Origin of the sequence: Ensifer sp. MJa1, from assembly GCF_037026475.1 — a bacterium.
GTDB lineage: Bacteria > Pseudomonadota > Alphaproteobacteria > Rhizobiales > Rhizobiaceae > Ensifer.
Window position 1 is genome coordinate 1 of the sequence record NZ_JAKUMO010000011.1, and the last position, 111,213, is coordinate 111,213.

Consider the following 111,213-nt stretch of genomic DNA (forward strand, 5'->3'; position numbering starts at 1 on the left):
ATCGCTGCCCGGAGGGGCAACTGCTGAGCTATGCCACCACCGACCGCAACGGTTATCGCCACTACCGCTCCGAGCCGGCGATCTGCCGCGACTGCCCGCTGCTTTCCTCCTGCACCACCAACACCAAGGCGATCCGCACCATCACCCGCCATGTCTGGGCCGAGGCCCGGGAGCGCACCGACGCCCACCGCCTGACCCCCTGGGGCAAGGCGATCTACAAGCGCCGCAAGGAGACGGTCGAGCGCTCCTTTGCCGACGCCAAGCAGCTTCACGGCCACCGCTATGCCCGCTTCCGAAGTCAAATCCGCGTCGCATGCCAGTGTCTGCTGGCAGCCGCAGCGCAGAACATCAAGAAGATCGCAATGGCCCTGACCAAAGCGCAGCATGGCGTAAGCCAAGGCCCCCTTCTTTCTCTCCGACAAAACAACCCGAACAAAAATGCCTGCCCCAAAAACAAAAAACCCGCCGAAAATATCGACGGGTTTGTCAGCGGTCTGAGCCGGGCAAAGTGCCCGGCTTTTTCGTTTGTGGCTCACCCATGCGATTTATTGTGGGGGCTTGTGCCCAGGAGTATATTCGCGCTTTCGGAGCAATTGGGGCACCTCGTCGAAGACGCGGAAGCATTCGCACCGCGGGCGTAAAGTGTGCCCCGTGGGAGGTGTGAGATGACCACTTATGTCGTGCTCCTCAATTGGACAGAGCAGGGCGTGAAGAATGTGCGCGAGTCTCCAAAAAGGCTCGACGCGGCAAAGCAGGTGCTTTCCGAGATGGGCGGCTCCTTTAAGCATTTCTTTTTGACCATGGGCGAATACGACATGGTGGCCATCGTTGAGGCGCCCGATGACGCCGTCGCTGCACGCTTTGCGCTCACCCTCGGCATGGCCGGCAATGTGCGCTCGAAGACGCTGAAAGCGTTCCCCGAGGCCGCCTATCGCGAACTGATTGCCTCGCTCGGATAGTCCCGAAAAGAAATCACGCGGCAAAACGGCCACGGCCTGATCTGATGCCTGCCGCAAGCTGCGGCAGGCACAGCGCCCTATGGCGTGCCGTTGCCGGAAAGGATGCGTGCCGTGCCACGCATGGCGTTGCGAAAGGCCTCATCGAAGCTGACGCCACTCACCTGCCAGAGATAACGCTTGCCATCTGCGTCCAGTCGCCAATGGGTGATCCAGCCGCTGGCCTCATCGGACCAGACGAGCGTGCCGGTGAGAGCGACAGCTCCTTTGACGTCTGTCGTCGGCTCGGCAAGTTCATTTGGCTGCGCGCGCGACAGGGCTTCAAAGTCGAGCTTTCGCGCGGCAACGGTCGCCGCGTCGGGCAATAGGGGTGACAGCGCCAGCGGGATGGCCGCCGCCCGAAGCGAGTCCGCCATGTAGGGGCTTTCATTGCCGTTGCCCGAAAGCACGAAGCGGTGCTTCTGGTCGTGAACCGCAAGCAGAACGGCGATGGCCGGGCGAGGGGCAAGCCACGGCTTTCTGCCGAGATCGGCAAGCAGCCGGTTTGCAGTTGACGGCTCGAAGTGGCAGGTCAGGTCATGCGGCCGGTCGTGGGTGCCCTGTTCGTCGTGGATCGGGATGCCTTCCAGCCGGTCACGATAAGAGAAGGATGAAACGAAACTGCCGGCCTTGGCCTGAATGGCTTGGAACCCCTGGGCATCCACGATCGTCGGATCGCCCGACAGCTTGAGCAGCATTTCGCCAAGGCATTCGCGAAAGCCGATCTCACGGTTGATCTCGCCGGTGCCGGTAACGATGGCGTCACTGGTATAGAGGCCGGCCGGATCCGCTGCCAATACCGAGCCTGTGGGCGATGCGCAGACGAGTGCCGCCGCCAAGGCGAAAGCCACTGCCTGAACGGACACGCTCAATTTCCTGGGGGCAGCGGGCAACTGAGATCGCCCTCCGGACAGGCGAGGTAGGCCTTGAAGTCCGCGACCCTCTTGCGCGTCAGGCCATCGCGGCATTGCACGAGGACCATCGGATAGGCCGAGCCACCGTCGACGCCGGAAGCGGAGAAACTGCACTCCGCGTCGCGAAAGGCGATCCAGGCCTTCTGCGCCGAAACCAGAAGCTTGGCTGCATCCTGATCGTCCTTCAGCCGCAGTGCCATCTGCTTGTAGAGGCTGTTGAGCTCCGCGTCGGATACCCTTAACGCCTTGTCGGCGCATTCGTTCATCGTCGCCTGGTCGATGGCATCGGCGCAATCGGCCGCCATTGCGGGCGGCATGAAACCGGCGAGGCCGGCAAAGGTTGCAAACATCAAGTAAGCCAGCCGCATTCTCTCCTCCTCCTCCTATCGAGCGGTGCCTTGCGGCGAGTTCAGAATAGGGCGAGTTCAAAACCTGTGATAGAGCGATAATTCCCGGTGCAAGTACGCCGCCGCAATCGCCCGCCTTTGATTCAAAAGGGATCCTTAACGTTTACGTTTTATCAATCTCTGGGAAACCAGAGGTTCTGCGATGCGTTGCGTATTTGTCGTCGTCCTTCTGTTGCTGGCCGGCTGCGGAACGGTGCCGAGAGACACCCGGAATGCCTGTGCGGTTTTCGAGCAGCAAGATGGCCTATTCAACAACTGGCGCCGGGAAGCTTACAGCGCCCAGCGCGAATACGGCGTGCCCGTGCCGATCCTGATGGCGACGATCTACACCGAATCCGGCTTCCGCCATAACGCCCGGCCGCCGCGTACCAAGCTCTTCGGCTTCATCCCCTGGACCCGCGTCTCCACCGCCTATGGCTATTCCCAGGCGCTCGATGGCACCTGGGCGCGTTACCAGAGCGAGACGGGCCGCTGGGCGGCGCGCCGTTCGGACTTCGGCGATGCGATCCGCTTCATCGGCTGGTATCACCGCGAGAGCGCCCAGAAGAACGGCATTGCGCTCAACGACGCCTACCGGCTCTATATCGCCTATTACCACGGCCAAGCTGGCTATGCGCGCGGCAACTGGAGCGACACCGCCAAGACCGGCGCCAAGCGGGCGGCCGGCATGGCCTCGATCTACAGCAGGCAATTGAACGTCTGCGGCAGCTAGCGGTTTGCCGGCCGCTGGCGGATGCGCTAGCCGCCCGCCGCCCGCTCCAGTTCGGCGATATCGATCTTCACCATGCCCATCATCGCCTGCTGGGCACGGGCGGCGCGTGCCGGATCGGCATCGCCAAGGTGACGCATCAGGGCATCGGGGATGATCTGCCAGGCAAGGCCGAACTTGTCCTTCAGCCAGCCGCAGCGCTGTGGCGTGCCGCCTTCGAGCAGCCGATCCCAGAAATAGTCGACCTCCGCCTGATCGGCGCAGCGCACGAAGAACGAGACGGCCTCGCTGAACTTGAAATGCGGGCCGCCGTTGAGCCCCATGAACTGCTGTCCCTCGAGCTCGAAGCTTGCGGTGAAGGCCCGGCCGTCGGGACCCTTCTTGATGTCGGTGACGCGAGCGTTGTGAAAGATGCCGGTGTAAAAGCCGATGGCTTCCTCGAGCTGGTCGTCGAACCAGAGAAAGGGCGTGATCTTCTGCATCTCAGTGTCTCCCGTGGTGGTTGGTGCCGCCCAAGGACGTGCGAGCTGCCCTCAAGCCGACAGCCGCCCGCATGGTCGCGCAGATTTTTTCCGGCCCGTTGTCGGAACCTTTCGCGTCCGCGCGTCCTTTGCTGGTTCGAACACACGTGGAGGAATGTGTGATGACCTATGTCGATGGTTTTCTCGTTGCCGTGCCGAAGGCGAATATCGAGGCCTATAAGGCGATGGCCAAGGCGGCGGGCGATGTCTGGATGGAACATGGCGCGCTCTCCTACAACGAATGCCTGGGCGACGACGTGCCCTATGGCGAAGTGACGTCCTTTCCCCGCGCCGTGCAGGCCAAGGACGAAGAGACGGTGGTGTTTTCCTGGATCACCTACAAATCCCGCGCCGACCGTGACGCGATCGTCGCCAAGGTGATGGCCGATCCGAGGCTTCAGGACGATGCCTGGAAGCAGGTCTTCGATGGCAAGCGGATGATTTACGGCGGCTTCCAGACGTTCCTGGAAATGTAACGCCTGGCAAGTGCGCGCCGCGGATTTGGGCCGGAGACCGTGACGGCAGCGGCTGCGGCCCTCTGCCGGTCTTGGATCGGGAACGGTCCGGGGATAAAAGCGTTCTCCGGATCGACGGGTTGCGTCCGCCGCCGAACGATGACACGCAGCGCCTTGGGGAAGACCATGCCGCAGACGACCATCACCATCGCTACACGTGGCCAGGGGCTCTACGAGTTCACCCATGAGGCTCAAGCCTTCGTGCGCGGCAATTCCGACGGCGAGGGGCTTCTGACCGTCTTCGTGCGGCACACCTCCTGTTCGCTTCTCATTCAGGAGAACGCAGACCCGGACGTGAAGCGCGATCTGGACGCCTTCTTCCGCCGCCTGGTGCCGCCGTCCTCGGACCCTTCGATGCGCTGGATCGTGCACACCCAGGAGGGGCCGGACGACATGCCGGCGCATATCAAGGCGGCGCTGACCCAGGTTTCGATCGGCATTCCCGTTGCCCGCGGCCGAATGGTGCTCGGCACCTGGCAGGGGCTCTACCTCTTCGAGCATCGCGACCGGCCGCACCGGCGCGAGATCGTGCTGCATCTCGGCATGTGATCGCAGCCCGGCCGCGATTGACCGGAGCCGTTTCGGTTCTAGATAGAGCTTCAGATCAAACATCGAGATCAAGGGCTTGCAGGCCGGCGTTCGGCGCCGGAGAGGAGGGCTGATGACGGACGCGCAGACCATTGCCAACCGCTTCATTGAAGCGCTGAACCAAAGGGATTTCGAGGCGTTGGGGCGGCTTGTCCATGAGGATATCGAGCTTGATTCGCTCACCGGCCAGCGCACCGTGGGCGCCAGTCCCTTGCGCGCCTGGCTGATGACCTATCTGCGTCATTTCGATGAGCAGTTCGGCGACGTGGTGCTGATGCGGGATGCCTTCGGCCAGCGCGTGGCGGCCGACATGACGGCCCGCGGCACCTACCGCGAGACGATGCAAGGGTTCCCCGCCGCCTCCGGCCAGAGCTACTCGGTGCCGAGCGTGCTGATTCTCGAGATCGAGGACGGCGTCATCACCCGCCTTAGCCACTACCGCAATATCCGCGTTTTCGAACGGCTGCTTGCCGAGGGTTGAGCGCTCATTTCAGATACCATCACAGGGTAGGTGTCGGCTGCCGCTGGTCAAAGCCACGTCGGCGACGTTTGCCGACGTCGATCGACAGCGCTGCGACGAGGTGCCTTTCCGCGGCCACGGCCGAAAGCGCGATAGTGTAATGAAAATCCAGCAAAATCAACGCAATAACAAGCTTCTTCCCCAACGAAAAGTTGTCCCTCCGCGCGCGAATCCCGCGCCTGCGGACAGGGCGGGATCACGCTCCGGCAATCTGAACCTCCCATGAACATCAGGTTCCGCTGTCGTTCAGCTTCAGGAACCTATCCTTCAATCAATCGCTTGGGACGGTGATTGCCCTTTGAACCCTTCAAGCTTGGAGAGATGCCATGACGAACCGCTTTTTCAACGCTGCTGCCGCCGCCGTCATCGGACTGACCGGCCTGCTCGGTGCAGCCTCGACCGCCTCCGCCGACACGATCGAATTTGGTGTGGGCCCCGGCATCGACGTGCAGTATCGCGACTATGACGGCGCCTACGGCGACGAACGCGACTGGGGTCGCGGCCGTGACCGCCACTGGGATCGCGATCGCCGCGGCCGCTGCGCCCCGTGGATCGCTGTCGACAAGGCCCGTGACCGCGGTCTGCGCCGCGCCTATGTCGCCGACGTGACGCCGCGCCGCGTCGTCGTCGAAGGCCGTCGCCACGGCTACCGTCAGACGATCGTGTTCGCCAACGCCCGCGGTTGCCCGCAGATCGGCCGCTGGTAGTTCCCGATACCGTGCGACGGCCTGCTTTCAAACGCAGACCGTCGCCATGAGATCTTCCGCCTTGTCTCCCCCGGCCGGCGGAAGAATGCCCCTCATGCCCTCAGGGCATGGGGGGCTTTTTGTTGGGCGGCGCCTGTCCATTGAGGCGGCTTAGGTGTGCGTGTGCGCAGACTGCGGCGCGGCAAGGTGACTTAGTCGACGGCGCCGGCCGCAAGTGCGCGACAGGCTTTCGTACGATTGACGAGCCAGGTCAGGACCTCTCCTGTCATCGCCCTAAGAACACGGCCCCTCGTTCACCGTCATCCTCGGGCTCGACCCGAGGATCCACGCTTGTGGTTGGATCCTCGCCTCAAGGGCAGGGATGGCGAGGGGAGCGATGCAACGGCATGCCGTGCGACGGCGCGGAGGGCGCGGCGATTCGCTCGCGGTTCGCTTTCGGACCGGATCTGGCGATCGGGCGGCGCATGGTCATGGACTGGCTTACAGCGCCGCGCGCCTTCAGACGGGCGAAGGTCGCTGTGGCCCTTTGAATTGCCGCGTGTTTTGATCCTCGCCGGCCATGAGCAAGGGAACAGGCAGTCGGGGGAGCAGGTCAAAGCAGTCACCGCCGCCCAAACAAAAAAGCCCCCGGCTCCGCCTCGGGGCCGGGGGCTTCGACTGTCGAAGAGCCCGCGTACGCGGCGGGCCTTGCAAACCTTACTGCTTGATCTCGAAGGTCACATTGACCGTAACATTGTAGCTGTTCTCGCCGGTTGCGACCGGAACGGCATCGGCGGCATATTCCTTGGCCATGCCGGCACGCATCATCGGTACTGGCTCGGGGCGGAAGCCCTGTTCGGAGATGTTGACGATCTTGCCGAGCGAGACGCCGGCAGCTTCGGCAAGCACCTTGGCCTTTTCAACGGCATCGGCAACGGCGGCCTTGCGTGCTTCGGTGATGACCGCTTCCGGCTTGTCGTTGGTGAACGTGATGCCGCCGCCCTGGTTGACGCCGAGCGTGACCGACTTGTCGACGACTTCGCCGAGCTTGGCAAGGTCGCGAACGCGGACGCTGACGCCGTTCGTTACCTGGTAGCCGATCAGTTCCGGTGCGCGGTTGCCGCCGTCGGTGTTGGTTGGGTAGTTGTATTGCGGGTTCAGCATAAAGCCGCTCGTCTGCAGGTCGCGATCGGCAATGCCGCCGTCCTTCAGCGCCTTCAGCACTTCAGCCATGGTCTTGTTGTTGGCGTCGAGCGCCTCGCGGGCGGTCTTGGCGTCCTTGACGACGCTCAGTTGCAGGACCGCCATGTCAGGGGCGACCGTCGCGCGGCCTTCGCCGGCAACGACGATGGTTGCCTTGTCCTTGTCCGTCTCCTGCGCCTGAGCGGCAGCAACACCGGCAAAAGCGGCGGCGAAGGCGGCGATCGAAAGCGTGCGGGCAGTGCGTGTGGAAATCATGGTCTATGTCTCTCCGGTTGTTCCGTCCCTGGCGTCTTCTTGGCCGGCGATTGTGTGAGCATTGCGGCAATGGCTTGTCCGCAAAAAGGTTTTCGGATAGAGCCAATCCCATTCGCGAACTGCCATTGGTTCGCGCACCTGGATCGCTACGGTGCCACACGTCGTTCACACGTGCAAAGGTCGCCAAAGCACTTAGAGTTGCTGCCTGTTTATCCGCGGATCGTTACGATTTGAGGACACATGCAGATCCAGAGTGGGCCTGTAGCTCAATGGTTAGAGCCGGCGGCTCATAACCGCTTGGTTGGGGGTTCGAGTCCCTCCGGGCCCACCAATCCCCTCTGAGCATTGGATTTGCTAGGTTTACTGGCTGTTTTCGGCCCACATTTGATATGCACGCCGGTTTGGGACACTTTCCAGCGATTTTGTGGCTACGCGATATAGCGTAAGATGTGTTCCGCCAACGTCGGATAATCCCAAACCCTTCCTCGTAGTTTTTGCTACAATGTCCGATCAGGCAGCAATGGAGAATGTCGATGGCTGGTCTGGGCGTGGACATGGTGCGAATGGTACGTCGCAACAAGCTGGTTGGTTTCTGGGCGGCGGAGAAACTGGCGCTTGCTGGCGAAAATGCCAAGACCTACTCGGATGGTCTTGCGATGGCGGCGCTGGACGTCGAACGCAGCAACATTCTTGCGATAATTCGACGAGACTTTGACGCGGCAGGAGTGATCCAATCCGATGAGGACATTCTGGCGGTCATGAACGTCTGCTTGCTGGAGGCGGGAAAACCGACAAAGGGGTCGGACGGCAGCGATGCAGCGCTGCTGCACATTGCCCGTAACCTCATGCAAGGATCGTGAACGGCGGCGCACCGAGGCCCGAAGTCGACAGATATCGGGACCCTTGCTTTCTCTGGCCCCGGGGTAATTTGTTGACCCATCAAGATGCGGGCAAAATTCGTCGCAAGGATCGCCGCGCTGGGACAATCTCCATAAAAAGCAAATCGACTTCCGGCGTGGATTTTTTGCCCCACGTTTTTCTAAATACCTGAGTTGATGGAGTTTTCAGAGTTCCCCAGGCCGACCATCCGTCCAGTTCTGCTTCCGCCGATGGTCGTCGCCGTTCGTCAGATCCGCGGGTGTCTATCTGTCGTCGCGCCATCTTTGCAACGGGATCGAGCGGACCTGGGCGACCGCTGCAGCTGGTTTCGCGAGACGGCGCGCGTCGGAGCAGCGAATGCGATGCACCAATCCTGCCTTGCGAGAACTAGCCTGAGCAAAACTCAGAGTTTTCGGTCACGCCAGAATCGGCCATTGTAACCAAGTTCCCGTATCCTTGTTGGAGTCTGGTCAAGCTGGGAGTTGTACGCGTCCAAGCCTCTCTCGATGGACGCTACGATCAAAAAAGTGCCCGCCGAGGCGGGCAGTTTTAGAGTGGGCGCATACGCTCAAACATGTTGCGCCTTCGACCAAGGTGGCCGTCAGACGTCAACGATCTGTAAATGCCTAGTGGCCAGAAATGGGGAATGCGGGCGGCATGGACGTTTGCGACGCTTCGCGGCATGGATGCGGGTGCGTGCTGCCGGTAGAGGCGCTGCCGGTTCGGTGTCGTTGCGAAACTTTGTCCTTACGTTTGGCGGGGCTCGCCTTTCTTGCATATACTATCCCCCCGTCGTGGTCGGGCCATCGTGCCCGGCGCATGGTGATCGTCGGTGGTCTCGGGCGAGTACGGCAAGCGTTTGGTTTTCTTGCGTTGTTTCTTGGGTCTTCGGGTTTGTCGCAGGCTGTGGCGACGGCTGGTCGCACGGGGCGATGATCGTGGCTGCTGCAGACTTCAAGGATAACAGGCACAACTGCTGCAAGAACAATCTAAGAAAGAAATTGTTAATTTAAGCGGCGGATAATGAAAAGAGGGGTTGCAGTTCGGCGTCATTTACCCCAAAGGGAGCCGCGGGCGGCGTAAGCCGCCAATTCGAAAGGACGCCTATGCGCAAAACCGCATGTGCCGGCGCGAGCCGCACCGCCGTTTCGGGTTTCAAGTTTCTCGTACCGACAAGTTCAATTCTTAGCCTCCTGCTGTTTTCCGCCGGCTGCTCGTCGACGGTTGTCAGTGAAAGTCCGCTGTTCGCATCGAGGCATTCCAGCGCCTATGCGAGCCCGTCGGTCAAGGTGCGCAAGGAAGAGAAGCAATTGATCAAGGTCGCGGAGGCCGATGACAAGCTCGTCGAGCCGCAACCGACCCGGAAGCGCACGACCGGCTATCTCGGTCGCGCTCCCTACATTTGTTCGCCGAGCGGCTTCGGCCGCACGTCGCACTGCTTTCTGAGAGCCTCGCTCTAGAGTGCCGTTGCGTTCATCGGAACGCACAAAGGACGTTCTGGCGCTTCTAGGTCGGAGTACCTGTCCGCCTCGGGTCAATCCGGTCGGAGGGGCACGCTCCAGCGGATCTATCTTAAGTTCTTGCATTTGTAACATTCCGGGCGGTGCGCCGTCTGGAGGTGCGTTTGGGGGCGGTGGCGATCCCCGGTCTATCGGGCGGTGACCTTCTGACCGCCATTGCACTGGTCGACGAACGTGATTGCGATGGCCCGGACGGCCCATGTCCATGGTCGCGTCGATCCGGGGCACCAGCGCAAGAGGGGCACGCGTTGGGTGCCTGGTATCAATGAGGGCGCCGCGAGGCCGCCCGCCGGAGAGTGTCGTTGTCGACGAAGGTTTTGAGATCTGCCCTAGCCGCGGGCGCGCTGGCATTTCTGTCCGTTGCCGGAGCGACCTGCGCGCGCGCCGACGATCCGGCCGACGGGCTCGACCGGGAACTCACCACCGGCGCGATAGCGCCTGCAGCGGTCACCCCGACGGGGCGGGCGCCGCAGGAAGGCGACGTCGCGATCGGCGTCTATGATCCGCATGATGCCGTTGCCGATAGCGATGCGCTTAAGATCGAACATGTCTTCGTCTACTGGCAGAAGCCGGATCGGGCGATGCTGAAGCGCAAGATCGCTACGGCTGCGCGGCAGGGGCGGGCGCTGATGCTGTCGGTCGAGCCCTACACCCATGCGGCCGACTGGCGCGCCGGCGGTGACCGGCTGTTTGCCGATATCGGCAAGGGCCGTTTCGACCGCGAGATCCGTGACATCTGCAGCCGTGCCGCCGATTTCGACGGTCCGGTCTATGTGCGCTGGGGCCATGAGATGGAGGACCCGGACGGCCGCTATCCCTGGGCGCGTCGCGACACCGAAGGCTACAAGAAGGCCTATCGCTATTTCGTCACCAAGTGCCGCGAGCTCGCGCCTGATGCGCGCTATGTCTGGTCGCCGAAGGGCCACCGCAATCTTGGCGGCTACTATCCGGGTGACGATGTCGTCGACGCGGTCGGCATTCCCGTCTGGGGCCTGCAGAAGATGGATGTCGACTACTGGGGGCGCGAGCGCCGGTTCGGCGAGGCGCTCCGGGAGAAGTACCAGCGGGTCTCGAGGTTCGGTAAACCTATCCTTGTCGCCGAGCTCGGGGTTTCGGGACCGGCCGACTACAAGCGCGCCTGGTATCAGGAAATCTTCGACCAGCAGACCTATCGCCGCGCCTTTCCGCTTTTGACTGCCGTCGTGTTCTTCAACGACAAGGAGCCCTACAAATGGCCGCTCGGCTATGGCTCGCCGGACTGGCGGCTCGACAGGGACGCATTGAAGGCGCTCACCGACCGTCAGGCCGACGAGGCGGCGGCGCTGACCAGGTAAGCAAACCTCATCCGGGGCGATGCGCCGATGAGATCGTCGGCGCATCGTGATGGCGCGGTTTTGAGGCCTGGTCTCAGGCCAGCAACAGGCCCGCCTCACGGGCAGCGGCCGCAAAACAACGGCTGGCTCTATCGACACTTGTCAGTCCGTCGAGCGCGTCCAGGCAGCGTCTGAGTGCTGCGCGATATTCCCGTCCCCGGCGAGCCGGCCATTGCCGCAGCAGTTCCACAGCTTCGAAAACCGTTCTGACCACGGTCTGCCGTTTTGCCGATAGCCTCAAGGGGATGGGCGTGGGGAAGAGTTTTTCGCTCATTTGCATTCCTCGTTCGCAGTCTTTTCGAGCGAGGGTCGAACGTGTCAGCGCGCCGATGGTTCCGTCGCGGGGGTCGATTTTTTGACGGGCCGATCTGAAAGGCCGGTTTCTACAGCTCGAGAGCGGCCTTGAGGTCGGTCGATTTGTGAACACGAAGGTCGAGATCGGCTTCGATGTGGTCGATATGATGGACCATCAGTTTCGCGGCCGTGTCGATGTCGCCGCGCTCCAGCGCATTGACGATCTCGTCATGTTCGTTGTGGCCACAGCTCGAAACGGTCGATTGGCCGTAGAGCGCGATCACCAGCGACGAGCGGGCGACGAGCTCGTCCATGAAGCGGCGCAGGATGGTGTTGCCCGAGAGATCGGCGAGCGCCAGGTGGAAATCACCTGACGCCTTGATCTCGGCGCGGCGGGCCGATTGCCCGCGCTGCGCGGTCAGCTGCCGTTCGGCCGCCAGCATGCGCCGCAGTTCGGCAATCTCCACCTTGCCAATGTAGGCTGCCGCCGACCTGACGACCCCGGGCTCGATCAGCCGGCGGGTGGCAAAGATCTGGCGGGCCTCTTCGATCGAGGGATGGGCGACGAAGGCGCCGCGGTTCTTCTCGACGCTGACAAGACCCTCATAGGAGAGCGCCTGCAGGGCGGCGCGCACCAGCGTGCGGCTGACATTGAAGAGTTCGCCGACATCGCTTTCCGACAATTTGGTGCCGGGGGCAAGCCGCCGCTCGACGATCGCATCTCGCAACGTATCGCGAATATGCTGGCTGCCGGTGTCGGTGGTCGGGTCTGTGGCCATGTCGGCCGATGGAGGCGTGGTGGTCAGGGACATGAATCGATCCGCGAAGCAATAGGGCATCTTACCTTTGGGCGGGCGCAAGGGAAACGACAATTTGACGCGCATGGGTTGCGCATCGACAGCGGCAGGTTTCCACGAGCAGAAGACCCTTCAAATACAAAAACATGCAGCAATTGAAAGAGCTTAAGATACGCGGCGACAACCGGGCGGCGATTGCAGGGTCACTTGTCAAGCTCGGGATAGACACGGTCCAGGAAACCCGGGCGCAGCTTCTCGCCGATCAGGCAGTCAGAGGCCGGGAAGGCGTCGGCAAGACGGACGCTCGGCGGCGGCGGCAGGCCGCTGACTTCGAGAATCAGTTTCTGGCGGATCGCGACGGAAAAATCCTCCGGTTCGTGCACCGGCAGCACGAAAGAGCCCGGACCACCGATCACGCACTCGGCATAATACTGGTCGAGCGGGCCGGTTGAGACCGACGGCCGGATGAGGATGGCAAGGCCGTTGATGGTGATGCCGCGGGCAATAGCCGTGTCGCGGGCCGGAAGGACCGGAGGTCCGATATTGTTGGGACCGTCGCCGGAGACATCGATGACGCGGCGGCTGCCGGTAAAGGCGTTCGAATCGATGAGCGCGGTGCCATAGGTGATGGCGTTGGAGATCGATGTGCCACGGCGGGTGCCGACCGGGCGCTCCTCGATCAGCTTGGCAAAGGCGTCGGCGTCGGCGGCCGTGGAGATGACGCGCCAGGCGACGACGGAGGATTCGTTAACCGTGCCCGCCCATTCGAAATAGCCGATGGCGATCTTGCCGAGCAGGCCGCTTTCGACCGCATCGAGAAAGTCGCGGTGGCGCAGCGCCTCGACGTAGCCGGCGCGCTGGATGCGCGCCTCGTCCAGATCCATCGAGCCGGACATGTCGACGGCCAGGATCAATTCGACGTCGACATCCGTCGACGCGGCGGTCGATGGGCTCGGGCCACCACTCAATGAGAGGATCAACGCCAACACGCTCAACATCGCTTCAACCAGTCATTGCGCGCGGTCACATATGAAGAGAATGTAACACAGGATTGGCTTTCGGCGACCATTTGGGTGTCGTTCGCCTTCAACAAAGAGTGATTTTGCCGGTGCCCGCAGCGAATTCCGGCTCATGCGGCAGGGCATCTGGAAAGGCGGAATGCGACATCCAATAGAAAATGCAGAGACATGTCAGATCGATAGCTTGCAGCAGGCGGCCTTCGGGTACTTCCTCTGCCATGCCGATCCGACCACCGGGCTAATCGCCGACACGTCGCTGCCGGGGGCTCCATCGAGCATTGCGGCAACCGGTTTCGGGCTTTCCTGTTATCCTGTCGGCGTCGAACAGGGCTGGATCTCGCGTGCCGATGCGGCCCGGCGGGTGCTGAAGCTGCTGCGCTTTCTTGCCGACAGCCGGCAGAGCAGGGAGCCGCGGGCGACCGGCTATCGTGGGTTCTACTATCACTTCCTCGACATGCGCACGGGCGAGCGCACGTGGCAAAGCGAGCTTTCGACCATCGATACGGCGCTGCTGATGGCAGGCGTGCTGACGGCTGGCGCCTACTTCGATGGGGAGGGCGCGGAGGAAGGCGACATTCGCGGGCTCGCCGATAGTCTCTATGCGCGGGTCGACTGGCGCTGGGCGTTGCATCGAAGCGGGACTATGACGATGGGCTGGCGTCCTCCCGGCCGGTTCCTGAAACTTCGCTGGCAGGGCTATAGCGAGGCGCTGCTGCTCTATGTGCTGGCGCTCGGGGCACCAGAGCATGCGATCGAACCGCAGCACTACGCAGCCTTCACCGAAGCGTATGACTGGATATTGGCCTGCGGAGAACCTCACCTCCACGCTGCATCGCTCTTTGTCCATCTTTTCCCGCAGGCATGGCTCGATCTTCGCGTACCCGCCGACCGGCCCATGCGGGAGAGGGGCACGGACTATTTCGACAACACCCGACGCGCCATAGGGCTGCAGCGTGCGCATGCGCAGCTGAACCCCGGCGGTTTTTCCGGCTATGGCGCCCACCTCTGGGGCCTCAGCGCCTGCCATGCGCCACGCGGCAGCGAGCGCCTCAGAGACGGGCGCCGGCAGCGGCTTTACGGCTATGCCAACCGAGGCACCCCCTTTGGCATCGATGACGGCACGCTCGTGCCCTGGGCAGCGCTTGCCTGCCTGCCTTTCGACCCCGACGCCTGTCTTTCAGCCCTTGAGCATATCGAGGCCGGCTATCCCGGTTTGCTGAAAGAGGGGCGCTTTCCCGGCGGCTTCAACCCGAGCCTGGCGGGCGAAGGGCCAGCGGGCTGGGTCGATGAGCGTGTCGTCGGCCTTGACCAGGGCCTCGTCGTCATGATGATCGAAAACTGGCGAAGCGGCTTCGTCTGGGAGCTCACGCGCCGCGTGCCCGCGATCCGCAACGGGTTGAGGCGAGCGGGTTTTACCGGCGGATGGTTGGAGACAGAATGAGTTTGGGAGATCGCCAGCGGACAACCGAGGCTGCGCAGGCGCATCCACAGCAGGCGCTGGCTGTGGCCGAACGCTTGCGCGCGCAGTTCCCCGACGCCGGCGTCTCCCTCGGATCGATGGATGGCCGGTTCGTTTCGCCAGCCACTTTCTGGGCGCAGAGCGGGGCCGGTATCGAGACGGGCCTTGCCTATCAGGATCGTTTTGCGACCGACATGACCGACCCGATCCGGGCGGCGCATCTGATCGCCTTCTACAGCAATGACCTGAGCATGGCCTTGGGTGCTTTTTATCTCGGCAGCGGGCTGACTGCGGAGGTGTCCGGGCTTCGATTCGAAGATTGGACACGATCGAGCGGAGGGCGGGAGGTTGCCGGCAAGCGCTTTCATTTTCGTCTCGACCGCTTCGTGCCGGCGGAAGGCATCGGCAGCTTCGAACGTGGTTTCACGGCGCATCTGAAGCCGGTGATCGCTGCACTGAAACGGCGCACCGGCCTTTCGTCCGGGGCGCAATGGCGGCTGGCATCAGATGCGCTTGCCGGTGCGTTTCTGGAAATCGGCCGGGCGATCGGCGACGAGGCACGCGGCATGGGCGCGGCCCTGGCGATCGTCAAGCGGCAGGGGTCGCCGCTCTATTCCGAAGAGCTTTGCTACGAGGAGATCGCTGCTGTCGATCCGGCAAGCGGCGAGCGGTTGTCACGCCAATACCGAATGCGCTGTGGCTGCTGTCTTTATTTCCGCACCGAGGGCGGCAGTTTCTGCGACACCTGTGTTCTTCTTCAGCCGGAGGCGCGCCGCGCCCGGCTGGTGGCGCATCTCATGCAAAACGGCGGGGCCTGAACCCCGCCGCCTCTTTGTTTCATCGCAGGATGCAGAGCGCTCAATGCGCCCTGACGAAGCGCTCGTTGATGAAGCCGGAGACGACGCCGAGCACGATCCAGAAAGCGAGCGTGGTGGCGAGCGCAGCAACGGCAAACTCGGCGCCAAGCACGGCCGGAACGTTGCTGGTGATATCGGCAGGCTGCGGCGCGCCGTAGACATGCGGTGCAGCGATGAGAACGAGGCCGGCGACCTTCGACACGATCTCTTCGCGCAAGACCACGAGGTAGAGACCGACGGCAGAAAGCGCCACGGTCAGCAGCCACCAGGTCTGGCGGTCGCCGAGTTCGGCGGCCGGGAAGCCCGGCAGTTCCGGCGGCAGGCCGATCGCCGGCAGCATGTGCACGGCGAGCCAGCCGCAGGCGCCCCAGAGCGCGCCGTTCCTGAGCGTGATCGGATAGCCGATCACCAGGCTGACGCCGGCAAGCAGAAGGCCGAAGCCGGAGCCGGTGACGAGATTGGCAATGAGCGTGCCGGAGAAGCGGCTCATGCCGAACATGATGCCGCCTTCTTCCTCATGCTCGCCCTCATGGGCGTAAGCCGGCGTGATCGGCGACAGGGCGTCGATGAGGGCGCCCAGCGGCGAGACGGCCTTGAGCGAGGAATGCTGCTGGCCTTCGGCAGCGGGCGCGGTCGTGCCCGGCTGGCCGGCCGGCTGTTCGGTTGCGGCCGGAGCCTCGCCTTCGAATTCTTCCGCATGCAGGATCAGCGGCGTGACCCGGAGTTCCTGGGCGCCGGTCATGAAGACACCGGCAATCAATCCAGCCACGATCGCGGCCAGAAGCGTTCTGACAATCATCTTGAAATCCCTCGATAACGGCAAAAGCCACGCGCTGCGGCGTGGTTTGTCAGCCTTTCCATGGTCTCTGCCATGCGGACGGTCCTTGCGCGCCGGGCACGCCGGGACGCACAAGCACGGACATCCGGCAAAGGCCGGATGCGCTCAGGTCCGCTTTGTCGACGTGGAACGTTGGTGACGTTCCGAAACATCGTCTTAGTGGCAGGGGAAGCCGTAGGAGTGGCGGGTGTCGTGCGCGGTGTCGTGCAGCACGGCCGAATTGGCAAGGCCGGCGCCGAAGACGAGGAAAGCGCCGATGAAAAGCGCGATGATACCAGCGGTCAGACGATCGCTGAGGGAGAGCGGGGTGCTCGAAATGGTAGACGTAGCCATGACAACCTCCGTGATGGCATCGGGAAATTCCCGGTTTGGGCCCTATGCCCGCATCGAGTGGCAGGTTTCCTGGCTCGCGGCGCTGGGCTCGATGCCCTCGACCTGCCTCGCCTTCCCAGTTCGGCCGCCCTCTCGCGGTCTCTTCCAGTGGCTTCTTCCGGATCGCTCCGAAATGGCAGATCGACGCCGTTCTACAGTCGCGGGGTCGGCCGTGATTTGAATGCCCAGTATGGGTCCATCCGTCACGTTCCCGTTTACTCCCGAAACACGTTCGTATTCCGGGAACCAATCGATCCCTGATGATTAGGAGCGTGTCACGGAGATGTCAATTGAGCCTGCGCCGCCCACCGCTTCGTCAGCGACAAAATCGCGGAGAATCATCTGCTTGTAGGCATCGACGATGCGGTCGCCTTCCGGCCGGTCGACCGAGACTGCAAGCCGCATGGTGCAGTCGCCGAGATGCATGATCAGAAAGGCGGCGCTGTCGATTTCCTCACGAGGCGTTTCGGGCGCAAATCGGGCCCACACGTCGGCAAGAAGCTTGCCGCCGGCCCGGCCTTGTAGAAGGTCGATCTCGCGCAGCGCCTTGTCGGCCTGCATTGCCGACCAGATGTCGCGCATCACGGGCTCGGCGAGGAACATATCGTAGTAGATGTCGAACAGGATGCAGAAGGCCTCGCGCAGTTCTGGAAGCGAGGTGACCTTGGCCAGTTCGGCGGCGATGCACGCGTTGCAAACTGCATTGTAGCGCTCTGCCAGGGTGCGCACGATTGCCGCCTTGTCGGGGAAGTACTGGTAAAGAGAGCCAATAGAAATCCCAGCCTTTTCAGCGACTTCGCTCATGCGCATGGCGTCGCTGCCCTTTTCCTGAATGAGGGCTGTCGCGCAGGAGAGGATCTGTTCGACGCGCTCGCGGCTGCGTTTCTGGCTGGGCGTCCGGCGCAGGGCGGGTTCGTCTTCGGCGGGGATTGCGGACGGACTTGTATCTGAAATCATGAGTGATGCTCACATTTTAGCTTGACTCCTAAAATACGAGGATTTATCACATTTGCAAATGTGAGGGATACTCATGTTTGTAGATCAGCCTCAGGAGGAAGCGATGACTGACAAACTCACACTGGTTTTGGGTGGCACCGGCAAGACGGGGCGGCGGGTGGCCGAACGTCTCGCAGTGCGTGGTGTTGCGGTGCGCATCGGCACCCGTTCGGCATCGCCTTCCTTCGACTGGACTGATGAGGTGACCTGGGCGCCCGCGCTTGAAAATGTCGATCGCATCTACGTCTGCTACCAGCCAGATCTGGCGGTGCCGGGTGCGGTCGAAGTCATCCGGCGATTTTCCGCCCTTGCGGTTGCTTCGGGCATCAAGCGGCTGGTGCTTCTGTCGGGGCGCGGCGAGGATGAGGCGGAAGCGGCCGAGCGCGAATTGCAGGCTTCCGGTGCCGACTGGACGATCATTCGGGGGAGCTGGTTCTTCGAGAACTTCAACGAAGGCTTTCTCGCCGAGGGCGTTCTCAGCGGTTCGGTCTTTTTGCCGGTGGATACGGTCACCGAGCCGTTCATCAGCTGCGATGATATTGCCGACGTGGCGGTTGAAGCCCTTCTCGACGATCGCCATGTCGGCAAGGTCTATTCGCTGACGGGTGCACGGTTGATGACCTTTGCTGACGCCGTGGCCGAAATCGCCGCGGCGGCCAACCGCCCGATCTCCTATCAGGCCATCCCGGTTGCGGATTTCGCGGCACAGCTTCAGGCCGACGGCGTGCCTGATGACTATGTCGAACTCATCCGCTATCTCTTCACCTCTGTGCTCGACGGGCGCAATTCCAGTGTGACGTCCGATGTAGAGCAGGTGCTTGGGCGGCGTCCGCGCGACTTTGCAGCCTATGCCCGGGAGACCGCAGCAACCGGTGTATGGAGTCTTGCCGCATGATCCCGCTGATCCCCGCTTTGGCGTTTGCCGCCGCGATCGGTTCCGGCCTGATGGCCGGGCTGTTCTTCATCTTCTCGGTCTGCATCATGCAGGCCCTGTCGCGGCTACCGCCGGAGCAGGGGATCGCCGCGATGAACGCGATCAATGTCGTGATCCAGAACCCGATCTTCCTCAGCGCCTTCATGGGCACGGCACTCCTCGGCCTGGCGCTCGCGATCGTCCCCTTCGTCTCGGGCGGCGAGGGCCGGTGGTTGCTTGCCGCCGGCGGTCTGGTCTATGTCGTCGGCGTGCTTCTTGTGACAATTGTCTTCAACGTGCCGATGAACGATGCGCTTGGTGCCGCGGCACCGGGGCAGGCGGCCAACGATCTCTGGCGTGAGCGCTACCTGACCGACTGGGTCTGGTGGAACCACGTGCGCACCTTCGCATCGATCGGTTCTCTGGCGCTCTTCATCCTCGGTTTTGCCCGCGCCTGATAAACAGGCCGGCGAGGCGATGGCGCCCCGCCGGCCCAACAATGGTCCGATGGTTCAGTCGACCAGTGAGCCGCAGGTCAGGTTGGCGATCGCGCCGGTGATCGCGCCGGCCCGGTCGGATGCGACGAAAGCGGCGTAATCGGCCACTTCGTCCAGTCGCGGAAGGCGGCCGAGCAGGGTGCCGGTGGTCGCCTTTGTTTCCAGCATCGCTTCGATCGTGGTGTCGTAGCGCCGGGCAAAGCCTTCGAACACCCGACGTGCGTGGGAGACCGGCAATGCTTCGGGAATGGCGTCGGGCCGCAGGCAGACGACGCGGATGCCCTGACCGCCAAGCTCGCCGGCAAGCAGGCGCGAGAAGGCTTCGATGGCGCCGCAGGTGGTGCCGAAGCCGAGGAAACCCGAGCCGGAGATGCGGGCGCCAGGCGTTGACAGTGTGAGGATAACGCCCCTGCCTTTGGCGGCCATGTGGGGCGCCACCGCCTTGGCGGTGATGAAGTTGGCTCGGGTGTAGGCCGCAATCGGCCGTTCGAAATCCTCAAGCGACAGCTCGGCAAACGGCGGCCCCTGCACATGGACGAAGCCGACGGCGGTCAGCGCGATATCTATCGCGCCGGCCCGCTCGACGACGGAGCGGGCGTGGCGTTCGACGGCCGGCTGGTCGAGAACGTCGACGAGGTCGAAGTCCGCCCGGCCGCCGGCCTCGCCAATATCCTTCACCACCTGTTCAAGCGTCTCGGCCGTGCGGCCGGCGAGAAAGACCCGCGCCCCTTCGCGGGCAAAGGCGCGGGCGGTGGCGCCACCGATCGCGCCGCTGCCGCCATAGACGACAGCAGTCTTGCCTTCGAGCAACATCGCGTCGTTCCTTCTTGTGAGCCTCGTTCAGGGGTTCGGAATGCGTGTCTCGTATTCCTGTTCGAGCGCTGTGAACTTGCTCCAGAAGGCGGCGGGTTCTTCTCCTTCGAGGAGGTCGCGCAGCATGTCGAGATGCACGTGCCAGCCGGCGGAGAAGCTGGTCATGATGCCGCGATTGGCGATGCGGGTATGGGTGACGATGAGCAGCACCTTGTCGCCGCGGGCACTGAGTTCGAAGCGAACCTCGGACGGCGTATCGGTTTCTTCGTTCCAGCTGTAGGCGAGCAGGCGCGGCGGCTCCCAGGCGAGAACGTGGCCGTGATTGCGCACCTCCCCGGCGTGGCTGGCGTATTTCTGTGGCGGCTGGTCATCGGCCGTCGTCAGTTCCGAATGGCGAAAGACGTGCTCGACGGCAGCCCCCTCGGTCGAGCCGATCGTGCCCGATGCCATCCAGAGCCGGCGCTTGTTTTCCTCGGTCAGATAGGACCAGACCCGCTCGATCGGGCCGGGAAGCAGCCGCTCGATGCGCACCGCATCGGGTGCAACGACACGGCCGTAATCGGCACTGGCAAAGGCTGTGGAACGCGAAGTCATGGCTTTTCCTCCGGATCGTTTTCAACAGTTGCGTCTTCGGCGAGAAGCAGTGCCTCGAGGGCGTCGATGCGCGTCCGCCAGAAGGCTTCGTAGTGGCGCATCCATTCCATGCCGGCATGCATCGGCGCGGCATCGAGACGGCACACGTGGGTGCGGCCTTTCACTTCGCGACGCACGAGCCCCGCTCCTTCCAGCACCTTGATGTGCTTCGATGCCGCGGCCAGCGAGATCGAGAAGGGTGCCGCGAGTTCGCCCACCAGTCTTTCGCCTTGCGAAAGGTTCTGCAGCATGGCGCGGCGCGTCGGATCCGAAAGCGCGTGGAACACGGCATCGAGATGATCAGCTTGATATTCAACCATGTTGTTGAATATCTCTCCGACCGGAGGGATTGTCAACCTTTTGGTTGAATTTAGTAGTAGCGCGAGAAAACACGGCCCCGCGGCGGATCGTCGTGGATATGCCGTCCCTTCCAGGCGGCAAGCGCATCGGAAAGATCGTCCGTCGGCACCATCTGGGCAAACTGTTCGCTTTCGACGAGCAGCCCTTCGGCGATCGACATGTTGAGGCCGCGGGTGACCGCAGCGATGATCGAGCGGACGGCGAGGGGGGAGTAGCCCATGATCCGGTTTGCCAGATCAAGGGCGGCCGGCAGCAGCTCTTCATGGGCAACGACGTGGTTGACGAGCCCCATCTCCCTGGCGCGATCCGGCGAGAAATCCTCTCCCGTCAGAAGCAGTTCGAGTGCCCGCTTGCGGCCGGCAAGCCGTGGCAGGCGTTGGGTGCCGCCAAAGGTCGGCGGCATGCCGAGCTTGATCTCGGGCTTGGCAAAACGCGCCCGTTCGCTGGCAACAGCCAGATGTACGGCCTCGGTGACCTCACAGCCGCCGCCATAGGCAAGGCCGTTCACGGCTGCGATCACCGGCTTCGGGAAGGCTTCGAGCCGCGCCGTCAATTGCTGTCCGCGGCGAACGAAATCGCGCACCGCCGGGTTCACGCCCCGGGCAACGCTTTGCGAGAATTCGTGGATATCTCCGCCGGCGGAAAAGGCACGCTCGCCCGCGCCGGTGATGACTACGGCTCCGACCTTCTCGTTGACCTCGATCGCGTCGAGGAGGCTCAAGAGCCGGTCGATCAGCGCGTAGTTCAGCGCATTGAGCTTCTCCGGGCGGTTGAGCGTGAGGAGGGCGATGCCCTCGGAAATCGCGATCAGTACGGTGTTGGACATGGTTGCTCTCCGGCAGGTGTTGACACGGAGACGGTAGGCGAGGGAGAGTGTCATGTATATTCACTAGGCGGTATACATTGGCATGGCGAAAACAGAGAAATCGACCCGGGAGACGATCGTCGCCGCTGCGGCAAAACTCTTCTACGCCGAAGGCATTCGCGCCGTCAGCGTCGACGCGGTGGCCGAAGAGGCGGGCGTGACGAAGCGCACGCTCTACTACCACTTCGAGAGCAAGGACGAACTGATCGCCGCCTATCTCGAGGGACGCGACCAGCCGAACCTCAAACTGTTCCAGACATGGTTCGGCGATGCGGAGGGCGATCTGCCGGTCAAGGTCGAGGCGATCTTCGTCGCTCTGGCGCGGGCGGCGCGCCATCCGAAATGGAAGGGCTGCGGCTTCCTGCGCACTTCGGCCGAGCTTGCCAAGATGCCGGGCCACCCGGCGATCCGCATCGGGGCGGCACACAAAAAGAAGTTCGAGGCGTGGATGGCCGAGACTTTCGCCGCAGCCGGTGCCACAGAGCCCGCCATGCTGGCCAGGCAGATCCTGTTGCTGCTCGACGGCAGCTTCGCCGTGGTGCTCCTGCACCGGGATGCGGGCTACATGGAAGCGGCCGGCAAGGCGGCGGCGACGCTGGTGCAGGTGGCGATGGCTGAAGCAAACACCCGGGCTAGCTGACGCGCTCCTGTCCGGCAGCCCTGAAATAGAGACGTCCGCCTTCGACGTGCCGATCATCAACAAGCAGCGTGACAGCGACCGAGCGGCAGGGTTCACAGGTGAAGCTGATCGTGGCGACGCGTTCGTCGTCAATCAATGCAAGCCAGTGAGTCCGTGATGCGTTCACGCAGGGCAGATAGTCAATCAGCGGCCCGTTTTCGCTCAAGATATCAGTCAGGCGCGGGCTTGCTCCAAAGGTCACAATTCTCGCGTTTGGCGCCAGCACGTCGTCACCGGCGCACACGCTATCGCGCTCGAAGGTGATGGGCATGCGCGTTCTCCGATGTCGCAACGCTAAGGAGCAGAATTTCTCGAAAACGTGCATGAGGTTGTTTATGTTCGTGTCGCGGCGCGCTTGGCAGTCAAGTTACGCTGCCGCTTGCCAAACAGGAAGGTTCCGATGACCGTCAGACGTATCGTCCCCAATCTTCAGGCTGCCGACCCGCAAGCCGCGCGTGCGTTCTATGGCGAACTGCTCGGTCTCGAGGTGGTGATGGACCACGGCTGGATCCTGACTTTTGCCGCCGAAGGACAGGCCGCGATGCCGCAGGTGAGTGTTGCCAGCGAAGGCGGATCGGGGACGCCGGTGCCGCTGCTCTCGATCGAGGTCGACGATGCGGATCTAATTTATGGGCGCGCCAGGGCGGCGGGCGCCGAGATCGTCTACGAGATCACCAACGAGCCCTGGGGCGTACGCCGTTTCTTCATGCGCGACCCTTTTGGCAACGTCGTCAACATTCTCTCGCACTAAAGCAATTCCAGGAAAAGTGCGAAGCGGTTTTCCGTCCGGAATTGCGAGACAAAGCAACTCCAGGAGAAGTGTGGAGCGATTCTCCGGCCGGAATGCGGATTTCAGAAGATGAGGAAACGCCCAGCGACCGGTGACCGGCGGCAGGGCGCTGTCTTGTTCAGGCGGTCGTCAGCGCATTGGCGAGGTCGGCGACCAGATCATCCGGATGCTCGATGCCGATCGACAGGCGAATGGTCGATTCCAGCACGCCGATACGATGGCGCACCTCGATCGGCACGCCGGAATGGGTCATGGCCGCCGGGTGGCTGGCAAGCGATTCCGTGCCGCCGAGGCTGACGGCGAGCTTGAAGATCTGCAGCGCGTTGAGGAAGCGGAAAGCCGCCTCCTGGCCACCCACAATGTCGAAGGAGAAGGTAGAGCCGGCACCGGTGCATTGCGCCTTGAAGGCGCGTCCGACGGGCGTGTCCTCGCCATGGAAGGGCAGGTAGTGGATGCGCTCGACCTTCGGGTGCTCGCGCAGGAATTCGGCGACGATGCGGGCATTGTCGTCGGCCTTCTGCATGCGCACCGACAGCGTTTCCAGCGAACGGCCGAGCATCCAGCAGGAATGCGGGTCGAGCTGGGTGCCGATCGCGCCGCGCAGCGCCTTCACCTGCTTCATCACCGCCTTGGAGCCAAGGGCTGCACCGGCGATCAGGTCGGAATGGCCGCCGACATACTTGGTCAGCGAATAGAGCGAGATATCGGCGCCGTGCTCGATCGGGCGCTGGAAGACCGGGCCGAGCAGGGTGTTGTCGCAGGCAATGATCGGCGTGTGGCCCTGCTTGCGGCCGATCGCATCGGCGACACGGCGGATCATCGCGACATCGACGAGGCTGTTCGTCGGGTTCGCCGGGGTCTCGATCAGGATCATCGACACCCGGCCCTTGGCCATCGCCTCTTCGGCAGCGGCGCTGACGGCTGCCTCGTTGACGCCATCGGCGAAGCCGACGGCGGCAACACCGAGATTGAGGAAGGTCCGGGCAAGCAGCGTTTCGGTGCCGCCATAAAGCGGCTGGCTGTGCAGCACCGCATCACCCGGCTTGACGAAGGCAAGCAGCGTGGTCGCGATCGCCGACATGCCCGACGAAAACAGCGCGCAGCTTTCGGTGCGCTCATAGACGGCAAGGCGATCCTCGACGATCTCGCTGTTCGGGTGGTTGAAGCGCGAATAGACCAGGCCGGCGCCGACGCCGGCCGGTGGTTCCTTCCGGCCGGAGACGAAGTCGAAGAAGTCGCGGCCCTCTTCGGCCGAACGAAAGACGAAGGTCGAGGTCAGGAAGACCGGTGGCTTGACCGCGCCCTCCGACAGTTCCGGATCGTAGCCATAATTCAGCATCAGGGTTTCCGGATGCAGCTTGTGGTTTCCGATGTGGGTCTTGGAGGGATGCGGTGCGGTCATGGCTTGTCTCCTCAAGCGAAGCGGACTCGACTGACAGGCAAATTATATCAGATGCTTGGACCGATCCTTGCTATTTCCGGCCGGATCGCCTTGAGTTGCGCAAAGATTTGGCTGGATTGAAAAGATATGGCGCAGAAAATTGCCGACGAGACGGATCGCAGGATTTTGAAGGAGCTGGTGGCCGACGCGCGGCTTACCAACAACGAGCTTGCCGAGCGCGTCGGGCTTTCGGCGTCGCCGTGCCTTCGCCGGCTGCGACGGCTTGAAGAGACTGGCGTCATCCGCGGATACACGGCGCTGATCGACCCGTCGATAGACGGCTGGACGATGACGGCGATCGCCACCGTCAGGCTCAGCCGCCAGCACGAGGACGAGATCGTCATGTTCGAAGAGGCCGTTCGCGGCTGGGACGAGGTGCTCGAATGCCATCTGGTGACCGGCTCGCGCGACTATGTGCTGAAGGTGATGAGCGCCGGGCTGGAGCACTATGAGCGCTTCATCAAGGAGAAGATCGCGCGGCTGAAATGCGTCGCGTCGATCGAGACGAGTTTCGTGATGAACACGATCAAGGAGCGGCGGGTCTGATCCGGACCATCGCCTTTTCAAAGCCTTAGATGATTTCGTGGTTCCAAAATGCCCGGAACTTCTCGCTCGGCCATGGTTGACGCACCGCAACCGGAAGGCGACAGTGCAGACATAGGTGCGAGCCGCGCCATCGAGACCAGAGGAGCAAGCCCCGTGGATCATCTGCAGGAAACGGATTTGCGCCAGTCGAAGTGGCCGGTGCCGCGGTTTCTCTCTGGCGTGCTCGCCTCGTTCTCGACGACCGGGCTGATTGTTGGTGTCTTCTTCTTCGCGATGTCGCTGACACCGAGCCTCATCCCGCGGCCCTATGTGGTGCAGGCGGCGATATCCGGCCTGTCGCTTGGTGCCGGTTATGCGATCGGCGTGCTGTTGCGCTGGCTCTGGTCGCTGCTCGATCTGCCCGAGATCCGCGGGCGCACCGGCCTGATCGTCAAGGTTCTCGCCGCACTCGGCTGCACCGCGGTTGCGCTCGCCTTCCTCTGGCGCACCGCCTACTGGCAGAACACGGTGCGCCAGATCATGGGGCTCGATCCGGTCGAAAGCGCCGAACCTTTCAAGCTCGGGCTGATCGCGGCACTCGTGTTCGTCGCCGTCGTGCTCCTGGCGCGGCTGTTCTGGCTGACCATCCGCTTCCTTGCCCGACGCTTCGAGCATGTGCTGACGCGGCCGCTGGCGAAGGTCGCGGCCGTCATTGCCGCCGTCGCGCTGTTCTGGTCCGCCGTCGACGGCGTCATCTTCCGTTTTGCGCTGCATGCGGCCGACAGCTCCTTCCAGCGGCTCGACGCGCTGATAGACCCGGATGTCGCGCCGCCGACCGATCCGACGAAGACCGGCAGCAGCGCGTCGCTGATGACCTGGGACGAGCTTGGCCGCCAGGGCCGGCAATTCATCGCCTCCGGCCCGGCGGCGAAGGACATCGGCGCCTTCTTCGGGGCTGAGGCAAAGGAGCCCTTGCGCGTCTATGCCGGGCTGAATTCGGCCGAGACCGCCAGGGAGCGGGCGAGGCTGGCGCTGGAGGAGTTGAAGCGCGTCGGTGGCTTCGAGCGCACGAACCTTCTGATCGTCGTGCCGACAGGCACCGGCTGGATCGACCCACCGGGCATGGATTCGCTCGAGTATCTCTTGAAGGGCGATGTCGCGAGCGTGGCGGTGCAGTATTCCTATCTGACGAGCTGGCTGTCGCTTTTGGTCGAGCCGGAATATGGCGCCGAAACTGCCGATGCGCTGTTTAACGCCGTCTACGGCCACTGGACGACCTTGCCGAGGGACAAGCGGCCGAAGCTCTATCTCTACGGCCTCAGCCTCGGTTCGATGAACTCGCAAGGCTCGGTCGATCCCTTCGACATCATCAGCGATCCGTTCCAGGGCGCTCTCTGGGTTGGGTCGCCGTTCCCGACCAGGACATGGCTGCAGATTACGCGCAACCGCAATCCGGGTTCGCCCGAGTGGCGGCCGCTCTATCGCGACGGTTCGGTGATCCGCTTCACCAACCAGGAAAACGCGCTGAACATTCCGGGCGCGACATGGGGCAATGTCCGCATCGTCTATCTGCAATATGCGAGCGACCCGATCACCTTCTTCGATCCGCATGCCTTCTACCGCGAGCCGGACTGGATGAAGGCGCCGCGCGGGGCCGACGTCTCTTCGGCGCTCAGATGGTTCCCTGTCGTCACCATGTTCCAGCTGCTTGCCGACATGGCACTCGCGACCACCTCACCGATCGGCTACGGCCATGTCTATGCGCCGGAGCACTATATCGATTCGTGGATGCAGGTGATGGCGCCGCCCGGTGTGACGGAGGCCGATGCCGAGCGGCTGAAGGGGCTGCTCAAGGGCCGCTATTGACCATCGCCGGGACAGGCAATGTCGAAAGCAGCGCGCCCATGGCGGCGATGATCTTGCGGTGCTGGTGGGCGTGCCGGGTGCGAAGGCTGGTGGCGGCATAGACGGTCTGGGCGATAACCGGCGCGTCCTGCACCCGAAACGCAGATCCCTCATGTATCAGCCGCTCGGCCGTTGCCGCCGTCACATAGGCGGAGCCGCCAAGGGCTGTGAGCAGCCTTCTGATCGCCATGTTCTGGCCGGCCGAAAGCAGCGCGGCCGAAAGGTGCGGCAGGGCGAGCCGGTGGGCGCGGTCGAAGGTCGGCGAGTAGCTTGAGCGGATATAGTTCTCCGAGCGGATGCCCGCCAGTTCGCGCGCTTCGGTGCTCACCAGCACGTAATGCAGATCACCGATCCGTTCATAGTAAAGGTCGGGCAGATAATGGGGGGTGTAGAGGATCGCGAGATCCAGGTCCCCCGCACCGAGATCGCGGTTCATCTGGTTGGAATAGTCGGCCTCCATGTAGACCTCGGTTGACGGCAGATCCTGCCTGATCGCCGCCATCCATTCGCCGGCAAAAGCCTCAGCGAGATCGTGCTGGATGCCAAGCCGCATGGAACGTTCCAGCGCCCCGGCATTTGTGACTGCGCGCGTTGCCTCATGCCATTGGTTTTGCAGGGCTTTCGCATAGTCGAGGAAACGAAGCCCGGCAGCCGTCGGCACGGTGCCACCCTTGTTGCGGGTAAAGAGCTTGCGGTTGAACTGCGCTTCGAGCGCTTTGACCCGGTGCGAGACGGTCGACTGGGTGATGTTCAGCCGCTCGGCGGTGCGGTTGAAGGAGCGGCTTTCCATCAGGTCGAGAAAGGTTTCGATCAGTTCCACCTGCATGCCGCACGCTCCTGTTTGCCGACCAACAATCTAATCGAATTTGTCGATCAATAAAGCCTGTTTGCGTCGCTTGATGACGGTGCTCTTCACCGGCAAGAATTCCGCCAAAACGAGGGAACTATTGATGTCGAATTTGCCGTCGCACGCACGCGTCGTGATCATCGGTGGGGGAGCGATCGGTGCTTCCTCGCTCTACCATTTGGCCAAGGCCGGGTGGACCGATTGCGTGCTTCTGGAAAAGAACGAGCTGACGGCCGGCTCGACCTGGCATGCGGCCGGCAACGTGCCGACCTTTTCGTCCTCCTGGTCGATCATGAACATGCAGCGCTATTCGGCGTCGCTTTACCGCGACCTCGGCGCGCTCGTCGATTACCCGATGAATTACCACGTCACCGGCTCGATCCGGCTCGGCCACTCGAAGGAGCGGCTGCAGGAGTTCAAGCGCGTCGTCGGCATGGGCCGCTACCAGGGCATGGATCTCGACATTCTTTCGCCCGACGAAATGCGCGCCCGCTATCCGTTCCTCGAAACCCACGAGCTGACCGGCGCGCTCTACGACCCCTATGACGGCGACATCGACCCGGCGCAGCTGACTCAGGCGCTCGCCAAGGGTGCGCGCGACATGGGCGCCAAGATCATCCGCTTCTGTCCCGTCACCGGGGCGCGGCGCGAGAACGACGAGTGGGTGATCTCGACGCCGCAGGGCGAGATCCGCTGCGAATACGTCGTCAACGCCGCCGGCTACTATGCCCGCGAGGTCGGCAAGATGTTCGGCCGCGACGTGCCGATGATGGTGATGAGCCATCAGTACATCCTGTTCGACGAGATCCCGGAGCTTGCCGCCTGGTCCAAAGAGGCGGGACACAAGCTGCCGCTCTTACGCGATGTCGACAGTTCCTACTATCTCCGCCAGGAGAAGAACGGCATGAACCTCGGGCCGTACGAGCGCAACTGCCGCGCCCATTGGACGACGCCTGACGATCCGATGCCGGAAGACTTTTCGTTCCAGCTCTTCCCCGATGATCTCGACCGGCTCGAATGGTATCTCAACGATGCGGTCGAGCGCGTGCCGATCCTCGGCACCGCCGGTCTGTCGCGGATCATCAACGGCCCGATCCCCTATGCGCCCGACGGCAATCCGCTGATCGGCCCGATGCCGGGCGTGCCGAATGCATTCGAGGCCTGCGTCTTCACCTTCGGCATCTGCCAGGCGGGCGGTGCCGGCAAGGTGCTCGCCGAATGGATCACCGAGGGGCAGACCGAGTGGGACATGTGGTCCTGCGACCCGCGCCGCTACACCGATTACACCGACCAGGATTACTGCATCGCCAAGGGCATGGAGATCTACGGCCACGAATATGCGATGCACTTCCCCAAGCACTACTGGCCGGCCGGGCGGGGCAAGAAGCTGTCGCCGATCCATGACCGGATCTCAGCACTCGGCGCCCAGTTCAAGCCCTACAACGGCTGGGAGCGCGCCATGTGGTACGCCAAACCCGGCGACGACACCTCCGAGGAAGCAACACAGACCTGGGGCCGCGAGGGCCCTTGGGCAGAGCGCATCAGGGAGGAGTGCCTCGCCGTGCGCGATGCTGCCGGCATTCTCGACCTGCCGGGCTTCTCGCGCTTCCGGGTGAAGGGCGAAGGTGCCACCGAATGGCTGTCCAGCCTCATCACCGGCCGCGTGCCGAAGCCCGGCCGCATCGGCCTTGCCTATTTCGCCGACGACAAGGGCCGGATCGTCACCGAAATGTCTGTCATGATGCTGGATGAAGACTTCTTCTTCCTGATCACGGCTGCAACCGCGCAGTGGCATGATCTTGAATGGCTGCGCAAGCATCTGCCTGACAATGCCGCCTTCACCATCGACGACGTGACGACGTCCTTCTCCTGCCAGATCCTCACCGGGCCCAAGTCGCGGGCGATCCTTTCTGAGGTCAGCGAGGCTGATCTTTCCAAGGGTTGGCTCACGCACCAGACCGCTCAGATCGCCGGACGCTATTGCCAGCTCGTGCGCGTCTCCTTTGCCGGCGAACTCGGCTGGGAAGTCCACACCAAGGTGGAGGACACGGCCGTCATCTTCGACGCCGTGTGGGCGGCAGGACAGAAACATGGGCTCAAACCCTTCGGCATGGAGGCACTCGACAGCCTGCGCATCGAGAAGGGCTATCGCGCCTGGAAGGGCGATCTTTCGACCGACTACACCATCCTGCAGGGCGGGCTCGAACGCTTCGTCGACTGGGCAAAGCCCGGCTTCAAGGGCAAGGCAGCACTGGAACGAGAGAAGCAGCAGGGCGTCTCCAAGCGCTTCGTGACGCTGACGGTCGCCGCCGACGGCTGCGACGCGCCCTACATGTCGACGCTCTGGTCCGGCGGCCAAGTGGTCGGCGAAACGACCTCGGGCAACTGGGGCCACCGCGTCGGCAAGTCGATCGCGCTCGGCATGCTCAGGGCTGATCTTGCCGTGCCCGGCCAGGTAATCGAGGTCGAGATCTTCGGCGACCGCTTCAAGGCGACGGTCGAGGCGGACCAGCCGCTCTGGGATCCCTCCAATGAAAGACTGCGCGCATGAGCAAGCCCATTCCCTCGAAAGCCCGCGCGGTCATTATTGGCGGCGGCGTGTCCGGCTGTTCGGTCGCCTATCATCTCGCCAAGCTCGGCTGGACCGACGTGGTGCTGCTTGAGCGTAAACAGCTCACCTCCGGCACCACCTGGCATGCCGCCGGCCTCATCGGCCAGCTGCGCGCCTCGCAGAACATGACGCGGCTGGCGAAGTATTCGGCCGACCTCTACGTCAAGCTCGAGGCTGAGACCGGCATTTCCACCGGCATGCGCCAGAACGGCTCGATCACCGTGGCGCTCACCGACGAGCGCAAGGAGGAGATCTACCGGCAGGCCTCGTTGGCACGCGCCTTCAATGTCGACGTGCGCGAGATCACGCCCGATGAGGTGAAGGCGATGTATCCGCACCTCAACACCTCGGATGTGAAGGCCGCGGTGCATCTGCCGCTCGACGGCCAGTGCGACCCGGCCAACATCGCCATGGCGCTTGCCAAGGGTGCGCGGCAGAACGCCGCGACGATCCTCGAAGGCGTCAAGGTGACGTCGGTGCTGAAGAAGGACGGCCGGGTGACGGGCGTCACCTGCGAGCAGAACGGTGAGAGCTACACGATCGAGACCGATCATGTCGTCAACTGCGCCGGCATGTGGGGCAGGGAGTTCGCAAGGCAGGCCGGCGTCACCGTGCCGCTGCATGCCTGCGAGCATTTCTACATCGTCACCGAGGCGATCCCGGAGCTCAAGCGCCTGCCGGTGCTGCGCGTGCCTGATGAGTGCACCTACTACAAGGAAGATGCCGGCAAGATGTTGATCGGGGCCTTCGAGCTCAAGGCCAAGCCCTGGGGCATGGACGGCATCCGCGAGGACTTCTGCTTCGACCAACTGCCCGACGATTTCGACCACTTCGCGCCGATCCTGGAGATGGCGGTCAACCGCATGCCGATGCTGGAAACGGCTGGCATCCACACCTTCTTCAACGGCCCGGAGAGCTTTACGCCCGACGACCGCTACTATCTCGGCGAGGCGCCCGAGGTGAAGGGCTATTGGGTGGCGGCCGGCTACAACTCGATCGGCATCGTTTCCTCCGGCGGCGCCGGCATGGCGCTCGCCCAATGGATGAACGACGGCGAGCCGCCCTTCGATCTCTGGGAGGTGGATATCCGCCGGGCACAGCCATTCCAGAAGAACCGCGCATACTTGAAGGATCGCGTCTCGGAAACGCTCGGCCTGCTTTATGCCGACCATTTCCCTTACCGCCAGATGGCGACGGCCCGCGGCGTACGCCGCTCGCCGTTGCATGAGCACCTCAAGGCCCGCGGCGCTGTCTTCGGCGAAGTCGCCGGTTGGGAGCGCGCCAACTGGTTTGCGAACGAAGGACAGGAGCGCGAATACCGCTATTCCTGGAAGCGGCAGAACTGGTTCGAGAACCAGAAGGCCGAGCATCTGGCTGTGCGCAACGGCGTCGGCCTGTTCGACATGACCTCCTTCGGCAAGATCCGGGTCGAAGGGCGCGACGCGCTCTCCTTCCTGCAGAAGCTCTGCGCCAACGAGATGAATGTCGAGCCTGGCCGTATCGTCTACACCCAGATGCTGAATGCCCGCGGCGGCATCGAGAGTGACCTGACGGTCACGCGCCTTTCGGAAACCGCCTTCCTGCTGGTCGTGCCCGGCGCCACGTTGCAGCGCGATCTTGCCTGGCTGCGCAAGCATCTGACCGATGAGTTCGTCGTGATCACCGATGTCAGCGCCGGTGAAAGCGTGCTCTGCGTCATGGGGCCGAAGGCGCGGGACCTGATGCAGAAGGTGAGCCCCAACGATTTCTCCAACGCGGCGCATCCCTTCGGCACGGCGCGCGAGATCGAGGTCGGCATGGGCCTCGCCCGTGCCCACCGCGTCACCTATGTCGGCGAGCTCGGCTGGGAGCTCTACGTTTCGACCGACCAGACGGCGCATGTGTTCGAGGCGCTGGAGGCGGCGGGCGAGGGGCTTGGCCTCAAGCTCTGCGGCATTCACACGCTCGACAGCTGCCGCATCGAAAAGGCCTTCCGCCATTTCGGCCACGACATCACCGACGAGGACCATGTGCTCGAAGCCGGGCTCGGCTTTGCGGTCAAAGCCGACAAGGGTGACTTCATCGGCCGCGAGGCGGTGCTTGCCAAGCACAATCGCGGTCTGTCGCGCCGGCTGGTGCAGTTCCGTCTCGCAGATCCTGAGCCGCTGCTCTTCCACAATGAGGCGATCGTGCGCGACGGCAAGATCGTCGGCACGATCACGTCGGGCAATTACGGCCACCACCTCGGCGGCGCCATCGGCCTCGGCTACGTGCCGTCGGAGGGTGAGAGTGCCGACGACGTGCTCGGCTCAAACTTCGAGATCGAGATCGCCGGGAGACGGGTGAAGGCCGAGGCGTCGCTGAAGCCGATGTACGACCCGCGGGCCGAGCGGGTGCGGATGTAGGGTAGCGCTCGCGTTCGCCCCGCGGCGGGCGTCCAGTCCAAAACTGGGCGAGGTGGCATCGAGACGAAGCGCTAGCCCCTTTCCGCGAGCGCTGAGAAAGGGACGAGCGGGTGCAACACGTCCTTCTCCCCGTCAGAACGGGGAGAAGGTGCCGGCAGGCGGATGAGGGGCAGCGCCCTCAGCGTGCGGGCAAAGGGCAGAGAAAGTACGCGGGCATACGGAGATCCTCTCCCTGATGAACGGTGTGGAGGGGAACGAGAGGAAGCAGCAAGTCCCTTCTCCCCGTCAAAACGGGGAGAAGGTGCCGGCAGGCGGATGAGGGGCAACGCCCTCACCGCGGGATGCGGGGTGGCGCCCCACCGCGAGGATCAGGGGCACGCGCCCCATTGGGAGATGATGATGGCTGACGATTGCGCAGTTGCGGCTTCGAGACGGTCCGGGGGGCGGGCGGCGCGTGTGGCGCTGCGCGCGGCACCCCTTGCCGAAAACATCCGGCCGGTGCGCCCTGGTCTTTCCGGCGGGCAATATAAGCCGCTGACCGAAGCCGGGGTGCGGCGCATCCACGAGGCGGCACTCGATGCGCTGGAGCAGATCGGCCTTGCCAACGCACCGAAGTCCGGCATCGAGATCATGACCGGCGCCGGCGCCATCCTCGGCGATGACGGACGCATCCGGTTTCCCCGGGCGCTGGTGGAGGACATGCTTGCGATCGCCGCGCGCGACATCACGCTTTACGCCCGTGATCCGAAACAGGATCTGGAGCTCTCCGGCACCCGCGTCTATTTCGGCACGGCCGGTGCCGCGGTGCATGTCGTCGATGTCGAGAAGCGCGAATATCGCGAATCGACCGCGAAGGACCTCTTGAACGCCGCCCAGCTCGTGCACCATCTCGACAATGTGCACTTCTTCCAGCGCGCCATGGTCTGCCGCGACGTCGCCGACAACTTCCTGATGGATATCAACACGCTCTATGCCTGCTGCGCCGGCACGACCAAACATGTCGGCACCAGCTTTTCCGATCCCTCGCATGTCGACGGCTGCTTCGATCTCATCCACATGATCGCCGGTGGCGAGGACAAGTGGCGGGCGCGGCCCTTCGTTTCCAACTCGAACTGCTTCGTCGTGCCGCCGATGAAATTTGCCGAGGAAAGCTGCATCACCATGGAAAAGTGCATCCGCGCGGGGATGCCGATCCTGCTGCTTTCGGCGGGCCAGGCGGGTGCGACAGCACCGGCGCCGCTCGCAACCGCGATCGTCCAGGCGGTTGCCGAGTGCCTCGCGGGCGTCGTCTACGTCAACGCCATGTCGCCGGGGCACCCGGCGGTGTTTGGCACCTGGCCCTTCGTTTCGGATCTGAGGACTGGGGCGATGTCCGGCGGCTCCGGCGAGCAGGCACTCCTGACCGCCGGCTGTGCGCAGATGCATCAGTTCTACCGCCTGCCGGGCGGGGCGGCCGCCGGTATTGCGGATGCGAAACTGCCGGACATGCAGGCCGGCTGGGAACAGGCGATCTCCAACGTTATGGCCGGGCTTTCGGGCCTCAACATGGTCTATGAGGCCGTCGGCATGCATGCCTCGCTGCTCGGCTTCTGCCTGGAATCGCTGGTGCTCGGCGACGATCTCCTGGGGCAAGTGCAGCGCTGCATCCGCGGCATCGACGTGACCGAGGATTCGGTCTCGCTCGACACCATGCGCTCGGTCTGCCTCGAGGGCCCCGGCCACTATCTCGGCCACCCGCAGACGCTGGGGCTGATGCAGACGGAGTACATCTATCCGGCCGTGGCCGACCGGACGAGCCCGAAGGAATGGGTCGAGATCGGCCGCCCCGACCTGGTGGTCAAGGCGATCGAGAAGAAGAACCGGATTCTTTCGGAAGCGGCACCCTCGGTGATCGCGCCGGAGATCGACCGGATGATTCGGGAGAAGTTCCAGATCTTCTGCTGAGTTTCGCTCGTCCCGGTTTTGGGGGCGAGGCAACGGGCGGCCAGGTCTGGTCGCTCGTCCCCTGAAGACTGCGAGGAAATGCGCCGGGTGGAGGTTTCAACCGAAGTCCGCGGGCGATGGTGCGCGCTGGGGATGGAGACGCAAGTGCTGGGGGTGCCCTCGTTCACATGGCGAGAGCGGCGCCCCTCATCCGGCCTGCCGGCCACCTTCTCCCCGTTCTGACTGAGAGAAGGAGACGTGTGGTGACTGCGGTGTCTCAAAGGTGAGGCGGAGGGAAGGCAGGCTGTGCACTGCAATCGATGAGGCACAGCGAGGGAAGAGTGCCCGATGTTGGCGCTGCTGACCTAACGGGTGGGATGCCCTCGCGCAAACGGCCGCTTTCCCCTCTCCCCGCGCGCGGGGAGAGGGTCAGTCCTCGGGTTTGACCCGAGGAGAGGGGCGGATCTCGCTACGAAACGAGAGCCATCCGGCCCCGATGAAATTTGAATACACGCGCGCCGGAACGCGGTCCTTCCGGTCCATAGTTGGAGTTCAGCCCATGCTCGTTTCGGAGCTCAAGACGACCACTGTCACAGGCGACCGCATCGACCAGCTGGTTGCCGCCCATCGCCCCGGCCATGGGCTTGTCCGCGCCTTCTATCTGGATCAGGCGATCTATGAGCGCGACCTGGAGCGGATCTTCCGCCGTCACTGGCATTGCGTCGCGCATGAAAGTGCGATCCCGAACGCCAATGACTTCGAGGTGTTTCGCATGGCCTCGGAGCAGGTGATCGTCACCCGAACGGCAAGCGGCGAGATCCATGCGATGCTCAATGTCTGCCGCCATCGCGGCGCCGAAGTCTGCACCAAGGACAAGGGCAATGCCCGGGCCTTCGTCTGCCCCTATCACGCCTGGACCTATGGCAATGACGGGGCGCTCAAGGCCGCGCGGCTGATGCCGAAAGATTTCAGGCGCGAGGATCACGGGCTGAAGAAGCTGCACGTGCGCGTCGTCGAAGGCCTGATCTTCATCTCGTTTGCCGACGAGCCACTCGATTTTTCCGATGTCGAACACCTGCTGCACGCGACCTGCGGCCAATATGGCTGGGGCTCGGCGAAGATCGCCCATCGCCAGACCTATCCGGTCGATGCCAACTGGAAGCTTGCGGTCGAGAACTATGTCGAGTGTTACCACTGTGGCCCGGCGCATCCGGAGTATTCGCAGACGCACGCGCTGGAACAGCCGCTGCACATGATCGAGGAGTTGAACGCCCGGATGGAGGCGCGCACCTGCGAACTCGGCATCGAGGTCGGCTCCGGCAACCACTGGCAGACGTCGGCGGCCGGCAAGGAGGCGGTGCACGCCTTCCGCTATCCGCTCTATGACGGTGCGAAGACAGGCAGCAAGGACGGGCAGGCGCTCAGCACCCTGATGGGGCGCTTTTCCGATTTCGACGGCGGCGTCACCTCCATTCACCTCGGTGGCACCACCTTCCTCGTCTGCTATCCCGATCATGGCATGATCTACCGCTTCATCCCGAAGACGGCAGAGACCTCGGAGATGGAACTGATCTGGCTGGTGGATGCCAATGCCGAAGAGGGGCGGGACTACGATCTCGACCGGCTGACCTGGCTGTGGAAGGTAACGACCGAGGAAGACAAGGCGATTATCGAGCACACGTCGCGTGGCGTGCGCTCGCACTATTTCGTGCCTGGCCCGATCGCGCCGATGGAGCACAACGAGCTGCGCTACATCAACTGGTATCTCGACGAGATCAGCCGGCCTTAGTGAAGCGTTGCAGGACGGAGCGGCGCGAGCAGGTCGCGCCGCCTGCCGATGCTAGTCCCTCCGGTCGAAATGTGTCTTGAGCGCCACATGCGTCTGCACCGTGGCCACCCCTGGGATCAGTGAAATCTGTCGGCGGATCGTGTCGAGATCGCCGTTGGAAGCGCATTCGACCAGCACCATCAGGTCGGTGGCACCGGCGAGTGACCAGCAGGTGACGACCGGTGGCATGGCGGAAAGGTGCGGCACGATGTGATCGCAATTCTTGCCGGACTGGAAGCCGATGGCGATCAGCGCCTTGACCGCCGGGTTCTTGTCCTCGACGCCCAGGCGGATCGTGTATCCGGCGACGATGCCCTTGGTTTCGAGCCGTCTCAGGCGCTCGTGCACGCCGCTGCGTGAAAGGCCGGCATGGCGGGCGAGCGCCACCAGGCTCTGGCGTGAATCCTGGCGAAGTGCTGCCAGCAGCAGCCGATCCTTGTCGTCAAGATCCGTCAAATTGCATCTCCTTTCGTACGCAGACCGGACATTTGTCCGGCTTTACACCATCTTGTCCAGTGAAACCGGACGATTGGGCGGATAGCTTGCTTCTCATCAAGAAGGAGCTTCGCCATGAAAATACCTGTCCTGCCCGATAATGCCGTGCTGCTGCCGATCGACATGCAGCAGGCTTTTGACAGTGCCCCCTGGCCGCGCCGCTGGAATGCCGACGTCGACCGCAACGGCCTGGCCCTGCTTGCCGCCTGGCGGGCAGCGGGCCGGCCGGTCATCCATGTCCGCCATGACAGCGTCATGGCCGGTTCGACGCTTGGCGCCGGCGCGCCCGGCAACGCATTCCGGCCCGGCTTCGAGCCGCATGCCGGCGAGCCGCTGGTGACCAAGAGCGTCAACGCCGCCTTCATCGGCACCGATCTCGACCTCAGGCTGCGCCGTCTCGGGGTGGATACGGTCGTCACCTTTGGCATCTCGACTGACATGTGCGTCTCCACCTCGGTGCGCGTCGGCGCCAATTTCGGTTACCGCATGATCCTCGTCGAGGATGCTTGTGATTGTTTCGACCAGCCGGATGGAGACGGCTCAACGATCGCGGCGCGGGAGATCCATCGTTCCCATGTCGCGACCTTGCGTGCCGAATTCGCCGAAGTCACGACGACGGCTGCTTTCATTGAAGCCCTCCGCCGTCCGGACGTCGCCTAGTAATCCCGCTCTCCGATGGAATCGCCGAATCGCAAAGCGTTCTAAAGCAATCCCTTAAAAACTGTGAAACGGTTTTCCGTCGGAATTGTGTCATGTTTCCGCAGCGCCGCCGTTCACCGGTTTGCGCTGCGGACCTCCAGCACCGCAGTGGTCCATTTCGGTGCAGTCAGGCTCTCACCCTCGCGATTCGGAAAGGTGAGGAAGGTCTCGAAGGCGCGGTTCTGGCCGGCGGGTACGCGGGCGAGGATCAGCGCGGTGTCGTCGCCAATCTTTTCGCAGGTGCCGTTCGGGCAGTTTTCGAGCGTCACGGAGAGCCGGAAGTATTCGAGCAGGGCGGAACCCTTGTTGGCAACCGTACCGCGCAGGCGGAAGCTGCGCTGCGGCTGGCTCTGTTCGAAGGTCAGGCCTTCGAGGCCGACATCATCCACGGTCAGGCCGGCCGGCTGTGTCTCCACCGGCTCGGGCACGGGCGGTCTTGGCCCATCGCGATCGCTGAACCAGATGATGAAGGCAACGAGAAGGCCGACCGCCACGCCAACCGAAAGAATCGGTTCCGCCCATTGGCGGAAACGGCTGAAGCGCGCTGCCAGATACACGATGACAAGGCCCAGCGGTAACGCAATCAACCAAAGCATCCAGATCCTCCTCAGCGCATCATTCCTTGAATCGGGTCCGACGCAAGAGGGAAATCATGCAGCCGTTCAAAGCTTTAGGGCAGCCATTGCCCGCAGGGGAGGACAACGGCCACAACCACCCTTATATGGGGTGACCTTTGACTGACAACACGCAGCCCGCGCGCATGGTCCGTACCTGCCGCCGGCCGAGGCGCGTCCGCAGTTGAGGGACCCTTGGCTTACTGCGCGGGCTTCAGGTCCACCCAGTAGGTTCCTTCGAAAGGAACTGCGGCGAAGCGCGCGTTGATTTCGGCAAGGCTCTTCTTCGGGTCGAGATCACCGAAAATGTCCGGCCGGATCCAGGTGGCAAAAGCTTCTGCTGCAACGATGTTGAGCGGGATGGCATTGAAGAAGTTCCAGAGCCCGTGAACACGGCCGTCCTGAACGGCGCGGGTGCCCGACAGGGCGGGCGCGTCGACGGCGCGGGCAAGCGTCTGGCGCGCCTCTTCTTCATCGACGCCCGGGCCGATCGACAGGGTGCCGTACTTGCCGCCGGGCGAGGAGGTGGCGATGTAGACGTCCGGATTGGCGGCCATGACTGCCTCGGCATTGATGGTGCCGCCCGGCCGCGGCAAAGCGCCTTCGGCGATGTTGCGGCCGCCGGCGATCGTCAGGAACTCGCCAAGGCCGCCGGTGCCATAGGCCCAGCAGCACCGGTCGGCCTGGGGGAAGGCGTCCATCAGCACGAGCGGACGCGGCTCGGGCCTGGCGGCGACCCGCGACCGGATGAGGGCCAGTTTCTCCTCGTAGAACTGCGCGAAGGCTTCCGCCTGTTCCTCGCGCTCGAAGATCCTGCCGAGCAGGCGCATCATGCGCGGTGTGCTCGTCAGCGCGTCGTCGTTGAAATCGACCACGACGACCGGCACGCCGATGCCGGTCAGGTAGTCGATGGCGCGCTTGCCAGGCTCGGTGTCGGCCTGCCAATTGGCGAGGATGGCCAGATCGGCCTTCAGCGTCAAAAGCGTTTCAAAGGAGAGGCCGGGGCCGGTTCCGTCATCGATCTGGGGCACATCGGCGATATCAGGAAACTTGCGGCGAAAGCTCTCGTAGATCTCGGGATTGTCGCCCTTCATGTCGCCGGACCAGCCGGCAAGCAGGCTGACCGGATCGGGATGGATCAGTGACAGCGCGACAAGATTGAAGCCGCTGCCAAGCAGGATCGCCTTGGGCTTGGCCGGGATCGTCACCTCGCGGCCAACCGCATCGGTGACGGTCATCGGCCAGTTGCCTTCGGCGCGGGCGGACAAGGCAAAGAGCAACGCGGTGACGAGAATGAGCGTCAGCCGCAGCGCGGCCGGGAAAGGACGGCGAGAATACAAAACCTATTGGTTCCTTTGGCTGGGAAGGGCGCAGAGGCTGCCGCAGCTCGGCACGCCGGGCAACAGGTAGCGCAGGCAGCAGATCTTGCGGCGGCAGACGCGGGCGCCGTCTTCCTCTTCATGACGAAGGCAATCGAAAAAGGGATTGGCCGTGCCGTCGGGCAGGGACTTGCTGCCGATCAGCGCATCGGCCTGCGCGTTCAGCGGTTCGATGCCGGAGGCGCGCAGCGCGTAGTCGATATAGACGAGCGCGTTGTTCCAGGCGAGCTTCGGGGCGATGCCGCCGACGGATTTGAGGTGACCGACCACTTCGCGCAAATGGCCGCGCATCAAGGGCGCCAGTGTTGCAAAGACATCGGCGTCATCGACGTCCTGCCAGGCGCCGGCGTGGGCGACGCCGAAGGTGCGGGGCAGGCCGTCTTCGGCGAGCGCCACCGTCATCTCCTCGAATCCAACAGGCAGCACCTGGTGATCGAGCACGCGGGCGACAAGATAGGGGATGGTGAGGCTCGAAAAATAGTAGAGCGACCACATGGAGGCGACGGCACGCCGGTCGCTGGCGCCTGATTTTGCCGTGTAGATGTCAAGCGCATGGTCGAAGGCGCCGGAGGCGAAGAAGTCAGGCAGGGCCATGGCATCGGAAAGACTGTCCGAGAGCACCATCTTCTCGTTGCACCAGGCATGCGTGCCGGCAAAGGCGGCCGAAAGCGCCTTGGGACCGCCGGTCTCGACGACCGCTTCGGATACGGCAGCCGTCATCGCGCCACCGGGCAGTGGATCTGTTTCAGCGGAAATGCAGCGGTGACAGCACGCCGTCCTGCAAACATGCGACACACCTTCAGAGCGATCAGAAACTCATAAGGTGATCGTGTTACTCATGATTTTCGTTGGCGCAAGTCATTTTATGACTTTTGCGATCATGTTTTGTCAGTTGTGAGCAGAGAAAGACGAACCGCAGGCCTTGACCTGCGGTTCGCGAGGGGCCCAAGAGCGACCGTTACATCAGCCCGAGTTGCTTGTAGAAGCCGAGGGCGTCGTAATAGTCATTCTGAGCGGCGATCTTGCCGTCCTTGACCGTGAACACCGAGGCGCCGGTGAACTTGAAGCTTTTGTTGGTCGCCGCCGTTCCGTCGGCCCAGGCACCTGAATTGGTGCCGGAGAATTCCCATTCGAACGATACCTTGTCGCCGGCTGCGATCGGGTCGCCCTTCATGGTCCAGACGGCATCGGGAACGGCATTCAGGAAATTGTCGATGACGCCGGTCTTGGCGGCATCCTTGCCGGTTACCGGCTTGCCGACGGACGCATCGTAATAGGTGACGTCATCGGCAAAGTAGGATGCGGCCTTGCCAGAGTCATGGGCATTCCATGCCGCGACATAGGCGGCGACCACATCGGGGGCCGTTTCCGCGGCAAAGGCCGCGGGCGAGAGCACAAGCGCGCTGAGGCCGAAGGCCCCAGCGGCAACAAGCAATTGACGACGGTACATCGCAAACTCCTCCCGTTTGTTTCGTTTGCATGCATTCTCCGCGTCCGGGGCGGTGAGCCTCAGCCGTGGTTGATCATGATGTGGCGAACGGCGGTGTAGTCCTCGAGCGCATAGACCGACATGTCCTTGCCGTAGCCTGACTGCTTGACGCCGCCATGCGGCATCTCGTTGGTCAGCATGAAGTGGGTGTTGATCCAGGTGCAGCCGTATTGCAGGCGGGAGGCGGCCTTCATCGCCCGGGAAATGTCCTTGGTCCAGACGGAGGAGGCGAGGCCATAGTCGCTGTCGTTTGCCCAGGCGATCGCATCATCCTTGCCGGTGAAGCGGGTGACAGAAACGACCGGACCGAAGACTTCGCGGCGCACGATCTCGTCTTCCTGGGTGGGGCCGGCGACCACGGTCGGCTGGAAGTAGAAGCCGTCAGCACTGCCGGCGCTGCCGCCGGTGGTGATCTCGATGTGCTTCTGGTCGGCGGCGCGCTCGACGAAGCTGGCGACGCGGTCGCGCTGGCGGCGCGAGATCAGCGGGCCGATCTCGTTTTCGGTGTCGTCGGCGAGATTGTAGCGGATGGTCGAGACGGCCGAGGTGAGGTCGGCGACCAGCTTTTCGTAGATGCCGGCTTCGGCATAGATGCGGCAGGCGGCGGTGCAGTCCTGGCCGGCATTGTAGTAGCCGAAGGTGCGGATGCCGTTGACGACCGCTTCGAGGTCGGCGTCGTCATAGACGATGACAGGGGCCTTGCCGCCGAGTTCGAGATGGGTGCGCTTCACGGTCTTGGCGGCAGCGGCCAGCACCTTCTTGCCGGTGGCGATGTCGCCGGTGATCGAGACCATCGAGATCTTCGGATGGTTGATCAGCGCGTTGCCGACCGTCTCGCCACGGCCGGATACGACGTTGACCACGCCTTCCGGCAGGATATCGGCGAGCACGCGCGCAAGCTTCAGCGCTGTCAGCGGCGTCTGTTCGGAGGGCTTGAAGACGACGGTATTGCCGCCGGCGATCGCCGGTGCCAGCTTCCAGGCCATCATCATCAGCGGGTAGTTCCAGGGTGCGATCGAGCCGACGATGCCGACCGGATCGCGGCGGATCATCGAGGTGTGGCCCGGCAGGTATTCGCCGGCCGTCGGGGCATGCAGGTTGCGCACGGCGCCGGCAAAGAAGCGCCAGCAGTCGACGATCGCCGGCAGTTCGTCGTTCTTGACCGCATTGATCGGCTTGCCGCAGTTGAGCGCTTCAAGCGCTGCAAAGCCGTCGGCATCCTTCTCGATCGCGTCGGCGATCTTCAGGAGATAGTTGGAGCGCTCGGCAGGCGTGGTCTGCGACCAGGTGGTGAAGGCCTTTTCGGCGGCATCCACGGCCGCCTCGACCTGGGCATGCGAGGCTTCCGGCAGGTCGACGATCTTGCCGCCCGTCCGCGGGTTCAGGATGTGTTCGTCGGCCTCGGTGCCGGCCTCGAAGCGCGATCCGATCAGCAGTTGGGTGTCCATGTCTGTTCTCCCTTGAAAGTCGAGTTATTTGCCGGCACCGGCGATCTGGTCGCCGTCGCGGGTGAGGTAGTAGGCGCCGAGGATCGGCAGGAAGGTGACGAGCACCACGACCATGGCGACCACGTTGGTCACCGGCCGCTGGCGCGGGCGGATCAGCTCTTCGAGCATCCAGATCGGCAGCGTCGACTGCTGGCCGGCGGTAAAGGTGGTGACGATCACCTCGTCGAAGGACAGCGCGAAGGCGAGCATGCCGCCGGCCAGAAGCGCGGTGCCGATGTTCGGCAGGATGATGTAGCGGAAGGTCTGGAAGCCGTCGGCGCCGAGGTCCATCGACGCCTCGATCAGCGAGCCGGAAATCCGCCGGAAGCGGGCGACTGCGTTGTTGTAGACGACGACAATGCAGAAGGTCGCGTGGCCGAGCACGATGGTCCAGAACGAGAAGGGGATATCGGCCATCGAGAAGGCGGAGCGAAGCGCAATGCCGGTAATGATGCCAGGAAGCGCAATCGGCAGGATGACGAGCAGCGAGATCGTCTCGCGGCCGAAGAAACGCGTCTGGCTGACGGCGGCGGCACAGAGCGTGCCGAGCACCAGGGCAACCGCGGTGGCGATCGAGGCGACCTTGACCGACAGCGTCAGCGCCGCCCAGACGTCCGGCCGGTTCCAGGCGACAGCGAGCCATTGCGTCGTCAGCCCCGGCGGCGGGAACTGGTAGCTCTTTTCCTCGGTCGTAAAGGCGTAGAGGAAAATGAGCAGGATCGGCAGGTGCAGGAAGGCGAGGCCGGCTGCGGCGGCGATCTTCAGGCCCATTGGCGTGCGGTTGAGGCGATCAGAGCGCATCGAAGGCCCCCATGCGTTTGGCGACGAAGAGATAGGCGCCCATGATGACGATCGGGACCACGGTGAAGGCGGCGGCGAGCGGAATGTTGCCGGCCGTGCCCTGCTGGGCGTAGACCGCCTGGCCGATGAAAAGGCGCGAGGAGCCGACGATCTGCGGGATGATGTAGTCGCCGAGCGTCAGCGAGAAGGTGAAGATCGAGCCGGCGACGATGCCAGGCAGGGCCAGCGGAAAGAGCACGTAGCGGAAGGTCTGGGCCGGCGTGCCGCCGAGATCCGAGGACGCCTCGATCAGATTGCCCGGCACGCGCTCGAGCGCTGCCTGGATCGGCAGGATCATGAAGGGCAGCCAGACATAGACGAAGACGATGAAGGTGCCGGTGTAGCTGACCGAGAGCGAGTTGCCGCCGACGACGGGCAGCGCCAGCCAGGCATCGAGCAGCCAGAGCAGATGCAGCTTCTCGAAGATCCAGGTGAGGATGCCTTCCTTGGCCAGAATCAGCTTCCAGGCGTAGATCTTGACGAGATAGCTCGACCAGAGCGGCAGCATGACGCCGAGATAGAACAGCACCTTCCATTTTCCCTGCGCATAGCGCGCCGCGTAATAGGCGATCGGGAAGGCGATGACGGCCGAGGCAAGCGTGACGGTCGCCGCCATCAGCACGGTGCGCAGGATGATGTCGAGATTGGCCTCGCTTAACAGCTGGCGATAGGTCGAAAGCGTGAACTCGTAATTGATCAGCCCTGAGAAATCGTCGATCGAGAAGAAGCTCTGCAGCAGAAGCGCAAAGAGCGATCCGAGATAGACGATGCCGAGCCAGAGCAGCGGCGGCGCGAGCATGATCGTCAGAAGCAGATGCGGGTGCTTCCAGAAAAAGTCTGACAGGCGGCCGGCGGGGCCGCGGCGCTCCGGCAGAGCAATGGGTTCGGCAAAGGCGGTCATGCGTCCTCCATCGGGTGCAGCTCGTGTGCGGCAAAGCTGATGGTGACGGGGGTGCCGACTGCCGGCACGGTGAGGGCGGCCGGGCTCGCGACGGCTACGCGGGCGCCATCGACATCGACGACCACACGGTTGACCGCACCGAGGAAACTATGGGCAGCGACGGTACCCGAAAGGCTGATCGCACCATCCCACGGCGTGGAGATGGAGATCGCTTCGGGGCGCAGGCTGGCAGACGGCGCCTTCAGGCCGAGACGCTGGCAGAGTTTTTGAGGCAGCACGTTCGAAGAGCCGACGAAATCGGCGACGAAGCGCGTCTTTGGTTGTTTGTAAACGTCTTCCGGGCGGCCGAGCTGCTGGATACGGCCGTCGTTGAAGACGGCGATGCGGTCGGCCATCGACAGCGCCTCGCCCTGATCGTGGGTGACGAAGACGAAGGTGATGCCGAGCGATTTCTGCAGGCTCTTCAGTTCCTCCTGCATCTGCTCGCGCAGTTTCAGGTCGAGTGCGCCGAGAGGTTCATCAAGCAGCAGCACCTTCGGCTTGTTGACGAGCGCGCGGGCAAGCGCCACGCGCTGGCGCTGGCCGCCGGAGAGCTGTCCGGGGTGGCGGGTGCCGTAGCCCGGCAGCTTGACCATGGCGAGCGCGTCCTCGGCCGCCTTGCGGCGCTCCTCGCGGCCCACACCCTTGACCATCAGCCCGTAGGCGACGTTGTCGAGGATCGAGAGATGCGGGAAGAGCGCATAGTCCTGGAAGACGGTGTTGACGCTGCGGCGATAGGGCGGCACGCCCTCGGCGGTTTCGCCGAAGATTTCGATATGGCCGCCGGTCGGCTGCTCGAAGCCGGCCATCAGGCGCAGGCAGGTGGTCTTGCCCGAGCCCGAGGGGCCGAGCATGGCGAAGAACTCGCCCTCGGCAATCTCGAGGTTCACGCCATCGACGGCGCGCACGGCGCCGAAGTGGCGGGAAACATTGTCGAAGAGAACGGCGGTGGTCATTGGAATACTCCGGAAAGTGTGGCCCCTCATCCCCGCGGTGAGGGTGGGGCCCCTCATCCGCTCTGCCGGGCACCTACTCCCCGCAGGCGGGGCGAAGGGGACGTGCGGCGGGCCTCTTGCCTCAAGGTCACGCCCTGCGGATTGGCCGGGGGCGTTCCCTCTCCCCGCGTGGGGAGAGGGTCAGGGTGAGAGCAAATGCTTGCGATATGTCGCGACGGCTTACCGGCCGCCGATCACGCCGATGTAGTCGGAGACCCAGCGGTGATAGGGCACGCATTCGCCCTGGCTTTCGCATTTGCTGACCGGCGTCTTCCAGAACTTCACCTTTTCGAAGTCCTCGTAGCCGTTGGTCTTGCAGCCGGCGTCGGTCAGAAGTTCGTTGCCCTTGCAGGCAGCGCCGACCGACGGGTTGGCGCCGAACCAGGCGGAAACGTCACCCTGGACCTTCGGCGACAGCGAGTGCTCCATCCACATATAGGCGCAGTTCGGATGCTGGCTATCGGCGTGCAGCATGGTGGTATCAGCCCACCCGGTCACGCCTTCTTCCGGAATGGTCGAGGCGATCGGCAGTTTTTCGGCTTCCATCAGGTTGACCTGGAACGGCCAGGAGCCGGAGGCGACGACACCTTCGTTCTTGAAGTCATCGATCTGGATCATCGCGTCGTGCCAGTAACGGCCGACCAGCTTGCGCTGGCCGCGAAGCAGTTCAAGGGCTGCCTTGTACTGGTCTTCGTTGAGCTCGTAGGGGTCCTTGATGCCGAGTTCCGGCTTGTGCTTCATCAGGTAGTTGGCAGCGTCCGCCACATGGATTGGGCCGTCATAGGCCTGGACGCGGCCCTTGTTGGACTTGCCGTCGGGCAGGTTCATTTCTTCGAAGACGACGTTCCAGCTCTTCGGCGCTTCGCCCTTGAAGGCTTCGGTGTTGTACATCAGAACGTTCGGGCCCCAGACGTAAGGGGTGCCGTAGTGCACGCCGTTGACCGTGTGCCACGGCGCACTCTGCATGCGCTCGTCGATGGATTTCCAGCTCGGGATGAGGTCGGTGTTAACAGGCTGGACGCGCTTGCCGGCGACCAGGCGCAACGAGGCGTCGCCAGACGCGGTGACGAGGTCGAAGCCGCCTTCGTTCATCAGCGCCACCATTTCGTCCGAGGTGGCGGCGGTCTTGACGCTAACCTTGCAGCCGGTCGACTTCTCGAATTCCGTGACCCAGTCGAAGTTCTTGTCGGTCTCGCCGCGCTCGATGTAGCCGGCCCAGGCGACGATCGACAGTTCGCCTTCGCCCTTGCCAAGTTCCTTCAGCGGCTCCTGCGCGAATGCCGGGGCGACAAGGCCGAGCGACAGGGTCAATGCCGTGCAGGATTTGAGCATCTGCTTCATCTGAATTCTCCCAGTTTTGAGCCGCGTTTTGCGGCTTCGTTCCCAGAATGAAGCGTGCCTTGGTTTCACCGTATTCGCAAATTCATTAAACAGAATGTTGCTTTCGGTTTTTCCGATATCGCGCCGCCAATTCCGTGTTAAAGCAAGCAAAGTCAAGTGGTTAACGCGGGCGGGCGCTTCTGAGCGCCTCGGCGATGCCGACAAAATCGCGCGCCGATTGCGGCAGGCCGGAGCCCTTACGCCAGACCATACCGACCTGAACGACGGGGAGCGCACCCGAAACATCGCGGCTTTCGATGCGGTCACCTTCAAGCGACCAGGGGCGGTAGACGAGATCGGGCAGAAGCGCAATGCCGGCACCGGTCGCGACCAGGCTGCGCACCGCTTCCACAGACCGCGTGCGGAAGGCGACATGCGGGCGGGCGCCGAGTGCGGTCAAAAGCTTGCCAGTGTTCTCCTCGATTTCGTCTACCGTCAGCATGATCAGCGGTTCCTTGGCGATATCGCTGACGGAGATGATGTCGGCGCTGACCAAGGGATGACCGATCGGCAGCCAGAGGCGGTAGGGCGAGGTTTCAAGGATTTCGGCCTGCAGCGCCATGCGGTCGCGCAGGTTGGAGATGACCATGACCGCGACGTCGAGTTCGCCGCCGATCAGGAGGTGCTCGAGATAGGAGCCGTTGTCCTCGATGGCGCTGACCTCGACGCCGGGGCAGGCGCGGCGGTAGCGGGCCAAGAGATCGGAAAGCACGTAGCCGGCGACGAGCGAAGTGACGCCGAGATTGAGCTTGCCGCCTGTTTCCTCGCGGCTGTCGGAAAAGCTGCGCCTGGCGTCGGAGACATTGGCGAGGATCTTGGTGGCATGGCGCAGGAACTGGTGGCCGTTGTGGGTGATCGAAAGGCCGCGCGGATGCCGGTCAAACAGTTCGACCCCGAGATCGCCTTCGAGCTCCTTGATGGCCTCGGTGATCGATGATTGCGAGATCGAGAGGTTCTGCGCCGCACGGGTGATCGAACCCTGTTCGGCAACGGCGACGAAATACTGTAGCTGTCGAAATGTGAAGGCCATGGGGTGAGTTAATAGGTGCGGGGCGAGGCTGGCAAGCGTCGAAACGCAAGCGGATCGACGCTGATTTTTTCCTCTTATGTCGGTTTTCGGACAGGGAGCGGGATTGCCGATGCTAAGCTGCGAGCGGAGCGGAGCAGCGGGAGGATTGACGTGGACCAGATGACCAAGCGGCCGATGCCAACGGAAGAGGGGATACTTGCCTTTCACCGCCGCTGCGAGGACTTCTATCCCGCCGATGCGGTCGATGCCTCGATCGAGCAGCAGCGAAAATGGTACGACGCGCTCTGCGCCGAATTCGATGTGCCGAGCCCGGTCGGGCTTAGCCGCGAGGATAGTCTTGTCGACGGCCGCATCAAGGTCCGGCGCTATTGGCCGGCGACGGTTTCGACAGACACGCGCATCTACTACATCCACGGCGGCGGATTCGTCGTCGGTTCTCTTGATAGCCACGACGCGATCTGCGCCGAGCTTGCGGATTTCGCTCAGGCTGAGCTGGTCTCGGTCGATTACCGGCTGGCGCCCGAGCACGTCTGGCCCGCGGCCTTCGACGATTGTTATGCGGTGCTTCAGGCACTTCTGTCCGATGGTCGTCCCGTTGTCGTTACCGGCGACAGCGCCGGCGGCAATCTCACGGCCGGCATCGTGCTCAAGGCCCGGGCGGAAGGGCTTTCCGGCATCGTCGGCCAGGTGCTCATTTATCCCGGTCTCGGCGGCGACCTTGTCTCGGGTTCCTATGCCGAGATGGCCGAGGCGCCGGGGCTGACAACCGCTGATGTCGGCTATTATCGAGAGATTCTGAAAGCGCCGATGGGCAATCCATTCGCCGCACCGCTGGCGGAAACGGATCTTTCCGGCCTGCCGCCGAGCTACATCACCGGCGCCTTCTTCGATCCCTTGCGCGATGACGCCCGCATTTACGCGGCGCGGTTGGCTGCGGCTGGGGTCAACATCACCTTCCGCGAGGAGCCGCAGATGATCCATGCCTGGCTCAGGGCGCGGCATATGAGCGAGGGCGCGCGCGAAGGGTTTCAGCGGCTGGCGGAAGGCGTGGCGGTTATCGTCGGAACGCGCTGAGGCCCGGCTTGGCGCAACGCGATCGCGTCGCAAACCGATGCGCAGCTGTCCTTCGAATTGCGTCAGCTCTTCGCCTTGAACACCAGCACCGGATTTGCCCTGAACGCTGCCGGGAACAGCGCTCGAAGGTTCTCGATCTTCGGCAGGTCGTTGTAGACGATGTAGGGGTGCGTCGGGTTTCGAGTCAGAAAGTCCTGATGATAGTCCTCGGCGGCGTAGAAGCCCTTGAACGGCGACACCTGCGTGACGATCGCAGCCGGAAAGGCGCGCGATTTACTGAGCTGCGCGATATAGGCGTCGGCGACCTTCTTCTGCTCGTTCGTAACCGCAAAGAGCGCCGAGCGGTACTGGGTGCCGTGGTCCGGCCCCTGGTAGTTGAGCTGGGTCGGGTTGTGGGCGACGGAGAAGAAGACCTGCAGCAGCTGCCCGTAGGTCACCTCGCGCGGATCGTAGGTCACCTCAACCGATTCCGCATGGCCGGTCTTGCCGCCGCTCACCGTTTCGTAATCGGCGGTCGCCGCAGTGCCACCGGCATAACCCGAGACGGCCTTCTTCACGCCTTTGACATGCTGGAAGACGCCCTGGACGCCCCAGAAGCAGCCGCCGGCAAAGACGGCGATCTCCGTCGACCCGGATGCCCTTTCGTCGAGCGAGGGCGGCGGGATGACAACGGCCGGTTCCTGAGCGCTGGTAGCCGACGCCGTTGCCAGCATGGCGGCGAGGGCGGCGACCGAGATGATGAGGGTTTTGCCCAGGGAATATGCCGGCTTGCCTTGTACCATGGTTTCCTCCCGCCGCCGGCGTTCCACGCCGGATTGTCGATCACCTCATGTTTTCATGGGAATGACAACGGTCAAATCGCGATCGCGTGCTTCACGCCAACGTGACGATCCGCTAGGACTTCAGACAAGTGCAGTACGAAGCGATGGGACAGGACATGGCCGGCGAAACGGATCTCGCGAAACTCCTGGCGGCGATGAACCCGGTTCTGTTTCCGCAGACCTACGTTTATTGCACCGTCTCCTACCGCGACGCGCCGCGCTACCAGATGCTGGAACCGCTCGCCACCTATCGCGAGGATGAGGGGCTGACGCTGGTGCTTGCCCGCGATGCCGCCGACGAGGCGGGACTTGACTATGGCCCGCTGCTGCGGCGTATCACGCTCAGCGTGCATTCGGCGCTCGAGGCCATCGGTCTGACGGCGGCGGTGTCGGCAGCGCTGACGCGCGAGGGCATCAGCGCCAATGTGATCGCGGCCTATTATCACGACCATGTCTTCGTGCCGGAGGCCGATGCCGAGCGGGCGCTTTCAGCCCTGCGCGCGCTGACGGTCGCCTGATTTCCCGGGGGCGGGCGGCGCCTACATGAAGCGCGTGTCTTCCGGCGGATTGAAATGGGCGTCGGCCCGGCCGTTCTCGTAGATGATGGGGGCTTCGGCCAGTTCCGCGTCGCTGACGCCATCGAGGCAGGCGACGTTGACGGCGTAGAAGTGGCCGATGAAGTCCTTGTGGTAGCCGCGCGTGAAAGGCCTGACGCCGCAACGGCTGCAGAAATAATGATCGACGTCGCCGACGATCCAGCTGGAATTGTCGGCGCGATAGCTCGTCAGCCTGTCTTGTCCCGCGGTGATTTCGAATTCCTCGCGCAGCGCAAAGGCCTTCTGCATGCGCGTCTTGGCGCAGAAGGAACAATTGCAGCGGCGGATGCCCTCGGCAAGATCGAGCTGGCACTCGAAGGTGACGGCGCCGCAGTGGCAGCTGCCGCGATAGAGCTTCTTCATCGGTTTCCTCCCTTTGGTCTGCTCGCGTCTCATCGATCGTCGGCCAATGAGCCGGCGCTCGATGAGAGGTGGTGATGTTGCCGTTTCCACTCCGGCGTCTGGCGCCAGTTGCTCATGGGCGATGACGCGGTTGCCGTCGGAAAACCGCCTCTCAGTTTTCCAGGGACGGCCTTAGCCGGCCGTTCCAGTCGGCGCCGGCTGATCGACGACGGCCGGGGCGCTGCCGTCACTATCGTCGCTCGCCTTGCGCAGAAGCAGGAAGGCGATGACGGCCGTCAGCAACGACAAGAAGACGCAGATCGTCGCCGTGAAGGTGAAGGACTGGGTGAAGACGTCGCGCGCCGCGGTCAGCAGCCGCTCGGCTTCGGCTGGTGGCAGCTCGGCGGCGATGGCAACAGCGCCGCCGAGTGTCTGGCGTGCCGCCTCGATCCTTTCTTCCGGCAGGCCGCTCATCGTCAGCTCATCCATGCGGGCGCGATAGGCTGCCGTCAGCAGGCTGCCGAGGACGGCAATGCCGAGCGCGCCGCCGAACTCGAAGCTGGTCTCCGAAATGGCGGAGGCTGCACCGGCGCGCTCCGGCGGGGCCGAGCCGACGATCAGGTCTGTGGTCAGCGTGCCGACCGGGGCAAAACCGAGGCAGAGCACCACGAGCCCGGTGGTGACGAGCAGAGGACTGCTCGTCGTGCCGACCTGGGTGCAGATGGCAAAGCCGATCGCCGTCAGCACGAAGCCCGCTGCAATCAGGTTGGAGGCGGCAAAACGGGTGGCGAGCATCGGCACCGTCATCGAGGCGACGACCATCGCCACACCCGTCGGCACCGACCAGAGCCCAGCGACGAAGGGCGAAAGGCCGAGCACCAGCTGCAGATATTGCGCCACGAACAGGAAGGCGCCGAAGCCGACGAACAGGCCGAGGATGTTGACGCCAAGTGCGGCGCTGAAGGCAGGCTTCCTGAAGAGCGACAGGTCGATCAGCGGGTCGGCGAGACGGAGCTGGCGACGGGCAAAGAGGATTGCGACGACGATGCCGGCGAGGATGAAGATAAGCGCGCTCATGTCCAGCCCGTCCTCGGCGATGCGCTTCATGCCGTAGATCACCGACAGGACGGCCGCAATCGACTGGGCGGCGCTGATGAGGTCAAGCCGGCCAGCATCGGGATCGCGGAACTCGGGCAGCAGGATCGGGCCGAGGATGAGGATCAGCACCATGACCGGCACGGCCAGCAGGAACACCGAGCCCCACCAGAACTGCGACAGCATCAGCCCGCCGACCACAGGGCCGATGGCGCCGCCGGCCGAGAAACTGGCGATCCAGACGCCGATCGCAAAGGTGCGCTGCCGGTCGTCGAGGAACATGTTGCGGATGAGCGAGAGGGTGGAGGGCGCAAGTGTTGCGGCTGCGATGCCAAGGATGGCGCGCGCAAGGATCAGCGTCTCGGCATTCCAGGCGAAGGCGGCGAAGATCGAGGCGATGCCGAAGGCGACCGAGCCGATCATGAGGAGGCGCCGGCGGCCGATGCGGTCACCGAGCGTGCCCATGGTGATCAAGGAGCCCGCGACCATGAAGCCGTAAACGTCGATGATCCACAGAAGCTGGGATGCAGACGGTTTGAGCTCTTCGGCAAGTTGCGGCACCGCAAGGTTCAGCACCGTCAGGTCCATGGAGTAAAGCATGCAGGGCAGGGCCAGCACGGCAAGCCCGATCCATTCGCGCCGGGTCGCCTTCGGGCCAGGCGCATGCGCATTCTCGACGTTAGCAATCTCAGACATGTTCGACATAATCCCCGAGCCGGTCGAGGCACTCGCCCCAGCCTTCCTGGTGCGAGTCGCGCTCTTCGACGGTCTCGAACGGTGTTTGATGGAAGGTTAGCCGCGTCCTGCCGCCGATGTCGGCGAAGGAGACGGTGACCAGCGTGTCGGTGCCGGGCTCGCCCTCTTCGTCCCAGGCAAAGGTGAAGACCAGCCGTTCCGGCTCGCGCACCTCGCGGTAGACGCCCCCCATCCAGTAGTCGCGTCCTTCCGGCGAGCGGATGCAGGCGCGCCAGGCGCCGCCGGGGCGAAAGTCCATGGAGAGCGAATGGGGGGTGAAGTCCTTTGGCCCCCACCAGCGCAACGCATGCTCGGGCGTCGACCAGACCTTGAAGACAAGGCTCACCGGCGCGTCGAAATCGCGGACGATTTCCAGGCTGATATCCTTGCGCGTCGCGTTTGCTGTCGCCGCTTGCATCAATGCCTCCTCCTCCGGGCGCCCCAATGCGCCCAGTCTTTAACCTGAAAGTTATTTAACTTGCCGGTTAATATCTGCGGCCGACGGGTTCTGTCAAGGCGCACCCGGGGCCTCGACCTGATTTTTGTCAGTCTGGCAGGATAAGGGCGAGGGGGCGGCAGCGCCTTCCGGGCGCGTTATCCGGCTGGCGCGTTCAGGCAGCGCGCCCGGAGGCGGGAAAGCACCCGGCCGAAGGCGCCGGGGTCGTCAAGGCTGCGCGCCAGGATCAGCGCGCCCTGGATGCCGCCGACGACTTCTTCGGCAAGCGCGGTCGACTCCAACTCCGGGGCGCCGGCGCGGACGAGCGTCGCGGCCAGATCGGTGCGCCAGCCGGTGAAATAGCCGTTGATCTCGCGGGCGAAACGGTCGTGGGCGCCGCTGGCGGCGATCACGCCCATCAGGCAGAGCCTGCGGCCCTGGCGGAAGTAGCTGTCGACGCCCGAAAACATCGCCTCCAGCGCCTCATCCGGGTCTTCAGAACTGCGCAGGATGTCGAAGATGTGGGTGCGGAACCAGGCGTCGATATCGGCAAGCACGGCCTCGGCCATCTCCTCCTTTCCGCGAGGGAAGAAGTGGTAGAGGCTGCCTTTGCCGAGGCCCGTCTTTTCGGTGATCAGGCTGAGGCTGGTGCCGTCATAGCCGTGTTCGCGAAAGATCTCCGCGAGCATGGCGACAACGTCCTTACGTTCAGCGACATGGCGGCTCATGCGGGCTTCCTCACGAGCGGATATTCGACTTTGGCGAAGCGATGGAAAAGTGCGCCGACCGCGACAAGCACCAGTGAGCCGGTCAGCACGGGGAAGAGCAGGAACTCAAAGCCCGGATCGGTGGCAAAGACGACGAGCGGATCAGCCCCCGCCGGCGGATGGGTGACGCGCAGCGCTGCCATCAGCGCGATGGCGGCCCCGACGGCGATTGCTGCCGCCCACCATTCGTTGGGAAACACCATCCGCAGCAGGAGGCCGACGAGGGTGGCTATGAAATGGCCGCCGACGACATTGGCCGGCTGTGAAAGCGGGCTTGCCGCGACCGAGAAGATCAGCACGCAGCTTGCCCCGAACGGCGCCATCAGCATCGGATGGCCGGCAAGATTGGTGAGCGCGCCGAGGGTGGCGATGGCGACAAGGCCGCCGGTGCCGGCCATGAGGCCGCGGGCGATATGAACGGGAGGCTGGTGACGCGAGAAGAAATGGCGCATGATTGTACCAATCAGTAAACTCTTTACCGATTGGTACAATGGCTCAATGATGAAGTCAAGAGAGCGCTGCCGGACCGGGCGTGGCCGTGGCCAACGGCTCGCCCGCTCCTGGCATGCCTCACATGAAGTCGCGGGGAACGCGCTTCCTGAAGTGCTTTTCGAAAATCCGTGTTTCGCCTTCATAGGCGGCGACTTCGGCCTCGGTGACCCACTCGCCTGCTGTGCAGCGCAAAGTCGCGGTGGAGACCGTGCGTACGGACCAGCCCTCGCGCCTGGCGATGCAGGTCCAGGTCGAGGTGCCGATCATCGACAGCGGATCGTCAGGTGCGATCGACCAGGTTTCGTCTCGGATGTCCTGGGTGGCAAGTCCGGTATCTGGATGCTCGGAAAGACCGGTGTCCTCGTAGATCCGATAGTGGGTCATGCCGTGGGTCATGTCGCGCTCGACGGTGCGGCTGGTGCTGCCGCGCTTCAGTTCCCGGTACTTCGGCAGCGGATCGGGGTTTTCCGGCTCGGGTACTGCGATCTCGCGGTGGGCGCCAAGCTGCGGCAGGGCGAGCGACAGGCTTGATGTGTCGATCGAAAGGCCCGGATCGGTCGGCTGCGGCAGGATCAGCGGCCAGTAGGACGTAGACAGCGACACGCGGATGCGGTTTCCCGCGCGGAAGCGATAGCCGCAGGCGTCGAGCACAAGGGCGACGCGCGTCTTGCGGCCGGGCTCCATTGCCTTCGGGCTGGCATTGCCATCGCGATGCGAAAGGTTGAGCACGCCGAAGGCGACGCGGGTGGCGGTACCATCAGGGTGAACGTCGACAAGACGGACGGCGAGATTGGCGTTTGGCGCCTGGCAGGTGACGTCGACCGTCAGCACCGGCTGGCCAAGATAGTCGGCGGGTGCAAGCAGTGGCGCCGTTTCGAAGACGAGCGAGCCGGCATCGTCGATGCGCTGGTCGCCGGCCATTTCGGCGTCGGGCTTCAGTGTGAAATACTCGCCGGACGCCGTGCCGGTATCGAGCGGCGACTTCAGGTAAATCTCGCCGATACCGGTGCCGCCGGCCGAAGGTGTCAGCCGTCCGTCATGGGAAATGCCGAAAAGCTGCATTTCCGGTGAGGTCCATGCGTCCTTTGCCACCCAGCGGCCGGGATCGCTGTCGCGCCGAAGCGACGGGCGCGGGCCGTCGAGAATATAGGCGCGCACCTGCGGGCCTTCCTCCGCGCCGTTCTTCTCGTCGCGCAGCCAGCGGTTCCACCAGCGGATGGCCTCGCCGTGAAAATCGGCGCGGGGCTTGGGGAAGGCGAAGTGGGGATATTTGTGCACCCAGGGGCCGATCATCGCCTTTGCCTTGCCGCCGAGGCCCTCGACGGCCTTCAGGGGCGTGTTGCGGTAACCGTCGGCCCAGCCGGCAATGACGAGCGCGGGGACGTCGAAGCCTTCGAAATCCTCGGCGATCGATCCATGCTGCCAGAAGGCGTCGCGGCGCTGGTGCTCGAGCCACTCCTCCATGAAATAGGGCTCGTTTTCCAGCCGCTCCATCCACATCGCCTTCCAGCGATCGCCGACGATATCGGGATCCGGCGAGCGCGACTGGTAGGCCAGCATGGTCGCCGCCCAGGAGAGCTGGGCGGAGAGGTGGCAGCCGTTCTTGTAGTGGATGTCGTCGTTGTAGCGGTCGACCGTCGAGGCGATCGAGATGACGGCTTTCAGCGCCGGCGGCTTCAAGGCCGCGACCTGCAGGCAGTTGAAGCCGCCCCAGGAGATGCCCATCATGCCGACCTTGCCGTTCGACCAGGGCTGGGCAGCGATCCACTCGATGATCTCGCAGCCGTCGGAGAGTTCGCGCGGCGTGTATTCGCCGTCGATGACGCCCTCGCTTTCGCCGGAGCCTCTGATGTCGACGCGCACGCCGGCAATGCCGGCGGCCGCAAAGACCGGGTAGGTGGATTCGTCGCGCAGGCTGGTGCCGCCCTGCTTGCGGTAGGGCAGGTATTCGAGCACGGCCGGCACCGGCTCGATGTTGGCTCCGTCCGGCATCCAGATGCGGGCGGCAAGCTGAGTGCCGTCCTTCAGCCGGATCCATTCGTTCTCGATCAGGGTGAATTCTCGTTCGGACATGTCGTTTTACGCTCTATCTCTTTGCTTTTGCAACGCTATGCACGGCTGCCGGTATCAGTTGTCGAACCAGACGCGGCTGCCGACATAGCCGTTGGAGAGATCGTTGCCGATGTCGTCGACGAAGCCCTTGAGCGAGGCCGAGGCCGCGTTCACGTAGTCGTTGAAGACTGGCAGGATCAGGCCGCCTTCGTCGCGCACCGTCATTGCCATGGTGTGGTACATCTCCTTGCGCTTGGCATCGTCGAGCTCGGAGCGCGCCTGAAGCAAGAGCTTGTCGAAGTCCTCGCGCTTGAAGCGCGTGTCGTTCCACTCGGCGGTCGAGAGATACGACGTCGAATAGCGCGAATCCTGCGTCGGGCGGCCGCCCCAATAGGAGGCGCAGAAGGGCTGCACGTTCCAGACATTGGTCCAGTAGCCGTCCTCCGGCTCGCGGCGCACCTCGAGTTCGATGCCCGCCTTCTTGGCGCTTTCCTGGAAGAGCACGGCGGCGTCGGCCGCACCCGGGAAGGCGGCGTCGGACGTGCGCAAGAGGATCGGCCGGTCGTGACCGGACTTCTTGTAGTGGAAGGCGGCCTTGTCAGGATCATAGGCGCGCTGCTCGATGCCATCAGGGGCCAGGGCATAGTTGCCGTTGACCGGATAGTCGTTGCCGAGCGTGCCGAAGCCGCCGAGCACCCGATCGAGGATCGCCTGGCGGTCGACGGCGTATTTCAGCGCCAGCCTCAGGTCGTTGTTGTCGAAGGGGGCGGTGTCGCAATGCATCAGGAAGCTGTAGAAGCCCTTGCCGGCGGTCCTGAGGATCTCGACGCGCGGCGCCCGCTTCAGGAGCGGCACGGTCTTCGGGTCGATGTTGTTGATGAAATGCACCTGGCCGGAGGAGAGGGCTGCGATGCGCGCCGTCGTGTCGTTCATGACGATGATCTCGACATTGTCGACGAAGCCGCGGTCGGAGCGCCAGTCGTCGGCGTTCTTTTCGAAGGTGGCACGCAGGCCCGCTTCGTAACCCGCAAGCTTGTAGGGGCCGGTGCCGATGGGGGAGGCGGGATTGTCGACACCGCCCTTCGGCTGGATGATCAGGTGATAGTCGGTCAGAAGCAGCGGCAGGTCGGCATTACCCTCGGTCAAGGTGAGCACGAGCGCGCCGCCCTTTTCCTCGATGGTCTTGATCGAGCGCATCAGCCCGAGCGCGCCGGACTTCGAGCCTTCGTCCGCATGGCGCTTCAGGGTGGCGACGACGTCGGCGACGGTGAGCTTGCTGCCGTCGTGGAAGCTGACATCGCTGCGGATCTTGAAGGTCCACTCGGATGCGTCCGCTGAAGGCTCCCAGGATTCGGCAAGTGCGGGAAGCGGCGCGCCGGTCTTCGGGTCGGACTCGACCAGCGTGTCGCCCCAGAGATGACCGATGACGAACAGGACCGAGCCGCTATAGGTGGCCGGGTCGAGCGAATCGGTGGTGGCGCCGCCCTTGAGACCGAGCTTCAGATGGCCGCCGCGCTTCGGTTCTTGAGCCCGCGCGTCGCTTGCCGCAAGCGTGCCGCCGAGGCCGGCGGCCAAGCCAAGCGCCGCAGTACCGGCCAGGAAGCCGCGTCGGCTGATGCCTGCCGGGCCACTGTTCGCGGGGACAAGCAGGCCGTCGGGGCGCTTCGTGAATTCGGTCATTTCTAGGTTTCCCTCTGGTGCGATGTTTATCGGGAAAACCTAGCGGCTGCATAGGCACGCACAATTTCGCGACTTGACGCTTTTTTACGCGATTTTACGCTACCTCAATGGATGCGGTCCGCGGCGACCGGGAGTTGTTCCGGTTTCAGCATTTCAGCAGGCGGCGGCATCATCGGCGTGTTCGGGGAAGAAGCATTGCAGGACATCGAAATCTTTGCCGCCAACCTCAGATTCGCCTGCGCGACCAGGCGGTCGATCTCGCAGATCTGCCGCGAGATCGGCATCAACAGGCAGCAGTTCAACCGCTATATCGGCGGCGAGGCCAAGCCTTCGGCGCACAATGTCGCGCGTATCGCCCGCTTTTTCGGGCTTGCGGCGGAAGATTTCGCACTGCCGGCGAAACAATTCGAGGCGCGAATGACGCGGCCGGACCGCGACCGCTCGGATGCGGGGCTGTTGCTCGAAGGTTTTCCCGGCGATGTCGCGGGGCTCAGGCGCCATATCGGCTACTACCAAACCTACCACGTGTCGCTTTCATGGCCGGGGCTGGTCGTCTGCTCCTCGGCCAGGATCTACGAGGAGGGAGGCTCGTTTCGGGTGAAATCGATCGAGCGCATCCGCGATCCCGTCAACGAAATCCAGCAGTTCTCGAAATATGTCGGCCTCGTCACCTTCTGGCGAAACCGCATCTTCGTTACCGAACGCAGCATCGGGCGCGAGCCGATGCTGGCGCAGACGATCCTCTTGCCGTTCGAGGTGCATCAGCGCGTTTACCTGCGCGGCACCACCATGGGGGTCTCCTGGCGCAAGGAGAACCTGCCTTACGCATCCCGGATGATCTGGCGTTCGCTCGGGCCCCAGCCGGATCTGCGCCAGATGCTTTCGCGCTGTGGCGTGCTTTCCTTCGGCTCGCGGCAGATGCCGCAGACGGTGCGCAATTTTCTCGAAACGCCTGATGCCGAGCCGCTGACGGTTCCGGGCGAATATTGAGGCGGGGTCTCGGTCGTGCGATAGATTTGCGGGCGGGGGGACGGACGTAGGAGGGGATCATGAAATCTGCATCAGTAGCTATTGCCTGTCTTTGCATGGCATTCGACATAGCTGAGGTGAGGGCCGAGGAGACACGCGTGCCGATCCCGTCCTGCGCGCTTTCCGGTGCCACCAGCGTGATGATCGGCGGCCAACCGGCGCTTCGGCTTTCCGATGTCGCCAACTGCCCGCCGGAGCTTTACGAGGTGGTGCCGAGCATCATGATCGAGGGCCAGCCGGTCGTGCATTTTCGCGCCGGCAGCGGCGCCAAGGGGGATTGTTCGGCCAAGGGCGAGGCGACGGTGACGTTCGAGGGCGAGGCGGCTCAACGTGTGGGCGACGTCGACTGCCGCCAGCAGTGACGGCACCGCCAGTCGCGGCGGTTGCGACATCAGCGGATTGAGCGATTTTTGAGAACCGCGTCCCAGCGCCGAAAAGCTCCCCCGAGAGCAAGGCATTCGGCAAGTGCGTTGACGACGCTTTCGGTCAGGCTGTCCTGCAACGCGAGCAGATCGTCCTGCGGCCGGTCATAGCGTTCGCTCCACAGGGTGAGGCCCGAACTCGTGTCCGAGAGCTGGATCGTCAACCGGACCTGTCGGTCGTCAGCGCGTATCTGCCCAGTCACCGCATGGGTGGCGCCGGCGGCCCGAACGTGGTCGTCGAAGTTCTCCGGCCGGCTGCCAAGCAGTTTCATCGTCTGGAAGGCGATAACGGGCAGGTCCGCATAGCGGGCGAGGTCGACGCAGATATCAGACGACAGTCCATCGGCAAAGCGGTGCCAGCGCTGCTCCTCGTTCAGGCTTTCGATGGGGAACAGGGCCAGGACCGGTGGCCCTTGCTCCGCGGCAGTGCCCGCCGGCAGCGTTTCGTCTGGCGTTCCGAACATATGGGCGAGCTCGATCTTGCTGCGAACGCCGAGCTTGCCATAGATCGCCGCGAGGTGGCTACGCACCGTCGACGGCGCGATGCACAGCGCCTCTCCGATCTGGCGATAGGTGAGGCCAGCAGCAAAGCGTTCGGCGACCGCCCGCTCACGGGCCGACAGGACCGCAGGCGCGAAGCGACGCGTCAGGATGCGGGTCATGCCTGCCTCCGTGTCGTTTCACCGGTTCGGTTCTGCTGCGGCTCCTGCAAAATACTACAAATGCTGGAGGCAAAACACCGCACATGTGCGATGGCGGCATAGTCCTATGAGGTTAGAGTTTCGGCTGGCATCCAAAGCCCGGTAAGGCCCCAGCAAAAGATGAGGACGACCATGAGCAAGCTTCTGTCAGGCATGTCCGAATTCTACCACGCCGTATCCGATGACGTAGAGCACACGGCTGAGCCCGGTGAAGGCCGCGTCTCCCGGTGGTTTCACCCAAGACGCCTCTTTGCCATGTGGGACGATCGCCAGCACTATCGCGACCAGCTTGCCCATATGGCCACCGACGCGCCGGAACTGATCGACGACATCGGCCTGACGGAGAAACAGGTCGACAAGGAAGTCCACAAGCATTTCTGGGAGCATTGACGACGGCGCAGTTGCTCGCCGTGTCGTGACGCGGTGGGTTTGATAATCCGTTGTTGCCAGGCATCGGGGGCAGGAAAGCCGACCGCCGCAGCGGCGATCGGCTTTCCTTCATGCCCGTCCATCGAGCGCCTGCCTCAGTTGCCGGCGCTTTCCATGCGTCGGGTCTGTAGCACCCGTTCGAGCCAGCCGATCTCCATTTCCGGAACCGACTTCAGCAGCAGGTCGGTATAGTCGTCGAAGGGCGGTGACAGCACCTTCGACTTCGGCCCGAAGCGCACGAGGCGGCCGCGATGCATGACCGCGACGCTGTCGGCGATCGCCCGCACGATGGCGATGTCGTGGGTGATAAACACATAGGAAACAGCGGTTTCTTCCTGAAGCTTCAAAAGCAGATTCAGGATGCCTTCGGCCACCAAGGGATCAAGGGCTGAGGTCGGCTCGTCACAGAGGATCAGCTCGGGCTTGGCTGCGAGTGCCCGGGCGATCGCCACCCGCTGCTTCTGCCCGCCGGAAAGTTCGGCCGGATAGCGATCGAGGAAGCGGCTGCCCATCTCGATCTGGTCGAGCAGTTCCTTGATCCGCTCCGTCTTCTTCTGGCCGTGCATGCCGAAGTAGAAGGAGAGCGGTCGGCCGACGATCTCGCGCACCGTCTGGCGCGGGTTCATCGCCGTATCGGCCATCTGGTAGATCATCTGGATGCGGCGGAGCTCGTCATTGCTGCGGCCCTTCAAGGCCCGCGGCAGTTCCTTGCCCTCAAACGAGATGCGTCCCTCGGTCGGCGGAAGCAGGCCGGTGATGACGCGGGCAAGGGTTGACTTGCCCGAGCCGCTTTCGCCGACGATCGCCAGCGTCTGGCCCTTCGGCAGGTGCATCGAGACATCGTGCAGCACCTTGAAGCCGTTGGCATAGCCGGCGCTGACATGCTCGATCTTCAGCTGCGTCCCGGTCTGGTCGGCCGCCTCGTTGCGCTTGGTCTGGCGGACGCTGACAAGTGCACGGGTGTAATCCTCCCGCGGCGCCTCGATGATCTGCTGCGTAGCGCCGTATTCCACGGTCTTGCCGTGGCGCAGCACCATGATGTCGTCGGAGATCTGGGCGACGACGGCGAGATCATGGGTGATGTAGAGCGCTGCCGTATGCGTCTCCTCGATCGCGTGCTTGATCGCGGCAAGCACGTCGATCTGGGTCGTCACGTCGAGCGCGGTCGTCGGCTCGTCGAAGACGATCAGCTCGGGGTTGGGGCAGAGCGCCATGGCGGTCATGGCGCGCTGAAGCTGGCCGCCGGAGACCTGATGCGGGTAGCGCTCGCCGAAGGTTTCCGGATTGGGCAGGCCCAGCACCCGGAAGAGATAGAGCGCCCGCTTCTTTGCCTCGTCACGGCTCATGATGCCGTGGCGAAGCGACGCCTCGATCACCTGGTCACCGAGCCGGTGCGCCGGGTTGAAGGCGGCGGCCGCCGATTGCGCGACGTAGCAGACGCGGGCGCCGCGGATCGAGCGGATGCCGTTCCGGTCGAGCGTCAGGATATCCTTGCCGTCGAGCAGGACCTGACCGCCGGTGATGCGCACGCCGCCGCGGCCGTAAGCGAGCGCCGAAAGCCCGATCGTCGACTTGCCGGCGCCGGACTCGCCGATGAGGCCGAGCACCTTGCCCTTCTGAACGTCGAAGGACACGCCCTCGACGAGGGTGACGACCTTGGGCGGTTCGCCCGGCGGGTAGCTGGTCGCTTCGATCTTGAGGTTCTTGACGGAGAGCATCTCAGGCATCGCCGCGTCCTCCCTTGAGGCTGGAGGTTCTCTTCATCAGCCAGTCGACCACGAGGTTGACGCAGATCGCGAGCGTCGCGATCGCGGCCCCCGGGATCAGCGCTGCCGAGATGCCGAAGATGATGCCGTCCTTGTTGTCCTTGACCATGCCGCCCCAGTCGGCTGACGGCGGCTGGATGCCGAGGCCGAGGAAGGAGAGGGTGGAGAGGAACAGGATCGAGAAGGCGAAGCGCAGGCCGAATTCGGCCAAGAGCGGCGACAGCGTGTTCGGCAGGATCTCGCGGAAGATGATCCAGAGCGATCCTTCGCCGCGCAGCCGAGCCGCTTCGACGAACTCCATGACCGCGACATCGAGCGCCACGGCGCGGCCGATGCGGAAGACGCGGGTACTGTCGAGCACCGCCATCACCAGGATCAGGATCCACAGATGCTGCGGCAGAACGGCAAGCACGACGAGGGCGAAAATCAGCGTCGGGATCGCCATCATCAGGTCGTTGAAGCGGGAGAAAAGCTGATCGGTGAAGCCGCCGACGACGGCGGCCGTGAAGCTCAAGAGCATGCCCAGCGAAAAGGAGAGCACGGTTGCCGCCAGCGCCACGAAGATGGTGGTGCGGGCGCCATAGACCAGACGCGACAGCAGGTCGCGGCCGAGATTGTCGGTGCCGAGCAGGAAGTCGCCACCGGCCGGAAGCCAGATGTCGCCGACGACGTCGCGTTCCCCGAAGGGAGCGATGACGGGGGCGAAGACGGCGCAGAAGATCGCAATCGCAATGCCGGCGATGCCGATCCAGGCGCTCAAGGGGATGGATCTCAGGTTCATCGCGGATGCCTCAGTCTCGGGTTGGCGATGATCGCGAGAATGTCGGCCGCCATGTTGAGGAAGATGTAGAAGGCGGCAAAGATCAGGCCGCAGGCCTGAACGACCGGCATGTCGCGCACGGTCACCGCATCCACCATGTATTGGCCCATGCCGGGATAGACGAACACCACTTCGACGACGACGACGCCGACGACGAGATAGGCAAGGTTCAGCGCGATGACGTTGATAACCGGTGCCACCGCGTTGGGAGCCGCATGGCGCGCGATGATGCGGAACATGCTGAGGCCCTTCAGCTCCGCCGTCTCGACATAGGCCGACGACATGACGTTGAGGATCGCCGCCCTTGTCATGCGCATCATGTGGGCGAGCACGACGAGAACCAGCGTTGCGACCGGAAGGGCGATCGCCGAGAGCCGTTCGGTGAAACTCATGCTGTCATAGACGGTCGCGGGGAAGGTCGCGATGCCGTATTTGACCGCGAAGAACATGATCAGCAGGTAGCCGACGAAGAATTCCGGCAGAGAAATCGCCGCGAGCGAGACGACGTTGATGATTTTGTCGGGCAGCCGGTTGCGGAACTGCACCGCCAGCATGCCGAGGCCGACGGCGAGCGGCACGGAGACCAGCGCCGCGAAGAAGGCGAGGAACAGCGAGTTGCCGAGGCGCTTGCTGATCTGTTCGCCGACCGAATTCTTGCTGGCCCAGGAGGTGCCGAAATCGCCTTGAACGGCGCCGCCGAGCCAGGAGAGGTAACGTTCGGTCCAGGGCTTGTCGAGGCCGAGATCCTTGCGGATGTTTTCAACTGCCTGCGGCGTTGCCGACTGGCCGAGATAGGTGGTGGCGAAGTCGCCCGGCAGCGCCTCGATGCCGCCAAAGATCATCAGCGACACGGCAAAGAGAAGCCCGACGCTTAAGCCGAGGCGCTGCAGGATCAGCGCCGCGAGAGGGCGGCGGAAGGTGAAGCGCCGCCAGAAGGTGCCGCCGATCTGGCCATCGGAAGCAGGGTTGGGTTTTGCTGGTACTCCGGAAAGTTCGGCAGACCGCGGGTGTGTTGCACCCGCGGTTCCATCCGTCGGAACCGGACCAGTGAGCGGTCCGCTTTCCATCATCATGCGTCCAGCCAGACCCGGGTCGCGACGTAGCCGTTCGACATGTCGTTGCCGATATCGTGCACGTAGCCCTTCACCTGCTTGGTGGAGGCGTTCACGAAGTCGTTGAACATCGGCAGGATCAGGCCGCCTTCGTCGCGCACCATCATCGCCATGGTGCGGTACATGTCCTTGCGCTTGGCTTCGTCGAGCTCGGCGCGGGCCTCGAGCAGGATCTTGTCGAAGTCCGGGCGCAGGAAGCGGGTGTCGTTCCAGTCGGCGCCGGAGTGGTAGGCCGTCGAGTACATCTGGTCCTGGGTCGGGCGGCCGCCCCAGTAGGAGGTGGAGAAGGGCTGGACGTTCCACACATTGGTCCAGTAACCGTCGCCGGGCTCGCGCTTGACCTCGATCTCGATGCCCGCCTTCTTGGCACTCTCCTGGTAGAGAACGGCCGCATCGACGGCACCGGGGAAGGCGACGTCGGAGGTGCGCAGAAGCACCGGACCGCTGTGGCCGGACTTCTTGTAGTGGAAGGCCGCCTTGTCCGGGTCATAGGCACGCTGCTCGATACCCTCGGGGAAGAGAGCATAGGTGTCGTTGATCGGAAAGTCGTTGCCGACCTTGCCGAAGCCGCCGAGGATGCGCTGGACCATGGTCTCGCGGTCCATCGCATATTTCAGCGCCATGCGCAGGTCGTTGTTGTCGAAGGGCGCTGTGTTGCAATGCATGATGAACACGTAGTGGCCACGGCCGGACGTGTTCAGGATCTCGACCGTTGGGGCCTTCTTCAGAAGGTTGACGGTCTTCGGATCGACGCGGTTGATGTAGTGCACCTGGCCCGAGGACAGCGCTGCGATGCGGGCGGTCGCATCGTTCATGGCGATCAGTTCGACCGAATCGACATAACCGCGGTCGGTGCGCCAGTCGTCGGCATTGCGCTCGAAGGTGGCGCGAACGCCGGCCTCGAAGCTCGTCACCTTGAAGGGGCCGGTGCCGATCATGGCGTCGGGCGCGTCGATGCCGCCGCCCGGCTGGATGATGAGGTGATAGTCGGTCAGAAGCAGCGGCAGGTCGGCATTGCCTTCCGTCAGCGTGAGCACCAGCTTGTCGCCGTCGGCCTTGATTTCCTTGATCGACTTCATCACGCCGAGCGCGCCGGATTCCGACTTCTCGTCGGTGTGGCGCTGCAGCGTCTTGATGACGTCATCGAGGGTCAGCTCCTTGCCGTCATGGAACTTCACGCCCTTGCGGATGGTGAAGGTCCAGGTCGAGGCGTCCGCCGACGGCTCCCAGGATTCGGCCAATGCCGGCACCGGCGCGCCTGTGGTCGGGTGGCTTTCGACCAGCATGTCGCCCCAGTTGCGGCCGACGACGAACATGAATTGCGAGAGGGCTTTCGCCGGGTCCTTGGAGTCGGTCGCGGCCGCACCTTCAAGGCCGAGTTTCAGATGGCCGCCGCGCTTCGGCTCCTGGGCCTGAGCGCTGGTGGCAAACAGCGTGCCTGCCGTCGAGGCGAGAATACCGGCTGCAGCCGCGCGGCCTAAGAACTCGCGGCGGTTCATCTTGCCGAGCATGACCTGTCGTGTGAGGTAATCCTTGTAATCGCTCATTCCCCTGTTCCCTTCTGTGTCGGCATTCGCCGTTCGTTGTGGTTGTTAGAGATTGCTGCGTGCAGCCATTGTATCGATGGCTTCGGACTGGGCCGGACGGCCTCTTTCTGTTCTTCCGGGTGTCGTGTCTCCTTCCTTGGAACCGGGGCGTCCTTCGTTCAGATCGATAAGCGTAATCGCTGGAACTCTTCTTGTAACGCCCTAAATTACAATTTATTTCCATAAGCTAGGCTTATGTATGCGTGTTTTATGGCGCGCAGCGTTGCCCGCGCGTCTCGTCACGTCCCGATGCCGGTCGTCCGGCTCTGTTGCCTGCGCCGCCAAGGGTTGGCGGGTGTTCATCAAGGCGGGGTGCGGGCGGAAAACCGCGCGCTCTTGTCCCGCTCTAGCGACCCTTCCACACGGGATCGCGTTTCTCGGCGAAGGCGCGCGCGCCCTCCAGCTGGTCTTCGCTCGAATAGAGGATGTCGACGGTCTTGAACTGCCGCTGGGTGATCTTGTTCATGGTCGTCTGGAAGGCCTCGCCCTCGGCGGCGCGCACCACTTCCTTGATCGCGGCATAGACCAGCGGCGGGCCGCTTTCGAGCAGGCGGGCGAGCTCCCAGGCGCGCTCCATCAGCTTGTTTGCCGGCAGGATCTCGTTGACGAAGCCCCAGCGGTGCGCCTCCTGTACGTCGAGCCAGCGACCGGTCAAGAGCATGTCCATGGCGATGTGATAGGGGATGCGCTTCGGCAGCTTGATCGAGGCGGCGTCGGCGACGGTGCCGGAGCGGATTTCGGGCAGGGCGAAGGTGGCGTGTTCGGCCGCCAGAATGAGGTCCGTCGAAAGCGCGATTTCGAGGCCGCCGCCGCAGCAGATGCCGTTGACCGCGGCGATGATCGGCTTGTTGAGGTCGCGCAATTCCTGCATGCCGCCAAAACCGCCGACGCCATAGTCGCCGTCGACCGCGTCACCGTCGGCAGCGGCCTTCAGGTCCCATCCCGGACAGAAGAATTTTTCGCCGGCGCCGGTGATGATCGCGACACGCAAGCTGTCGTCGTCGCGGAAGTCGCGGAAGATCTCGCCCATCACCCGGCTGGTCTTCAGGTCGATGGCATTGGCCTTCGGCCGGTCGATCGTGACTTCGAGAATGCCGCCTTCGCGGCGGGTGAGGATCGGTCCGGTCATCAGTTCCTCCGGCGGATGAGGGCGTCTGCGGCAACGGCTCCTTGGCCCTGCGGCAACACCATCAAGGGATTGATATCGAGTTCTTCGATTTTCGAAGCGTTTGCAACGACATAGGATGCCGCTGCGGCGACAGCCTCGGTCAATGCGCCGAAATCAGCAGGCGAACCGCCGCGATAGCCATCGAGCAGCTTGCGGATCTTCAGTCCGCCGATCGCCTCACGGATCGCTTCCGGTGTCGTCGGCAGCGTCAGGATGGCGGAATCATCGATCAGTTCCACCAGGATGCCGCCGGCGCCAATGGTCAGAACCGGGCCGGCGACGGGATCACGCATCGCGCCGATGATCAGTTCGGCGACCGGTTTGGCCACCATCTTTTCGACGAGATAGCCCGAGGCGACACCGGCCATGGCTTTCGCCGCCGCCAGGACGTCTTCGCTGCTCGCAAGGTTGAGTTTGACTGCCCCGGCCTCGGTCTTGTGGGCAACGCCGAGACCCTTGAGCACGACCGGGAAACCGAGCGCCTCTGCCGCAGCGGCGGCCTCTTCGGCGGTTGTGGCGGTCTTGCCTTTCGGCACGGTCAGGCCTGCGGCGGCAAGCTCCACCTTGGCCTCATGTTCGCTGAGCGTGATGGGTTCGCCGGCGGCGCTGCTGCCGCCGTCGAGCAAGCGAGGCGAGGCGGCCTTGGCCCAGGCTGCGCCGATATCGGCGGCCGTCTCGATCGCTGCCAGGGCCTCCTCGATGCCGAAGAAGGGCACGACACCGGCCTTCATCAGGAAGAGGGCGGTTGCCTCCGGCATGTTTTCGCCAAGGCTTGCGACGATGCCGGCGCGGGCGTCGGTCGCCCGTGCCGCATCGATCACCGCATGGCAGGTGGTTTCCCAGTCGGCCGGGTCGCAGCGGTCGAGGCGGGGGAAATCGAGCACGAGCAGATTGATCGCGTAGCCGCCCTTCATCATGGCGGTAAATGCGGTGGTCTGCTTCTCGCGGTTGCCCCAGACGAAGGTGTGGTAGTCGAGCGGGTTGGCGATCGTCACCATCTCGCCAAGCGCGTCCTTCAGCGGCTTCTTCTGTTCGTCGCGTAAGGGTCGGTAGTTCACCCGATAGCGCTCGCCGGCATCCGCCATCAGCGAGGCCTCGCCGCCGGAGCAGCTCATCGAGGAGATGTCGCGGCTAGCGAGCGGGCCTGCCACATGCAGGAGCTTCAGCGTTTCGAGAAGCGCCGGCAGCGTATCGACCCGGCCGATTCCGAGGCGGGCAAGCAGCGCCGAGGAGACACGGTCGTTGCCGGCAAGCGACGCGGTGTGTGACACGGTCGCCAGCTGCGCGGCCTCCGACTTGCCGACTTTCAGCGTGACGACCGGCTTGCCGAGTTCGCGTGCCCGCGTCGCCAGCCGCTCGAGGGCGGCTGCGCTGTCGAAGCCTTCGATATGCAGGCCGACGGCGGAGACGCGCGGGTCTTCGAGCACGGCGCAGGCGATGTCGGACAGACCCGTCTGGGCCTGGTTGCCGGCGGTCATGATGTAGGCGAGCGGCAGGCCGCGCGTCTGCATCGAGATGTTGCAGGCGATGTTGGAGGATTGGGTGAGGATGGCAACGCCCTTTTCCACGCGCAGCATGCCGTGCTGGTCCGGCCAGAGCAGGGCGCCATCGAGCATGTTGATGAAGCCATAGCAATTGGGCCCGACGATCGGCATGTCGCCGGCAGCCGCGACCAGCGACTCCTGCATGTCGTTGCCGTCGTCAAGCTCGCTTGCCGCCTCGCGGAAACCCGAGGCGTAGCAGACCGCACCGCCCGCACCACGCGAGGCGAGATCACGGATGATGTCGATCGTCAGCTGCCGGTTGACGCCAACGAAGGAGGCATCCGGCGCTGCGGGCAGTTCGGTGACGGAGCGGTAGCACTTGCGACCGAAGATCTCGGCCTCGCGCGGGTGCACCGGCCAGATCTCGCCGGTAAAACCCATCTTGTCGCATTGTTCGATGACGCGCCGGGCTTCCTTGCCGCCGAAGACGGCGATGGAGCGCGGGCGGATCAGGCGGTCGAGGGAGCGGGTCATCGGCCGATCACGCTCCCAGCGGCCGAAGCAGGTCGCGGCTGATGATGTGGCGCTGGATTTCCGACGTGCCGTCCCAGATGCGCTCGACGCGGGCGTCGCGCCAGAAGCGGGCGAGCGGCAGGTCGTCCATCAGGCCCATGCCGCCGAAGATCTGGATCGCCTCGTCGGTGACGCGGGCAAGCATCTCGGTGGCAAAGACCTTGGCCGAGGCGATCTCGCGGTTGGACGGCAGGCCATTGTCGAGCCGCCATGCAGCCGACAGCGTCAGCAGGTCGGCCGCGTCGATCTCGGTGATCATGTCGGCGAGCTTGAAGGAGACGCCCTGGTTGGCGCCGATCGGCTTGCCGAACTGCTTGCGATCGGCTGCATAGTTCAACGCATAGTCGAAGGCGCGGCGGGCGCGGCCGACCGAGGTCGCCGCCACCGTCAGGCGCGTGGCAAACAGCCAGTCATTGGCGACGTCGAAACCCTTGTGCACTTCGCCGAGGATCTGGGACGAGGGCAGGCGGCAGTCGTCGAAGGTCAGGATGCAGTTGTTGTAGCCGCGATGGGAAACGGAGTTGTAGCCCTTGCGGATCTCGAAGCCCGGCGTGCCGCGGTCGACGAGGAAGCAGGTGATCTTCTTCTTCGGCCCGCGCGGCGTGTCCTCTTCGCCCGTTGCTATGAAGACGATGACGAAATCGGCGATGTCGGCATGGCTGATGAAATGCTTGGTGCCGTTGACGATCCAGTCGTCGCCATCCTTGCGGGCAAAGCACTTCATGCCGCGGACGTCCGAGCCGGCGTCCGGCTCGGTCATGGCGAGCGCGTCGAACTTGTCGCCCTTGACCGCCGGCAGCAGGTATTTTTCGCGCTGCTCGTCATTGCAGGCCATCAGGATGCCCGAGGGGCGGCCGAAGAAGACGGTAAGGCCCATGGAGCCGCGGCCAAGCTCGCGCTCGACCAGCGTGAAGGAGGTGTGATCGAGGCCGGCGCCGCCGACTTCCTCGGGGAAGTTGCAGCCGAAGAAACCGATTTCCTTGCACTTGCGGGCGATGTCCTGGCCAAGCTCGCGCGGCACGATGCCGGTGCGCTCGACCTCGTCCTCATGCGGATAGATTTCTGTTTCAACGAAGCTCCTGACCGTATCGACGATCATCTGCTGTTCTTCGGTCAGTGCGAAATTCATCTTGTTCTCCCTCGCAATTATCTGCCTGCCTGCGACCGATCTCCCCACCGGTCGCGGCATGCGGGTCGTCTGCCCCTCTCCTCGGGTTTAACCCGAGGACTAACCCTCTCCCCGCAGGCGGGGACGCGTTTGCCGCTCGGCTACAGAGAAACGAGCGGTTGCGGCATGTCCCTTCTCCCCGTTCACGGGGAGAAGGTCGCGGCAGCGGGATGAGGGGCAGCCGTTGCCCGGAACATTCCCGCGAGAAATCCCTCCCGAACGAAAGGAACAGTCCTCAACGCTTCTGGCCGACGTGGCGGCCCACACCTTCCGGCGCCGGCAGTTGCGCATGCGCTTCGGCGATGGCGGCAAGCTTGCTCAGCACGTGCTCGGGTGCGGGCACTGCCTTGCCGGCCTTGCTGTCGACATGCAGCGCCATCTGCTCGGCGGTCGCGACGGCCTCGTTGGTCGAAGCGTTGTAGATCGCCGAGAAAATGTGCAGGCGCTTCTCGTCGGACGACAGCACCTGGCAGGTCGAATAGAGCGCATCGCCGAGCTTGGCCTCGCCGAGGTTCCGGATGTGGGTCTCGACGGTGTAGTAGCTGTGGCCATCGCGCACATAGTCGAGATCGACGCCGATCAGGCGCAGCAGGCCGTCGGTGGTGTCGCCGAACACCTGCAGATAACGGTGCTCGGTCATGTGGCCGTTGTAGTCGACCCAGGCGGCACTGACCTTGGTGTCGACGATGCGCAGCGGCTTGACGTCGCCGAGGTCTGCCTCCGGCTTCTTCGCGTTGGCCCAGAGCTTGGCCTCGAAATCGGCGAGCAGCTTGCCGGCCCCCCAGCCTTCGCCGCCATTGCCGGATTTCAGCGCATGCATGATGCCGACGAGGTTTTCATCGCGGATGCGTTCCAGCTCGCGGATCGAGCGGCCGGCGGCCTGCGCGTCCGACTGGGCGCCGATCTTTTCGACCAGCGCGTCGTCGAGGTCGACGACATCGGTGAACTTGGTCCAGGGCCATTTCAGGCACGGGCCGAACTGGGCAAGGAAGTGGCGCATGCCCGCTTCGCCGCCGGCGATGCGATAGGTCTCGAACAGACCCATCTGCGCCCAGCGCATGCCGAAGGAATAGCGCATGACATTGTCGAGCGTTTCTGTGTCGCAGATGTCGTCCTGGATCAGCCAGAGCGCCTCGCGCCAGAGCGCCTCGAGCAGGCGGTCGCCGACGAAGGCCTCGATCTCCTTGGCGATGACGACGCCCTTCATGCCGATCTGCTCGACGCCCAGCATGGCGCGCTCGATCGTCGCTTTGCTCGTCTTCTTGCCGCCGACGAGTTCGACCAGCGGCAGGAGGTAGACGGGGTTATAGGGGTGCGCCACGAACATGCGCTCGGGGTGGTGCATCTCGGACTGGAGATCGGAAGGCAGGAGACCCGAGGTGGACGAGCCGATCAGCGCATCCGGCCTCGCGGCGGCGTCGATCTTGGTGATGACGCCGCGCTTCAGCTCCAGCCGTTCCGGCACGCTTTCCTGAATCCAGTCAGCCCCTTCGACCGCTTCCTCGATGCTCTTGCAGAAGGTGAGCTTGCCCTTCGGCGGCAGCGGCGCCATGGTGAGCATCGCATAGGCGCGCTCGGCATTGGCCATGACTTCGCCGATGATGCGTTCAGCTTCCGGATGCGGGTCGAAGATTCTTACGTCGATGCCGGCGAGCGCGAAGCGCGCCACCCAGGCGCCGCCGATGACGCCACCGCCGACACAGGCTGCTTTCTTGATTTCGGTCATTCCTCACCTCGACTTCTAAAATACAAACTGTCCCCCTCCTCGGGTTTAACCCGAGGACTAACCCTCTCCCCGCAGGCGGGGAGAGGGGACTGAGCGCCTTCGGCTTGCTGCCTTCTCCCCGTCTTGCGGGGAGAAAGTGCCGGCAGGCGGATGAGGGGCGATTCCCCTCACCGAGAGGATAAGGGGCGCTCCCCTCGATCAGTTCAGCGCTTCGTCAGCTTCAGTTTCTCGCGGACCTCCTTCGGCCCGATGATCTTGGCGCCCATGCCCTCGATGACGCCGACGGCCTTTTCGACGAGCTGGCCATTGGTGGCGAGCTGGCCCTTGCCGATATAGAGGTTGTCTTCAAGACCGACGCGGACATTGCCGCCGGCAAGGATGGCTGCGGCCGGATAGGCAAGCGCGTTGCGGCCGATCGAGAAGGCCGAGAAGGTCCAGTTGGCAGGCACGTTGTTGACCATCGCCATGAAGGTGTTGAGGTCGTCGGGCGCGCCCCACGGAATGCCCATGCAGAGCTGGATCAGCACCGGATCCTCGATCAGGCCTTCCTCGACCAGCTGCTTGGCAAACCAGAGGTGGCCGGTGTCGAAGGCTTCGATTTCCGGGCGCACGCCAAGGGCGGTCATCTGACGCGCCATTTCGCGCAGCATCGACGGCGTGTTGGTCATGACATAGTCGCCGAGCGAGAAGTTCATTGTGCCGCAGTCGAGCGTGCAGATCTCCGGCAGACATTCGGCCACGTGGGCGACGCGCTCGGTGGCGCCGGCCATGTCGGTGCCTTTCTCGTTGACGGGCAGGGGCTTTTCGACATTGCCGAACACCAGGTCGCCGCCCATGCCGGCCGTCAGGTTCAGGACGATATCGATATCGGCGGAACGGATGCGATCGGTCACTTCCCGGTAGAGATCGAGCCTGCGGGACGGCGCGCCGGTCTCCGGATCGCGAACGTGGCAGTGGATCACGGCCGCACCGGCCTTGGCCGCCTCGACCGCCGCTTCGGCGATCTGTTTCGGCGTGATCGGAACGTGGCCGGACTTTGAAACGGTGTCCCCCGAGCCGGTGACGGCACAGGTGATGAATACCTCGCGGTTCATGCTGAGCGGCATTGCTGTCTCCCTTTTATTGAGCTCATTACGAGCCAAGAAGGTCGCTGCTGCTTTGCATTATCGGCTGCATCCTATACATTATCGGCGAAGGCGTGGAGAAGTTTGGCCATGGATCAGAACGTTTCGCAGGTGCAGCACGTCGATATCCTGGTGCTGCCGGAGACCAATCTGATCCTCGTTGCCTCGGTCATCGAGCCGATGCGTGCCGCCAATCGCATCGCCGGGCGGCCGCTTTACGACTGGACGATCTTTAGCCCCGATGGCGAGCCGATCGAGACGAAGAGCGGCATTCCCATTCCCGTCTCCGGCGCCTTCCGGCCGCAGCGCGAGACATCGCCGCTCTTCATCCTCTCCAGCTACAACTGGGAGCGCAGCGCCACCTCGCAACTGAAGATGCTCTTGTCGCAGACGGCCCGGCACCGCGAACTGATGGCGGGGATCGAATCGGGATCATGGCTGCTGGCCGAGACCAGCCTGCTCGACAATTTCAAGGCCACCACCCACTGGGAGGATTTCGAGGATTTCACCACGGCTTATCCGCAGGTGACGATGGTGCGCGAACGCTTCGTCATCGACGGCAAGCGCATCACCACAGGCGGTTCGCTGCCGACGCTGGACCTGATGCTGGAGCTGATCCGCCGCGCCCACGGCTATTCGCTGGCGCTCGAAGTGTCGCGGCTCTTCATCTACGAGCAGGAGCGCACCCGCGGCGACCTCCTGCAGATGCCGGCGATCGGCAACATGCGCATCCTCGATCCGCGCGTCGGCGCCGCCGTGAAACTGATGGAGGACACGGTGGAGGCGCCGCTGACGCTCTCGCGGCTCGCCCGCCGCATCGGTGTGAGCACGCGCCATCTGCAGGACCTCTTTCGCGACACGATGGGAGTCGCCCCGCACGAGCACTATCTGGCGCTACGCCTCAACGCGGCGCGGCGCAAGGTGATCGAGACACGTCTGGAGTTTGCCGATATCGCGGCGATCTCGGGCTTCAATTCGTCGTCCTCTTTTTCGCGCAGCTACCGGGCGCATTATCGCGAAAGCCCGAGCGAAACGCGCCGGCGGCTGAAGCTGAAGAGTTGAGGTCGACGAACTTCACGTTTTGAATCAGGTGGCGATTTCCAGAGTTGTTTCAGGTGTTTGGCGGCGGACGATCAGGAAGTGATTCCGATGCTGGCACGCCGGTCACCGAACTTGTCTTGCTCCGCGACACCCTCTCTCCTGCGTCATTCCTGGGCTCGTCACAGGAATCTCTAGCAGTTCCGTTGGAACTGCGGGATCAGCCCAAGTGCTTGGGCTGAAAAGGGTCTTTCCGACGCGCGGACGCGCGTCGACTGGATTCCTGTGACGAGCACAGGAATGAGGGAAGGGAGGGTCCTGGTCGCGAGGATTTGCTCCCCGCACTGTATTGCCGCCCAGCATCACGCCTGCGCGCTCGCCCGCATCATCGAGATCATCAGGTCGCCGATTTCGCCCGAAAGCGCGCCGCGCGGCCAGACGAGGGTCAGGGATTGCCGGTAGCCCGGCCCGAGCCGGATCATCGCTGGCGGGCTGTGCATGCGGGCGAGCGAGGTTTCCGGCAGCACCGAGAGGTAGCCGTGCTGGGCGACGAGGTTGATGATGACGGGGATCGAGTCGACCTCGACGAGCGTGATGCGGCGGCGTGCGGCCTCATCAAGCGTGTCGTCGAGGAACCGCGCGGCCTCGCGGCGAAGACCGCTTCGCACGCTCGGCACCGCGATCGGGCAGGTCGCGAGCAGCCGCGGCAGATCGGCAGGGGATGCCGACAGAACGGAGGCGGGACCGGCGAGCGCAAGCGGCGTTTGCGAAACCAGCCGCCCGTCGCAATCGGCGGGGATTTCGGCGACATCGAGCAGGGCGGCATCGAAGCGCCGGCTCCTGAGGCCGGCCAGCAGCTCGTCCGCCGTCGTGCTGGAAATGAACAGGGGCTGGCGCGGGCGGGCGCGGTGCCAGTTCGCCGTCAAAGCCGCCAGCATGCGGGCGATTTCGCTTTCAGGGCCAAGCGGCATGACGGCGCCGAGCCGCCAGGTGGCGACATCGCGGCGAAAGCGGTCGGCCGAGGCGTGGGTCAGTCGTGCCCAGGTGTCGAGCAGCGCCTCGGCCAGCGGAATGATGCGCTCCCCGGTCGCCGTGCAAAGAATGCCGCCATGGGAGCGCTCGAACAAACGGCTGCCGAGATGACGTTCGAGGTCCGCCATTTGCCGCGTCAGCTGCGGCTGGCCGAGCCCGAGTGCCTTTGCTGTGGCGCGGATACTGCCGGAGCGGGTGACGCGCACGAAGCGATCAAGGGCGACCAGGCCGACCGGCGGCGCGGGCGCGTTCGCCTCGTTGCCGGCCGCGGCAAGGATGCCGGCGATCTTCGTGGTCGCCTGCCTTACGTCGGCCGCACGCGCATGGGCTTCGAGCGTCAGCACGAGTGCGGTTTCTTCGCGCCGGAACAGCGGCATGGAGATCGCCTGCTCGAAGCGCTTTACGGCGGCGCTGACGCTCGAGGGCGCGCGCCCGCAAAGCGCGGCGGCGCGGCGAATGCCACCCTCGCGAAGCACCGCATCGACCAGCGCGATGGTTGCCATGTCCATTCACAGATCCTCGCAGACCGGAACTTCGGCGCGGTGCGTCCCGTATTTGGCATCACTTGTTCCGGAATTGGGATATAGCATGCATGTGCGATAAGCGCATAGCATGCATTCAGCGGCCGGCTATCTGCGAGCGACGGTTGCGAGAATTTCGAGCATCCGCGCACCGTTTCGAAACCGAGGCAGGTTCCGCGCGGAAGGGTATTTATAGGCATGCTGCATCAGTTCAAAACCACCGTTCTCTGCGGGAAACCGCTGGATTTCGCAACGCTCGAGGATATCGGGGCGGGAAGGGTCCGGCCGGTGGCAGATGACGGCGGCATGGAGCGGGTGGCCGCCGCCCACAAGGTGATTGCCGATCGCATCGCCATGGGGCTGCCGGTCTACGGCTCCAACACCGGCGTCGGCTCGATGAAGGACCGGCTATGGACCGCCGACGATCTTGCCGAATTCAACAATGCGCTGGTCAGGGCCCACCATTTCGGCACCGGTGAATTCTTTGCGCCGGCGATCGTGCGCATGGCGATTGCCATCCGCGTCAACACGGCGATGCGCGGCCACACCGGCTGCAGCCCGGAGCTGATCCGAGCGTTCCTGTCGCTGCTTGAAGCCGACATCATACCGGCGGTGCGCCGTCACGGCTCGATGGGCTGCGCCGATATCGGCCTGATGGGGCAGATCGCCTCGGTGCTGACGGGCGTCGGCGAGGCCTATTATCAGGGACGTCTCGTCACCGCGGAGACCGCGCTGTCGGAAGCCGGCCTGAAGCCCTTCGTCATGCAGCCGCGTGACGCGCTCGCGGCGCTCAGCGTCAACGCCATAGCCTTTGCCGCCGCCGCTGACGTGCTGCGCGAGGCGGCCTCGGCGATCCGCGTTCTGCTTGTCACCGGCGTGATGTCGTCGCTGGCGCTCGGCGCGTCCGCCGATCCCTGGCGGGTGGCGGCAACACTCTCGACCCGCGGCGAGGCGCTGGTCGGGTCCTGGCTCTACGGCCAGTCCGGCGTTGCCGACTGGCCGGTGCCGACGGCGATCCATGATCCGCTCAGCCTGCGCATGACCGCGCAGGTGTTCGGGGCCGTCGTCGACACGTTGCTGGTGGCGGCCGGGCGGCTGGTCGAGGCGACCTATCTCTCCGACGACAATCCTGTTGTCATCGGCGGCCAGGTGCATTCCTCCGGCGCATCGCTGCCGCTGACGACGACGCTCTACATCGAGGCGGCGCAGATCGCCTTTTCCCATGCGGCGCGCAATGTCTTGAACCGCTGCATCCTTTTGTCCAACGGCGGACGGCGCAATCTCTCGGTCAACCTCGTGGCGCCCGGGGAAGTGGCGACCGGGCTCGGGCCGCTGATGAAGCTCGCGGTCGAGCTCTACATGCGCGTGCAGTCGCTTGCCGTGCCGCTCTCGGCCCAGTCGATCGTGGTTGCCGGTGGCCTCGAGGAAGAGGCGACGTTCCTGCCGCTCATCGTCGAGCGCATGGAAACGCAGGTGCGGGACCTTCGCCAGCTTGCCGCCATCGAGGCGATGCTCTCGGCCCAGGCCATCGACCTCGTCGGCGACCAGCCCCAGGGGATCGTCAAGCGCGCCTATGACCAGACCCGCTCGGTGAGCCCTATCTACCTCAAGGACCGGCCGCTCTCCAAGGAGATCGAGGCGCTGCAGGATGCCTTTACCTGCCACGACCTTTTGCGCTCCTTCGTCGCGACCGCACCGATGCCGGAGTTCGACGACTTCTTCGCGCTCGGCAAATAACCAGGGAACGACCCAACCGGGAGAGCAGCATGTCCGATTTCGATCTCGTTCTGAAAGGCACCGTTGTTCTGCCGCACCGGATCGTCGAGGGCGGCCATGTCGCGGTCCGCGACGGCAAGGTGGTGCATGTCGGGCAGGGGGCGGCACCGGCGGCGCGCGAGCGGCACGAACTGGGTGACGCGCTGATCTTGCCCGGTGCTGTCGATGCGCAGGTGCATTCGCTGTCGCAGAAGAACCAGGAGGATTTCATCTGGTCGACGCGGTCGGCAGCCGCCGGCGGCGTCACCACCATCGTCGACATGCCCTATGACGAGGGCAATCTCGTCTGCTCGGCCGAGGCGCTTCGCCGCAAGATCGACCATGCAGGGCCGCAGGCGCGCGTCGATTTCGCGCTCTATGGCACCATTGATCCCGAGGAAGGGCCGGTGCGCATCGGCGAGATGGTGGAGGCGGGTGTCGCCGCCTTCAAGTTCTCCACCTTCGGCACGGATCCGAAACGCTTCCCGCGCATTCCGGCCGCTCTGCTTGAAGACTGCTTCCGCGCGATCGCGCCAACCGGGCTTTCCGCCGGCGTGCACAACGAGGACGACGAGGCGGTGCGCGCCGCGATCGACAAGGTGAAGGCGCAGGGGATCACCGACTATCGCGCCCATGGCCTTTCGCGCCCGCCGCTCACCGAACTTCTTGCCACGAACCAGATCTACGAGACCGGTGCTGCCACCGGCTGCCCGGCGCATGTGGTGCATTGTTCGCTCGGTCGCGGCTACGAGATCGCCGCCGCCTACCGCTCCCAAGGACATAGGGCGTCGATTGAGTGCTGCATCCACTACCTGACGCTCGACGAGGAAAACGACGTCCGCCGTCTTGGCGGCAAGGCCAAGATCAACCCGCCGATTAGGCCGCGCGCCGAGGTGGAGAAGCTCTGGCGGCACGTGGCCGACGGCACGGTGACGATGGTTTCGACCGACCATGTCAGCTGGTCGGAAGACCGCAAGACCAATCCGGACATGCTGGCCAATTCATCCGGCGTGCCGGGGCTCGAGGTCATGGTGCCGCTCTTCGTCAAGGGGGCGCTGGAGCGTGGCATTTCGCTGACGCGCGCGGCCGAGCTGATGACGCTGAACCCGGCCCGGCATTTCCGCCTCGACCATCAGAAGGGCGCGCTGGAAGCGGGCAAGGATGCCGACATCATCGTCATGACGCCCGAGCCCTACACCTATGACGCCGCGGAAAGTGGTCACAACGTCGTCGGCTGGTCGCCCTATAACGGCATCAGGCTGCCCTGGCGGGTTTCTGCGACTTATCTGCGGGGCCGGATCGCCTTCGATGGCCGGCAGGTTCTGGCCGAACCCGGTGTCGGCCAATTTGTCCGGCCGTTGCCGACCTTGACCCTGCAGGAGACGTGATGAGCGAGACTGCACAAAACAAGGTCCCCGCGAACCTGCCCGTCAATGCCAGCCGCATCGCCGGCATTGTCAACGGTCTCGCCGGGATCACCGAGCCGGACCGGCCCTATACGCGCCGCGCCTTCACGCCGCTCTTTCTCGAGGGCCGCGCCTTTCTCGACCGGCGGTTTCGCGCAGCCGGGCTCGAGACCCGGATTGATGCGGCCGGTAACCTGATCGGGCGGCGCAAGGGGAAGAAGTCGGCGCTCGGCACGATCATGCTCGGCTCGCACTCCGACACGGTGCCGGATGGCGGCCGTTTCGACGGCATTGCCGGCGTGGCCGCGGCACTCGAAGTGGCGCGGGCACTCACCGACAACGGCATCGAACTCGACCATGATCTGGAGATCGTCGACTTTCTGGCCGAGGAAGTGTCGATCTTCGGCGTCTCCTGCGTCGGCAGCCGCGGCATGGCGGGCGTGCTGCCGGACGGGTGGCTGAGTCGTGTGCAGGGCGAGTTGAGCCTGCGCCAGGGCATTGTCGAGGTCGGCGGGGATCCGTCGCGGCTGTCGGGCTCGAAGCGCTCCGACATCAAGGCGTTTCTGGAGCTACACATCGAGCAGGGGCCAGTGCTGGAAACGGGTCGGCTCGACGTCGGCGTGGTCACGGCGATTTCCGGCATCACCCGCATCGAGATTGTCGTCGAAGGCCGGGCGGATCATGCCGGAACGACGCCGATGGGGCACCGGCGCGATGCGCTGGTCGCAGCCTCGCATCTGGTGCTCGAAATCGAGCGGCTGGCGACGGAGTTTTCCAGGGGTGACGGGCACTTTACCGCGACGGTCGGCGAGTTTTCGATCGAGCCGAATGCCGCCAATGTGGTTCCGTCGCGCGTACGGTTGCTGATCGACGCGCGCGCCGAGCTGCGGCCGCAGATGGAGCGGTTCCTCGCGACGCTCGGGTCGCTCTGCGAGGGCCTTGTCGAGGCGTCGGGGGTGACGATCGCGCCCGCCAATGTGATTTCCGACAACCATCCGACGCCGGGCGACGCGCTGCTTCTGTCGACGCTGGAGGAAAGCTGTGACGCGATCGGTGCCCGGCACCGGCGCATGGCGTCCGGCGCCGGCCACGACACCGCCTGGATGGCGCGCATCACCCGGTCGGCGATGATCTTCATTCCCTGCCTCGGCGGGCGCTCGCATGCGCCGGAGGAATGGGCTGAAAACGACGATATCGCGCTCGGCACCGCCGCGCTTTTCGACGCGGTGAAGAGGCTCGACAGAAAATTGCAGGAGAAGATGTGAGATGGGCCGGATACTGAAGGAAAAGGACGTCGAGGCGGCGGTCAAGGGCGGCTCCGTCTATGCCGCCGGTGGCGGCGGCTGGGCCGACCATGGCCGCATGCTCGGCTATGCCGCGGTCTCGATCGGCAAGCCCGAGCTGGTGTCGATCGACGAGCTCGACGCCAACGACTGGGTGGCGACGGCAGCGGCGATCGGGGCGCCGGCCTCGACCACGTCCTGGGAGATGCGCGGCGTCGACTATGTCAAGGCGGTGCAGCTCTTGCAGGAGGCACTTGGCGAGAAACTCTCGGGTCTGATCATCGGCCAGAACGGCAAGTCCTCGACGCTCAATGGTTGGCTGCCCTCGGCGATCCTCGGCACCAAGGTGGTGGACGCGGTCGGCGATATCAGAGCCCATCCGACGGGCGACATGGGCTCGATCGGCCTTGCCGGTTCGCCCGAACCGATGATCCAGACGGCGGTCGGGGGAAATCGCGAGGAGAACCGCTACATCGAGCTGGTGGTACGGGGCGCCACAGCCAAGGTCTCGCCGGTCCTGCGCACCGCGTCCGACATGTCCGGTGGCTTCATCGCGTCCTGCCGCAATCCGGTGCGCGCGTCCTATGTCCGGGACAATGCAGCACTCGGCGGCATTTCGCTGGCGCTGGCTTTGGGCGAGGCGATTATCGCCGCCGAAGCCAAGGGCGGCAGCGCCGTCATCGATGCGATCGTCAAGGCGACCAATGGTGCGATCCTTGCCGAAGGCACGATCACCGAAAAGTCGGTGGTCTACACCAAGGAGGCGTTTGACATCGGCACGGTGACGCTGGGGAAGGGCGCTGACTCTAAGGTTCTTCACGTGATGAACGAATATATGGCGGTTGACTCTGCGGAAGGCACGCGGCTTGCGACCTTCCCCGACGTCGTCACCACGCTGTCGCCCGAAGGCGAGCCCTTGAGCGTCGGGCAGCTGCAGGTGGGCATGAGGATCTTCGTGCTCCATGTGCCGAAGACGGTGATCCCGCTGTCCTCAAGCGTGCTCGACCCGACGGTCTATCCCTCGGTCGAAAAGGCGATGGGTATCGAGCTTGCCCGCTACGCGCTTTCCGGCCGGACCTGACGGGAGCGGGTGATGGCGCGCGATGCCGGACTGGAAGAGCTGATCCGCGAAGAACTCGGCGATCGCGCCGGGCTTTCGGAGAAGGCAATGTTCGGTGGCTGGGCCTATCTGCTTCACGGCAACCTGCTTCTTGGCGCCCGCGAGGGCTCGCTGCTCGTCCGGCTCGGCAAGGGCAATGACGGCTGGGCGCTTGATCTGCCCGATATCGAGCTGATGGTGATGAACGGGCGGGCAATGCATGGCTGGGTGCGGGCCGGGGCGGAGGCTTACGGCGACGATGGTCTGCGCAAGAGACTGCTGGATGGGGCGGTCGCGTTCGTGGAGACGTTGCCGCCGAAATGAGATCTGAGAGGCGGGTCCGCTCCTCGGCAACGGGGTCGGTGATTTGCCCCTCACCCTAACCCTCTCCCCGCAGGCGGGGAAAGGGGACGAGATCGGCGGCTATCGGCGGAGCGTGTTGACAAGCGCCGGGCCATTCATTCGCCCAATGCGGGACGGGGAAATGGCATGATGGTACCGGCCGGCGCAGCGCGCTCAACGCGTCCCCTCTCCCCGCAAGCGGGGAGAGGGCTAGGGTGAGGGGCCGCCGCCAACCGATGCCGCAAACGTAAGGGGCGGCGACCTGCGGCGCGCCACAAATGCGAGGGAGCGGGGAGTTCCCGCCAGGATGAACGAGACGGGCAGCGACCTCCCGCCGCAGTGAATGAGCGGAGGCCGCAATTTCCCGCCATTCGTGACAAAAGCGGGGCACCCCGCCGAGACAACAACAAGGAACGACACCATGCCCAAGGCCAATCCCCGTCACCCTGGTTTTCCGATCCCCGGCGGGCTGGAACTGCGCGCCAAGGGCTGGCGGCAGGAGGCGCTGTTGCGGTTGCTCGAAAACGTGCTCTCGGTCGGCGAGGATCCGGACAATCTCGTCGTCTATGCCGCGCTTGGCAAGGCGGCGCGCAACTGGCCGGCGCACCGCGCCATCGTCAAGACGCTCACCGAGATGGACGAGGACCAGACGCTGATCGTCCAGTCGGGCAAGCCGGTGGGCTTGCTCAAGACCCACGCCAAGGCGCCACTGGTCATCATGGCCAACTGCAACATCGTGGGACAATGGGCGAAGGCTGAGGTGTTCTACGAGTTGCAGCGGAAAGGGCTGATCTGCTGGGGCGGGCTGACGGCCGGCGCCTGGCAATATATCGGCAGCCAGGGCGTCATCCAGGGCACCTATGAGATCTTCATGCGCATTGCCGAGCGCCGCTTCGGAGGAGATCTCTCCGGCCGCTTCGTGCTGACGGCGGGCCTCGGCGGCATGGGCGGGGCGCAGCCGCTGGCCGGCCGCATGGCGGGGGCGGCCATCCTCTGCGTCGATATCGACGCCGAGCGGGCGAAGAAGCGCCGGGAGATCGGCTATCTGCAGGAGATCGCACCCGATCTCGATGCGGCACTTGCGATGATCGATGCGGCGGTGAAGGACAAGCGGGCGCTTTCCGTCGGTCTTGTCGGCAATGCGGCCGAGATCTATCCGGAGATTGCCCGGCGCGGCATCGTGCCTGACGTGGTGACCGACCAGACCTCGGCCCATGATCTCGTCTACGGCTATGTTCCGAAGGGCATGAGCCTCGATCAGGTGAAGTCGTTGCGTGACGACGGCCAGGGGCAGCTGATGGCGGCAAGCCGCGCCTCGATCGTCGAGCACGTGAAGGCTATGCTCGATTTCCAGAAAAAGGGCTCGGAGGTCTTCGACAACGGCAACCTCATCCGCACCCAGGCGCGCGAGGGTGGTGTGGCCAACGCCTTCGACATCCCGATCTTCACCGAGGCCTATCTGCGGCCGCTCTTTGCCCGCGCCATCGGGCCGTTTCGCTGGATGGCGCTGTCGGGAGAGGAAAGCGATATCGCCCGCATCGACGATCTGCTGCTCGACATGTTCCCGGACAAGAAGATCATTACCAACTGGATCCGGCTCGCACGCGAGCATATCCCGTTCGAGGGCCTGCCGGCGCGCATCGCCTGGCTCGGCCATGGCGAACGCACGGCCCTGGCACGGCGCGTCAACGAACTGGTGGCCTCGGGCGAGCTCAAGGGCCCGATCGCATTCTCGCGTGACCATCTCGATGCGGGCGCCATGGCGCACCCCAATATCATGACCGAGCGGATGAAGGACGGGTCGGACGCGATCGCCGATTGGCCGCTCCTCGACGCCATGCTGCTCTGCTCGTCGATGGCCGACCTCGTCGTCGTGCATTCCGGCGGCGGTGGTTATGCCGGCTACATGACCAGCTGCGGCGTCACGGTCGTCGCCGATGGCACGGTCGAGGCCGACGAACGGCTCGACCATGCGCTCACCAACGACACCTCGCTCGGCGTGATCCGTTACGCCGATGCCGGCTATGACGAGAGCTTCGAGGAGATCGCGGCCAAGGGCATCGGGCATGTGACGGTGTAGGGCTGGCGTGAGAATGGAAGGCCTCCGCATCTCTGTGGCAAGCACAGAGGCGATGGAGAGGAGGCGCGCTCCGGGCCTCCTCTCGACGCGAATGCCTTGGTAGCCCGTCCGCCAAGCGCTAATATGCCGCCTTTGCTGCCCGGAGGCGATCATGACGTCGAGCTTCAATGTGCAGAGTGCGGATGGCTATGAACAGTTGATGGGCCGCTGGAGCCGGCAGCTGGCGCCGCTGTTCATCGATTTCGCAGGGCTTGCCGATGGCGAGCGGGTCCTGGACGTCGGTTGCGGCACCGGCAGCCTGACCTTTGCCCTGCCACGTGCGGCTGATCTCGGCGAAATCGTCGCGATCGATTTTTCGCCCGTCTTCGTCGAGGCGACGATCAAGGGCAGCACCGATCCCAGGATCAAGGTCCAGCAGGCCGACGCCTGTGCACTGCCCTTTGCCGACGCCTCCTTCGACCGGGCACTGGCGATGCTGGTGCTGCATTTCGTGCCGGAGGCGGGAAAGGCGGTTGCGGAGATGCGCCGGGTCACCAGGCCGGGCGGCGTGGTTGCGGCCGTCGTCTGGGATCATTACGGCGGCATGCCGGGCATGCGCATGGTGCTCGATGTGGCGGCCATGCTCGATGGCAATGCCGAACAGGTGCGCAGCCGCTATTGCTTCCAGCCGATGATGCGGCCAGGCGAGATGATGCAGAGCTTTGCCGCCAATGGCCTCGAACAGGTCGAGCAGACGTCGCTGACGATCCGGATGGACTATCGGTCGTTTGACGACTTCTGGCAGCCGATCTCGGCGGGCGAGGGGCCGCTCGGCAAATATATCGGCGCGCTCGATGCCGCGCAGCGGGCGAAGACCGATGCGGCGGTCAAGGCTGCCTACCAGTCGGGCCAGCCGGATGGGCCGCGGTCGTTCGCGGCGGTTGCGTGGGCCTGTCGGGGCATCGTTCCGTCCTAGCGGTTTGCTACACCACCGTCTCGCCGCCATCGACCACCAGGATCTGGCCGGTCATGTAAGAGGAGCGGTCGGAGACGAGGAAGAGGATCGACTCGGCGATCTCCTCGACGCTGGCCCAGCGGCCGAGTGGCACTTTTTCGCGGATATAGGATTCGATCGCGCCGCGGCCGCCCATCTGGGCGATGAAGGGCTCGTTGAAGGGGGTGTCGACCCAGCCGGGGCAGAGCGCGTTGACGCGGATGCCGTGGCGGGCGTAGTCGCCGGCCATCTGTTTGGTCATGGCGATGACGGCGTGTTTGGTCGTCGTATAGGCAATCATCTCGCGGTCGTAGAGCACACCGGACGATGACGAGGTATTGACGATGACGCCGCGCCCGGCGGCACGCATCGCTGGCACGACGAGGCGTGCGGCCATGAAATGGGCACGCACATTGAGGTTCCAGGAGCGGTCAAAGCCTGCGACCTCGACGTCCTCCAGGTCACCCGCGACCTGGGCGCCCGCGTGGTTGTGCAGGATATCGATGCGGCCGTGACGATAGAGGATGTCGGCGATGCCATCGGAAAGCGCTGCGTCATCTGTCACGTCGATCGCCAGCGCTTCGGCGCTGCCGCCCTTTTCGGCGATCGCTTCGACGGCGGTTGTCGCTGCTGCAAGGCTGCGGTCAACGACGACGACATGGGCGCCTTCGCGCGCCATGATGGCGGCACCCGCCTGACCGATCCCGGAGCCGGCTCCGGTCACGATCGCGACCCGGTCTTTCAGGATCATGGTTTCACTCCCCGGATTTTGTTTTCTTTTCCCGCATCAGGATACGGGCGGTCAGGATCAAAAGCAGCGAGGCGACGAGCACCAGCGTCGCGATCGCGTTGATCTCGGGCGTCACGCCGCGGCGGATCGAGGCGAAGACGTAGATCGGCAGCGTGGTCTTCGAGCCCGCGACGAAGAAGGCGATGATGAAATCGTCGAAGGAGAAGGTGAAGGCCAGTAGAAAGCCCGCAAGGATCGAGGGCAGGATCTGCGGCAGCACGATCAGCCGGAAGGTGGTGAGCGGCGTCGCATAGAGATCGCCCGAGGCCTCGACGATGTCGCGGCCGAGGCTGGCGATGCGGGCCTTCACGATCATCGTCACCAGCGCCATCGAGAACAGCCCGTGGGCGGCGATGATCGAGCCATAACCGAGGCCGAGCTGCGGCGGCTGCTCGCCCGGCCAGATGGTTGCGAGCGCCGGATTGACGAAGGAAAAGACGGCGACGAGTGCCACCAGCGTCGCAATGCCGATGACGACGCCGGGAACGACGATTGCCGCTGCGAACAGCGCATCGAAGATCGCCCGGTTGCGCGGCGCCAGACGTTCCATGCCAAGGGCGGCCATGGTGCCGAAGATCGCGGCAAGCGTGGCGCTGGTAAAGGCGATCAGCAGGCTGTTCTGGAGGGCCGAGATCAGGAAGGTGTTGCCAAGCGCCTTGCCGTACCAGGCGGTCGAGAAACCGGTGAACTCGCTGGCGTTGCGCCCGGCGTTGAAGGAGAACAGCACGACCAGCGCGATCGGCGCGTAGAGGAAGAGATAGACGGAGGAGATGAAGGCGCGCATCAGACGAGATCCACCTGTCTTGTGCCGGCAACGCGGAAGGCAATGCGCATCGCCACCATCAGCACCACGACCACGACGGCAACCAGCGTGACGGCGATCGCCGAGCCGAACGGCCAGTTTCGCGATTGCAGGAAGAGATCGACCAGCGCATTGCCAATGAAGAACACCTTGCCGCCGCCGAGCAGCTGCGGGATGAGGTATTCGCCAAGCAGCAGGATCGTCACCAGCGCCACACCGGTCATGACGCCCGGCAGTGACAGGGGCAGGGTGACGCCGAAGAAGGTCGAGACTGGTTTGGCGCCGAGATCGGCCGAGGCTTCGAGCAGGCGGCGATCGAGTTTTTCGAGGCTCACGTAGATCGGCATGATCATCAGCGGCAGGTAGCCATAGACAATGCCGAGAAGCACGGCGCCCGGGGTGTTCAGCATCCTGACGTCCTCGATGCCGATCATCGATAAAAGGTTCGGGATGCCGCGCGAGCCGAGGATGTACATCCAGGCATAGGTGCGCACGAGCAGGCTGGTCCAGAAGGGCACGACGACGAGCGACACCAGGATCAGCCGGTAGCGCGGGTTGGCCTTGACCGCGAGATAATAGGCGACCGGATAGGCGATCAGCAGGCAGGCGAGGGCACCGACCGGAGCGAGAACGAGCGTGTTCCAGAAGGCCGCCGCACGGGTCGGCAGGTTGGCGAATTGGGCAAAGGTGAAGGCCGCCTGATAGCCGCCTTCCGGTGCACGTTCGCCAAAGGCGAAGACCAGCATGGCGATGAAGGGCAGCACGAGGAAGATCATCAGCCAGGCCGCCGCCGGCGCCACCAGCGCCGCCGTCACCAGGTTTCTCTTCGTGTTCGTTGCCGCGGGCATGAAGTTCATCCATTTGGTTTCATTGGTATTTTCGGCTTGCAAGGCGCGGCGAGGGGAACGCCCCTCATTCGTACACGGAGGGGAAGCCCCTCATCCGGCCTGCCGGCCACCTTCTCCCCTGCGGGGGGAAAGGGGACTCGTGGCGCTCGCTCGGTCCCTCCCTTCCGAGAGAAACAGGGGAACGGGGAGCTCGCCGCTTGTCCCTTCTCCCCGTCAGAACGGGGAGAAGGTGCCGGCAGGCGGATGAGGGGCAGTCACAGTCCGGCTCAAGCCGACTTGAACCGCGCCATCAGTTCGGCGCGGCCGGGGTCGGTGAGGGTGACCGCGGCGCCGAATTCGAGCGGGGTCAGGGATGCGTCGTCCGGATAGACGATCTTGTTGCCGGTGACCTCGGCCGGCAGCAGCTTCAGGACGCGGCTGTCGGTGGTCGGGGCTCCGTTGGCGATGTGCTCCTTCATGGCGTTTTCCGGCGCCATCAGGTAGTTGAGCAGCGCATAGCCGGCGGCCTTGTTGGCGGCACTCTTCGGGATCGCGTAGAAATCCGACCAGATCTCGCCGCCGTCCTTGCCGAGCACGAACTGGATTTCCGGCATGTCGCGGTTGAGCTGGGCGCCGTCATTGGTCCAGCACATGGTCATCCAGGCGTCGGTCGCGCGCATCGACGGCTGGTAGTCGCTGTTGATGGCGTAGAGATGCGGCTTCACCTTGATCAGCAGTTCCTCGGCCTTGGCCAGTTCGTCCGGCTTGATCGAGTTGAAGGAATAGCCGAGCGAGACCAGCGCGTTGCCGATGGTGGTGAGCTGGTAGTCGTGCACCATGGCGCGGCCGTCGGCCTCGGTCATGGCGATCTCGAAGAAGTCCTTCCAGCTGGTGACGGGCGTCTTGATCTTGGAAGAGTTCAGCGCAATGCCGGTCGTGCCCCAGTTCTTCGGCACGGCATAGGTCTTACCGTCGACGACACCTTCGTTGGTGAAGCGTGCCGTCTCGGTCGAGGCGTCGTAGTTCGGAAGCTTCGACAGATCGAGCTCGTCGATGAGGCCGAGCTTCACATAGGTCGAGATCGTGTAGTTGGTGGGAACGAAGAGATCCCAGCCGGTACCACCGGCCTGGAGCTTGGCCAGCATCTCTTCGTTGGAACCGAAGACGTTGACCTCGACGGCGACGCCGGTTGCGGCCTGGAAAGCCTCGAAGGTTGCCGGGTCATGGTAGTTCGGCCAGGTGGCGATCGACATCTGCGTGCCGAGATCGCCGGCAAAGGCGGTGGAATTGAAGAGGCCCGGCTGACGGGCGAGCACGGCGGTTGCAAGACCGAGACCCGTGACGCCGAGGAAGTGACGGCGGGTGACCGAGCCGCGCTTCAGGCGCATCAGTTCGTCGGCGAGATGATCTGCGGTGATCGGGGCATTTTCTCTGTACCATTTGCTCATGACGCTGTTCCCTTTATCGTTTGACGTTCATGCGAGGTGGCAGAACCGGCGGTGAGACCGGGAGATTTCAGGCTGGAAAGACGTGCAGCGCATTCGGATCGAAGGCGAGGCCGACCTTTTCGCCGGGCTCGACCAACTCGGTATCGCCGAGCGTGCGGCGGTCGGCAGTGACCAGAAAATCGCCGAGCCCGTCGACCGCGACGGAGTATTCGACGGCTGAGCCCAGGAAGATCCGGTGGGTGACGGTGCCGGCCAGGGCCTCGGCGTTCGCCGCGCCGTTGCGCGTCAGCCGGATCGCCTCGGGCCGGAGTGCCACGGTTGCCGCGCCCCTGGTGCCGTTGACGGCAGGGGCGGAAAAGCGGGCGCCATTGGCAAGGACCAGCGAGGAGGCGCCGTCGACGGTCGCATCGATGCGGTTGGTCTTGCCGACGAAATCGGCGACGAAGAGGCTTGCTGGCCGGTCGTAGATTTCCTGCGGCGGACCGACCTGAACGATGCGGCCGGCATTCATGACGCAGACGAAATCGCTCATCGACAGCGCTTCCTCCTGGTCGTGGGTGACGAGCACGAAGGTGATGCCGAGCTCGCGCTGCAGCGTCTGCAGCTCGATCTGCATGGCGGTGCGCAGTTTCTTGTCGAGGGCTGCCAAGGGCTCGTCAAGCAAGAGCACCTTCGGCTTGTTGACGATGGCGCGGGCAAGCGCGACGCGCTGCTGCTGACCGCCCGACATTTCGTGGATGCGGCGTTTTCCGAAGCCGCCGAGCCGCACCATCTCCAGCGCCTCCCGGGCGCGGCGCGAAATCTCTGCACCGGCAATGCGCGGACGCATCTGCCTCAGGCCGTAGGAGACGTTGGCTTCGACATCGAGATGGGGAAACAGCGCATAGTGCTGGAACACCATGTTGACCGGTCGGCGGTAGGCGGCGACGCCGTTCATCGGCTCGCCGCTGATGAAGACCGTGCCTTCGCTCGGCTGCTCGAAGCCGCCGATCATGCGCAGGCACGTAGTCTTGCCGCAGCCGGACGGTCCGAGAAGCGCCATGAAGGCGCCGCGCGGCACTTCCAGATTGATGTCGGAAACGGCCGTCACGGCGCCATAGCGTTTGGCGACCGAACGGAACTCGATGTCGTTCGTCGAAGCGGATGTCACGTCTGTTCCCTGCGGTTTGTTTCGGATGTCGCCAGGAATCTCCCGCCCTGGCACTCCACCGTCATTGATACGCAGCCTAGTCACCGCGTGCCCTTCCGGTATATACCCCGAGAGAGGTATTTCCACGCAGATCAGCTTGTGTGAGGAGTATACCCTTGAAGCTAATAGCATCGGCCTGGGGAGCGGTTTGAGCGTCGATCTCGAAGGATTTTTTCAGGTCATGGCGCCGCTGGTGACGGGCGCGCCGCTGGAGGACGAGGCCGTCGGCACCGCCTATCGGCAACTGATGTCGACGCTGATGACCTTCGACTACGCGGTCGTCTTTGCCTATCGTGGCAAGGAGCGGCCGATCGATCTTTACAGCACCTTCAATGCCAAGGACCACGTTCTCTTCGTCAGCCTATACCAGGCCGGGCCCTATCTGCTCGACCCGTTCTACCACGCGGCGTCAAAGGGTGAGCCGGGGGTATGGCGGATGCGGGAATTGGCGCCCGACCGGTTCTTCTCCTCGGAATACTACCGCACCTATTATGTCCAGACGGGGCTTGCGGAGGAGGTCGGCTTCTTCGTGCCGGTCGACGAGCAGATCACCGTCGTGCTGTCGCTCATGCGGCGCGAGGCGACGGGGACGTTCAGTGCCGCCGAGTTTGCACTGTTGAAAAAGGTCGAGCCGCTGGTCTCGGCGCTGGTGCGCCACCATTGGGCGGGGCTCGGCCGCCGCTTCGATGCGGCGCTGGCCAAAACCGGGCGTAGCAAGCGCAAGGCGACCCATCCGCCGGCTGATGGCGTCTGGCAGCACCTGAACCTCACGGACCGGGAAGCCTCGATCATCGAGTTGGTGCTGCAGGGCCATTCGTCGGAATCGATCGGTCTCCGGCTCGGCATCTCCACCGGCACGGTCAAGGTTCACCGCCGCAACGTCTATCGCAAGCTCGGCATTTCCTCGCAGACACAGCTTCTGTCGCTGTATCTGAGAAACCTCGGGCAATAGTCCGGCGGGCCGTAAACCGCTGACGGTCGGCCGTGCGCGGGCGCCGCTTGTTTCCGCTTTTAAACAACGCACGGTCTCCGATGCCTCTGCCGGGAGCGGCTGCCATTGCGTGCAGCTTTTGTGACCGTTCAACCGCTTCTCCACAAACGTGATCATGCGCATCGTCGATCCTATTGACATTTTTTTCACTCCATGAAATTTCTTTCATCAACAGATAAAAATATCATGCGGTGCAAAAAATATCATGCAGCGCAGCAAGGGGCGGGTGGAGACAATGGCGATTGGTGGGACGGGCATTCGTGACGACGAGACCAGCATGGCGACGCGGGCGGCCTGGTTGCACTATGCCGGCGGCCTGACCCAGGCCGAGGTCGCCAAGCGCCTGGGGCTGACTTCGCTCAAGGCTCACCGGCTGATCATGAAGGCCAACCAGGAAGGGCTGGTGAAGGTCTATATCGACGGCGAAGTCTCCGAATGCGTCGAACTCGAGCAGACGCTTTCGGCCCGCTACGGCCTCGACTATTGCGAGGTGGTGCCGGACTTCGATTCCGACGAGTTGCCCTTGAAGGCGCTCGGCATTTCCGGCGCGCAATTCCTGAAGCGTGAGATCGAGCGCGGCGAAACGGCGCTGGTCGGCGTCGGCCATGGCCGCACACTCGCGGCTTGCGTCGAATATCTTCCGCGCATGGCAAGCGGCAATACCCGCTTCGTCTCGCTGCTCGGGGGTCTCACCCGCAAGTTCTCGGCCAACCCGCATGACGTGATCCACAGGCTTGCCGAGCGCACCGGGGCCGAAGCCTATGTCATGCCGGTGCCGTTCTTTGCCAACACCGTCGAGGACCGCGACGTGCTCTTCAGCCAGCGCGGCGTGCGCGAGGTCTTCGATCTCGCCAAGACCGCCGATCTCTTGATGGTCGGCATCGGCACCGTCGTACGCGAGGCATCGCTGGTTTCGACCGGCATGATCGAGACCAGCGAGATCGAGGACATCCAGAAGGGCGGGGCGATGGGCGAGCTGCTCGGCCACTTCTTCGACGGGCAGGGCCGTCCGGTCGAAACGGCGCTTTCGGACCGGACCTTCACACTCAGCCGCGAGGACCTGAAGAACCGCCGCACGGTCGCGGTTGCCGGCGGCAAGATCAAGGTGCCGGCCATCCGGGCGGTGCTGGCAAGCGGGCATTTGAGCGGGCTGATCACCGATGAGCGGACGGCGCGGGCGCTTGCGGCCGACGGCGCATGAGGCGCCGAGACATTCGAGGCCATGAGGGCAGGGAGGATCTGCTCACGGCCTTAACGGGAGGAATACCGGTGGGGTAGCCGGCAGTCGCAATCATACCCGCAACGGAGGAGAAGACGGATGTACGAGAAGGAGAAGGACCTCATCAGCGCATTCCTGCGTGGGGAGGTGGACCGCCGCGGCATGCTCAAGGGATTGGGCGCTGCAGGCCTGAGCGTCGGCACGGCCGGCACGTTGTTCAACATGATGTCGACCCAGGCGCTCGCCGCCGACTTCGACTGGAAGGCGCATTCCGGCAAGAAGCTGAAGCTGCTCTTGAACAAGCATCCTTACGCCGATGCGATGATCGCCAACCTGCAGACCTTCAAGGATCTGACCGGCATCGACGTCACCTATGACGTGTTTCCGGAAGACGTCTATTTCGACAAGGTGACGGCGGCACTGTCGTCCGGCTCGGCCGAGTACGATGCCTTCATGACCGGCGCCTACATGACCTGGACCTATGGTCCGGCCGGCTGGATCACCGACCTCAAGGAATGGATCAACGATCCGGCCAAGACCAACCCGCAATATGCCTGGGACGACTTCCTGCCGGGCGTGAAGAACTCCTGCGCCTGGAACGGCCAGCCGGGCGGGGCGCTCGGCTCCGACGACGCCAAGCAGTGGTGCATTCCGTGGGGCTACGAGCAGAACAATCTCTCGTTCAACCAGGCCATGTTCGACAAGGCCGGCGTTGCCGTTCCGAAGAACATCGACGAGCTTTCGGCGGCAGCTGCCAAGCTCACCAAGGATGTCGGCGGCGGTGTCTATGGCATCGGCGTGCGTGGCTCGCGCTCCTGGGCGACGATCCATCCGGGCTTCCTCTCGGGCTACGCCAACTTCGGCCAGAAGGACCTGAACGTCGGGGCAGACGGCAAGCTGACGGCGGCGATGAACACCGCCGAATCCAAGGCCTTCCACGCCAAATGGGTATCGATGATCCAGGAGAGCGGCCCGAAGGACTGGTCGACCTATACCTGGTACCAGGTTGGCACCGATCTCGGCGCCGGCGCATCGGCCATGATCTACGATGCCGACATTCTCGGCTACTTCATGAATGGCGGCGACAACAAAATGGCCGGCAAGCTTGCCTATGCGCCGTTCGCGGCCAATCCGGCCGCTTCCGCCCCGACGCCGAACATCTGGATCTGGTCGCTCGCCATGTCCAATTTCTCCAAGGACAAGGACGCGACCTGGTACTTCCTGCAATGGGCGACCGGGCTCGAGCACGCGATCTTCGGCGCGACGAAGATGGACTTCGTCAACCCGGTCCGCGCCTCTGTCTGGAAGGACGAGATGTTCCGCGAGCGGCTGAACAAGAGCTATCCGGGTTATGTGGAAATGCACGACGTTTCGGCGCCGGGCGCAAAGATCCACTTCACAGCGCAGCCCCTGTTCTTCGACGTGACGACCGAATGGGCAGCAACGCTGCAGAAGATGGTCGCCAAGCAGGTGCCGGTCGACGAAGGTCTCGACCAGCTTGCAGAAAGCATCAACCGCCAGCTCCAAGAGGCGGGTCTCGGCTGATAGGCCTCCCAAGTGATGCCCGGCGTCTGCTTGGCGCCGGGCATCCCGAGATGCCGGCCGCGGCTGGCCTGTGACGATGCCCTCGGCCAGGATTTTCGGGGGACCGCACCGAATTCAATCCGAGATGCCGAGGGACTGGCGCGGCGCCTGAGGGCTCCCGCGTGCCGCGTGCTCTTTCAAAACTTCAGGAACGGAGCTCGACATGGCTTCAACAGAAACCCTCAAGAGACCGGCCTCCGGTTTCAGGATCAGCAGGAAGATGCTTCCCTATGTGCTGAGCCTGCCGGCGCTGCTGGTGTGCATTGGCATCCTCATCCCGTTCTTCACGGCGGTGGTCTATTCCTTCCAGCGCTACCGGTTGAGCCAGCCCTGGGCGCGCCAGTTCAACTGGGGCGAAAACTACCTCAACTTCTTCACCGACCCGGCCTTCTGGAACACACTCAAGGTATCGCTCCTCTATGCCGGCCTGACCGTGACGCTGGAACTGCTGCTCGGGCTCGGTATCGCGCTGCTCCTGCAGCGGCGTTCGACGGTCAACAACTTCATCTCGATCATGCTGCTTCTGCCGCTGATGATCGCGCCGGCGCTGGCCGCCTTGATGTGGAAGCTGATGACCAATCCGAGCTTCGGCATCCTCAGCTATCTTGCGAGCCTGATCGGCCTCAATGATTTCCGCTGGGCGTCATCGCCGGACACGGCGCTCTTGACCGTCGTGCTCGTCGACATCTGGGTCTACACGCCCTTCATCATGATCCTGCTGCTGGCCGGCCTGCGCTCGCTGCCGACGCAGCCTTTCGAGGCGGCGGCTCTCGACGGCGTGCCGCGCAGCTTCGTCTTCTTCCGCATCACCCTGCCGATGCTGACGCCCTATATCCTGACGGCGACGCTCTTTCGGCTGCTCGACAGTATCCAGCAGTTCGACATCATCTATGCGATGACGCAAGGGGGGCCTGGCAACACGCTCACCGTCTTCCAGGTCGAGGCCTATCTCAACTTCTTCCAGTCGACCAATGTCGGCCGTTCGGCAGCGCTTTTGATCATCCTGTGGGCGATCACCTACACGCTGTCCAACGTCTTCATCAAGAACTGGCTGCGGCTGCGCGAACGCGCTCGCGGCGAAGCTTAAAGGGGGTTCCGATGGAAACCATGTCTCCGCTCGAACGGACCTTACGCGGTCTCGCCCTCACGCTCGTCGTCGTCTTCTTCATGTTCCCGATCTTCTGGATCTTCCTGATGTCGTTCCAGACGAACGAGACGATCCTGGCGATCCCGCCGTCGCTGGTGTTCTCGCCGACCTTGTCGAACTATGCGGCGCTGATCACCGGCAAGCTGCAGACGGCGGCCGGAACGCTCGACATCGCCTTCATGAGCAATCTCGGCAACTCGATCTTTTTGTCGGTCGCCTCGGTCGCCGTGTCGCTGGTCCTCGGCGTGCCGGCGGCCTACGCCTTTGCCCGCCACAAGTTCAAAGGCTCGGAAGACATCGCGTTCACGCTTCTGTCCTTCCGCTTTGCGCCGCCGCTCCTCGTGCTGCTGCCGCTGACGCAGTATTTCCAGTGGCTCGGCCTTTCCAACACCTATGTCGGGTTGATCTGGGTCTACCAGCTGGTCTGCCTGCCGCTCATCCTCTGGATCGTGCGCGGCTATTTCGAGGACATCTCGGCCGACGTTGAATATGCCTATCGCATCGCCGGTCATTCCTGGTTTGCGACTTTCCGCAAGATCGCGCTGCCGCTTGCCGGACCCGGCATTGCCGCCGCCGGCCTGCTCGCCTTCATCTTCGCCTGGAACAACTTCGTCTTCGCGCTGGTGCTGGCGTCCGCCGACAAGCAGCCGGTGACGGTCGGCGCGCTCGCCTTCGTCACCTCCTCGGGCATCCAATACGGGCAGATCGCCGCCGCCATCGTGCTTTCGGTCACGCCGACGCTCGCACTTGCACTCTACGCCCAGCGCTACCTCGTCGAAGGCCTGTCGCTCGGCGCGGTGAAGGGATAAATCATGACCACGCTGCAACTGAAGAATATCGTCAAGCGCTACAAGAGCCAGACGGTTCTCGACGATCTGACGCTCGACGTCGCCGATGGCGAGCGGCTGGTGCTCTTCGGCCCGTCCGGTGCCGGCAAGACCGTGCTGCTGCGGCTGGTGGCCGGTGTCATCGAACCGGACGAGGGCCGGGTGCTGATCGGCGGCGAGGACATGAGCGATGTCGATGCCGAACATCGCGGCGTCGGCATGGCCTTCCAGAACTTCGCGCTTTTCCCGCACATGAGCGCCTTCGACAATATCGCAAGCCCGCTGACGGCGACGAAATCATCGAAGGAGAAGATCGCTGCCGGCGTGCAGAAGGTGGCGAAGCTGCTCAAGATCGACCACGTGCTGAGCCACCATCCGAAGGCGCTTTCGAACGGCCAGAAGCAAAGAACGGCCCTTGCCCGTGCGCTGGTCGGCTCGCCGCCGCTGCTTCTGCTCGACGATCCCTTGCGCAACGTCGATGCCAAGCTGCGCTTCGAGATGCGGCTGGAACTGCCGCGGCTGCTTGCAGCGCAGGGCGCAACGGTCGTCTACGTTACCCAGGACTACAAGGAAGCGATGGCGCTCGGCGACCGGATCGCCGTCATGGCCTCAGGCCGCATCCGCCAGATCGGCACGCCGCAGGAGATCTACACCGCGCCCGCCGATATCGAGATCGCCCGGCTCTTCGGCGACCCGACGATCAACCTGCTCGATGTTACGCCGCAGCGCGGCGGCGAGGGGGTCTTTGTCGAGCTTTCCAATGTTCGGGTTCGGCTCGCCGATTATGGCTCCGATGTCGTCGGCAGAGAGTGCGTTCTCGGCCTGCGCCCGGAGGCGATCAGCTTTGTCGATGCCGCGGCACCTGGCGCGATCCCGGTGACGGTCGAGGCGGAAACGCCGCTCAACGAAAAGACCGTGACGCTGGCGCTGACGGCGCGTGGCCGCGAAATCCTGGTGTCGCGACCGGCCGGAACGCCTGGTCCGACCGCAGGACCTGCCCATATTGCCGTCCATGGCACCCAGGCCTTCCTCTTCGACCGGGCAAGCGGCACCCTGCTGCCGCGCGCCGACCTCGCAGCCAAGCGCAATGGAGAAGCGGCATGACCGACACCGCCCTTCTGATCAAGGACGTCGACAAGTTCTACGGGCCCGTCGACTTCGGCGTGCATGCCGTCAAGAAGCTGAACATGGATGTGAAGAAGGGCGAGATCATCGCGCTGCTCGGCTCGTCCGGCTGCGGCAAGACCTCGACGCTGCGCATGATCGCCGGCTTCGAAGCCGTGTCGCGCGGCACGATCTCGCTTGCGGCCAAGGAGGTCCACACCCTGCCGCCGGTGCGCCGCAACGTCGCCATGGCGTTCGAGGGATACTCCCTCTATCCGCCGCTGACGGTGCGCGAAAACATCGCCTTTGCGCTGAAGGCCTCGAAGCTCTCTCAAGGTGTCGTCGACGAGAAGGTGGCGGGTATCGCCAAGCTGCTCGAGATCGAGGACATTCTCGGACGCTATCCGAGTTCGATCTCCGGCGGCCAGCAGCAACGCGCCTCACTCGGCCGGGCGCTGATCCGCGACGCCAACCTGCACCTGCTCGACGAGCCGATGGGGCAGCTGGAGCCGCAACTGCGGGCGCTGCTGCGCGGCCGCATCAAGCACTTCATCAAGGAACGCGGGCTGACGGCGATCCTCGTCACCCACGACCAGACCGAGGCCAATGCGCTTGCCGACCGCATAGCGGTCATGGAAGGCGGGGTGCTGCAGCAGTTCGATACGCCGCAGAAAATCAAGGAGCGGCCGGCCAATCTCTTCACCGGCACCTTCGTCGGCGAGCCGCCGATGAACGTCTTCGAGGCGAGTGTCACCGGTTCCGAAAGCAGGATGGACTTCGGCCTCAGGGACGGCGTGCGGCTCGAATATGCGGCTTCGGATTTCTCGCATGCGGTGCGCGACGAGCTCATCAAGCGGCAGAAGGTGGTGCTCGGCATCCGCCCCTATTCCGTGCGGCGTAGCGCCGATGGCGTCACCGGTCGCGTCGCCGTCAACCAGTGGCTCGGCGACCAGACCCACATCGCGGCGGATTTCGCCGGGGGGACCATGGTGCTGGTCGAGCACGACCGCACTGAACTGGATGTCGGCCAGCCGATCGGCATCCATCTCGACCCGTCGAGCCTGCATGTCTTTGACGGCGAGAGCGGCCGGGCGATCAGCCATGGACAGGAGCTTGCCTGATGCGGGATATCCTCATCGGCATCGATGCGGGAACGTCGGTCATCAAGTCGGTGGCCTTCGACCTTGCCGGCCGGCAGCTCGGCATGGCGGCGCTGCCGAACGCCTATGAGGCGGTCGGCCGCGCCGGCAGCGTCCAGGATCTGGAGCGCACCTGGAAGGATGCGGCGGCAACGCTGAAACAGCTTTCCGAGAAGATCGAAAATCTCGCCGGCCGTGTCGCTGCGATCGCGGTGACCGGGCAGGGTGACGGCACCTGGATGATCGACCGGGACGGCGCGCCCGTCGGCAAGGGCTGGCTCTGGCTCGATGCGCGCGCCGGCGAGACGGTCGAACGGCTGCGCGGCGACAGCGGCGACGTTGCCCGCTTCGAAAGCACTGGCTCAGGCCTTGCCGCTTGTCAGCAGGGTCCGCAGCTGCGTTGGATGCGCGACCATGCGCCCGAGATGCTCTCGGGCGTCGCCACCACCTTCCACTGCAAGGACTGGCTTTATTTCAAGCTGACGGGCAAGCGCGCGACCGACCCGTCCGAGGCGAATTTCAGCTTCGGCAATTTCCGCAGCCGCAGCTACAACGACGACGTCATCGCCTTTCTCGGCCTCGATAAGCTCAAGCACGTGCTGCCCGAGATCGTCGATGGGGCAACGACCCATCACCCGCTTTCTGGCGAAGCGGCGAAAGTAACAGGGCTGACTGAGGGCACGCCCATCGTGCTCGGTTATGTCGATGTCGTCTGCACGGCGCTTGGGGCCGGGCTCTATGATCCGGACACCGATACCGGCTGCTCGATCATCGGCTCGACCGGCATGCACATGCGGCTTGCCAATGGCGCCGATGACGTGCGGCTCAACCAGGATCTTACCGGCTACACCATGTGCATGCCGATCCCGGGCGCCTACGCCCAGATGCAGTCGAACATGGCGGCGACGCTCAACATCGACTGGATCCTGTCGGTCGCGTCCGGCCTGCTGAAGGGCATGGGGGTCGAGAAATCGAAGAGCGAACTGCTTGCCCATGTCGACGGCTGGCTGACGGACGCGAAGGATACATCGCTGATCTTCCAGCCCTATATCTCGGAGGCCGGCGAGCGCGGGCCGTTCGTCGACGCTTCGGCGCGCGCCTCCTTCGTCGGGCTCTCGGTCACCCACGGCTTTCCCGACATGGTGAAGGCGGTGTTCGACGGCCTCGCCATGGCCGCGCGCGATTGCTACGCCGAGATGGGGCCGTTGCCCGGCCGCATCCGACTGACGGGCGGTGCCGCCCGCAGCGCCTCGCTCCGCCGCATCCTCGGCGCCGCTCTTGGCGCCAGCGTCCAGACGAGCGAGCGCGAAGAGGCGGGTGCCGCCGGTGCTGCCATGATCGCCGCCGTGTCGCTCGGCATCTACCCGTCGATGGCCGATTGCCTCGGGGACTGGGTCACCCCTTATCAACGCCCGGCGGAGGCGCCCGACCCGGCGCTCAAGCGCCGCTTTGACGAACTCTTCCCCGCCTACAAGCAGTCGCGCGCAGTGCTCAGACCCGTCTGGCACGCACTCTCCCAAGGTGCAGCCGCGGTAAATCAACAGGAAAGACCGAAATGAAGAAGATAGCCATTATCGGCGACCGGTTCATGCTGCCGGACGTGTTTCGCGACAAGATCGTCGAGGCGACCGGCAACGGCCATGACATCCGCACGCTTGAGCTGCCCTGGCCGGATGTGCCGATGGAACATGGCTATGCCGTGGAAGGCATGGATGGGTTGAAGGAATACCTCGGTAAGCCGGACGACATTATCGAATTCATCGGTGACGCGGAAATCCTGGTGACGCAGCTGGCGCCACTGTCGCGGGGGATGCTTGAAGCGCTGCCCGGTTTGAAGCTCGTCGCTGTGTCGCGCGGCGGCCCCGTCAACATCGACATGGGGGCGGCGCGCGACGCCGGCGTTCGTGTCGTCAATACGCCCGGACGCAACGCCAGCGCGGTTGCCGAGTTCACGCTCGGCGCGATCCTCGCCGAAACACGGCTGATCCGCAGCGGGCACGAGGCGCTTCGCAAGGGCGAATGGCGCGGCGATCTCTATCGCGCCGACCGCACCGGCCGCGAGCTCTGCGAAATGACCGTCGGCGTCATCGGCTACGGCAATATCGGCACCAAGGTGGTGCGCCTCTTGCGCGCCTTCGGCACCAAGGTGCTGGTGCATGACCCCTATGTGCAGCTCTCCGTCGACGATCTCAACGCCGGCGTCGAACAGGTCTCGCTCGACGATCTTCTTTCCCGTTCGGACCTCGTGACGCTGCATCCGCGCGTGACCGAGGAGACGGTGAACATGATGAATGCCGAGACCTTTGCCAAGATGAAGCCCGGCGCCATCTTCGTGAACACGGCTCGCGGCCCACTCTGCGACTACGAGGCGCTCTATGACAACCTGGTGAGTGGTCATCTCGCCGCGGCGATGCTTGAGACCTTTGCCGTCGAGCCGGTGCCGGAGGACTGGCCGCTGCTCCAACTGCCGAACGTGACGCTGACGCCGCATATCGCTGGCGCCTCGGTGCGCACCGTCACCTTTGCTGCCGAGATGGCTGCCGAGGAAGTGCGCCGCTACATCGCCGGCCTGCCGCCGGTCAATCCGTGCTGAAGGAGATGATCATGAGCGAACGCGAACTGCGCCAGTCGATCGTCGACCACTGCCGCCACATGAATGCGATCGGCCTTAACCAGGGCACGTCGGGCAACATCAGCGTGCGCGATGGTGACACCATGCTGGTGACGCCATCGGGCATACCCTATGCCGAAATGACGGCAGAGATGATCGTCGCCATGCCGCTTGAGGGCGAATACGGCGCCTGGGCCGGGCCGAAGAAACCTTCGGTCGAATGGCCTTTCCACCTGGATATCCTGCGTGCCCGGCCGGAAGTCGGCGCCGTCGTGCACACCCACGCGATGTACTCGACCATCCTCGCGATCGCCCGCAAGCCGATCCCCGCCTGCCACTACATGATCGCGGCCTTCGGCGGCAGCGACGTGCGGGTCGCCGACTACGAGCGTTACGGCACCAAGGCGCTGTCGGAAAGCGTTTTGAGGGCACTCGATGGCCGCAGCGCGTGCCTGATGGCGAACCACGGCATGATCGCGACCGGCAGCAGCCTGGAGAAGGCAATGTGGGCGGCGGTCGAACTCGAGACGATCGCCAAGCAATATTACCACACGCTGTTGATCGGCGGCCCGGTGGTGCTGCCGGAGGCGGAGATCGCCGGCGTGATCGAAGCTTTCTCGACCTATGGCCTTCAGGACAAGACGAAGGCGGCTTGAGGCATGGCTCAGAAAAGGTGCGAAACGGTTTTCCGTCCGGAATGCCCGAATACCAAGGAGGAACGACGGTGAATCCTCAGGCCGGAGTGTATGATCTGCTTGTCGTCGGGGGCGGCGTCAATGGCGCGGGCATCGCGCGTGATGCGGCCGGGCGGGGGCTCTCGGTCCTGTTGTGTGAGAAGGACGACCTTGCCCAGGGCACGAGTTCGCGCTCGGGCAAGCTGGTGCATGGTGGCTTGCGCTATCTCGAATACTACGAGTTCCGTCTGGTGCGTGAGGCGCTGATCGAGCGCGAAGTGCTGCTCAAATCCGCGCCGCACATCATCTGGCCGATGCGCTTCGTGCTGCCTCATAACCCAGAGGACCGTCCGGCCTGGCTGGTGCGCCTGGGGCTTTTTCTCTACGACCATCTCGGCGGTCGCAAGCGGCTGCCGGGCACCCGCAGCCTTGATCTGGCAACCGCGCCTGAGGGCGCGCCGATCAAGCGTGAGTACCGCAAGGCGTTCGAGTATTCGGACTGTTGGGTGGATGACGCGCGTCTCGTGGTTCTGAACGCGCTCGACGCCCGCGCCCGTGGCGCCCGCATCTTGACGCGCACCGCCTGCAGCGCCATCCGCCGCCGCGACGGGCTCTGGCACATCGAAATGACCGACACCCGGACGGGGGCGAAGACCGAGGCGAAGGCACGCTGCGTCGTCAACACCGCCGGGCCCTGGGTCAACGACGTCATCGGGCGAATCGGGGGCCTGAACTCCAGCCGCAACGTGCGCCTGGTGAAGGGCAGCCATATCGTCGTGCGGAAGTTCTGGGAGGGGCGGCAGGCCTATCTCGTCCAGAACCCGGACAAGCGGGTGATCTTCATAAATCCCTACCAGAACGACCTGGCACTGATCGGTACGACCGATATTCCCTATGAGGGGCGTCCGGAAGATGTCGCCGCCGACGACAACGAGGTCGGCTACCTCCTGAAATCGGTGAACCGCTACTTCAAGCAGCAACTCACGCCCGACGACATCGTCTACAGCTTCTCAGGCGTACGCCCGCTCTATGACGACAACGCCGAAAACCCGTCGGCCGTCACCCGCGACTACATCTTTGAGGTGGATGCGCCCGATGGCGAGGCGCCGCTGCTTTCGGTCTTCGGCGGCAAGATCACCACGTTCCGCAAGCTGTCCGAACACGCGCTGGAGCGGCTGAAGCCCTTTTTTCCAAAGATGGGAACGGCCTGGACGGCGAGGGCACACCTGCCGGGTGGAGACATGGCCGAGGCCGACTTCGAGCAGTTTCTCGCCGATCTCAAGGCACGTTACCGCTTTCTGCCGGCCGATCTCGCCAAGCACTATGCACGGCTCTACGGCACGCGCACGCATGCGCTTCTTGCCGGAGCCGCATCGCTCGATGATCTCGGCCCGGTGCTCGGCCCGCTCTTTCGTGAACGCGAAGCCCGTTTCCTCATCGACAACGAATGGGCGCTCACGGCCGACGACATTCTCGACCGGCGAACCAAGCACGGCCTGCACATGACACCGGCCGAACGGCAGGCCTTTACCCATTGGCTGGAACGCCAGCAGGCAGCCGCCTGAAGGAGACGAGGATGCGAAGTCTGGAATTCGAAGCGCTTCTCGATCTTTCCGCCCGTGTCGGCTCCGACCCGCTGCTGGTGCAGGGGGCCGGCGGCAACACGTCGATCAAGGAAGGCGGCACGCTCTGGATCAAGGCCTCCGGCCTCTGGCTGGCCCACGCCCGCCAGCGCGATGTCATGGTGCCGGTGGCGCTCGAGCCCTTGCTCGATGCGCTGGAGCGCAATGATCCGGCGACGGAGAAAGCGCAGGACTTCGTGATCGCCGAGCGCAATCCTTCGGGCCTGCGTCCCTCCATCGAGACGACCGTGCATGCGCTGATGCCGCAGAAAGTGGTGGTGCACGTGCACTGTGTCGAGACGATCGCAACGGCGTTGCAGGTGAATGGCGCAGCGATCGCCGCCGAACGGCTCGCCGAATTCCCCCATGTCTTCGTCCCTTATGCCCGGCCGGGGTTGCCGCTCGCCAGGGCGATCGCCGAGCGTCTGCAGGACGACACCTCGGTTCTGGTCCTCGGCAATCACGGGCTTGTCGTCGCCGCAAACAACGTCACGGATGCGGCGATCCTGTTGACCGACGTGACGCGCCGCTTGAGCGGCCAGAGGCGGCAGGCGCCGGCTGCAGATCTTGCGGCGCTTTCGCGTCTTGTTGTCGACAGCGACTATCGGCTGCCGGAGGATGCAAGCCTGCATGCGGTGGCGGCCGACCTCGAGAACTGCCGCTTTGCTGCCGGTGGCAGCCTCTACCCGGATCATGTGATCTTCCTTGGCAAGGGCGTTGTGCTCGCCGCACCGGGCGAGACCGCGCTTGTCATCGAGACGAAGCGGCGCGCTGCCGGCGAGAGCCCGCCGCCGCTTATACTTTTCCCCGGCAAGGGTGTGCTGGTGCAGAAGGAGATTTCCGCCGGTGCCTTCGCGATGGCCCGGTGCCTTGCGGACGTGACGACGCGCATCCCGGCGGATGCCCGCCTGCGCTACCTGACGGAGGCGGAAAACGCCGAGCTTCTCGGCTGGGACGCGGAGAAATATCGCCAGCAGCTCAACCGGGCCGGACAGGTGCTGCAATGAGTGGCGACAAGCTGGCGATTGGCATCGATCTTGGCACCTCGGGCGCACGGGCGGTCGCCATGGCCGAAGACGGCGCCGTCGTGGCAACGGGTGCGGCGAAGCTCTCGTCCCACAGTGACGATCACCGCGACCCGATCGGCTGGTGGAAGGCGGTGCAGGTGGCTCTTGTTGAAGCGCTTGGAGGTATCGACCGGCAGAACGTTGCAGCACTCGCGATCGACGGCACATCGGGTACGATGCTGCCGGTGGATCAGGGCGGCGCGCCGCTGGCGACGCCGATGATGTACAACGACCCGGTTGCCGATCGTGCTCTTCTCGATGCGGTCTCCGCCCATGTGCCGCGCGAGAGTGCCGCCCATGGCGCGACATCAGGTCTTGCCAAGCTTCTCGCCTTTCAGTCACGGCCCGGGGTTTTCCGGGTGATCCACCAGGCCGACTGGCTCGCCGGGCATTTCACCGGGCTTTACGACGTTTCCGATGAGAACAATGCTCTGAAGACCGGGTACGATCCGGTGACACGATCCTGGCCGGACTGGATCGAAAAGACCGGTGCGCGCGTGGATCTGCTGCCCGACGTGCTTCCGGCCGGCGCGCCGATCGCGACCATCGCGCCGGCGGCGGCCGAAGCCTTTGATCTGCCGGCCGAGGTGGTGGTCGTCGCCGGAACCACGGACGGCTGCGCCTCGTTTCTCGCGACCGGCGCCGATCAGCCGGGCGACGGCGTCAGTGCGCTCGGCACGACGCTGACGGTGAAGATGCTCTCAGATCGTCCGCTGTTTGCACCGGAATATGGGCTCTACAGCCATCGCATCGGCGAGATGTGGCTTGCGGGCGGTGCGTCGAACACGGGTGGGGTCGTTCTGGCCGAACACTTCTCGCCCGAAAGGCTGGCTACGCTTTCCGCCGAGATCGATCCGGCTGAAGAGACCGGGCTCGACTACTATCCGCTTGTCAGGCCCGGCGAGCGTTTTCCGGTGTCCGATCCCAATTTTCCGCCGCGCATGAGCCCGCGTCCATCCGATGATGCAACCTTCCTCAAGGCGATCTTCGAGGGCATCGCCGGGGTCGAGAACCTCGCCTATCAGCGGCTGATGTCGCTTGGCGGGCCGAGGCTTCGTTCGCTGCGAAGCGTCGGCGGCGGTGCGAAGAATGTGGCCTGGACGGCGATCCGTTCACGCAGGCTCGGTGTGCCATTCCTGCCGGTTCTCTCCGAGGAGGCCGCCGCCGGTACGGCGCGGCTTGCGCTTGCCGGCGCCAGAAAGGCGGGTGTGCTGTGACTGGTGTCGAGACCATTGCCGGGCTCGGCGCGATCGCCGATCGCTACGATGCCTTCCTGATCGATCAGTTCGGCGTGTTGCGCGATGGACGTGGACCCTATCCCGGAGCGGCGGAAACGCTTGCGCGGCTGAAAGACGCCGGGAAACGCATCATCGTCCTGTCCAATTCGGGAAAGCGCTCGGCGGAAAACGACCGTCGCCTCGTCGAACTCGGCTTTGTCGCCGGCAGTTGGGACTGGTTCCTGACCTCAGGCGAGGTCGCCTGGCAGATCTTGAGGCGGGAAGGCGGGGCAGGTGGCGGCACAGCACGCAAATGCCTGCTGATCAGCCGCGACCATGACCTCTCGCCAATCAAGGGGCTCGATCTCGAGCGTACCGACAGTGGCGCCGATGCCGATGTCGTCCTGCTCTCGGCGAGCGAGGGCGATGTCCATCTGCTCTCCTACTATGCGGTGCTGCTGGCACCTGCGGCTGCGCGGGGCGTTCCCTGCCTCTGCACCAATCCGGACAAGGTGATGCTGACGACAGCCGGAACGGCGTTCGGTGCCGGCCGGATCGCCGAGCTTTACGAGGAACTCGGCGGCAGCGTGCGCTGGATCGGCAAGCCCTTCGCCGACATCTATTCCTTTGCGCTCGATTTCCTGGGGCATCCGGATCCGGCGCGGGTCTGCGCGATCGGCGACAGCATCGAGCACGACATCGCCGGCGCCACGGGGGCGGGTCTTCATTCCGTGCTGGTGACGACAGGTATCCTGCAGCACGCCTCGAATGAAGAGCGGAGCCGGCTCTTTGCCGAACATGGGGCAAGCCCCGACTTCATCCTTCCGAAATTTCTCTGGTAGCCGGGAGTAGGATCGTGGCCTTCACGCTGTCGCTCAACACCAATCCGCTGGTCAACCGCTTCGCCGAGCCCGACGACCTGATCGACACGATCGCCGAGAAGATCCGCATCGGCTACGTGCAATTGACCCATGAATTCGTCAATCCCGGCTGGCCGGCGGCGACGATCGCCAAGACCGTCCGGCAGTTTCGCCGGGTGCTCGACCGCACCGGCGTGAAGATCACTTCGGGCATGACCGGTCCCTACGGCCGGCTCAACCACTTCGGCCATCCGGATCCGGATGTCCGGCGCTACTACGTCGACTGGTTCAAGACCTTTGCAGATATCTCCGCCGAGCTCGGCGCTTCCGGTATGGGCACGCAATTCGCGATCTTCACGCTGAGGGATTACGACGATCCGGCGCGGCGCGAGGAGATGATGCGCATCGCCATCGACTGCTGGCGCGAGGTCGCCGAGCACGGCAAGGCGGCGGGTCTTTCCTATGTCTTCTGGGAGCCGATGTCGGTTGGCCGCGAGTTCGGCCATACGATCGCCGAATGCCGGGCGCTCGACCGGCGGTTGGCGGAAGCGGATCTGTCGATCCCGATGAAGATGATGGTCGACATCGACCATGGCGATGTCACCTCCGACAATCCTGATGACATCGACCCCTATGCCTGGGCCGGCGCGTTCCCCGAGCGCTCGCCGATCATCCACATCAAGCAGTCCTCGATGAACAAGGGCGGCCACTGGCCCTTTACCGCCGCCTACAACAGCGATGGTCGCATCACGCCCGAGAAGCTGATCGGCGCGGTCAGGGCAGGCGGTGGCACGGACAACGAGATTTGCCTGGAGCTTTCGTTCCGCGAGCGCGAGCCGACCGATCACAACGTCGTTGAGATGATCCGGGAGTCGGTCGAATTCTGGGAACCCTTCATCGATACGGGTTTCAATCATGCACAAAAATCACATTAAAAAGTCACAAAATCACATAATTGAAATTGAAAAATCACATGTAAGTGTTATCTTCTCACGGTGAGCGCGGCGATGGCCGCGCGTGATCGGGGCCGAGACGATGAAGCCGGAAGACAGGCGACAGGCGATCATGGATGTGCTGATGGAGGCCGGGACGGCGTCCGTCGAGGACCTGTCGCGGCACTTCGGCGTCAGCAAGATGACGGTGCACCGCGATCTCGACGACCTCGAGCAGGCGGGGCTGTTGCGCAAGGTGCATGGAGGCGCCTCGATCCAGTCGAGCCCGCAATTCGAAAGCGACTTCCGCTACCGTGAGAAGATTGCCACCGCCGAAAAGCGGCGGATCGCCGAACATGCGGCCACGCTGATCGAACCGGGGCAGAGCATCCTGATCGACGACAGCTCAACGACCGGCGCGATCGCTGAGTGCATCCGCGACATTCGACCGCTGACGGTCATCACCAACAATCTCGGTGTGATCAGCAGTCTCTCGGGCGCTCCCGGCATCAACGTCATCGCGCTCGGCGGCCAGTACAGCAAGAAGTTCAACGGCTTCTTCGGCATCGTCACCGACGAGGCGCTGCGCTCGCTGCGCGTCGATATCGCCTTTCTGTCGAGCTCGGCGATCGAAGGCACGACGGCGTTCCACCAGGACCAGGAAGTGGTGCAGGCCAAGCGCCTGATGGTCAAGGCGGCCAAGCGCAAGTACCTGCTGGTGGATCACGACAAATTCGGGCGCTCGGCGCTCCATTTCCTGACCGGGCTCGATGCCTTCGACGCGGTGCTGACCGGCGCCGAGCTGGCGCGCGAACATGCCGCACCGCTTGGAGAGGCGGGCATCCGGCTGGTCAGGATCGACAATTCCAAGGAGAAGGCATGAGCATGTCCGCATTCTGGGTCGGCACCAGCTGGAAGATGAACAAGACGCTCGCCGAGGCGATGGCCTTTGCCGAGGGCTTGGTGGCTGCCGATGCGGCGCGCGACGAACGCATCCAGCGTTTCGTCATTCCGCCGTTTACGGCGGTGCGTGAGGTCAAGGCGCGGCTTGCCGGCACCAGCGTCAAGGTCGGCGCCCAGAACATGCATTGGGACGATGCTGGCGCCTGGACCGGCGAGGTCTCGCCGCTGATGCTTTCGGATTGCAATCTCGATGTGGTCGAGCTTGGCCACAGCGAACGGCGTGAGCATTTCGGCGAAACGGACCGCACTGTCGGCCTGAAGACGGCAGCCGCCGTGCGCCACGGCCTGGTGCCGCTGATCTGCATCGGCGAGACACTTGCCGAGCGCGAAGCTGGCGAGGCGGACGCGGTGCTGAAGCGCCAGGTCGAAGGCGCGCTTCAGCTTCTCGAAGGCGAGGCGAAGGCGGCGACCATCCTGCTTGCCTACGAGCCGGTCTGGGCGATCGGCGTCAACGGCATCCCCGCGACCGCAGACTACGCCGACGAGCGCCACAAGCGCATTGCCGAGGTGGCCGAAGCGGCGCTCGGCGCACGCGTGCCGGTGCTCTACGGCGGCAGCGTCAACCCCGGCAATTGCGAAGAACTCATCGCTCAGGCGCATATCGACGGTCTCTTCATCGGCCGCTCCGCCTGGGATGTCACTGGCTATCTCGACATTCTGCAGCGTGTCTCAAGGGCGATCTGAGCCTTTCGCCGCGGCAGGTTCTTAGGAAAGGAACAATCATGAAGATTGCAATCGGGGCAGACAGCGCCGGCAAGCCCCTGCTGGATGTCATCGCCGCTCATCTCGGCGGCAGGTCCGATGTTGAAGTCGTGGACCTCAGCCAGTCCGGCTTCTATGCGGATCTCGCGCAGAACCTGGCGCAGCAGGTCGTCGAAGGCAAGCACGACCGCGGCATCCTGTTTTGCGGCACCGGCATCGGTGTGTGCATCTCGGCCAACAAGGTGCCGGGCATCCGTGCGGCGCTCACGCATGACACCTATTCGGCCGAGCGAGCCGCGAAGTCAAACAACGCCCAGATCATCACCATGGGTGCCCGCGTCATCGGTTCCGAGCTGGCGAAGGCGATCGTCGATACCTGGCTTGCATCCGAGTTCGATCCGGAAGGCCCGTCCGCCGGCAACGTCCGGGCGATCGACCGGCTCGACGCTGTCAGAGCGGGATGAGCAGAAGGGGGAGTGGTCTTCCAACGGCCTCCCGCTCCCCCTTGTGATCACGGTGATTTTGGGTCGGTCCGACCCAAAACACTTTTGATCGGCCTCTAAACCTGAAATCGCGACGCCCGTTGATCCTCCCTCAGGCATCGTGACGACGCGCCCGGCAGCGATGCCGGGCGTATTCGCGTGCAGGGACAACCGCGTCGCGATTCCTGAGGTTGCTTGCTGATCTTCTTCGACTTCTCGCTCGTCGCGCCATCACCGGAAACCTAATTGACCGAAGGTGGCGAGGGCGGGTTCTTGGCAGCGAAAAGGGCGCCACATGTGTCCTTCTCCCCGCGCGCGGGGAAGGTGGCGGCAGCCGGATGAGGGGCAGGCCCTCACCGAGCGGATGAGGGGCAGCCGATGTCTCGAGGGCCGATCAGGCGTTGATCAGCGCCAGCTTGGCACGGGCGTCGAGGATCTGGGCGCAGGCGTTGGCGGCTTCCGTGCCCTTGGCGACGAAGTGTTCGCGGAAGAAGGTGATCAGCGGCTCGCTTTCCTGGAAATTATGCGGCGTCAGCACGGCCGAAAGCACCGGCACGTTGGTGTCGAGTTGCACCCGCATCATGGCGTCGAGCACGGTACCGGCGACGAAGTCGTGGCGGTAGATGCCGCCGTCGACGACGAAGGCGGTGCCGAGGATCGCGGCATAACGGCCAGTCTTGGCCAGCGTCTGCGCGTGCAGCGGGATTTCGAGCGCACCGGGCACGTCGAAGATCTCGACGTCGGCTGCCGAACCGCCGAGCTTCGTCCATTGTGCAACGAAGGCATCGACCGCGCGGTCGACGATGTCGGCGTGCCAGCGGGCACGGACGATCGCGATCTTGGCGGCGGGGTGGGAAAGAATGGTCATGGTCTCAAGCCTTTCAGGGTTTGGCGTTTTCCAATGATCCCGTCGGGCGAACATGCATGCGCGCGGGGACCCGTTGCGGGGCCCACGTTCCTGCTTGCTCTCTTCCATCCGGACTGTGACCGTCGGCTCCGGAATCTGACCGGATCTGCTGACCCCCAGGGGTGAAACCCTAAGGCGCTCGCGGGCTTCAGCCTTTCGGCCGCTACCGCCGGTGGGGAATTTCGCCCCGCCCTGAGAACAACGCGACTATATAGCGCGAGCGTGGGCGGTCAAACGCGCGCTGCGACGAAAATGCTGGAAATCACGACAGAATTTTCCAGGGTTCGACGCCATCGGAAGAAATCGTTCCGATGGCGTCAGCCTGCTACTCGCGAATGACGAGCAGGTCCTTGGCGGCAAAGCGCAGGGTGACGCTGTCGCCGGAAACCGGCGGGGCCACGCCCGGATTGTTGAACATGTCGAAGGAGATGACGTCGCCGCCGACGCGAAGGCGCGTGCGGATGACCGAGCCCAAGAAGCTGGTCGAGACGACTTCGCCGGCAAGGGCCGTATCGCCCTTGGCACCTTCGGCAATCGAGCCTGCTTCGGGACGCAGCGCCAGCGATATGCTGTCGCCGCCCTTCATGCCGGCAATCGGGTCCTTCAGCGCGATCTGCTGGTTGCCGATCGTCACCGCACCCGATGCCGGGTCCGCGACCTTGCCCTCGATGATGCTGAGCGTGCCGACGAAGGAGGCGACGAAGCGCGTTGCCGGCGTGTTGTAGATCTCGAAGGGGGTGCCGATCTGGTCGGCGCGGCCGGCATTCATGACGACGATGCGGTCGGAGATCGACAGCGCCTCTTCCTGGTCATGGGTGACGAAGACCGTTGTGATGCCGAGCTGCTGCTGGATCTGCCGGATTTCCTCGCGCAGCGAGACGCGGATCTTGGCGTCTAGTGCCGAAAGCGGCTCGTCGAGCAGCAGCACCTGCGGTTTGACGGCAATGGCGCGGGCAAGCGCCACGCGCTGCTGCTGGCCGCCGGAGAGCTGGTAGGGGAAGCGGTCCGCCAGATGGTCGAGCTTGATCAGCCCGAGCATCTGCTTCACCCGTGCGTCGATCTGCGACTTCTCGGTGCCTGCAATCTTCAGACCGAAGGCGACGTTGTCATGCACGTTCATGTTGGGGAACAGCGCATAGGCCTGGAACACCATGCCGATGTTGCGCTGGTTGGGCTTCAGTGCGTTCTGGTCCTTGCCGTTGATGACGATCTTGCCGCTGGTCGGCGTCTCGAAGCCGGCGATCATGCGCAGAACCGTCGTCTTGCCGCAGCCCGACGGGCCCAAGAAGGAGACGAACTCGCC

108 protein-coding genes, 1 tRNA gene, 1 pseudogene and 2 riboswitches (1 of these 112 only partly in view) are annotated in these 111,213 nt (G+C 64.0%); of the genes and pseudogenes, 55 read left to right on the forward strand and 55 right to left on the reverse strand.

Features of this window, described 5'->3' with window-relative positions; translation table 11 throughout:
• Together MKZ91_RS16105 and MKZ91_RS16110 are read left to right on the forward strand one after the other, a co-directional pair.
• A pseudogene (locus MKZ91_RS16105) lies at positions 1-371 on the forward strand (transposase); the annotation flags it as partial.
• A gap of 294 nt (positions 372-665) precedes the next feature.
• A complete protein-coding gene (locus MKZ91_RS16110; RefSeq protein ID WP_336172029.1) occupies positions 666-959 on the forward strand; it encodes a GYD domain-containing protein in 294 nt (97 codons plus the stop codon).
• A 77-nt stretch (positions 960-1,036) separates the two neighbouring features.
• On the opposite strand, the gene MKZ91_RS16115 is transcribed toward MKZ91_RS16110, so the two are convergent.
• Together MKZ91_RS16115 and MKZ91_RS16120 are read right to left on the reverse strand one after the other, a co-directional pair.
• Complete coding sequence (locus MKZ91_RS16115) at positions 1,037-1,861, reverse strand: DUF2066 domain-containing protein (RefSeq protein ID WP_336172030.1); 825 nt, start codon at positions 1,859-1,861, stop codon at positions 1,037-1,039.
• Positions 1,862-1,863: 2 nt separating this feature from the next.
• Positions 1,864-2,277 (reverse strand): lysozyme inhibitor LprI family protein, encoded by a 414-nt coding sequence (locus MKZ91_RS16120; protein ID WP_336172031.1) that lies wholly within the window; start codon positions 2,275-2,277, stop codon positions 1,864-1,866.
• A 181-nt stretch (positions 2,278-2,458) separates the two neighbouring features.
• Here MKZ91_RS16120 and MKZ91_RS16125 point away from each other — a divergent pair, with 181 nt between their 5' ends.
• A complete protein-coding gene (locus MKZ91_RS16125) occupies positions 2,459-3,028 on the forward strand; it encodes a transglycosylase SLT domain-containing protein (RefSeq protein ID WP_336172032.1) in 570 nt (189 codons plus the stop codon).
• 26 nt (positions 3,029-3,054) lie between these two features.
• Here the strand turns inward: MKZ91_RS16125 and MKZ91_RS16130 are convergent, their stop codons facing one another.
• Positions 3,055-3,507, reverse strand: coding sequence for a VOC family protein (locus MKZ91_RS16130; RefSeq protein ID WP_336172033.1), 453 nt, complete (start codon positions 3,505-3,507; stop codon positions 3,055-3,057).
• A gap of 161 nt (positions 3,508-3,668) precedes the next feature.
• Between MKZ91_RS16130 and MKZ91_RS16135 the strand changes: the two genes are divergently transcribed.
• From MKZ91_RS16135 to MKZ91_RS16145, 3 genes are all read left to right on the forward strand, one after another.
• On the forward strand, positions 3,669-4,022 hold the full coding sequence (locus tag MKZ91_RS16135) for a DUF1428 domain-containing protein (protein WP_336172034.1): 354 nt from the start codon (positions 3,669-3,671) through the stop codon (positions 4,020-4,022).
• A 165-nt stretch (positions 4,023-4,187) separates the two neighbouring features.
• Positions 4,188-4,610 (forward strand): secondary thiamine-phosphate synthase enzyme YjbQ, encoded by a 423-nt coding sequence (locus tag MKZ91_RS16140; protein ID WP_336172035.1) that lies wholly within the window; start codon positions 4,188-4,190, stop codon positions 4,608-4,610.
• 112 nt (positions 4,611-4,722) lie between these two features.
• Positions 4,723-5,130, forward strand: coding sequence for a ketosteroid isomerase-related protein (locus tag MKZ91_RS16145; RefSeq protein WP_336172036.1), 408 nt, complete (start codon positions 4,723-4,725; stop codon positions 5,128-5,130).
• 19 nt (positions 5,131-5,149) lie between these two features.
• Here MKZ91_RS16145 and MKZ91_RS16150 read toward each other — a convergent pair whose 3' ends face one another.
• Positions 5,150-5,314, reverse strand: coding sequence for a hypothetical protein (locus MKZ91_RS16150; protein ID WP_336172037.1), 165 nt, complete (start codon positions 5,312-5,314; stop codon positions 5,150-5,152).
• A 181-nt stretch (positions 5,315-5,495) separates the two neighbouring features.
• Here MKZ91_RS16150 and MKZ91_RS16155 point away from each other — a divergent pair, with 181 nt between their 5' ends.
• On the forward strand, positions 5,496-5,876 hold the full coding sequence (locus tag MKZ91_RS16155; RefSeq protein WP_336172039.1) for a hypothetical protein: 381 nt from the start codon (positions 5,496-5,498) through the stop codon (positions 5,874-5,876).
• Between the two features lie 696 nt (positions 5,877-6,572).
• On the opposite strand, the gene MKZ91_RS16160 is transcribed toward MKZ91_RS16155, so the two are convergent.
• Entirely contained in the window at positions 6,573-7,313 is a 741-nt protein-coding gene (locus MKZ91_RS16160) for an SIMPL domain-containing protein (RefSeq protein WP_336172041.1), read from the reverse strand.
• Between the two features lie 255 nt (positions 7,314-7,568).
• Here MKZ91_RS16160 and MKZ91_RS16165 point away from each other — a divergent pair.
• The 4 genes from MKZ91_RS16165 (at position 7,569) to MKZ91_RS16180 (ending at position 11,046) form a co-directional block, all read left to right on the forward strand.
• Positions 7,569-7,644: transfer RNA gene (locus MKZ91_RS16165), tRNA-Ile, on the forward strand.
• 202 nt (positions 7,645-7,846) lie between these two features.
• Positions 7,847-8,173, forward strand: a complete 327-nt coding sequence (locus MKZ91_RS16170; protein WP_336172042.1) for an ATPase inhibitor subunit zeta — start codon at positions 7,847-7,849, stop codon at positions 8,171-8,173.
• Between the two features lie 1,125 nt (positions 8,174-9,298).
• On the forward strand, positions 9,299-9,652 hold the full coding sequence (locus MKZ91_RS16175; RefSeq protein WP_336172043.1) for a hypothetical protein: 354 nt from the start codon (positions 9,299-9,301) through the stop codon (positions 9,650-9,652).
• A gap of 362 nt (positions 9,653-10,014) precedes the next feature.
• On the forward strand, positions 10,015-11,046 hold the full coding sequence (locus MKZ91_RS16180) for a glycoside hydrolase family 26 protein (RefSeq protein ID WP_336172044.1): 1,032 nt from the start codon (positions 10,015-10,017) through the stop codon (positions 11,044-11,046).
• A 73-nt stretch (positions 11,047-11,119) separates the two neighbouring features.
• On the opposite strand, the gene MKZ91_RS16185 is transcribed toward MKZ91_RS16180, so the two are convergent.
• From MKZ91_RS16185 to MKZ91_RS16195, 3 genes are all read right to left on the reverse strand, one after another.
• Positions 11,120-11,359: a DUF982 domain-containing protein gene (locus MKZ91_RS16185; protein ID WP_336172045.1), complete on the reverse strand. Its 240-nt coding sequence runs from the start codon at positions 11,357-11,359 to the stop codon at positions 11,120-11,122.
• Positions 11,360-11,468: 109 nt separating this feature from the next.
• Positions 11,469-12,191 carry a GntR family transcriptional regulator gene (locus MKZ91_RS16190; RefSeq protein WP_336172046.1) on the reverse strand — a complete coding sequence of 241 codons (723 nt, stop codon included), beginning with the start codon at positions 12,189-12,191 and terminating at the stop codon, positions 11,469-11,471.
• A 188-nt stretch (positions 12,192-12,379) separates the two neighbouring features.
• Positions 12,380-13,174 (reverse strand): DUF1194 domain-containing protein, encoded by a 795-nt coding sequence (locus MKZ91_RS16195; protein ID WP_336172047.1) that lies wholly within the window; start codon positions 13,172-13,174, stop codon positions 12,380-12,382.
• A 160-nt stretch (positions 13,175-13,334) separates the two neighbouring features.
• Between MKZ91_RS16195 and MKZ91_RS16200 the strand changes: the two genes are divergently transcribed.
• Together MKZ91_RS16200 and MKZ91_RS16205 are read left to right on the forward strand one after the other, a co-directional pair.
• Positions 13,335-14,636 carry a glucoamylase family protein gene (locus MKZ91_RS16200; RefSeq protein ID WP_336172048.1) on the forward strand — a complete coding sequence of 434 codons (1,302 nt, stop codon included), beginning with the start codon at positions 13,335-13,337 and terminating at the stop codon, positions 14,634-14,636.
• Complete coding sequence (locus MKZ91_RS16205) at positions 14,633-15,472, forward strand: (2Fe-2S)-binding protein (protein ID WP_336172049.1); 840 nt, start codon at positions 14,633-14,635, stop codon at positions 15,470-15,472. Before MKZ91_RS16200 ends, MKZ91_RS16205 begins: the two co-directional genes overlap by 4 nt.
• A 40-nt stretch (positions 15,473-15,512) precedes the next feature.
• On the opposite strand, the gene MKZ91_RS16210 is transcribed toward MKZ91_RS16205, so the two are convergent.
• The 3 genes from MKZ91_RS16210 to MKZ91_RS16220 all read right to left on the reverse strand — a co-directional run bounded on the left by MKZ91_RS16210 (position 15,513) and on the right by MKZ91_RS16220 (position 17,678).
• The gene (locus tag MKZ91_RS16210) at positions 15,513-16,310 is read right to left on the reverse strand and encodes a CbtA family protein (protein ID WP_336172050.1); all 798 of its coding nucleotides are present in this window, start codon (positions 16,308-16,310) and stop codon (positions 15,513-15,515) included.
• A gap of 195 nt (positions 16,311-16,505) precedes the next feature.
• Positions 16,506-16,682: a CbtB domain-containing protein gene (locus tag MKZ91_RS16215; RefSeq protein WP_336172051.1), complete on the reverse strand. Its 177-nt coding sequence runs from the start codon at positions 16,680-16,682 to the stop codon at positions 16,506-16,508.
• Between the two features lie 42 nt (positions 16,683-16,724).
• Positions 16,725-16,987, reverse strand: a riboswitch (cobalamin riboswitch).
• A complete protein-coding gene (locus MKZ91_RS16220) occupies positions 16,986-17,678 on the reverse strand; it encodes a TetR/AcrR family transcriptional regulator (protein ID WP_336172052.1) in 693 nt (230 codons plus the stop codon). (Overlaps the previous riboswitch by 2 nt.)
• A 103-nt stretch (positions 17,679-17,781) precedes the next feature.
• Between MKZ91_RS16220 and MKZ91_RS16225 the strand changes: the two genes are divergently transcribed.
• Both MKZ91_RS16225 and MKZ91_RS16230 read left to right on the forward strand, forming a co-directional pair.
• Positions 17,782-18,612 carry an NAD(P)H-binding protein gene (locus tag MKZ91_RS16225; protein WP_336172053.1) on the forward strand — a complete coding sequence of 277 codons (831 nt, stop codon included), beginning with the start codon at positions 17,782-17,784 and terminating at the stop codon, positions 18,610-18,612.
• Positions 18,609-19,088 carry an anthrone oxygenase family protein gene (locus tag MKZ91_RS16230; RefSeq protein WP_336172054.1) on the forward strand — a complete coding sequence of 160 codons (480 nt, stop codon included), beginning with the start codon at positions 18,609-18,611 and terminating at the stop codon, positions 19,086-19,088. Before MKZ91_RS16225 ends, MKZ91_RS16230 begins: the two co-directional genes overlap by 4 nt.
• Before the next feature lie 54 nt (positions 19,089-19,142).
• On the opposite strand, the gene MKZ91_RS16235 is transcribed toward MKZ91_RS16230, so the two are convergent.
• From MKZ91_RS16235 to MKZ91_RS16250, 4 genes are read right to left on the reverse strand one after another with little or no spacing between them, the layout of a single operon-like run.
• On the reverse strand, positions 19,143-19,940 hold the full coding sequence (locus tag MKZ91_RS16235; protein WP_336172055.1) for an SDR family NAD(P)-dependent oxidoreductase: 798 nt from the start codon (positions 19,938-19,940) through the stop codon (positions 19,143-19,145).
• A 27-nt stretch (positions 19,941-19,967) separates the two neighbouring features.
• Positions 19,968-20,534 (reverse strand): SRPBCC family protein, encoded by a 567-nt coding sequence (locus MKZ91_RS16240; protein ID WP_336172057.1) that lies wholly within the window; start codon positions 20,532-20,534, stop codon positions 19,968-19,970.
• Positions 20,531-20,893, reverse strand: coding sequence for an ArsR/SmtB family transcription factor (locus MKZ91_RS16245; RefSeq protein WP_336172058.1), 363 nt, complete (start codon positions 20,891-20,893; stop codon positions 20,531-20,533). Before MKZ91_RS16245 ends, MKZ91_RS16240 begins: the two co-directional genes overlap by 4 nt.
• Before the next feature lie 50 nt (positions 20,894-20,943).
• Positions 20,944-21,759 (reverse strand): crotonase/enoyl-CoA hydratase family protein, encoded by an 816-nt coding sequence (locus MKZ91_RS16250; RefSeq protein WP_336172059.1) that lies wholly within the window; start codon positions 21,757-21,759, stop codon positions 20,944-20,946.
• An 82-nt stretch (positions 21,760-21,841) separates the two neighbouring features.
• Here MKZ91_RS16250 and MKZ91_RS16255 point away from each other — a divergent pair, with 82 nt between their 5' ends.
• Positions 21,842-22,438, forward strand: a complete 597-nt coding sequence (locus tag MKZ91_RS16255) for a TetR/AcrR family transcriptional regulator (RefSeq protein WP_336172060.1) — start codon at positions 21,842-21,844, stop codon at positions 22,436-22,438.
• Here the strand turns inward: MKZ91_RS16255 and MKZ91_RS16260 are convergent.
• Positions 22,431-22,748: a hypothetical protein gene (locus MKZ91_RS16260; protein WP_336172061.1), complete on the reverse strand. Its 318-nt coding sequence runs from the start codon at positions 22,746-22,748 to the stop codon at positions 22,431-22,433. The genes MKZ91_RS16255 and MKZ91_RS16260 overlap by 8 nt on opposite strands.
• A 129-nt stretch (positions 22,749-22,877) precedes the next feature.
• Between MKZ91_RS16260 and MKZ91_RS16265 the strand changes: the two genes are divergently transcribed.
• Complete coding sequence (locus tag MKZ91_RS16265) at positions 22,878-23,228, forward strand: VOC family protein (protein ID WP_336172062.1); 351 nt, start codon at positions 22,878-22,880, stop codon at positions 23,226-23,228.
• Between the two features lie 157 nt (positions 23,229-23,385).
• On the opposite strand, the gene MKZ91_RS16270 is transcribed toward MKZ91_RS16265, so the two are convergent.
• A complete protein-coding gene (locus tag MKZ91_RS16270; protein WP_336172063.1) occupies positions 23,386-24,669 on the reverse strand; it encodes a cystathionine gamma-synthase family protein in 1,284 nt (427 codons plus the stop codon).
• A 126-nt stretch (positions 24,670-24,795) separates the two neighbouring features.
• Between MKZ91_RS16270 and MKZ91_RS16275 the strand changes: the two genes are divergently transcribed.
• Together MKZ91_RS16275 and MKZ91_RS16280 are read left to right on the forward strand one after the other, a co-directional pair.
• The gene (locus tag MKZ91_RS16275) at positions 24,796-25,254 is read left to right on the forward strand and encodes an Lrp/AsnC family transcriptional regulator (protein WP_058321551.1); all 459 of its coding nucleotides are present in this window, start codon (positions 24,796-24,798) and stop codon (positions 25,252-25,254) included.
• Between the two features lie 153 nt (positions 25,255-25,407).
• Positions 25,408-27,099, forward strand: coding sequence for an alpha/beta hydrolase (locus MKZ91_RS16280; RefSeq protein WP_336172065.1), 1,692 nt, complete (start codon positions 25,408-25,410; stop codon positions 27,097-27,099).
• On the opposite strand, the gene MKZ91_RS16285 is transcribed toward MKZ91_RS16280, so the two are convergent.
• Positions 27,083-27,964: a LysR family transcriptional regulator gene (locus tag MKZ91_RS16285; protein ID WP_336172067.1), complete on the reverse strand. Its 882-nt coding sequence runs from the start codon at positions 27,962-27,964 to the stop codon at positions 27,083-27,085. The genes MKZ91_RS16280 and MKZ91_RS16285 overlap by 17 nt on opposite strands.
• Positions 27,965-28,088: 124 nt before the next feature.
• Between MKZ91_RS16285 and MKZ91_RS16290 the strand changes: the two genes are divergently transcribed.
• From MKZ91_RS16290 to MKZ91_RS16305, 4 genes are all read left to right on the forward strand, one after another.
• Entirely contained in the window at positions 28,089-30,536 is a 2,448-nt protein-coding gene (locus tag MKZ91_RS16290; protein WP_336172068.1) for a GcvT family protein, read from the forward strand.
• Entirely contained in the window at positions 30,533-32,980 is a 2,448-nt protein-coding gene (locus tag MKZ91_RS16295; protein WP_336172070.1) for a GcvT family protein, read from the forward strand. Before MKZ91_RS16290 ends, MKZ91_RS16295 begins: the two co-directional genes overlap by 4 nt.
• 399 nt (positions 32,981-33,379) lie before the next feature.
• Positions 33,380-34,924, forward strand: a complete 1,545-nt coding sequence (locus tag MKZ91_RS16300) for a trimethylamine methyltransferase family protein (protein ID WP_336172072.1) — start codon at positions 33,380-33,382, stop codon at positions 34,922-34,924.
• A 538-nt stretch (positions 34,925-35,462) separates the two neighbouring features.
• Complete coding sequence (locus MKZ91_RS16305) at positions 35,463-36,692, forward strand: aromatic ring-hydroxylating oxygenase subunit alpha (RefSeq protein ID WP_336172073.1); 1,230 nt, start codon at positions 35,463-35,465, stop codon at positions 36,690-36,692.
• A 51-nt stretch (positions 36,693-36,743) separates the two neighbouring features.
• Here MKZ91_RS16305 and MKZ91_RS16310 read toward each other — a convergent pair whose 3' ends face one another.
• Entirely contained in the window at positions 36,744-37,187 is a 444-nt protein-coding gene (locus MKZ91_RS16310) for an Lrp/AsnC family transcriptional regulator (RefSeq protein ID WP_336172074.1), read from the reverse strand.
• A 114-nt stretch (positions 37,188-37,301) separates the two neighbouring features.
• Between MKZ91_RS16310 and MKZ91_RS16315 the strand changes: the two genes are divergently transcribed.
• Positions 37,302-37,886, forward strand: a complete 585-nt coding sequence (locus MKZ91_RS16315; protein ID WP_336172075.1) for an isochorismatase family protein — start codon at positions 37,302-37,304, stop codon at positions 37,884-37,886.
• A 113-nt stretch (positions 37,887-37,999) separates the two neighbouring features.
• Here the strand turns inward: MKZ91_RS16315 and MKZ91_RS16320 are convergent, their stop codons facing one another.
• The 10 genes from MKZ91_RS16320 to MKZ91_RS16365 form a co-directional block, all read right to left on the reverse strand.
• A complete protein-coding gene (locus tag MKZ91_RS16320) occupies positions 38,000-38,521 on the reverse strand; it encodes a hypothetical protein (protein ID WP_336172076.1) in 522 nt (173 codons plus the stop codon).
• Between the two features lie 218 nt (positions 38,522-38,739).
• Positions 38,740-39,849 (reverse strand): ABC transporter substrate-binding protein, encoded by a 1,110-nt coding sequence (locus MKZ91_RS16325; RefSeq protein ID WP_442892304.1) that lies wholly within the window; start codon positions 39,847-39,849, stop codon positions 38,740-38,742.
• A 33-nt stretch (positions 39,850-39,882) separates the two neighbouring features.
• Complete coding sequence (fhuF, locus tag MKZ91_RS16330) at positions 39,883-40,638, reverse strand: siderophore-iron reductase FhuF (protein WP_336172078.1); 756 nt, start codon at positions 40,636-40,638, stop codon at positions 39,883-39,885.
• A gap of 238 nt (positions 40,639-40,876) precedes the next feature.
• Positions 40,877-41,368 carry an ester cyclase gene (locus tag MKZ91_RS16335; RefSeq protein WP_336172080.1) on the reverse strand — a complete coding sequence of 164 codons (492 nt, stop codon included), beginning with the start codon at positions 41,366-41,368 and terminating at the stop codon, positions 40,877-40,879.
• 59 nt (positions 41,369-41,427) lie between these two features.
• A complete protein-coding gene (locus MKZ91_RS16340; protein WP_336172082.1) occupies positions 41,428-42,855 on the reverse strand; it encodes a gamma-aminobutyraldehyde dehydrogenase in 1,428 nt (475 codons plus the stop codon).
• Between the two features lie 24 nt (positions 42,856-42,879).
• The gene (locus tag MKZ91_RS16345; protein WP_336172084.1) at positions 42,880-43,695 is read right to left on the reverse strand and encodes an ABC transporter permease; all 816 of its coding nucleotides are present in this window, start codon (positions 43,693-43,695) and stop codon (positions 42,880-42,882) included.
• Positions 43,685-44,635, reverse strand: coding sequence for an ABC transporter permease (locus MKZ91_RS16350; protein ID WP_336172085.1), 951 nt, complete (start codon positions 44,633-44,635; stop codon positions 43,685-43,687). The genes MKZ91_RS16345 and MKZ91_RS16350 overlap by 11 nt, the downstream gene beginning before the upstream one ends.
• On the reverse strand, positions 44,632-45,630 hold the full coding sequence (locus tag MKZ91_RS16355; protein WP_336172086.1) for an ABC transporter ATP-binding protein: 999 nt from the start codon (positions 45,628-45,630) through the stop codon (positions 44,632-44,634). The genes MKZ91_RS16350 and MKZ91_RS16355 overlap by 4 nt, the downstream gene beginning before the upstream one ends.
• Positions 45,631-45,849: 219 nt before the next feature.
• Entirely contained in the window at positions 45,850-47,010 is a 1,161-nt protein-coding gene (locus MKZ91_RS16360; protein ID WP_336172088.1) for an ABC transporter substrate-binding protein, read from the reverse strand.
• Between the two features lie 160 nt (positions 47,011-47,170).
• The gene (locus MKZ91_RS16365) at positions 47,171-48,079 is read right to left on the reverse strand and encodes a LysR family transcriptional regulator (RefSeq protein ID WP_113540408.1); all 909 of its coding nucleotides are present in this window, start codon (positions 48,077-48,079) and stop codon (positions 47,171-47,173) included.
• A 150-nt stretch (positions 48,080-48,229) separates the two neighbouring features.
• On the opposite strand from MKZ91_RS16365, the gene MKZ91_RS16370 reads away from it, so the two are divergent.
• Entirely contained in the window at positions 48,230-49,153 is a 924-nt protein-coding gene (locus MKZ91_RS16370; protein ID WP_336172090.1) for an alpha/beta hydrolase, read from the forward strand.
• A gap of 62 nt (positions 49,154-49,215) precedes the next feature.
• Here the strand turns inward: MKZ91_RS16370 and msrA are convergent, their stop codons facing one another.
• Entirely contained in the window at positions 49,216-49,935 is a 720-nt protein-coding gene (msrA, locus tag MKZ91_RS16375) for a peptide-methionine (S)-S-oxide reductase MsrA (protein ID WP_442892296.1), read from the reverse strand.
• A gap of 155 nt (positions 49,936-50,090) precedes the next feature.
• Between msrA and MKZ91_RS16380 the strand changes: the two genes are divergently transcribed.
• On the forward strand, positions 50,091-50,492 hold the full coding sequence (locus MKZ91_RS16380) for an ACT domain-containing protein (protein ID WP_336172243.1): 402 nt from the start codon (positions 50,091-50,093) through the stop codon (positions 50,490-50,492).
• A gap of 21 nt (positions 50,493-50,513) precedes the next feature.
• On the opposite strand, the gene MKZ91_RS16385 is transcribed toward MKZ91_RS16380, so the two are convergent.
• The 7 genes from MKZ91_RS16385 to MKZ91_RS16415 form a co-directional block, all read right to left on the reverse strand.
• Complete coding sequence (locus MKZ91_RS16385; RefSeq protein ID WP_336172091.1) at positions 50,514-50,933, reverse strand: GFA family protein; 420 nt, start codon at positions 50,931-50,933, stop codon at positions 50,514-50,516.
• Between the two features lie 171 nt (positions 50,934-51,104).
• Complete coding sequence (locus tag MKZ91_RS16390) at positions 51,105-52,703, reverse strand: MFS transporter (RefSeq protein WP_336172092.1); 1,599 nt, start codon at positions 52,701-52,703, stop codon at positions 51,105-51,107.
• Entirely contained in the window at positions 52,696-53,160 is a 465-nt protein-coding gene (locus tag MKZ91_RS16395; RefSeq protein ID WP_336172093.1) for an SRPBCC domain-containing protein, read from the reverse strand. Before MKZ91_RS16395 ends, MKZ91_RS16390 begins: the two co-directional genes overlap by 8 nt.
• A gap of 176 nt (positions 53,161-53,336) precedes the next feature.
• Positions 53,337-53,906, reverse strand: coding sequence for a TetR/AcrR family transcriptional regulator (locus MKZ91_RS16400; RefSeq protein WP_336172094.1), 570 nt, complete (start codon positions 53,904-53,906; stop codon positions 53,337-53,339).
• Complete coding sequence (locus MKZ91_RS16405; RefSeq protein ID WP_336172096.1) at positions 53,903-54,397, reverse strand: HPP family protein; 495 nt, start codon at positions 54,395-54,397, stop codon at positions 53,903-53,905. The genes MKZ91_RS16400 and MKZ91_RS16405 overlap by 4 nt, the downstream gene beginning before the upstream one ends.
• Before the next feature lie 118 nt (positions 54,398-54,515).
• Positions 54,516-56,510, reverse strand: coding sequence for a CocE/NonD family hydrolase (locus tag MKZ91_RS16410; protein WP_336172098.1), 1,995 nt, complete (start codon positions 56,508-56,510; stop codon positions 54,516-54,518).
• Positions 56,511-56,564: 54 nt separating this feature from the next.
• On the reverse strand, positions 56,565-58,169 hold the full coding sequence (locus MKZ91_RS16415; protein WP_336172099.1) for an ABC transporter substrate-binding protein: 1,605 nt from the start codon (positions 58,167-58,169) through the stop codon (positions 56,565-56,567).
• A 204-nt stretch (positions 58,170-58,373) separates the two neighbouring features.
• Here MKZ91_RS16415 and MKZ91_RS16420 point away from each other — a divergent pair, with 204 nt between their 5' ends.
• Both MKZ91_RS16420 and MKZ91_RS16425 read left to right on the forward strand, forming a co-directional pair.
• The gene (locus MKZ91_RS16420; protein WP_442892305.1) at positions 58,374-59,159 is read left to right on the forward strand and encodes a helix-turn-helix domain-containing protein; all 786 of its coding nucleotides are present in this window, start codon (positions 58,374-58,376) and stop codon (positions 59,157-59,159) included.
• Between the two features lie 59 nt (positions 59,160-59,218).
• Complete coding sequence (locus MKZ91_RS16425; protein ID WP_336172101.1) at positions 59,219-59,560, forward strand: hypothetical protein; 342 nt, start codon at positions 59,219-59,221, stop codon at positions 59,558-59,560.
• 29 nt (positions 59,561-59,589) lie between these two features.
• On the opposite strand, the gene MKZ91_RS16430 is transcribed toward MKZ91_RS16425, so the two are convergent.
• On the reverse strand, positions 59,590-60,282 hold the full coding sequence (locus MKZ91_RS16430; protein WP_336172102.1) for a LuxR C-terminal-related transcriptional regulator: 693 nt from the start codon (positions 60,280-60,282) through the stop codon (positions 59,590-59,592).
• 171 nt (positions 60,283-60,453) lie between these two features.
• On the opposite strand from MKZ91_RS16430, the gene MKZ91_RS16435 reads away from it, so the two are divergent.
• Positions 60,454-60,711, forward strand: coding sequence for a DUF1127 domain-containing protein (locus MKZ91_RS16435; RefSeq protein ID WP_336172104.1), 258 nt, complete (start codon positions 60,454-60,456; stop codon positions 60,709-60,711).
• Between the two features lie 134 nt (positions 60,712-60,845).
• On the opposite strand, the gene MKZ91_RS16440 is transcribed toward MKZ91_RS16435, so the two are convergent.
• From MKZ91_RS16440 to MKZ91_RS16480, 9 genes are all read right to left on the reverse strand, one after another.
• Positions 60,846-62,477 (reverse strand): ABC transporter ATP-binding protein, encoded by a 1,632-nt coding sequence (locus MKZ91_RS16440; RefSeq protein WP_336172106.1) that lies wholly within the window; start codon positions 62,475-62,477, stop codon positions 60,846-60,848.
• A complete protein-coding gene (locus tag MKZ91_RS16445; RefSeq protein WP_336172108.1) occupies positions 62,470-63,297 on the reverse strand; it encodes an ABC transporter permease in 828 nt (275 codons plus the stop codon). The genes MKZ91_RS16440 and MKZ91_RS16445 overlap by 8 nt, the downstream gene beginning before the upstream one ends.
• Positions 63,294-64,406 carry an ABC transporter permease gene (locus MKZ91_RS16450; RefSeq protein ID WP_336172110.1) on the reverse strand — a complete coding sequence of 371 codons (1,113 nt, stop codon included), beginning with the start codon at positions 64,404-64,406 and terminating at the stop codon, positions 63,294-63,296. Before MKZ91_RS16450 ends, MKZ91_RS16445 begins: the two co-directional genes overlap by 4 nt.
• Positions 64,406-65,995 carry an ABC transporter substrate-binding protein gene (locus MKZ91_RS16455; RefSeq protein ID WP_336172111.1) on the reverse strand — a complete coding sequence of 530 codons (1,590 nt, stop codon included), beginning with the start codon at positions 65,993-65,995 and terminating at the stop codon, positions 64,406-64,408. Before MKZ91_RS16455 ends, MKZ91_RS16450 begins: the two co-directional genes overlap by 1 nt.
• A gap of 385 nt (positions 65,996-66,380) precedes the next feature.
• A complete protein-coding gene (locus MKZ91_RS16460; protein WP_336172113.1) occupies positions 66,381-67,163 on the reverse strand; it encodes a carnitinyl-CoA dehydratase in 783 nt (260 codons plus the stop codon).
• Positions 67,163-69,220, reverse strand: a complete 2,058-nt coding sequence (locus MKZ91_RS16465; protein WP_336172114.1) for an acetate--CoA ligase family protein — start codon at positions 69,218-69,220, stop codon at positions 67,163-67,165. Before MKZ91_RS16465 ends, MKZ91_RS16460 begins: the two co-directional genes overlap by 1 nt.
• A 7-nt stretch (positions 69,221-69,227) precedes the next feature.
• Complete coding sequence (locus MKZ91_RS16470; RefSeq protein WP_336172115.1) at positions 69,228-70,388, reverse strand: acyl-CoA dehydrogenase family protein; 1,161 nt, start codon at positions 70,386-70,388, stop codon at positions 69,228-69,230.
• A 274-nt stretch (positions 70,389-70,662) separates the two neighbouring features.
• Positions 70,663-72,153, reverse strand: coding sequence for a carnitine 3-dehydrogenase (locus MKZ91_RS16475; RefSeq protein ID WP_336172116.1), 1,491 nt, complete (start codon positions 72,151-72,153; stop codon positions 70,663-70,665).
• A gap of 203 nt (positions 72,154-72,356) precedes the next feature.
• A complete protein-coding gene (locus MKZ91_RS16480; protein ID WP_327511693.1) occupies positions 72,357-73,259 on the reverse strand; it encodes a 3-keto-5-aminohexanoate cleavage protein in 903 nt (300 codons plus the stop codon).
• Between the two features lie 108 nt (positions 73,260-73,367).
• Here MKZ91_RS16480 and MKZ91_RS16485 point away from each other — a divergent pair, with 108 nt between their 5' ends.
• Positions 73,368-74,339 carry a GlxA family transcriptional regulator gene (locus tag MKZ91_RS16485; protein ID WP_336172118.1) on the forward strand — a complete coding sequence of 324 codons (972 nt, stop codon included), beginning with the start codon at positions 73,368-73,370 and terminating at the stop codon, positions 74,337-74,339.
• Positions 74,340-74,677: 338 nt separating this feature from the next.
• On the opposite strand, the gene MKZ91_RS16490 is transcribed toward MKZ91_RS16485, so the two are convergent.
• Positions 74,678-75,856 (reverse strand): LysR family transcriptional regulator, encoded by a 1,179-nt coding sequence (locus MKZ91_RS16490; RefSeq protein ID WP_336172119.1) that lies wholly within the window; start codon positions 75,854-75,856, stop codon positions 74,678-74,680.
• A 210-nt stretch (positions 75,857-76,066) separates the two neighbouring features.
• Here MKZ91_RS16490 and MKZ91_RS16495 point away from each other — a divergent pair, with 210 nt between their 5' ends.
• The 7 genes from MKZ91_RS16495 (at position 76,067) to MKZ91_RS16525 (ending at position 84,788) form a co-directional block, all read left to right on the forward strand.
• Entirely contained in the window at positions 76,067-77,605 is a 1,539-nt protein-coding gene (locus tag MKZ91_RS16495; RefSeq protein WP_336172122.1) for an aromatic amino acid lyase, read from the forward strand.
• Positions 77,606-77,634: 29 nt separating this feature from the next.
• Positions 77,635-79,011 (forward strand): dihydroorotase, encoded by a 1,377-nt coding sequence (locus tag MKZ91_RS16500; RefSeq protein ID WP_336172123.1) that lies wholly within the window; start codon positions 77,635-77,637, stop codon positions 79,009-79,011.
• Positions 79,011-80,294: a Zn-dependent hydrolase gene (locus MKZ91_RS16505; RefSeq protein WP_336172124.1), complete on the forward strand. Its 1,284-nt coding sequence runs from the start codon at positions 79,011-79,013 to the stop codon at positions 80,292-80,294. The genes MKZ91_RS16500 and MKZ91_RS16505 overlap by 1 nt, the downstream gene beginning before the upstream one ends.
• Position 80,295: 1 nt before the next feature.
• Positions 80,296-81,393: a DUF917 domain-containing protein gene (locus MKZ91_RS16510; RefSeq protein ID WP_336172125.1), complete on the forward strand. Its 1,098-nt coding sequence runs from the start codon at positions 80,296-80,298 to the stop codon at positions 81,391-81,393.
• Between the two features lie 12 nt (positions 81,394-81,405).
• The gene (locus MKZ91_RS16515) at positions 81,406-81,735 is read left to right on the forward strand and encodes a cold-shock protein (RefSeq protein WP_336172127.1); all 330 of its coding nucleotides are present in this window, start codon (positions 81,406-81,408) and stop codon (positions 81,733-81,735) included.
• 439 nt (positions 81,736-82,174) lie between these two features.
• A complete protein-coding gene (locus MKZ91_RS16520) occupies positions 82,175-83,833 on the forward strand; it encodes a urocanate hydratase (RefSeq protein ID WP_336172128.1) in 1,659 nt (552 codons plus the stop codon).
• Positions 83,834-83,984: 151 nt separating this feature from the next.
• The gene (locus tag MKZ91_RS16525; protein WP_336172129.1) at positions 83,985-84,788 is read left to right on the forward strand and encodes a class I SAM-dependent methyltransferase; all 804 of its coding nucleotides are present in this window, start codon (positions 83,985-83,987) and stop codon (positions 84,786-84,788) included.
• A gap of 7 nt (positions 84,789-84,795) precedes the next feature.
• Here MKZ91_RS16525 and MKZ91_RS16530 read toward each other — a convergent pair whose 3' ends face one another.
• From MKZ91_RS16530 to MKZ91_RS16550, 5 genes are all read right to left on the reverse strand, one after another.
• Positions 84,796-85,557, reverse strand: a complete 762-nt coding sequence (locus tag MKZ91_RS16530; RefSeq protein WP_336172130.1) for an SDR family NAD(P)-dependent oxidoreductase — start codon at positions 85,555-85,557, stop codon at positions 84,796-84,798.
• Positions 85,558-85,561: 4 nt separating this feature from the next.
• On the reverse strand, positions 85,562-86,380 hold the full coding sequence (locus MKZ91_RS16535) for an ABC transporter permease (RefSeq protein WP_327511704.1): 819 nt from the start codon (positions 86,378-86,380) through the stop codon (positions 85,562-85,564).
• A complete protein-coding gene (locus MKZ91_RS16540; RefSeq protein ID WP_336172131.1) occupies positions 86,380-87,246 on the reverse strand; it encodes an ABC transporter permease in 867 nt (288 codons plus the stop codon). The genes MKZ91_RS16535 and MKZ91_RS16540 overlap by 1 nt, the downstream gene beginning before the upstream one ends.
• A gap of 266 nt (positions 87,247-87,512) precedes the next feature.
• Entirely contained in the window at positions 87,513-88,673 is a 1,161-nt protein-coding gene (locus MKZ91_RS16545) for a polyamine ABC transporter substrate-binding protein (RefSeq protein ID WP_336172132.1), read from the reverse strand.
• 67 nt (positions 88,674-88,740) lie between these two features.
• Complete coding sequence (locus MKZ91_RS16550) at positions 88,741-89,823, reverse strand: ABC transporter ATP-binding protein (RefSeq protein ID WP_336172133.1); 1,083 nt, start codon at positions 89,821-89,823, stop codon at positions 88,741-88,743.
• Between the two features lie 220 nt (positions 89,824-90,043).
• On the opposite strand from MKZ91_RS16550, the gene MKZ91_RS16555 reads away from it, so the two are divergent.
• The 18 genes from MKZ91_RS16555 to derI all read left to right on the forward strand — a co-directional run bounded on the left by MKZ91_RS16555 (position 90,044) and on the right by derI (position 108,985).
• Entirely contained in the window at positions 90,044-90,814 is a 771-nt protein-coding gene (locus MKZ91_RS16555; protein ID WP_442892306.1) for a helix-turn-helix transcriptional regulator, read from the forward strand.
• A gap of 244 nt (positions 90,815-91,058) precedes the next feature.
• Complete coding sequence (locus tag MKZ91_RS16560; protein WP_442892299.1) at positions 91,059-92,054, forward strand: sugar-binding transcriptional regulator; 996 nt, start codon at positions 91,059-91,061, stop codon at positions 92,052-92,054.
• A 117-nt stretch (positions 92,055-92,171) separates the two neighbouring features.
• Entirely contained in the window at positions 92,172-93,617 is a 1,446-nt protein-coding gene (locus tag MKZ91_RS16565) for an ABC transporter substrate-binding protein (protein ID WP_336172137.1), read from the forward strand.
• A 202-nt stretch (positions 93,618-93,819) separates the two neighbouring features.
• Entirely contained in the window at positions 93,820-94,743 is a 924-nt protein-coding gene (locus MKZ91_RS16570) for a carbohydrate ABC transporter permease (protein ID WP_336172139.1), read from the forward strand.
• An 11-nt stretch (positions 94,744-94,754) separates the two neighbouring features.
• On the forward strand, positions 94,755-95,612 hold the full coding sequence (locus MKZ91_RS16575; RefSeq protein WP_336172140.1) for a carbohydrate ABC transporter permease: 858 nt from the start codon (positions 94,755-94,757) through the stop codon (positions 95,610-95,612).
• 3 nt (positions 95,613-95,615) lie between these two features.
• Positions 95,616-96,734, forward strand: coding sequence for an ABC transporter ATP-binding protein (locus MKZ91_RS16580; RefSeq protein WP_336172141.1), 1,119 nt, complete (start codon positions 95,616-95,618; stop codon positions 96,732-96,734).
• Positions 96,731-97,855, forward strand: a complete 1,125-nt coding sequence (locus tag MKZ91_RS16585) for an ABC transporter ATP-binding protein (RefSeq protein ID WP_336172142.1) — start codon at positions 96,731-96,733, stop codon at positions 97,853-97,855. Before MKZ91_RS16580 ends, MKZ91_RS16585 begins: the two co-directional genes overlap by 4 nt.
• Complete coding sequence (locus MKZ91_RS16590; protein WP_336172145.1) at positions 97,855-99,432, forward strand: FGGY-family carbohydrate kinase; 1,578 nt, start codon at positions 97,855-97,857, stop codon at positions 99,430-99,432. Before MKZ91_RS16585 ends, MKZ91_RS16590 begins: the two co-directional genes overlap by 1 nt.
• Positions 99,429-100,466 (forward strand): 2-hydroxyacid dehydrogenase, encoded by a 1,038-nt coding sequence (locus tag MKZ91_RS16595; RefSeq protein WP_336172147.1) that lies wholly within the window; start codon positions 99,429-99,431, stop codon positions 100,464-100,466. Before MKZ91_RS16590 ends, MKZ91_RS16595 begins: the two co-directional genes overlap by 4 nt.
• A gap of 11 nt (positions 100,467-100,477) precedes the next feature.
• Positions 100,478-101,140 (forward strand): class II aldolase/adducin family protein, encoded by a 663-nt coding sequence (locus MKZ91_RS16600; protein ID WP_336172149.1) that lies wholly within the window; start codon positions 100,478-100,480, stop codon positions 101,138-101,140.
• 68 nt (positions 101,141-101,208) lie between these two features.
• Positions 101,209-102,723 carry a glycerol-3-phosphate dehydrogenase gene (locus MKZ91_RS16605; protein WP_442892301.1) on the forward strand — a complete coding sequence of 505 codons (1,515 nt, stop codon included), beginning with the start codon at positions 101,209-101,211 and terminating at the stop codon, positions 102,721-102,723.
• An 11-nt stretch (positions 102,724-102,734) separates the two neighbouring features.
• A complete protein-coding gene (locus MKZ91_RS16610; RefSeq protein WP_336172152.1) occupies positions 102,735-103,787 on the forward strand; it encodes a class II aldolase/adducin family protein in 1,053 nt (350 codons plus the stop codon).
• The gene (locus tag MKZ91_RS16615; RefSeq protein WP_336172153.1) at positions 103,784-105,064 is read left to right on the forward strand and encodes an FGGY-family carbohydrate kinase; all 1,281 of its coding nucleotides are present in this window, start codon (positions 103,784-103,786) and stop codon (positions 105,062-105,064) included. Before MKZ91_RS16610 ends, MKZ91_RS16615 begins: the two co-directional genes overlap by 4 nt.
• On the forward strand, positions 105,061-105,906 hold the full coding sequence (locus MKZ91_RS16620; RefSeq protein WP_336172155.1) for a TIGR01459 family HAD-type hydrolase: 846 nt from the start codon (positions 105,061-105,063) through the stop codon (positions 105,904-105,906). Before MKZ91_RS16615 ends, MKZ91_RS16620 begins: the two co-directional genes overlap by 4 nt.
• Positions 105,907-105,920: 14 nt before the next feature.
• Positions 105,921-106,859 (forward strand): sugar phosphate isomerase/epimerase family protein, encoded by a 939-nt coding sequence (locus MKZ91_RS16625; protein ID WP_336172156.1) that lies wholly within the window; start codon positions 105,921-105,923, stop codon positions 106,857-106,859.
• Between the two features lie 100 nt (positions 106,860-106,959).
• Positions 106,960-107,739 (forward strand): DeoR/GlpR family DNA-binding transcription regulator, encoded by a 780-nt coding sequence (locus MKZ91_RS16630; protein ID WP_336172245.1) that lies wholly within the window; start codon positions 106,960-106,962, stop codon positions 107,737-107,739.
• Complete coding sequence (locus MKZ91_RS16635; protein ID WP_336172157.1) at positions 107,736-108,503, forward strand: triose-phosphate isomerase; 768 nt, start codon at positions 107,736-107,738, stop codon at positions 108,501-108,503. The genes MKZ91_RS16630 and MKZ91_RS16635 overlap by 4 nt, the downstream gene beginning before the upstream one ends.
• Positions 108,504-108,541: 38 nt before the next feature.
• A complete protein-coding gene (derI, locus tag MKZ91_RS16640; RefSeq protein ID WP_336172158.1) occupies positions 108,542-108,985 on the forward strand; it encodes a D-erythrulose-4-phosphate isomerase in 444 nt (147 codons plus the stop codon).
• 412 nt (positions 108,986-109,397) lie between these two features.
• On the opposite strand, the gene MKZ91_RS16645 is transcribed toward derI, so the two are convergent.
• Together MKZ91_RS16645 and MKZ91_RS16650 are read right to left on the reverse strand one after the other, a co-directional pair.
• A complete protein-coding gene (locus tag MKZ91_RS16645) occupies positions 109,398-109,871 on the reverse strand; it encodes a 6,7-dimethyl-8-ribityllumazine synthase (protein ID WP_336172159.1) in 474 nt (157 codons plus the stop codon).
• Between the two features lie 92 nt (positions 109,872-109,963).
• A riboswitch (FMN riboswitch) is annotated at positions 109,964-110,114 on the reverse strand.
• A gap of 121 nt (positions 110,115-110,235) precedes the next feature.
• Positions 110,236-111,213 carry the 3' portion of an ABC transporter ATP-binding protein gene (locus MKZ91_RS16650; RefSeq protein ID WP_336172160.1) on the reverse strand. 84 nt of this gene lie beyond the right edge of the window, so only the last 978 of its 1,062 coding nucleotides appear in the window; its start codon lies off the right edge, out of view — the gene reads right to left on this strand; the stop codon is at positions 110,236-110,238.

What these genes read in the sequence shown, in the direction of transcription:
- MKZ91_RS16110 (WP_336172029.1), top strand. Translation starts at nt 666, where the DNA reads ATGACCACTTATGTCGTGCTCCTCAATTGGACAGAGCAGGGCGTGAAG.
- MKZ91_RS16120 (WP_336172031.1), bottom strand. Translation starts at nt 2,277, where the DNA reads ATGCGGCTGGCTTACTTGATGTTTGCAACCTTTGCCGGCCTCGCCGGT.
- MKZ91_RS16125 (WP_336172032.1), top strand. Translation starts at nt 2,459, where the DNA reads ATGCGTTGCGTATTTGTCGTCGTCCTTCTGTTGCTGGCCGGCTGCGGA.
- MKZ91_RS16130 (WP_336172033.1), bottom strand. Translation starts at nt 3,507, where the DNA reads ATGCAGAAGATCACGCCCTTTCTCTGGTTCGACGACCAGCTCGAGGAA.
- MKZ91_RS16135 (WP_336172034.1), top strand. Translation starts at nt 3,669, where the DNA reads ATGACCTATGTCGATGGTTTTCTCGTTGCCGTGCCGAAGGCGAATATC.
- MKZ91_RS16140 (WP_336172035.1), top strand. Translation starts at nt 4,188, where the DNA reads ATGCCGCAGACGACCATCACCATCGCTACACGTGGCCAGGGGCTCTAC.
- MKZ91_RS16145 (WP_336172036.1), top strand. Translation starts at nt 4,723, where the DNA reads ATGACGGACGCGCAGACCATTGCCAACCGCTTCATTGAAGCGCTGAAC.
- MKZ91_RS16155 (WP_336172039.1), top strand. Translation starts at nt 5,496, where the DNA reads ATGACGAACCGCTTTTTCAACGCTGCTGCCGCCGCCGTCATCGGACTG.
- MKZ91_RS16160 (WP_336172041.1), bottom strand. Translation starts at nt 7,313, where the DNA reads ATGATTTCCACACGCACTGCCCGCACGCTTTCGATCGCCGCCTTCGCC.
- MKZ91_RS16170 (WP_336172042.1), top strand. Translation starts at nt 7,847, where the DNA reads ATGGCTGGTCTGGGCGTGGACATGGTGCGAATGGTACGTCGCAACAAG.
- MKZ91_RS16175 (WP_336172043.1), top strand. Translation starts at nt 9,299, where the DNA reads ATGCGCAAAACCGCATGTGCCGGCGCGAGCCGCACCGCCGTTTCGGGT.
- MKZ91_RS16185 (WP_336172045.1), bottom strand. Translation starts at nt 11,359, where the DNA reads ATGAGCGAAAAACTCTTCCCCACGCCCATCCCCTTGAGGCTATCGGCA.
- MKZ91_RS16190 (WP_336172046.1), bottom strand. Translation starts at nt 12,191, where the DNA reads ATGTCCCTGACCACCACGCCTCCATCGGCCGACATGGCCACAGACCCG.
- MKZ91_RS16195 (WP_336172047.1), bottom strand. Translation starts at nt 13,174, where the DNA reads ATGTTGAGCGTGTTGGCGTTGATCCTCTCATTGAGTGGTGGCCCGAGC.
- MKZ91_RS16200 (WP_336172048.1), top strand. Translation starts at nt 13,335, where the DNA reads ATGCGACATCCAATAGAAAATGCAGAGACATGTCAGATCGATAGCTTG.
- MKZ91_RS16205 (WP_336172049.1), top strand. Translation starts at nt 14,633, where the DNA reads ATGAGTTTGGGAGATCGCCAGCGGACAACCGAGGCTGCGCAGGCGCAT.
- MKZ91_RS16210 (WP_336172050.1), bottom strand. Translation starts at nt 16,310, where the DNA reads ATGATTGTCAGAACGCTTCTGGCCGCGATCGTGGCTGGATTGATTGCC.
- MKZ91_RS16215 (WP_336172051.1), bottom strand. Translation starts at nt 16,682, where the DNA reads ATGGCTACGTCTACCATTTCGAGCACCCCGCTCTCCCTCAGCGATCGT.
- MKZ91_RS16220 (WP_336172052.1), bottom strand. Translation starts at nt 17,678, where the DNA reads ATGATTTCAGATACAAGTCCGTCCGCAATCCCCGCCGAAGACGAACCC.
- MKZ91_RS16225 (WP_336172053.1), top strand. Translation starts at nt 17,782, where the DNA reads ATGACTGACAAACTCACACTGGTTTTGGGTGGCACCGGCAAGACGGGG.
- MKZ91_RS16230 (WP_336172054.1), top strand. Translation starts at nt 18,609, where the DNA reads ATGATCCCGCTGATCCCCGCTTTGGCGTTTGCCGCCGCGATCGGTTCC.
- MKZ91_RS16235 (WP_336172055.1), bottom strand. Translation starts at nt 19,940, where the DNA reads ATGTTGCTCGAAGGCAAGACTGCTGTCGTCTATGGCGGCAGCGGCGCG.
- MKZ91_RS16240 (WP_336172057.1), bottom strand. Translation starts at nt 20,534, where the DNA reads ATGACTTCGCGTTCCACAGCCTTTGCCAGTGCCGATTACGGCCGTGTC.
- MKZ91_RS16245 (WP_336172058.1), bottom strand. Translation starts at nt 20,893, where the DNA reads ATGGTTGAATATCAAGCTGATCATCTCGATGCCGTGTTCCACGCGCTT.
- MKZ91_RS16250 (WP_336172059.1), bottom strand. Translation starts at nt 21,759, where the DNA reads ATGTCCAACACCGTACTGATCGCGATTTCCGAGGGCATCGCCCTCCTC.
- MKZ91_RS16255 (WP_336172060.1), top strand. Translation starts at nt 21,842, where the DNA reads ATGGCGAAAACAGAGAAATCGACCCGGGAGACGATCGTCGCCGCTGCG.
- MKZ91_RS16260 (WP_336172061.1), bottom strand. Translation starts at nt 22,748, where the DNA reads ATGCCCATCACCTTCGAGCGCGATAGCGTGTGCGCCGGTGACGACGTG.
- MKZ91_RS16265 (WP_336172062.1), top strand. Translation starts at nt 22,878, where the DNA reads ATGACCGTCAGACGTATCGTCCCCAATCTTCAGGCTGCCGACCCGCAA.
- MKZ91_RS16270 (WP_336172063.1), bottom strand. Translation starts at nt 24,669, where the DNA reads ATGACCGCACCGCATCCCTCCAAGACCCACATCGGAAACCACAAGCTG.
- MKZ91_RS16275 (WP_058321551.1), top strand. Translation starts at nt 24,796, where the DNA reads ATGGCGCAGAAAATTGCCGACGAGACGGATCGCAGGATTTTGAAGGAG.
- MKZ91_RS16285 (WP_336172067.1), bottom strand. Translation starts at nt 27,964, where the DNA reads ATGCAGGTGGAACTGATCGAAACCTTTCTCGACCTGATGGAAAGCCGC.
- MKZ91_RS16290 (WP_336172068.1), top strand. Translation starts at nt 28,089, where the DNA reads ATGTCGAATTTGCCGTCGCACGCACGCGTCGTGATCATCGGTGGGGGA.
- MKZ91_RS16295 (WP_336172070.1), top strand. Translation starts at nt 30,533, where the DNA reads ATGAGCAAGCCCATTCCCTCGAAAGCCCGCGCGGTCATTATTGGCGGC.
- MKZ91_RS16300 (WP_336172072.1), top strand. Translation starts at nt 33,380, where the DNA reads ATGGCTGACGATTGCGCAGTTGCGGCTTCGAGACGGTCCGGGGGGCGG.
- MKZ91_RS16305 (WP_336172073.1), top strand. Translation starts at nt 35,463, where the DNA reads ATGCTCGTTTCGGAGCTCAAGACGACCACTGTCACAGGCGACCGCATC.
- MKZ91_RS16315 (WP_336172075.1), top strand. Translation starts at nt 37,302, where the DNA reads ATGAAAATACCTGTCCTGCCCGATAATGCCGTGCTGCTGCCGATCGAC.
- MKZ91_RS16320 (WP_336172076.1), bottom strand. Translation starts at nt 38,521, where the DNA reads ATGCTTTGGTTGATTGCGTTACCGCTGGGCCTTGTCATCGTGTATCTG.
- fhuF (WP_336172078.1), bottom strand. Translation starts at nt 40,638, where the DNA reads ATGACGGCTGCCGTATCCGAAGCGGTCGTCGAGACCGGCGGTCCCAAG.
- MKZ91_RS16335 (WP_336172080.1), bottom strand. Translation starts at nt 41,368, where the DNA reads ATGTACCGTCGTCAATTGCTTGTTGCCGCTGGGGCCTTCGGCCTCAGC.
- MKZ91_RS16340 (WP_336172082.1), bottom strand. Translation starts at nt 42,855, where the DNA reads ATGGACACCCAACTGCTGATCGGATCGCGCTTCGAGGCCGGCACCGAG.
- MKZ91_RS16345 (WP_336172084.1), bottom strand. Translation starts at nt 43,695, where the DNA reads ATGCGCTCTGATCGCCTCAACCGCACGCCAATGGGCCTGAAGATCGCC.
- MKZ91_RS16350 (WP_336172085.1), bottom strand. Translation starts at nt 44,635, where the DNA reads ATGACCGCCTTTGCCGAACCCATTGCTCTGCCGGAGCGCCGCGGCCCC.
- MKZ91_RS16355 (WP_336172086.1), bottom strand. Translation starts at nt 45,630, where the DNA reads ATGACCACCGCCGTTCTCTTCGACAATGTTTCCCGCCACTTCGGCGCC.
- MKZ91_RS16360 (WP_336172088.1), bottom strand. Translation starts at nt 47,010, where the DNA reads ATGAAGCAGATGCTCAAATCCTGCACGGCATTGACCCTGTCGCTCGGC.
- MKZ91_RS16365 (WP_113540408.1), bottom strand. Translation starts at nt 48,079, where the DNA reads ATGGCCTTCACATTTCGACAGCTACAGTATTTCGTCGCCGTTGCCGAA.
- msrA (WP_442892296.1), bottom strand. Translation starts at nt 49,935, where the DNA reads ATGGTACAAGGCAAGCCGGCATATTCCCTGGGCAAAACCCTCATCATC.
- MKZ91_RS16380 (WP_336172243.1), top strand. Translation starts at nt 50,091, where the DNA reads ATGGCCGGCGAAACGGATCTCGCGAAACTCCTGGCGGCGATGAACCCG.
- MKZ91_RS16385 (WP_336172091.1), bottom strand. Translation starts at nt 50,933, where the DNA reads ATGAAGAAGCTCTATCGCGGCAGCTGCCACTGCGGCGCCGTCACCTTC.
- MKZ91_RS16390 (WP_336172092.1), bottom strand. Translation starts at nt 52,703, where the DNA reads ATGTCTGAGATTGCTAACGTCGAGAATGCGCATGCGCCTGGCCCGAAG.
- MKZ91_RS16395 (WP_336172093.1), bottom strand. Translation starts at nt 53,160, where the DNA reads ATGCAAGCGGCGACAGCAAACGCGACGCGCAAGGATATCAGCCTGGAA.
- MKZ91_RS16400 (WP_336172094.1), bottom strand. Translation starts at nt 53,906, where the DNA reads ATGAGCCGCCATGTCGCTGAACGTAAGGACGTTGTCGCCATGCTCGCG.
- MKZ91_RS16405 (WP_336172096.1), bottom strand. Translation starts at nt 54,397, where the DNA reads ATGCGCCATTTCTTCTCGCGTCACCAGCCTCCCGTTCATATCGCCCGC.
- MKZ91_RS16410 (WP_336172098.1), bottom strand. Translation starts at nt 56,510, where the DNA reads ATGTCCGAACGAGAATTCACCCTGATCGAGAACGAATGGATCCGGCTG.
- MKZ91_RS16415 (WP_336172099.1), bottom strand. Translation starts at nt 58,169, where the DNA reads ATGACCGAATTCACGAAGCGCCCCGACGGCCTGCTTGTCCCCGCGAAC.
- MKZ91_RS16425 (WP_336172101.1), top strand. Translation starts at nt 59,219, where the DNA reads ATGAAATCTGCATCAGTAGCTATTGCCTGTCTTTGCATGGCATTCGAC.
- MKZ91_RS16430 (WP_336172102.1), bottom strand. Translation starts at nt 60,282, where the DNA reads ATGACCCGCATCCTGACGCGTCGCTTCGCGCCTGCGGTCCTGTCGGCC.
- MKZ91_RS16435 (WP_336172104.1), top strand. Translation starts at nt 60,454, where the DNA reads ATGAGCAAGCTTCTGTCAGGCATGTCCGAATTCTACCACGCCGTATCC.
- MKZ91_RS16440 (WP_336172106.1), bottom strand. Translation starts at nt 62,477, where the DNA reads ATGCCTGAGATGCTCTCCGTCAAGAACCTCAAGATCGAAGCGACCAGC.
- MKZ91_RS16445 (WP_336172108.1), bottom strand. Translation starts at nt 63,297, where the DNA reads ATGAACCTGAGATCCATCCCCTTGAGCGCCTGGATCGGCATCGCCGGC.
- MKZ91_RS16450 (WP_336172110.1), bottom strand. Translation starts at nt 64,406, where the DNA reads ATGATGGAAAGCGGACCGCTCACTGGTCCGGTTCCGACGGATGGAACC.
- MKZ91_RS16455 (WP_336172111.1), bottom strand. Translation starts at nt 65,995, where the DNA reads ATGAGCGATTACAAGGATTACCTCACACGACAGGTCATGCTCGGCAAG.
- MKZ91_RS16460 (WP_336172113.1), bottom strand. Translation starts at nt 67,163, where the DNA reads ATGACCGGACCGATCCTCACCCGCCGCGAAGGCGGCATTCTCGAAGTC.
- MKZ91_RS16465 (WP_336172114.1), bottom strand. Translation starts at nt 69,220, where the DNA reads ATGACCCGCTCCCTCGACCGCCTGATCCGCCCGCGCTCCATCGCCGTC.
- MKZ91_RS16470 (WP_336172115.1), bottom strand. Translation starts at nt 70,388, where the DNA reads ATGAATTTCGCACTGACCGAAGAACAGCAGATGATCGTCGATACGGTC.
- MKZ91_RS16475 (WP_336172116.1), bottom strand. Translation starts at nt 72,153, where the DNA reads ATGACCGAAATCAAGAAAGCAGCCTGTGTCGGCGGTGGCGTCATCGGC.
- MKZ91_RS16480 (WP_327511693.1), bottom strand. Translation starts at nt 73,259, where the DNA reads ATGCCGCTCAGCATGAACCGCGAGGTATTCATCACCTGTGCCGTCACC.
- MKZ91_RS16485 (WP_336172118.1), top strand. Translation starts at nt 73,368, where the DNA reads ATGGATCAGAACGTTTCGCAGGTGCAGCACGTCGATATCCTGGTGCTG.
- MKZ91_RS16490 (WP_336172119.1), bottom strand. Translation starts at nt 75,856, where the DNA reads ATGGACATGGCAACCATCGCGCTGGTCGATGCGGTGCTTCGCGAGGGT.
- MKZ91_RS16495 (WP_336172122.1), top strand. Translation starts at nt 76,067, where the DNA reads ATGCTGCATCAGTTCAAAACCACCGTTCTCTGCGGGAAACCGCTGGAT.
- MKZ91_RS16500 (WP_336172123.1), top strand. Translation starts at nt 77,635, where the DNA reads ATGTCCGATTTCGATCTCGTTCTGAAAGGCACCGTTGTTCTGCCGCAC.
- MKZ91_RS16505 (WP_336172124.1), top strand. Translation starts at nt 79,011, where the DNA reads ATGAGCGAGACTGCACAAAACAAGGTCCCCGCGAACCTGCCCGTCAAT.
- MKZ91_RS16510 (WP_336172125.1), top strand. Translation starts at nt 80,296, where the DNA reads ATGGGCCGGATACTGAAGGAAAAGGACGTCGAGGCGGCGGTCAAGGGC.
- MKZ91_RS16515 (WP_336172127.1), top strand. Translation starts at nt 81,406, where the DNA reads ATGGCGCGCGATGCCGGACTGGAAGAGCTGATCCGCGAAGAACTCGGC.
- MKZ91_RS16520 (WP_336172128.1), top strand. Translation starts at nt 82,175, where the DNA reads ATGCCCAAGGCCAATCCCCGTCACCCTGGTTTTCCGATCCCCGGCGGG.
- MKZ91_RS16525 (WP_336172129.1), top strand. Translation starts at nt 83,985, where the DNA reads ATGACGTCGAGCTTCAATGTGCAGAGTGCGGATGGCTATGAACAGTTG.
- MKZ91_RS16530 (WP_336172130.1), bottom strand. Translation starts at nt 85,557, where the DNA reads ATGATCCTGAAAGACCGGGTCGCGATCGTGACCGGAGCCGGCTCCGGG.
- MKZ91_RS16535 (WP_327511704.1), bottom strand. Translation starts at nt 86,380, where the DNA reads ATGCGCGCCTTCATCTCCTCCGTCTATCTCTTCCTCTACGCGCCGATC.
- MKZ91_RS16540 (WP_336172131.1), bottom strand. Translation starts at nt 87,246, where the DNA reads ATGCCCGCGGCAACGAACACGAAGAGAAACCTGGTGACGGCGGCGCTG.
- MKZ91_RS16545 (WP_336172132.1), bottom strand. Translation starts at nt 88,673, where the DNA reads ATGAGCAAATGGTACAGAGAAAATGCCCCGATCACCGCAGATCATCTC.
- MKZ91_RS16555 (WP_442892306.1), top strand. Translation starts at nt 90,044, where the DNA reads ATGGCGCCGCTGGTGACGGGCGCGCCGCTGGAGGACGAGGCCGTCGGC.
- MKZ91_RS16560 (WP_442892299.1), top strand. Translation starts at nt 91,059, where the DNA reads ATGCAGCGCAGCAAGGGGCGGGTGGAGACAATGGCGATTGGTGGGACG.
- MKZ91_RS16565 (WP_336172137.1), top strand. Translation starts at nt 92,172, where the DNA reads ATGTACGAGAAGGAGAAGGACCTCATCAGCGCATTCCTGCGTGGGGAG.
- MKZ91_RS16570 (WP_336172139.1), top strand. Translation starts at nt 93,820, where the DNA reads ATGGCTTCAACAGAAACCCTCAAGAGACCGGCCTCCGGTTTCAGGATC.
- MKZ91_RS16575 (WP_336172140.1), top strand. Translation starts at nt 94,755, where the DNA reads ATGGAAACCATGTCTCCGCTCGAACGGACCTTACGCGGTCTCGCCCTC.
- MKZ91_RS16580 (WP_336172141.1), top strand. Translation starts at nt 95,616, where the DNA reads ATGACCACGCTGCAACTGAAGAATATCGTCAAGCGCTACAAGAGCCAG.
- MKZ91_RS16585 (WP_336172142.1), top strand. Translation starts at nt 96,731, where the DNA reads ATGACCGACACCGCCCTTCTGATCAAGGACGTCGACAAGTTCTACGGG.
- MKZ91_RS16590 (WP_336172145.1), top strand. Translation starts at nt 97,855, where the DNA reads ATGCGGGATATCCTCATCGGCATCGATGCGGGAACGTCGGTCATCAAG.
- MKZ91_RS16595 (WP_336172147.1), top strand. Translation starts at nt 99,429, where the DNA reads ATGAAGAAGATAGCCATTATCGGCGACCGGTTCATGCTGCCGGACGTG.
- MKZ91_RS16600 (WP_336172149.1), top strand. Translation starts at nt 100,478, where the DNA reads ATGAGCGAACGCGAACTGCGCCAGTCGATCGTCGACCACTGCCGCCAC.
- MKZ91_RS16610 (WP_336172152.1), top strand. Translation starts at nt 102,735, where the DNA reads ATGCGAAGTCTGGAATTCGAAGCGCTTCTCGATCTTTCCGCCCGTGTC.
- MKZ91_RS16615 (WP_336172153.1), top strand. Translation starts at nt 103,784, where the DNA reads ATGAGTGGCGACAAGCTGGCGATTGGCATCGATCTTGGCACCTCGGGC.
- MKZ91_RS16630 (WP_336172245.1), top strand. Translation starts at nt 106,960, where the DNA reads ATGAAGCCGGAAGACAGGCGACAGGCGATCATGGATGTGCTGATGGAG.
- MKZ91_RS16635 (WP_336172157.1), top strand. Translation starts at nt 107,736, where the DNA reads ATGAGCATGTCCGCATTCTGGGTCGGCACCAGCTGGAAGATGAACAAG.
- derI (WP_336172158.1), top strand. Translation starts at nt 108,542, where the DNA reads ATGAAGATTGCAATCGGGGCAGACAGCGCCGGCAAGCCCCTGCTGGAT.
- MKZ91_RS16645 (WP_336172159.1), bottom strand. Translation starts at nt 109,871, where the DNA reads ATGACCATTCTTTCCCACCCCGCCGCCAAGATCGCGATCGTCCGTGCC.